Origin of the sequence: Treponema denticola (assembly GCF_024181645.1) — a bacterium.
Lineage (GTDB): Bacteria > Spirochaetota > Spirochaetia > Treponematales > Treponemataceae > Treponema_B > Treponema_B denticola_A.
This window is the reverse complement of the sequence record NZ_CP058624.1, coordinates 402585-517927: the sequence shown is the minus strand read 5'-3', so window position 1 is coordinate 517927 and position 115343 is coordinate 402585. Positions and strand designations below refer to the sequence as shown.

Sequence of the window (115343 nt, the reverse complement as noted above, 5' to 3'; positions counted from 1 at the left end):
GCTTAAACGTAAAATCGGCAGTTCCGGCAGCTCTAATCGGAAACGTCGGGGCAATAGCCGGAAGTATAGTTTCAGTACGCTTGATGATCTACTTTTCAAAAAAACGCTACGGGACGGAAGCCTTTGTTTCTACAAAAAGAGTTGACCCCATCCCCGAAAAAATGCGCCCCGTCAGAGAAGGCGGAGCCGGAGGAAGGTTTATTCAGGCTATGCTTGACGGAGGCAAATCGGGTGTCAGCATGGGTTTAGCCATTATTCCGGGCGTAGTAATTATCTGCACAATAGTTATAATGCTTACAAACGGCCCTAGTGCCGACGGTACATATACCGGAGGAGCCCGCGAAGGAATCGCCGTTCTTCCATGGATTGGTCAAAAACTAAGTTTTATATTGAACCCTATTTACGGCTTCAGCAGCCCTGAAGCTATCTCCGTTCCGATTACGGCCCTCGGCTCTACAGGTGCAGCCCTCGGCATTGTAAAAGAAATGTCCTTTGTGGGGAAAATAAATGCAAACGATATAGCAGTCTTTACAGCCATCTGTATGTGCTGGAGCGGTTATATTTCTACCCATATCGCAATGATGGATGCTCTCGACACGAAGGAGATGACAGGCAAGGCTATTTTAAGCCACACCATCGGCGGCCTCTTTGCAGGCTTTGTCGCCCACCTTATGGCATTTGTGCTCTAAACTGATGGCAAGCATAATGATTCAAGGGACTACCTCCTCTGCGGGCAAGTCCCTTTTTTGTACAGGCCTTTGCAGAATCTTTAAAAAGAAGGGCTTAAAAGTTGTTCCCTTTAAATCTCAAAATATGTCCTCGATTTTTTTTACCACAGCTGACGGAAAAAAGATAAGCAGTGCCCAAGCCCTTCAAGCGAGGGCAGCCGGTATTGAGCCCCGTCCCGAAATGAACCCGATTCTCCTCATACCCAAAACGGATGTAGGCTCTAAGGTTATAATCTTAGGGGAAGAAAAAAAGGAGATGAAGGCGAGGGAATATTTTGAATATAAAAAGACCTGTAAACCGATGATTTTAAAAACCTTTCAAAAACTTGAAAAGAAAAACGATATTGTTGTCATAGAGGGAGCCGGGAGTCCTGCCGAAATAAACCTAAACCAAAACGATATTGTCAACATGGGCATGGCCGAGATGGCCGACGCTCCCGTTCTCTTGATTGCCGACATCGACAGGGGCGGTGTCTTTGCCCAGCTCTACGGAACCGTAATGCTCCTCCCCGAAAAAGACAGGAAAAGAATTAAGGGCATGATTATAAATAAATTCCGCGGAGATAAGAGCCTTTTAGATCCCGGCATCAAGATGATTGAAGACCTTGTAAAGATTCCTGTGATAGCAACTATCCCCTACATGCACTTGGAACTCGCCGATGAGGACAGCCTCATAGACGATGATAAAAAATGCAATACCCAAGCCCAAAGCGATGCCGAGCTCGAAAAAGAGCTGGATAAACTCGCTGCCCTCATCGAAGAGAACAGCGATATGGATTTTATCTTTAAGACGGCAGGGCTTAAAGCCCGGCTTTAAGCCCTGGCTTTAAAGACAGCTTTCTATGGGCTAGGGGCAGTAGTTGTTAGTTGCCCATTATTACCCACATACCAATTTTGAGATTCTTTCTTTGTTACTTTGAATTTTTTAGCTTCATTTGAAAGATTAACAGTACCTTCACCTTCCAGTACTACTGTTCCTTCAGTATAATTAGCATCAGGCACGGTAATTCTTGCAGCCTGATTTTGGCCGGCAGTTAAGGTACCTGTAATTTTAATTTTCTTATCATCTGAAAGATACACATCGTTTTGGCCCTGTGCATTTTCATTAGGAGTTATTGATGGGGTTATTTTGGCAACTCCAGATATATTAAATGTCCCATTTTCAAAATAAACGGCACCGCCTATGCCGGCTGAATTAGTTTTAATTTCTCCACCGGACATATTGACCGTTCCGTTTGCTAAATATAAGCCTCCTCCGTATTTAAACCCTGTGCCTTCCTCCGTACTATTATTTTCAATAAGACCTCTTTGTATATCAAGAGTTCCTCGATTAATGTAAATTCCTGCACCAAGATCAGATTTGTTATTTTTTATAATGATATTCCCTGTTGCAGTATTACCTATTGTACATGTTCCATCTTCGATATAAATGCCGCCCCCTCCGCTTGATATAGAAGAATTTTCTTCTATTGTAGCCGAAACGATGCTTGTAGTTCCTTTAGTATAAATTCCTCCTCCATCATTTTTGTCGGCAGAATTTTTATATATTCGTATACCATCAAGTTCAAGAGTGCCATGCTCGCCTACAAATATCCCGCCCCCGTTAGCAACAGCTAAACTACTTGTTGTGTCTTTACTTGCTTTACAATTTTGGATCAGTGAGCCGTTTTTAATCTTTAAAGAGCCTCCTCGAACGGCAATACCGCCTCCATTTGATTTAGCAGTACAATTGTCTATAGTTACCTTGGATAAGGTAACATTTCCGCTTGCAATATCTATACCTCCGCCTGAATCTGTTGAATAGCCGTTTTTTAATTCAAGGTTCTCCAGTTTGACTACGGCATTGTTGCTAATCTTAAATATTTTATGTTTTTTATTACGACCACTTCCTGTAAAGGTAGTAAGGTCAAGCTCAATAACATTTTGTGAGGAAGTATTATTTCCCTTAATAGTCATATTCTTCTCTATTTCTATTGTGCCGTAATTTTCTTCATCAGTACCGTATGCGGCCGTAAGATTACTATCAACAAGAATAGTATTATTCTCGCCTTCTTTAACGGCTTTTTTTAATTCTTTCCAAGACGTAACAGTTATAGTCTTGTTTGCAAGCTCCAATTTTCCGTCAGTATTGATTTTCCACTTCTTACCATCAGTATCATCGGAAACCTTGAATTTAGATACTTGACTTGAAAGAGTAACGCCGGAAGCGCCTTTTACTACCTGTCTACCGGTACTATATGTATTGTTTGCAGGCGTTATTCTTGCGACAGAGGTTTGAGTTAGTACTCCCGTAACTGTGATTACTTTTTCTGCAGGAAGATAAACATCGTTTTTGGCTGCATCGACAGTTATCTGTGCAGAACCGGATATTTTGAGAGTTCCGCCGTTATAGATAGCTCCTCCTAAACCGTTTGGAGAAATAGTTTTATTGTTTCTTATTACAGAATTACCTTTAATACCAATATTACCGGTTGAAGATATAGCTCCTCCTGCCATACCGGCTTCAGAATCTGCTATATCCGTATTGTCTAGAGTTAAAACCGAGCCATTTCCAGCTTTTATAGCCCCGCCTGTAGCCTCATAAGTACTTCCTTCAACTTTTCCATCTTGTAGGGTAAGGCCGGTCAAGTTCAAAGATCCGCCGTTTTTTATATTGAAAATACGATGAGTAGGACTAGGATTATCAGGGCCGATCCTATTAGCATCTATAATGTCATTGGTCTTTCCGGTTGAGCCTTTGATATTTATGTTTTTGTCTACCTCAATTTCTCCCGAGTTATTTGCTGTACTTGTTGACTTTATATGCCCGTTTATATAAATAGTATCCCTGTCAGAAGCAAGGTTTACAGCCTTTTTAAGAATCTGCCATGAACTCGTACCGGCACGTACTTCCTTTTTTATTTGATAATAATAAGTCTTTTCATCGCTGTCGGTATAATTAGACCCGCTTGCGCTTGCCTTTACTTTGACCTCATATATTTCATCCACTCCCGGAATCGGGTCCAGTAATATCTTTGTAGTGTTTCCGCTTAGTTGGCTGCTACCTTTAGGCCCTGCAAAACCTGAGGGAGCCGGAGTAGAAGCCGATAGTTTTACCTCAGCCTCTATAGTTACATCAGAAGGATAAGCGGTATTATGAGCTTTTAGGACAACAGTCTTTCCAAAACATGAAGATATGAGAATCGGATTTGTAGAACTTGAGCTATGATTGTTCAATGCAGGTTCATTATCCATATAGACTCCGGAGCTTGTTAATGCAGCCATTTCGGAATCGTAAGAAATTTGCGGAACAGGAAGTTTTGCCGCATTGGTTACACCTGAAGTTTCTTCAGAAGGAAGACCCCGCAAATCTTTTACTTTGACCTTATAACTCAAGCTATCTCCGGTTTTTACCCCTGTTTTGATGCAAAGCATCCATTTTCTATCATCAGAATTCGCAGCAGGGATAGGCTCAAAACTTGTTGGGCCGCCTCCCGTTAGATCTGTAGGTGCAAGAGGCTTAATTTCTTTGTCCGCAGGAATAAGATTCCCCTGAGAATCGCTGACATCGAAGCCGTTATTTTTTAATTTTATCTGAATAGGAGCTTTTTGAGTTCCTACTTCAGTCAACAAAACCTCAGATATATCTTTATGAAGAAAATTTTCAATATCTATTGAATTAGTAAGACCTTCAAATTTAAAGATTAAAACATAATACCAATCAGTCCCCTGTTGTATTTTTCCTGTAGTAAACCATTCCGGTTTAGGAGGAACTGTGTTAGCTCTAAGTTTATAATTATAGTTTTGTGCAAATCTTCGGTTATCTTTTTTATTGTACAGTTTTATTTTAGGATTGAGGTTCGCCTTACCCTGTTCGTTTTTAAGTAAAAATTCTTTTTTATAAGTGAGCTCAAGCGTATCGGAATCTTTTTGTATTAAAGAATAATCTTCTCCTTCTCCGAATTTAGGCCTTCCTCCGTTTTTACCCTTCACGTTTTCATCAAAGACGATAATATCGGCCGGAGCGTTTGAACCATTGGGCATTAAAAATTCAAATTTTTGAGGGTTATTAAGTTTAAAACAAATACATGCATCTTGGCTGGAAGGCAAGGAGGAAAAACCGTCCCCGTCAACCTGAAGGTTCGGGGGAAGTTCAATTCCGATTATCGTTGCACCATTTGCCCAATAGGAAAAAGTTTTTTCAATACCGACAACAAGCTGATTACATGACATTAAACTTATTAAAAGCAATAAGGGTAAAAATTTAGTTAAAATTTTTTTCATAATTTTTATTTCTCCTATAGGTTAAAATTCCCAGCCTAAAGAAAGGGAAGGCTGAATTACATATTTAGGAAAATCTTTTCTAAATAGAATAATGTGATCCAAATTTATTTCAAAGTATAATTTTTTATAAAGATAAACTTGAAGAGCTGTTCCTCCGTTTACGGAAGGGCACCAAAACCAATATGCAGGGCTTTGCATATCCGCATCGGGATACGAAAATTTTGCCTGTATTAAAAATGCGGCACCTCCTCCCAAATGCAAGTCAAAATTAAGTCTGTTTTTGATTATTGGAAACATATATACAAAGTTAAATTGAGGTATCATAAAACCGGCTTTTAATGTATAAATTTCATTCTTAGGATTTTTTAAAAATAAGCTTGAAATTGAAAGATTAAAACCTATACGGCCGTAAAATTTTTTTATAGGTATAACACTAAACCGTAAAGAGCCTCCGGCAGGAGAAATATTCGATTTAAAATATTGATATAAAACCTCATTCTGTATAAAGCCGCTAAAAGTGTATCCCAACGATAAAAATATGTCGATCGGTTTTTGGAATGCAAATACGATATTTTGGGAACTATCGTATAAACCGCTCGGATCTGTTGCTGTAAAGGTATAAGTTCCGGATCTGAGCTTTAAAAAATCCAGCTTAAGTTTTATTCTTTTTCCGGCCTCATCCGTTTCGGTTACAGTACACGGTACTGAATATTTATCATTACTCAAAGTAAACATCGTTTCCGAAAAAAGATTTTTACCTAAAACTATGACAGAGTTTGAATTGGAATCCATATCATCAAAGTATATTGTATTGACGGATAATGATGAAACTTCAGGCTGATAGGCGACACGCACATCAAAATTTCTATATTCACTTGCAGAGTCCAACTGATTAAGAAGATTAATTATAGCTACCTTATAGCGGTATTTCCCCGGTTTTAAAGAAACATTGAGTGAATTTTTTTTTAATTTTTTTTTATCGATTTGTACCCAGTCACCGGATTTATCTTGTTTTTCGAGTACAAATTCAAAACCTAATATGTTGTCTACTGCTTCCCATGATAAATGCTGATATAAAGATGCACCCTTATTGCCTTCTTCTACAAAGTAGCTTTTTTTAGCCTTATCTTCAGTTTTTAATGTTTCTTGTGCATATAAAATAAAGCTGCATAAAAAAATAGATATAATGGTAATCGGCTTTATTCTTATCGAAAATCTTACCTTAGCTTGGGTGATTTTTTGTTTGCTCATCTATAAATAATCCCTACATCAAAAATTATGAATTCTTTTATACTATTCGACGATACTATCATAATTTATAGGTTTTTTCAATACTAATACGGGCATCTTCTAAAAACTGAAGTTTTTAGAAGATGCAGTGTGCTTATATTACTTTGATAAATGATTTTAAAATTTATTTAACTCTTACCCCTTCTTAAAGATAAGGCTGTCCTCTCCCTTGTCAACCAGTATTGTGCTGCCTTCGGGGAATTTGCCTTCAAGAACTTCGCGGGCGAGTTTGTTTTCAAGCTCGGCCTGTATGGCCCTCTTTAGGGGGCGGGCACCGAACATGGGGTCGTAACCTATGTCTGCAAGAAAATCCTTAGCCTTATCCGAAACTTTTAAGCCTAGTCTGCGGGCCTGCAAGCGTTCTGCAACTGACCTTAGCTGAATATCGACAATCTTTCGGATATGCTCTTTTTCGAGCCTGTTAAAGGTTAGGATTTCATCGATACGGTTTAAAAATTCGGGCCTAAAATTATCGCGGAGGATTTGGGTAATTTCTTCTCTTATACTTCCCATATCCTTTGCGGTCAATATGTACTCGGAGCCTATGTTGCTTGTCATAATTATAATTGTGTTCTTAAAATCGACTACCCTGCCCTGCCCGTCGGTAAGACGCCCGTCATCTAAAATCTGCAAAAAGACGTTAAACACATCCTGATGGGCTTTTTCGATTTCGTCAAAGAGGATTACACTGTAGGGCCTCCGTCTTACGGCCTCTGTAAGCTGGCCTCCCTCATCATAGCCCACATAGCCGGGGGGTGCTCCTATCAGGCGGCTCACGGAATGTTTTTCCATGTACTCGCTCATGTCAATTCGGGTAAGGGCCTTTTCGTCATTGAACAAAAAGTCGGCTAAGGTTCTGGCTAATTCGGTCTTACCGACACCTGTGGGGCCTATGCATAAAAAACTTCCCAAGGGGCGGTTCATGTCGGAAAGGCCTGCCTTGTTTCTTCTTATAGCATCCGAAACAACTCTTACGGCTTCATCTTGTCCGACGACGCGGGTTTGTAAAACTTTTTCAAGCTGTAAAAATTTTTGCATCTCGCTTGCAAGCATTTTTGCAACGGGAATGCCTGTCCACATTGAAACGATTCGGGCTATATCTTCTTCACAAACCTCTTCGCGTAAAAGCTGTCCCTGCTGGCCTGCTTTTTTTTCAAGCTCGGCAGTAACGGCTGCTATCTTCTTTTCGAGTTCGGGAATTTTTCCGTATTTTAGCTCGGCGGCCTTGTTTAAATTTCCCTCTCGGCTGTACTTGGTTTCTTCGATACGGAGCTGTTCCAATTCTTCCTTGTATTTGCGGGATTCGTTAATGCGGGACTTTTCGTTTTGCCATTGGGCCTGCATCGTATTCCGTTTTGAAGAAAGCTCTGCCAATTCTTCTTCAAGTTTTAAAAGCCTTTCCTTTGAGGCCGTATCGTTTTCTTTTCCTATAGAAACCTTTTCGATATTCAACTGAAGAATTTTTCGCTCAACCTGATCAAGTTCAACAGGCTGGCTTTCTATTTCCATTTTAAGGCGGCTTGCAGCCTCATCCACAAGGTCAATCGCCTTGTCGGGCAAAAAGCGGTTTGTGATATAACGGTTGGAAAGTACAGCTGCCGCTATGAGGGCCTCATCCCTTATGCGTACCCCGTGATGAACTTCATATTTTTCCTGTAAGCCGCGCAGGATTGCTATTGTGTCTTCAACCGTAGGTTCGGGGCAGTAAACCTGTTGGAAGCGGCGTTCAAGGGCTGCATCTTTTTCGATGTATTTTCGGTATTCGTCTAAGGTGGTGGCTCCTATCGCCCTGAGCTCTCCGCGGGCAAGGGCCGGCTTTAATAAGTTTGAAGCATCCATCGAGCCTTCGCTCGCTCCGGCACCTACAAGGGTGTGAAGCTCGTCGATAAATAGAATGACTCGGCCTTCCGATTTTTGCACTTCGGAAATTACGGCCTTTAATCTTTCTTCAAATTCGCCGCGGAATTTTGCTCCTGCAACCAAGGCTCCGAGATCGAGGGATAAAAGTCTTTTTCCCTTTAAGCTGTCGGGCACGTCGCCTGAAACGATACGCCTTGCAAGGCCTTCGACTATGGCTGTTTTTCCGACTCCCGGTTCTCCGATTAAAACGGGATTGTTTTTTGTTCTGCGGGAAAGCACCTGCATTACCCGCCTTATTTCTTCATCCCGCCCGATTACGGGATCTATCTTTTCGTTTTTTGCAAGCTGTGTAAGGTCACGGCAAAATTTTTCCAAACTTCTGAATGTAGATTCGGGATTTTCGCTTGTTACTCTGTTGTTTCCGCGGATTTCTTTAAGTGCGGAAAGCAGATTTTTTAGATTGATACCCCGTGAGCGCAAGAGTTCTCCCGTTTCGTCTTTAGACTCACTTAGGGCAAGTAAAAGATGTTCGGTAGAAACGTATTCGTCTTTTAATTTATCTGCATAGCCTTCGGCATTTGCAAAGACCTTTGCAAGTAAGGGCGAAATATAAGTTTGAGCGGACTGTCCCGTAACACGGGGCTTTCTGTCAAGCATTTTGTCGAGTTCATCCAAAAGACTTTCGGGACTTACTCCGATTTTTTCTACTAAAGGCGGAACAATTCCGTCCTCTTGTTCTAAAAGAACATACAAAAGATGTTCACTTTCAACCTGACTGTGGTCGTCTCGTTGGGCAAGCGAAGAAGCCTCTTGAACGGCTTCCGATGCCTTAACTGTATACTTATCTATATTCATGTATAAAAAATAATAAAAATTCGGAAAAAAATCAATATTCTGCAAAAATAATGCTAAAATATTTACGAAATTTAGAAAAGCTAACTTGTCATATTTTACATCATCATATATAATGCCGAAACTGCCTTTCTACATAGGCAAATACATTTTCTAGGAGTTCTTCATGGATAAAAAAAAGAACAAGGAAGTTTCAGGCTTCCTAAAAGGAGTTGAAAGGATCGGAAACAAGCTGCCGCATCCTGCTATGATTTTCTTAATTTTAAGTATCATTGTAATCATCGTTTCTGCACTCGCAGAAGCCTACGGTACACCTGTTACCTACCTTGATGCAAAAAAGGGAAAAGAAGTTACTATCGGAGCTGTTTCGCTTTTAAACCTTGACGGTCTTAGGTACATTTTAAACACCGCTACCAAGAATTTTACGGGATTTGCACCCTTGGGAACAGTTTTGGTTGCCATGCTAGGTGTAGGCGTTGCAGAGTGGACAGGTCTTATCAATACCTCTCTTAAAAAGCTTCTTTCAGGTGTTCACCCCAGACTTTTAACTGTTGTTGTTGTTTTTGCAGGTATTATGAGCAATATCGCTTCGGACGCAGGTTATGTTGTTGTTATCCCCCTCGGAGCCATCGTATTTGCTAATGCAGGCCGCCACCCGATGGCCGGTCTTGCAGCCGCTTTCGCAGGCGTTTCGGGAGGTTTCTCTGCCAACCTCGTACTTGGTACAATCGACCCGCTTTTGACAGGTATCACTGTTGAAGCCTTGCACAATGCCGGAATGGATATAGCTATCGACCCGACATGTAACTGGTTCTTTATGATTGCTTCAACATTTATACTTACCGTTGTAGGTACATTTGTTACGGAAAAAATTGTTGAAAAGAACTTAGGAACATATAACGGATCATACAAGCCGGACAACATGCCGATTTCCGATGTTGAAAACAAGGGGCTCAAACTTGCAGGTATTTCCGTTTTGATTATGGCTGTTATTTTAATCATCGGACTTTTCGGTCTTCCCAAGATCCCCGGGCTTGCAGTTTTAAGAGAAATTGATCCTAAAACAGGGGAAAGCTCAATTTCAAACTTTATGCACGGCGGTCTTTTACCGGTCATTCTTTTACTCTTCTTGATTCCCGGTCTTATCTATGGAAAGAAAACAGGAAAGATTAATTCTTCACACGATCTTGTTAAGGGTATGTCGCAGGCTATGAGCTCGATGGGCGGTTATCTCGTATTGAGCTTTTTCGCTGCACAGTTTGTAAACTACTTCGGAAAAACAAACCTCGGAACAATCATTTCGGTAAACGGTGCAAACTTCTTAAAGAGCATCGGCTTTACAGGCTTACCGCTTATAATCTCCTTCGTTATTATTGCAGCCTTCCTTAACCTCTTCATGGGTTCGGCTTCTGCAAAGTGGGCTATTATGGCTCCTATCTTTGTTCCCATGATGGTAAACCTCGGCCTTTCACCTGCCTTAACACAGGTTGCTTACCGAATCGGAGATTCAAGTACAAACCTCATCACGCCATTGATGAGCTATTTTGCAATGATTGTTGTATTTATGAAAAAATACGATGAAGATTCCGGTCTTGGAACATTGATTTCAACCATGCTGCCCTATTCAATCGCATTCTTGCTTTCATGGATAGGCCTCATGATTATTTGGTACATCTTCGGTCTGCCCCTCGGCCCCGGAGCGTTTATCCACATCTAATCGATTTTCCGATTATCTGAAAATAACCCCGCCTTGCTGTCTTTTGAACGGCCGGGCGGGGTTATTTTTAAAAATCCCATGAGTCTTTTGCATTTCCAGTTATCGGTATTTTCTTGCCGAGGAATGTAGGCTTCACATTGAACATTACCAAAAAGCATGTAGATGTTTATGCCTGCAATTCCTATTAAAATTAAAGCAAAAAGAAAAATAATGCATAAGGTTATTTTTTTTATGGGTCCAGTCTATAACGGGAGCTGTACAAGGCGACCCATTGCAGCAAGCACAAGCACCGAATGGATCGAAATTGGCCATCCCCTTTGGGCAAATGAGTGAAACGGAGAAATTTCTTTACAAAAACAGTTGGAGTATGTAACATAATAAAATACTCCTTAGCTATTTATATTTCAATCCTGAATTAGTTAAAGCCCCTTGGAAAATAGAAATACTTTGCCCAGAGAATTCCAAGAGTTCTACAAGGTAATCCAGAGGAGTTATTTAAGTTGGAAATAAGTTCAGTTTAAGAAAGACTCCTTCCAGGAAAAGCATGTATCTTCCTGGTTGATATTCACCCATTGAAAAGATAATCAACAAATCATCTTCATTTAAGTAATAAACCTGTAATCGCTGCTCTTTTGTCACAATATTGGATATGCCATCTGATTCCAGATGCAATTTATTTATTACATCTTGTTTGACCGGACAGTCTATTAATTTATGTGGAGTAATGTCATCCACAATAAATAACACAGATTTTCCCTCTATATTTAATTGAAAATCTTTATCGAATAGTCCATCCTCAATGCCATCGAACAATTTTGTTCTTTTGAATTCTAAAAGTCTCATCTTCGCTCAATTTTTCCACTATTTAATAATCCGTCGATTCCACCCTCAGAAGCAGGAATCTCATATTGTATACCTCCGCAAACCACATGAATAATTGTAACAGTTAAAGTATCTTCATCAACTGCGTAAAAGATTGAATAATTACCTACACTAAAGAATCTTATCCCACGAGATAACCATGGTTCTTTTGGATATAGATGATACCTATACGGCATAAAATTTAAGTCTTGCATTGCTTCATAAAGACGCTTAAAAACGGCATCGGCATTAATTTTTGATTTTAAATTATTTAATATGTAAGAATAAATACTGCTCAAATCTTCTTTTGCTTGATCTGAAATAACAACTTGATATTTCATTAAATAAACCTTGACTTTATTTCTTCAAAAGCATCGTTTAAAGGAGTTACATTTCCATTAATCATATCGGTAAAACCTTTATTCATATTTGCTTCAAATTCTTCATCCGATTCTTTTAAAAGAGACATTTTTTCATGTCTATATTGATAAATTAAAAACTGTACATATTTGGAAATATCTTCCAAGCAAACATCCGGTAAAGTTTTTATCTGTTCAACAAGAGTTTCATACGACATAAATGCCTCCGTCAATATAAACTAACTATGATTATTTTATCGTAAATATCTATTTTTTTCAAGTTTATTTTTTAGATTTATTTTTAAAAATCCCATGTGTCTTTTGCATTTCCAGTTATAGGTATCTTCTTACCGAGGAATGTAGGCTTCACATTGAACATTACCAAAAAGAAGGTTTTTACCCTTGCCAAGGCTTCTCTTATTTCCCAGCTTATACGGGTTTCCCTGCTGTACCTTAAAACCTCAGGAGCTTCATAGGCTATGACATCGAGGCCTAATTTTCTTCCTATGTAAACGGCTCTTGCGGTATGGAAGGCCTGTGTTACCACAACGGCATCTTCAATACAAAAGATTTCCCGGGCACGGTACATTGTTTCGTAGGTAGAAAAACCAGCATGATCCATAAAGATTAGGTTCTCATCAGTTCCGTAAATATCCTGCATAAAAATACGCATTCTGTTTACCTCATCATAGCCCTTTCTTCCGTGGTCGCCTGAAATTAAAACTCTTTCGGCTTTTTTGTTTTTTAAACAATTTACGGCGGCTTCGATCCTATCCCTCACAACATGTGAAACCGTATTTTTATACACCTTCGCTCCGGGTACAATCACAACATATTTTTCCGGCAAGGCGGAAATGTTTTTATAAATATAAGGTTTTGAATAGTTAAGCATGTAGATGTTTATGCCTGCAATTCCTATTAAAATTAAAGCAAAAAGGAAAATAATGCATAAGGCTATTTTTTTTATGGATTTAGATTTCATGTAACCGGGAGCTCCTACACTTTACATTATACCATAAAAAACCGAATATGTGTATGGATGCAGGTTTAAAAGCACTATCAATCCTTATTATTCTTTCCCTTGTACAATCCGTAAAAACGTGGTACAATGCAAAACCTTAGTTTAACTGAAAGGTCTTTAATTTTTTTGGAGGATTGTTTTGGCTCAACCGGATTATTTGAATATTCTTAATGAAGAGCAGCTTGCGGCTGTTAAGCATCAGGGCTCTCCTCTTTTGATTCTTGCGGGAGCGGGCTCAGGGAAGACCCGGGTTATCACCACCAAGATTGCGTACCTCATTGCCGAACATAATATCGAGCCTGAACGTATCCTCGCCGTAACATTTACAAACAAGGCAGCTAAAGAAATGTCCGAAAGAGCATCTAATCTGGATAAAAGAGCAGAGCGGGCAATGATCCGAACCTTTCATTCATTTGGAGCATGGATTTTACGCATGTATGCGGAATGGGCAGGCCTTTCACATAATTTTACAATCTATGATGATGACGATGCTCTTTCCCTTTTAATCCAAGCCTCTCCCGCCCTTACAAAAAATGCGGCCCGCGGCATCATAAAAAAAATTTCGCGTGCAAAGGATTATTGCCTTCTCCCCGATGATCCGCTTTTGCAAGAAGTCGATCCTAATCCCGAATTTGCAAAAATCTATTCCGACTATCAAAAGAGATTAAAAGAAACCGGAAACGTAGACTTCGGGGATCTTATCATGATTCCTGTTATGCTCTTAAAAGAAAATCCGCAAATCAGAGCCTCTCTTCAAAACCGGTTTTCAGTAATAATGGTCGATGAATATCAGGACTCGAACATAGCCCAATTCGAATTCTTAAAAGTTCTCACAGGAGAGAACACCTATATCTGTGTTGTAGGAGATGATGACCAATCGATCTACCGTTTCCGCGGAGCCGAAGTTCAAAACATATTAACCTTTGCCGATACTTTTAAAAACACGAAGATAATAAGGCTCGAAAAAAATTACCGATCATATTCGGAAATTCTTGCGGTAGCAGATTCCGTTGTAAAAAAGAATACGGGCCGTCTCGGTAAAACCCTTGTTGCCGAAAGAGGAAAGGGACAAAAGCCTCATATTTATTTTTTGCCTAATCAGGAAACCGAGGCAGAACTTTGTGCCCGCCTTATATCGCAAGAGGTCGAAAACGGAGGAGCATATTCCGACTGGGCTGTCTTGTACAGGACTAACGCCCAATCTTTAAATTTTGAAACGGATTTTTTACACAAAAAGATTCCCTATCAGGTTATAGGCACCTTAAAATTTTATGAGCGGGAAGAAATAAAGGATGCACTTGCCGTTCTTGCTCTTATCTCAAACGGAAGGGACGAGGTGGCTTTAAGGCGTATCATAAATAAGCCTGCACGAGGTGTAGGAGAAATTACTCAAAAAAAATTAATCGATCTTTCAAGAGAACTTATGTTCTCTCAAAAAAGCGACGAGCTCATGTTGGAGTCCAAGGACGATTATATCTCGGCCATGTCTGCCCTCATTAATTCAGTCTCCCTCACAAAAAAAGCAAAGGAAGGCTTAAAGAATTTTTTAAACACAATAAAAGAATTACGCAGTATAATAGAAACCGGAGACATCTTTTTTAAAAAAGAAGAACCAAAGGGCGAAGGTTTGGCACCTTTTATCTATGAGGTTTTAAAACAATCGGGCTTCGCCGAATATTACGAATCGGTAGACTCGGCTTCCGGCACTCAAAAAACGGCAAACTTAAACGAACTTGCAAACACCGCCTCGCTCTACGATTTTTCGGTAAAGGGTTTGAGTGAATTTTTAGAACACATCGAATTAGATCGAAGCCTTGCCGGCTCCGAAGAAAAAAAAGATTCCGTAAACCTCATCACCATTCATAACACGAAGGGCTTGGAATTTAAAAACGTAATTATCACGGGCCTTGAAACGGGAGTCTTCCCACGCGACAACGGAAACTTTGATGAGCTTGAAGAAGAAAGAAGACTTATGTATGTAGCCTGCACCCGTGCAAAGGATGCTCTCTACATGACAAGCTGTGCTTCCCGCCGCCTATACGGCAGCCTGACATTTACCCAACCAAGCCGCTTTATCTTCGAAATAGATCAAGGTCTAGTAAACATCTCGGAGACCTCATCTTCTTATTCTACTTTTTCAGGCAGCTTCGGGAAACAAATCCCTGCCGATTTTAGCACAAAAAAAGAAGAACACCCCCTCCTTTCCAAATGGAAGAAGGGAGAAAAAATTTATCACGATGATTACGGCTACGGGGCAATAATTAAAGCCGATGCTTCAAGCGGAGAGCTTGTAGTAAACATCCAATTTGAAACCGGCCTTATCAAACGCTTTATGCCCGAATATCAGGCAAACGATATGACAATAATAAAAGACTGATTTTACTTTTGCAGTCTGTACCATTCGGCGTATTTGGAATTTAGGGCAATAAGTTCTTCGTGAGTTCCCGATTCCAATAATTTGCCGTCATCGATTACGTTTATTATATCGGCATTTTTTACTGTAGAAAGGCGGTGTGCGATTATAAGTGTTGTGCGTCCTTTCTTTAAAACTTCGATACCCGCATTTATAAGTTTTTCGGTTTCGGTGTCAATGTTTGCAGTAGCCTCATCTAAGATTAGAATTTTAGGATCCCTCACCATGGCACGGGCAAAACAAATAATCTGCCTCTCGCCTTCCGAAAAGTTTTTTCCGTTTTCGCTCACTTCTGCATCCAAACCTTTTTCCGAACGTCCTATAATGTTTATGCCGCCTACAGCCTTTAAAGCTTTTTCGCAAGATTCCCTATTTATAAAAGGATCGTTTAAACTTATGTTGTCAAAAATTGTTCCGGTAAAAAGATATGGTTCCTGCAAAACCACTGCAATCTTGGAACGCAGAGTTTTTAATTCAAGCGAGCGTATATCTTTCCCGTCAATTAAAACCTCACCCCCGGAATTTTCATAAAAACCTAAAATCAAATTCATAATCGTAGATTTTCCGCAGCCGGTTTTTCCGACAAAGGCTATGGTCATTCCGTCTTCTGCATTAAAATCAAGTCCTTTTAAAATTGGAATACCTTCCTTGTATTCAAATTGAGTGTTTGAAAATTTTATATTGCCTAAGGGAGAATGAGGAGTGCCGTTTGTTCTTTCATGTTCAAAATTGATTATCTCCGAAACTCTTCCCGCCGCAACAAAAGCGTTTTTGTAAATATTTATCTGCATGAACAATTTTAAAAAGATATCGGTTATTTCCTTATTATAACTTATAGCGATTACAAGAGTACCGACAAGAAAATGAGCTCCCTGAAAATAGAGATACCCGAACACTCCCAAGAGGGCGGCGTAAATTAAGGTTCTAATTCCTGCAATAATATTCCAAGAAAAAAGCCCTGAAAGTAAAACCATTTTTCGTTTTGAAGTATATACCGGAAGATTAAATCTATCGAATTCTTTTTCTATTTTTTCTTCTGCACAAAAGGCTTGCACGCTTTCAATAGAATTAATACTTTCGTTAAAAAATCCGTTTAATTCTCCGATTGAACTCCTATAACCCCGTGTCGGCTTGTCGGCTTTTTTTAAATAATACCAAGCAAGAAAATAAATAATCGGCAGGTAGGCAAAACTCGCTCCAAAAAGATAGAGGCTCATAAATGCCAAGCGGATATATAAAACTATACACAATAAAATTACACTAAATACCTCGCCCAAAACCGAAAAGTATAAATCGCCTACTGCATTTATATCGGAAGAAAAACGGCTCATTATATTTCCCGAAGTCATTTCATCAAAATGTTTCATCTTTAAATTTAAAAGATGACCGGCCATATCCATTTGAATATGCTCACAGGCAGTATTTGCAATTTTTCTAAAAAGCAATGTTTTTACATACATCGATAAAAAAAATAAAAGAGCAGTACCCAAAAACAAAAGAGCGTGTCTAATTAAAAAGTCTTTTAAGCCGGGCATATTTACAAGATCGGCATTTATAACGCTTGCCGTGATTGTAGGAAGATAGGCTGAAGATGCAATAAAAATTCCTACTGCAACAAAGGCTGCAAAAACATAAGCCTTGCAGTATTTTAGGTACGAAAGAAAAAATCTGTAATTTATTTTGAGTTTATTGGTCTTATCTTTCATCTTTTTTTCCTCCGTCAATTTGCAGGTCTGAATCTTCAGCTTGCATAAGTTCCGCAGAATGGCTGTGCTGGTACTCAAACTGCTCCGCATACCAGCCGCCTTCTTTTATAAGTTTTTCGTGTGTTCCTTGTTGAATAATTTTACCGTCATCCAGCACAATTATTTTATCTGCATGCTGAACAGCTGAAAGACGGTGTGCCGATATAATGCAGATATTAAATGAAGAAGATTTTTTTAGGTTTTCGATTATCTTAACTTCGGTGTCCGCATCGACGGCAGAAATGGCATCATCCAAAATTAAAACTTCCGGTTCTTTAAGAAGAGCACGGGCAAGTGCAATTCGCTGTCTTTGCCCTCCTGAAAGCATAACTCCCTTTTCTCCTATTTTTGTATCGATTCCGTTTGTAAGTTTTTCGATGTCGCTTTTTACATCAGCTGCTTCCAAAACCTTTAATATTTTTTCTTTTTCAATTTCCTTTTCATAAAAACACAAGTTTTCGCAAACGGTTCCCGATAAAAGTTGAGGACGCTGACTTACATAAGCGGTCTTATTTCTAAAAGAAAAAATATCGCAATTTTTTAAGGGAATATTATTTACGAATATATTTTCATTTTGAGGATACAGGCTGAAAAATTGTTTTATCAAACTTGTTTTACCCGAACCGGTTTTTCCGGTAATTCCTAAAATTTCTCCTTGTGAAATTTCAAAAGAAATATCCTGTAAAACTTTTTTTTCGGAATCGGAATATTCAAAGCTGAAATTTTTAAAAGAAATTTTTTCTATTCTTTCGATTTTCTCTTTGTTTTCCATGGGCGGAAATTCGTTATTATCTTTTATAAGAGCATTTATTCTATCAATAGCTGCATCTGCCGACTTTTGAATTTGTAAGTAAAAGCCGCTTGCCATTCCGCTCCATGCAATTATTCCGACAAAAACAAAAAACGAAACAAGATTGCCTGAAGTAATTTCTCCTATGCGAACAAGATAGCCTCCGTAGCAAAAGGCTATTATGACACAAAGATTTGTAATAAAAGCTGTACACGGCTGCAAAATGGAAGTGAGTTTAACTTGTGCATAAAGAACCGAAAAATAATTTTTAACAATGGAAGAAAGTTTTTTTAACCTGACTTGTTCATTCACATAACAACGGATAAGTTTTATTCCTTCGGCAAGCTCCAAAATACCTTGGTTGACCTTGGAAAATTCCGCATAGGTTTTACTCGTTCTATCCTTTATTACTTTACCCAAAGAAAAATAAATAAGAGTTATAAGCGGTATTGGAAGGACGACTGCAAGTGTCAGCTTCCATGAAATTAAAACCGACATCATAAAAATTGTAACTCCGGGATAGGCAAAGGAATCCATCAGCATTACAAAGCCGCTAGCAAAATAATTTTCTACGGCTGCAACATCGTTTGAGGAGCGTGCCAAAATATCGCCTGAAGTATATTTTTTAAAAAACGGCGGAGTCTTTTTTAAAACCGAAGAAATTATTTTTTTTCTAAAAAGATAGGCCGCCCTGTTTCCCGAATTGTGAATAAAGAACATAAACATAGAACATAAGAAATAACTCAAACAGGCGAAAAAAATTATCTTTACCACATATTCAATCAAGGCACTTTGCGTCATCGTGGAATTTTTTAATTCATCTACGGCAAGTCCTATGTAGTATCCCGGCACAACCGCCAAAAACTCATCCGAAAGCAAAAATAAACCTCCGAACATTCTTTTAAGTCTGATAGATTTAAAAATCTCTCCGGACTCCTTTTGTATCTTAAACATAACTTCTTTGATCTCTCCCAAATATTGTAAACTTAATCTTACAAAATAGTATAATATATCGGAACCTGTATTGTCAATAGTTTAGATAATTTTATTAAAAAACTTTGAAACTAAAACGAAGTGAAAATCAACTGCAAGGCAGGTAAAGATGAATTTAATGGGTAATTCTCATCGACATTACCCATTAAATTCCAAGGCTTATTTTTTATTCTTTTTCAATCATATCAGACATATCGGCGACACAATAGGTACAGACCAAGTCTCCGGCAACGTTGTTCATCGTTTCAAACATATCGAGGATTGGATTGATACCAAGAGCGAGTCCTACGATTACGGCTATCTGAGCCGGATCCAAATTCATATTTTGCAAAATAATGAATAAGAGCATCAAGCTGCCGCCCGGAACACCGCCTGCACCTACCGAGGCAAGGACTGTCGTAATTACCAAAACCAGAAGGGCTGTAAAACTGATGTCCGCTCCGAACATATTGGCGGCCAAAACAGCAAACATAGGTAAGTGAACACATACACCGTCCATATTTACGGTTGAGCCTAGGGGAAGAGCGAATGATGAAAGATTATCGCTTATGTGCAAGTTTTCTTTTGCCGTTCTCAAAGATACGGGAAGAGAAGCGGCAGAGCTTCGGGTAACAAAGGCCGTAAGCATGGGTTCGCGTATCTGCATCATAATCTTAATCGGATTTTTACGTGTCGAAACGGCAATCATTATAGGATAAACAATGAAGACCATTGCAATAATACCGATTACAACACCGAGGGTCAGCATTACATAGGGACCGAAAAGTTTTGAACCATATTGTGCAAAGTTTACGGAAGTCAAACAAAATACACCTATGGGTGAATAAGCCAAAATCCAGTCAACCATTTTAAATACGGTCTCCTTACAAGTTTCAACGATATTTAAAAATAATTTTGCCCCTTCCTGCAATTTTGCATCATTTTTCTCAGAAATTATTTTTAAAGCAATACCGAATGCAATAGCAAAAACAATGATAGCCAAGAAGTTTCCTTGAGCAAGAGCTTTAAAGGGATTTTGGAACATATCTAAAAATACATCTGCAAGAGAGCCTGCGGAAGCCGGAGCAATCTCGGCTGAACCCATACTCATTAGGCTCGCCCATTCGGCATGAGAAGTTCCCGATCCCGGATTAAAGGCAAGAGCAAGGAAGGATCCTACAATCGCTGCAAACAATGAAGTAACAAAATACCAGATTATAACCTTAACACCTATCTTACCGAATTCCTTTGTAGGTAAAGATGCAGCACCGGAAATGAGAGACAAAAAGATAACCGGAATAACGATCATCTTTAACATAGATACAAGGATATTTCCAAAAGGAGATACCCAAGTTACATAACCGCCGACATCGACACCTGTTTGCCAAAGGACGATACCGACAACCAAACCAAGGATGAATGCTATAAAAATCATCCATACGAGCTTTTTATTCATTAGCTCCTCCTATTTTTAAGACCAAGAAAATCTTAGTCAAGGTTACTATAATTTTACCATTGAATAAGCGAATTTTCAAGTTTTTATTTACTTTTTCTCATATGTATGTTACAGTACCAGACATATAAGTATTCGTTGCTTCCTTCCCTATTTAATTGATCTTTTCAATTTCCTCACGGTTTAAGCCGGTTGTCTTTGTTATATTTTCTATAGACAATCCTATATCAAGTAAGTTTTTTGCCACTTCCACTTTTGCTTGATGTGAACCCTCAGCTAATCCTATACTTCTTCCTTTCTCTTGTCCTTCAGCTAAACCAGCAGTCCTGCCCTCAGCTAAACCCTCTCTCCTGGCTTCACTGCGTTCATCTTCCACATACATCCGGTATTTTTCGTCAGAGAGTTCTATTGCCATTCGCCTCTCTTCATCAGTTACCCTAAAGAGTGTTGCTTCTGCCATTTTTATACCCTCCTCTAATTTACACAATTCTTCCAACATTCCGCTTTTTTTGTCTTCTTCATAGTTGGCCAAAAACCTTATCCAAAAGTCTTTTAAGCTATACTCTTCCAATCTCTTTTTCATAGTATAAACTATTAGCTCGTTTAATTCAACATAAAGATATTGAATTATCGAGCTCTCAGGCATCTTTACAAGCTCTGCGTTTTTAGGAACATCGCAGCCGAAAACGGAAAGGCTTATAGCGTACAAAAAGTCACCTTCCTTGGGTTCCGTCTTTAAAAAACGGGAAGCGAGACGCATAAGGTACATTTGACTTCTGCGAGGATAGTTTGTTTTCCAAAACTGCTGCATTTCAAGGTCTACAAGAAGGCCGTTGTCGGTTCTAATCAAAAAATCAAGGCGGTAAGTTTTTCCCGAAGGCCTATCGCGAATAAGCTCGGTGTTTATGATTTCGGCCTTTTTGATTTTACCGTAAGAATCTTCCAAAAAGGCATTTAGAAAACTTATAAGAGCCTTGTTTCCTTCTTCACCTTTGGAAAACATCAGCTTAAAAACCCAATCGGTCTTGGGGTTTAAAATAGTTTTTTCATTTGACATAGCTTTTCTCCTTAAAACAGCAAATTATTCCTGCTGCCTTCATATAATTATAGGGTTATAAGTTGAATAAATAGTAAAATTTTGAAAAGAATTTCTCAAAAGTACATTTTTCATCGGCACTTGCATTTTTCTCCTCTTTTCTATAAAATACTTTCCGTCAATTTTGATAGATTCATCAATTTTCTTGGAGTAAAATATGGCTTATCCTTTTAGCACGATAGAACCCAAATGGCAAAAGTATTGGGAAGAAAACAAAACCTTTAAAACAGTTGAAGATAAAAATTATCCTAAGGATAAGAGACTCTATATTTTGGATATGTTTCCCTATCCTTCGGGAGACGGCCTCCATGTAGGGCACCCTGAAGGCTATACTGCAACGGATATTTACAGCCGGTTTTTACGCATGAGCGGATACAATGTACTCCATCCGATGGGCTTTGATTCTTTCGGACTGCCTGCAGAAAACTATGCAATAAAGACGGGCGTTCACCCCCTTATCACCACCCGAAAAAATATGGAAACCTTTAGAAAGCAGATAAAGTCCATCGGCTTAAGCTATGATTGGGATAGGGAAATCTCCACAAGCGAAGAATCCTATTATAAATGGACCCAGTGGATCTTCCTCCAATTATTTAAAAAGGGATTAGCCTACGAAAAAGAAGCCCCCATCAACTGGTGCCCTTCCTGCTTAACGGGCCTTGCCAATGAAGAAGTAAAGGACGGAAAATGCGAAAGATGCGGAGCTCAAATTCAACGCAAAAACTTAAGGCAATGGATTTTAAAGATAACCGAATATGCCGAACGCCTCTTAGAAGATTTGGACGAACTCGACTGGCCCGAATCCATTAAAATTATGCAAAAAAATTGGATAGGCAAGAGTACGGGAGCCGAGGTAGACTTTGCCCTCGTAGATAAGGACGGAAAAGAAACTGGGCAAAAAATCAAGGTTTATACAACCCGCCCCGACACGATCTTCGGAGCAACCTACATGGTCTTGGCCCCGGAACACGAGCTCGTAAAAAGCATAACTACAAGCAGCCAAGAAAAAGCTGTTGCCGCTTATATCGAAGAGGCCGCAAAAAAAAGCGACCTCGAAAGAACAGACCTCGCAAAAAACAAGACCGGCGTTTTTACGGGAGCCTATGCAATCAATCCATTGACGGAACAAAAAATCCCCGTCTGGATTTCGGACTATATTTTAATCTCCTACGGCACGGGAGCAATTATGGCAGTACCCGCCCATGATGAAAGAGACTTTGAGTTTGCTGCCCAATTCAATCTGCCTAAAATAAAGGTTGTAGCCGGTGCGGAAGAATGGGAAAGCGGAAAAAGAGACTTTTCGGCTGAACCTAAGGCTTGTACAACCGAGGACGGCTATTCGGTAAACTCAAAACAGTTTGACGGTCTAAAAACGGAAGAAGCAAAGACAAAGATCACGGAATATCTTGAAAACTTAGGCCTTGCAAAAAGAGCCGTAAACTACAAACTCCGTGACTGGATTTTCAGCCGTCAGCGCTATTGGGGCGAGCCCATACCCTTGGTACACTGCCCCTCTTGCGGCATAGTTCCCCTAGACGAACATGCTCTACCCTTAACCCTGCCCCAAGTAGAAAGCTATACTCCCGCAGGTACGGGCGAAAGCCCCTTGGCGGCTATTGACTCTTGGGTAAATACAAAATGCCCAAAATGCGGAAAGGAAGCAAAACGGGAAACCAATACAATGCCTCAGTGGGCAGGCTCTTGCTGGTACTATCTCCGCTTTATAGACCCTCATAACAACGAAGCCTTTGCCGACAAAGAAAAATGCGATTACTGGATGCCTGTAGACCTCTATGTTGGAGGAACCGAACATGCAGTTCTCCATTTATTGTATGCAAGGTTTTGGCACAAGGTTTTGTATGACCTTGGGCTAGTCTCTACAAAAGAGCCCTTTACACGGCTTGTAAATCAGGGAATGATAACCTCCTTTGCCTATATGAGAAAAAACAAAAGCCTTGTTCCGGTCGATAAGGTTAAAAAAATATCTGAAACCGAATTTGAAGATATTGAAACCGGAGAAAAACTTGAACAGGTAATAGCCAAGATGTCCAAGAGCTTAAAGAATGTTATCAATCCCGACGACATCATAAAAGAATACGGGGCAGACACCCTGCGCCTCTACGAAATGTTCTTAGGCCCCTTAGAGGTTTCAAAACCTTGGAACACAAGCGGCATCATGGGAGTGTTCAGATTTTTAGAAAAAATCTGGAATCTGTCCGACAGAGAAATATATAAAACTCCCGTCAACGATACCTCGACCCCTGAAACCAAGACATTGACAGCTCTTTTAAATAAGACGATTAGAAAGGTAACCGAGGACACAGCCTCTCTTAACTTTAACACTGCCATAAGCCAGATGATGATTTTTATAAACGAGGTTTCAAAGCACAAAAAAATACCCCACTATGTTTGGTATAATTTTGTAAAACTTTTAAACCCCTACGCTCCTCACTTGGCCGAAGAGCTTTGGCAAAAGATGGGTAATGACGAATCGATAGCCTATTCTCACTGGCCGATGTTTGTCGAAAAATTCTGCGTTGACCAAACCTGCACGGTGGTGGTACAGGTAAACGGAAAACTCCGAGGTAAGTTTGAGGCAGAGGCAGGAACCTCTAAAGAGGAACTGGAACGCCTTGCTTTATCGAATGAGGGTGCTGTCCGCAACATTGAAGGCAAAGAGATTAAAAAGATAATTACAGTGCCCGATAAGCTCGTAAATATTGTAGTACAATAGCCCCCTACTTAACAAGGCTTATTCTTTTTCGGCATAGCTAGCGGCCGGCTTTTTTTAAGGCGTCATTTACCGCCTCTAAAAAAGCCTTACTCGTTAAGGTAGCACCGGCCACAATGTCCACATCTGTAGAACCTTTCTCGACAACCCTCTTAGGTAGGTATTCAAAAACGGTATCACTGTAGCCGGGCGTATCGGCATACTCTAAGATATCTATATTTTTAATTTTACTTTTTTCTATCACAACCCTTACGCTTATATTTCCCATTAAGCCTTCGGCCTTTCCTTCAAAAATACCCGAAACAATCTTTTCATCATTTTTTACATTGCAAGAAAATAAAAAAATACTCAAAGCAAAAATCATAAGCATAATGAAAATCTTTTTCATATTTAAAAACTTACCTTCCTAAAAAATATCCTATGTCTCCCCAGAGGGCAAAGAGAAAAACTACGCCGATAAAGGCTATGCCGATAAACTGAACATAGTACAACACCTTCGGATGAATTTGTCTTCTAAAAATAAATTCGATAAAGGCAAAAAGAATTAAGCCTCCGTCCAAAATCGGAATCGGCAGTAAATTCATTATAAAAAGAGAAATAGAAATTATGCTTACAAAGTTTAAGATATCCGAAAGCCCGATTAAAAAGCCGGCCTTAAAACCTTGGGCGGCAACATCGCCCAACATATGGGTAATGCGTACAGGGCCCGAAACGGCTTGCCTAAAATCAACTCCCTTAAACAAAAGGCCTAAACTTTTAAATGTCAAAACAAAGGCCTTGTGAGTTAAGACAAAGCCGTTCACTATGCTTTTAAAAAAGCCCGTTCCGGGAATCTCCACCTTGATGTTTTTAATATTTAGCCCAAGGTCTATTCCGTTTTCGGTTCTGATAAGGTTTACGGTTTTTGTAATCTTGTTTCCGTCCCTTAAAATGCCTAATTCGGCAGTCTTTTCGCTTATACCGCCTAGGGCACGGTTTAAGTCTATCGTATTGGCGACTTCAATTCCGTTCACTTCCGTAATAAGGTCGCCTTTTTTAAGCCCTGCAAGTTCGGCAGATGAAGAAGGCTTTACACCGTCAATTTCAAGGGGAATAAAAGAATAAAAACCTATTATGCCTGCACCGGTTTTTGGATCGAGCTTGGGCCTAAGTTTTTTTGTGAGGATCTGCCCATCTCTTTCTATTTCCAGCGTAACCTCTTCCTTTGCTTCAGGCACAATGAGGCGCACTATGTCGGCAAATGTTTCAGTCTTTTCGCCGTTAATGCTTAAAATTACATCCCCCATCCTTAAATCAGCCTCGCGGGCAGGAGAATCATCGGCTTCGTTATAATAGTAAACGGGAGCTATCTTATTCGAGCTTGTATAATAGCTTGAACCGATAGCACTTACAATAGCCAGAGCCAGAACCGCACTTATATAGTTTGCAAAAGGGCCGGCAAAGGCAATTATAATCCGCTTAAAAGGATGCACTCCATAAAGCTCTCCCTCTTTTTTAGGAATCGCAGGGAGCTTTTCTTCGATTGCCTGCTGAAAGGCTTTTTCTCCCTTCATGCCGCAATAACCGCCCATGGGAATTGCAGAAATTCTATATTCCGTGTCTCCTTTCTTTTTTTTAAAAAGAACAGGGCCCCAGCCTATCGAAAAACTTTCAACTACAACACCGCAGAGTTTTGCGGCAATAAAATGTCCAAGCTCATGGATAAAGACCATGATACTCAATATAATCAAACCTATTAAAATCTTAACCATAAATTATTCCGTTTTACTTTTATTGCAAGCCGTTTACTCAGTCAAGTATCCTTGCCTGTCAAGTATCCTTGCCAAAGCGACCGCTCTTGCTCTGTTTTCATAGTCATAAACTTCTTCATAAGAAGAAGGTTTCATAGTCCAATCTGAATTTAAAACTTCTTGCGTAATATCGGCTAAATCCGTAAAGCCTATTTTCCCTTTGATAAAGGCATCAACGGCTTCCTCATTTGCAACATTAAAGGCTATAGGATAGGCGCCTCCTTTTCCAGCCGCCTCAAAACCCAAAGCCAGCATAGGAAAATCATCGGTTCTGGGAGGCATAAATTCCAAGTTTATAATTTGAGAAAAATCCAAGGGCCTTAAAAAGCTTTCAGGCACCTCCGGAAAACTTAAGGCATTTAAAATAGGATTTTTCATATCGGGAGGAGAAGCTTGAGCAAATATCTCTCCGTTTTTACACTGTACCATCGAATGGATTATACTTTGAGGATGAACCGTAACTTCGATTTTTTCGGGCGGAAAAGAAAATAGCTTTACAGCCTCAATCACTTCCAAGGCCTTGTTTGCAAGAGAAGCCGAATCTATCGTAATCTTTCCGCCCATCTTCCATGTCGGATGCTTTAAGGCATCTTCAAGCTTCATTGTGCTAAGCTTTTCTCTCGGCGTATTTAAAAAGGGGCCGCCTGAGGCGGTAATTATAATCTTTTCGATGTTTTCTTTTTTGTGGGCATTTATAAGCTGAAAAATTGCAGCGTGTTCCGAATCGACGGGAATTATTGTGCTTCCCGACTTTTCGGCATCTTGAAAAATCAGCTCCCAGGCCTCTACTATAGTTTCTTTATTTGCAAGAGCCAAATCCAAACCGCTTTTTATAACTTCGACCGAAGCCTTTAAGCCTGCCGAACCCGCTATACCGTTAATGACTATATCGGCCTTTGATTTTTCAATCAACTGTCTTACAGCTTCCGCATCTATTTCGTGTTTTAGATTGGAATCCTTTTTTTTTGTAGAAACAAATTGCGCATCGGTAAATTCGGCTAGAAGAGTTTTTGCAAAATCCGAATTTGAATGAACCGAAAAACCGGCAAGAACAAACCTATCGGAAAATCTCCTTATTATTTCCAGACTGCTTTTTCCGATTGAGCCTCCGGCACCGAGAACGATAACCCTTTTTTTTTCCATTAAAAGCCGCCTAATAAAAACAGACAAAGGGTGTAGAATACTGGAGCAGCGATGAGCAGGGAATCAATGCTGTCAAGAATACCGCCCCGCCCTAAAATCACCTTTCCTGAATCCTTTACATCTGCAGAACGCTTCAAAATAGATTCTATTATGTCGCCGATAATGGCAAAGAGGGCCGTAAAAAGAGCTATGATTATAAGCTCTTTTAATTTTCCGTTAAATTGTTTATTAAAAAAATAAAAGGAACCTACAGCAGCTGTTGCAGAACCTATGAAACCGCCTATAAAACCTGCAATACTTTTTTTTGGGCTTGCCTTAATAAAGCCTCTATTGTTTTTTCCGAAAAGCATTCCGAAAAACCACGCAAAGGAATCGCAGCCGAAGGTCATAAGACAGAACATGATGATAAGAGCCCCTGCATTTGGAAGGCTTGCAATTGCAGATAAATAAACTGCCAAGCCCCAAGGATAAATCAGCATAAACACACCGGTTGTGAGACGGGCAATACTATTGGTAAAATTTCCCGAGAATGAAAATATAATTTCCATAAAGAGCATTCCGACTATTACACAGCCGAATACAATAAAAATATATTGAAACGGTACGGAATGCAAGCCCATTAGGTATGAAGCAAGAACTAAAATTGTACCGAAAAAAGCAAGTATCTTTTTAGGATAGGCCGGAGACCTTTGGGACAAAATATTATATATCTCATAATTTGCAATAAGGGCTGAAATAAACAATTCAATATGATAAACCAAAAAATTATAATGAGGTAATAAATAAATTGAAGCTAAAACTAAAGGTGCACCTACAAAAAATATAATCAGCCTTTCAATAATTTTTTTAATTTTCATTTTATTTCTCCCTTTATTCGTGCGGAGGCTTTAATCCCCTGTTGCTGTGCAACGTACGCTCTGCGTCGTAACAAAGGGTATTAAAGCCGACTGCACCTACCTTATTAGAACATACAGTGCAAAACATTGAGCACTGTACCCCAATGCTCTGCGTCGGGGTTGTTGATTACATTAGGCGTTTCCGTAACGCCTGTTTCGTTTTTTATAATCTTCTATTGCTTCATATAAATCTTCTACAGTCCAATCCGGCCACAAGGTATCTGTAAAATAAAGTTCCGCATAGGCACTTTGCCAAAGCAAAAAATTACTTAAGCGCTTTTCCCCGCCCGTCCTTATAAGCAGGTCAACGGGAGGAATTTTACCTGTATCCAATTTTAAAGAAAAAGACTCTTCATTTATCGAGGCAAGCTCATCAGAATTCAGTTTCTTTATTGCTCTTAAAATTTCATCGTGTGCTCCGTAATTTATGCCGAGCACAATTGCAGTTCCCGTATAAGCGGAAGTTTTCTCTCTTACAGAATTAATTTCATCTTGAATGTCTTGGGGTAATCCGCTTAAATTGCCTATGTGCTCAATACGTATATTATTATCGGCATAAAATTTAAGCTCGGCTTTTAAATGCTGTTTAATAAGCCCCATTAAAAAGCCCACCTCCGTTTCGGTTCTTTTCCAGTTTTCGGTAGAAAATATATAAAGCGTTATATAAGGAATTCCTAAATCGGACACGGCCTTTGTTATCCTTTTGACCGTATTAAGCCCTTCCTTATGTCCCATAGAACGGGGGAGTCCTCTTTTTTTTGCCCATCTGCCATTGCCGTCCATGACAATGGCGATATGTTTTAGCTCATCGGACATTTAGTTTTCCATTATTTCCTTTTCTTTTGCCTCAAGTACCTTGTTTATTTCGGCAATGTAAGCATCGGTGGATTTTTGGAAAGCGTCCTCAGCCGTCTTTAACTGATCTTCGCTTATCTTTCCGTCCTTTTGTAATTTTTTTGCTTCATCAATTCCGTCACGCCTAATATTACGCACTGAAACCCGCGAATTTTCGGCGATAGTCTTTGCCTTTTTTGCAAGGTCTTTTCTGCGGTCTTCCGTCAACGGCGGAATTGCAATACGGATAACCTTTCCGTCATTTGTGGGATTAACCGAAAGGTCAGCCTGTAAAACAGCCTTTTCGATTTCGACCAATAAGCCCTTATCCCATGGCTGAATTACTACAAGCCTTGCTTCGGGGATAGAAATATTTGCAAGCTGGTTAAGAGGAGTGGACTCTCCATAGCAATTTACTCTTATTTTATCAAAAAGAGCAGAAGATGCCCGTCCGGTTCTCAGCATATTGAATTCTTCTTTTAATGCGGCAACCGCTTTTTTCATTTTTTCTTCACAATTTTTTTTAACTTCCTCTATCATAATTTGCCTCCGATTATATTTTATTTTAACACATAAGAATTAATGCTGCAAGGATAAACCTCGCAGCATTAAAATGTTTTTATTTACATTCCAAGCCCTAACTGAAAAATAATCAGCTTTGACAAGCTTAAAGAGCCGCCTGCTTCTTTTCCGACTTCGGCCATTTTCTTTGAAACGGAAAGTTTGTCATCTTTGACAAAGGCTTGTTCAAGGAAGCAGATTTCGGATAAGTGCTTTGAAATTTTTCCCTTAACAATGCCTTCTTTTACATTATCCGGCTTATTCAACTCGGCAACCTGACCCTTAAAGATTTCTTCTTGCTCTTTGATATAAGATGCATCTACATCTTCTTTTTTAACATAGAGGGGCATAAAGGCGGCTGCATGTAAACAGCAGTCATAAGCAAATTCCTGCACCTCAGTCTTTTCAAAGATTTCAGGCTTATCCGACTTTAAAACTATAATAACACCGGTTTTTTTGTCGGAGTGAATATAGCGTGAAAGGTACTCGTCTGCACCGGCTTTTATGCTTATTAAGCGTGTAAGGTTCATATTCTCGCGTACGCGGGTAGCCAAATCCAAGAGCTTATCATTGAGTTCCTGTGTAACTTCAGAAATATCCTTATCAAAGGCCGTTTTTGCAATATCTTCTCCGACAGCGATAAAGTCCGCATTTTTTGCAACAAAGTCCGTTTCGCAAGTCATTTCGAGCATAACGGCTTTTTTATTATCATTTTTGATAACGATGATACCTTCGCTGGTTACTCTGTCAGCACGCTTTTCGACAGCGGCCAAACCTTTTTCTTTTAAGTATTTTTCAGCCTCTTTAGCGTCTCCGTTGCAATGCTGTAAGGCTTTTTTGCACTCCATCATACCCGCACCGGTTTTATCGCGCAATTGTTTTACATCAGATGCTTTAATATCCATAAATTTCTCCTATAAAAACTTTTTGCAAGGATTATCAAATCCTGAAAAAAGTTTTTTCAAGCAGTTTGTTTACAAACTGCATAAAATAAACGATGTTTTGTGCAAGGCACAAAACTCGAAGATAAACATGGAGGCTTGTATTTCAAGCCGGAATGTTTATCGAATCTCCTATAAAAACTTTTTGGTCTTACTTATTTGTCGTCGTATAAATCCTCATCACTTACGAGAGAATTTTCTTCTTCAACCTCATCATCTCCGGCAGCTTCATCTTTGGGAGTGTAGTTTGAATAATCGGTAATTTCTTCTTCTCTGTCCTGATAGGGATCAACACCGGAATCACCGGACTCTTCATCTTCTTGAAGGTTTTCGATGATTTTAAGACCGTGCTCGTTATCGGCTTCGATAACGGCATTGGCGATTACGCCCGTAAAAAGCGAAATAGCTCTGATAGCATCATCGTTTCCGGGAATCGGATAGTCGATACCCTCGGGGTTGCAGTTGGTGTCTACAACAGCGATGATGGGAATACCTAAGGAGCGGGCTTCTCTGATAGCAATTTCTTCTTTTCGGGTATCGATAATAAAGAGGATTCCGGGAAGGTCCTTCATCTCCTTAATACCGCCTAAGTTTTTTTCGAGCTTTGATTTTTCTTTTTGTAAGGAAGCGATTTCTTTTTTTGTCAGGTTATCGAATGTCCCGTCAACTTCCATTTTTTCGATTTTCTTAAGACGTGCCAAGCTCTTTTTGATTGTTGAAAAGTTTGTGAGCATTCCGCCGAGCCAGCGGTTGTTAATATAGAACATTCCGCATCTTTCAGCTTCTTTTTGAATTGTCTGCTGGGCTTGTTTTTTTGTTCCTACGAACAAGACCGATTTTCCTTCCGAAGTTGTTTTGCGGACAGCTTCGTAGGCCTCGCGGATTGCAACGATTGTTTTTTGTAAATCGATGATATGAATTCCGTTTCTTTCCGAAAAAATGTATTTTTTCATTCTCGGATCCCAGCGTTTTACTTGATGGCCGAAATGTACGCCTGATTCAAGTAAGTTTTTCATGGTTACTACTGCCATGTGTTTCTCCTTTGGAGCTAAAAAGCTCCTGCCTTCTCTATTTCTCGGAACAGACTACAGCCAATTAAGCCCTCCTAGGGGCTGATACTAGAGCCGTACATCCTCCCGGATATTTACCGTAAAAACGGCATGGAGCTATTATATATTTTTTTGAAGATTTTGTATAGTGCTTGACAAGATTTAATTAAAAAGAGTTTTATCTAAAACTTGGAAATTGGGCGGTTTTCCGTTTAAAGAATCTTAAATTCGTTTTTATTTAAGATTTCATACAATTCCCTGACCGGAAGACCTACTATGCCGGTATAAGAGCCTTCGATTTTTTCTATAAAAAAAGAAGCCTTACCTTGAATTTTATAAGCTCCTGCAGCATCCTTCCATTCATCGGTTTTTACATAGGCGGAAATTTCTTTATCGGAAAGTTTTTTAAAGAAAACTTTAGAAAGACTTCGCTTTTCATTCAGTTGACCTGTTTTACAGTCAAGCAGGCAGATTGCACTCACCACAAAATGAACCGAGCCGGAATGATTTTTAAGCATCATCTCGGCTTCTTTTTCGTTTTCAGGCTTACCAAAGATTATTTTTTTGTTTGGAAAAGCTGTATTTTCGGCAAAAACGAGGGTATCTGCCGCCAAGATAAGCTTTTGAGAGATCTCGTTTTGATGCAAGGTCTTAAAAAGGCTTTCAGCCTTACCGCGTGCAGTTAAAATACACTTTTTTACAGGATCTTTTTCGGTTATTAAAGATTCATCAAAATTTGAAATTTTAACGGAAAATAAAACACCCAGCGAATCGAGGATCTCTTTTCGTCTGGGTGATGCAGAAGCTAAAATCAGCTCTTTCATTTTATTTTCAAAAGTAAAAATTTACTTTTTGTTTTGTCCGGCCATTATTGATTTTAAAACTTCCAAAGCTCTGTTTCTAACAGGAGTTATGTAGTTAAAGTTATTGGCAATTCTCATAATACTTTCAGTCATCCCTCTCTTATTTTTTACGGTGGGAGCTAATTTTTCATAAGCATTGAGAACTTCAAGAGCCAAGGAGCTTTGAGGATTAATAATATCGAATTTTCTGTTGATAAAGTTTATCATGTCTACAACTTCGTCGTTATTGTTAAAACCCAAATCACCTAAGGATTTAACGGCCTCCATGATTACCACCGGCTCATTATCGGTGTACATAACTGTCATAAGAGACTTCTTTGCCTGCTCATTTTTAATTTTTCCTAAAAGGCGGCAAGCTTCTCTTCTAACATCCGGATAGTTGTTTGCAAGCCTTCCGTTTTCACGTACAAGCGTGGTAAGACCTATAGTAGCAAGGGAATCAAGAGCTTCCTGCAGTTCCGGCGTTACCCTTCCGCCTTCAATAGCTTCATCAATTACTTGCAAGGCTACAAATTTAGCATCACGCCCTTCCGTAGTAACCATCTCTTTAAGGATTATACCCTCCATAGAATTAAGATAAGCTTCTTCTACCGTCATCATAGAGCCGGAATTCTCTCCATCTTCTGCAAAAACAAAGCACAATCCTAAACATAATATCATCATTACAAAAACTAAAGACTTTCGTCGCATTTCAAATTACCCCCTTAAGTTTGGTACATTACTTTTATTTTCAATCATTTTGATTGTAAAGTCAAGTAGTAAGCCCCGTTTTTTTTATTTTTAATTCTATTTTTAGTCAAAATAATCAAATTTGATGGAAAACCTCTAAAAGCCCGTTTTTAAGGCACTAAAAGCCATCTGTCATCTATTTTTTCAAGATTATAAAATATCAGTTTCCGTGTAGGCTCTATCTTCCAAACTCTAACCTTTGTCGGTGTTAAATACTCAATATCATCAACTCTTCCGTTTTGCCTTGAGGGTACAAAAACATAGTAAAAATAGTCTTCAATGGTTTTTAACTGCTTTCCCTTTAAATTGGAAGGAAGACCTTCACTGGTTTTTTTTAACACTTCAGGCTTTGAAAATTCTTTTATATAATCTTTTGAAAGCCAGAATCTCCAGCGGCCATAGTCCTTTTTTGCCGTTATCTCGTTTAGTTTTTTTACAACCTCTTCAATTTCGGACTTTGCTATTTCCTTTTCCTTTCTGGTAATGGAAACGCCCTCAAATTGCGCTACAACTTCTTCATCTGCCGGTTTGGGTGCGTCAACTTGGGGTTTTGCCGCTTCTATAGGTTTTTCAACAACTGCGGGTTTTTGAACCTGCTGCGGTTTTTCTTCATTTACCTGAGTTTCGGCAACAGAAACAGGCTTTGTTTCAGGTGCGGATGCACATGAACCTATTAAAATTACAATAAGGCATAGGCCTAAAAAATAAAAATTCTTTTTCATACCATCTATAATACATTTATTTTCGGCTTACGTCAACTGAAATTCAAGGAAATCCCAATTCCTTGACAAAACCTCCAAAATCTGCCATACTGGAATATATTGTATAACTATTTACTGATAGGAGGTTATCCGTGTTTTTCTTGTGTATGCGAAATGTGTTTACTCCGAACCGGAACAAGACGGTGTTTACCTCTAATGTAAATTCAGGCTTACAATACAATACAATACAATACAATACAATACAATACTAATCTTATCTCTTTTTTATTCTATGCAATTATATTTTCTCTTAATAAAAACGGCGGGCGGTTTGTTTTCTCAGGGCGTATTTACGGCAGAACAAGACCGCCCGTTTCTAGTAAAGGAGCTTTCTTATGAAAAAAGCATTGATGAAAACAAGTGTAAAAATACTTGTACTTGGATTAGCATTGACGGCAATGCTATTTGGATGTAAACAACCTTCAGGTTCTTCAAATTCTGCAGGTTCGGGAGGGGGAAACGGTTCAGAATCGGGAAAATACAGCATCACCTATCACTTAGACGGCGGAACAAACAATGTTGATAACCCCGCTTCTTATACGAAAAACGATGAATTTCCGTTAAGAGCCCCATCTAAGGAAGGACAGGTCTTTGACGGCTGGTTCGGAAATTCTGAATTTAGCGGCGAAGCGGTAACAAAAATCACAAAAGGCACAACCGGCAAAAAAGAGTTTTGGGCAAAATGGGTTGCAGAAAGTGAAAGTGCAGCCTACACGGTAAAGCACTTACAGCAAAATGCAGACGATGACGGCTACACCCAAAAAGAAACAGAGTCACTCAAAGGAGGAAAAGGCAGCAAAACCCTTGCCGTCGCCAAGCAGTATGAAGGTTTTACCGCTCAAGCCATTACACAGCAAACTATAAACGAAGACGGCTCGACGGTAGTTGAAATTAAGTACGACAGAAAGATGATTACTCTTACCCTGGACTTGGACGGCGGAACTATAAGCCCTGCAATTCCCGGCAACAAGATTACCGGCAAATTCGGTGCTGCTGTAACAAAACCGGCAGATCCTTCAAAAGATGGAAACCGATTTTCCGGTTGGGTGCCGGAGATACCGGCCGAATTCTCAAAAGATTCAACACATACCGCTCAATGGACAATAAACATTACAGTAAATATTGGTGATGAGCGGATTGAGTCTTATACCGGTCCGGAATTATCAAATAAAAAGCCGGGAGTCAAATGGAGTGATATAAAACCCTCAGATGAAACTATAAAATTGAAACCGGAGTGGCAAGGCGGAGATTACGGCTTATACGAGTGGCGTTTAAATGATGAGAACGGACAAAAGATTGACGATGACTATACTTTTACCAAGGATACAACCGTATATGCAGTTACAAACTACTTAAAATTTAAAACTGAAACGGAAAACGGCGAGTTATGTATTTCGGAGAATAAAGGTTATACCGGAGAAGCACCCCGCGGTAAGATAATTATACCTGCCGGTACAGAAAACAATCCTATGGTAGCTATTGGTAAATATGCTTTTTATGGTTGCAGCGGTTTAACAAGTATTTCGCTGCCGAAAGGTATTACTAAGATTGCATACGATGCTTTTAAGAATTGCAGCAGTTTAACAAGTATTTCGCTGCCGGCAGGTATTACTGAGATTGAAAGTGGTGCTTTTGATGGTTGCAGCAGTTTAACAAGTATTTCGCTGCCGGAAGGTATTACTAAGATTAACTACGGTACTTTTTGGGGTTGCAGCAGTTTAACAAGTATTTCGCTGCCGGCAGGTATTACTATGATTGCAGGCTCTGCTTTTCGAGGTTGCAGCAGTTTAGAAAGTATTTCGCTGCCGGAAGGTATTACTAAGATTGACGACTTTGCTTTTCAGGGTTGCAGCAATTTAACAAGTATTTCGCTGCCGGCAGGTCTTACTGAGATTGGCTACTATGCTTTTCAGGGTTGCAGCAATTTAACAATTATTTCGCTGCCGGCAGGTATTACTAAGATTAACTACTGTACTTTTGGGGGTTGCAGCAGTTTAACAAGTATTTCGCTGCCGGCAGGTATTACTGAGATTGAAAGTGGTGCTTTTGATGGTTGCAGCAGTTTAACAAGTATTTCGCTGCCGGCAGGTATTACTGAGATTAAAAATAGAGCTTTTCATGGTTGCAGCAGTTTAACAAGTATTTCGCTGCCGGCAGGTATTACTAAGATTAACTACGGTACTTTTGAGGATTGCAGCAGTTTAACAAGTATTTCGCTGCCGGAAGGTATTACTGAGATTGGCAGCAATGCTTTTTATAATTGCAGCGGTCTTAATTCGGTAATATTTGCAGATAAAAAAGGCTGGGCAGTGTATGATGATTATAGTTGCAATAACAAAATTAAAGATATATCGGAAACTGATTTGGAAGACCCTGCAAATGCAGCAACTTTATTAAAAACTACTTATTCGGAGGACAAATACTGGAAAAAAAACTAAGATTAAGAAAGTGTTTCGGTACTCAAGTTTCCCGCAAGGCTTGGTACCGATTTATTTTTGCCGCTAGAAATACCGGCAAACAAAATGCGGAAATAATTTAATTGAAGGACACAAAATATGAAAAAAGAATATTCAATCAAACTAAAGTTTTGCCGAAATGACAATGAACCTGATAATACACTTTTCGGTACCGACTCGGCCTATATGTCTCCTAGTGCTTACAAGGAAATTTTTGGAAAAACCCTAGCCGGAACAAACAGAGAAAATCGGTTTATAAAAATATCTCACAATAATAATTCTATTTACCGAATTTTACGAGGCGTTCCTCATAACATTCTTTCAAAAGACATTATCTATATGGACAGCGACGGAAAGAATATCCTTAACAACTACAGCGACAGCGATGATAAAAATGATAAGATTGAACTGGAAATAACTCCTGTTTCGTGGTTTTCATTCTATTGGCATACTTCAAATATAATGGCCCGAATTTCTTTTAAAACCGGAGTTTATTCAATCATTCTTGGGCTTATTTCGATCGGCCTTTCCGTGTGGCAAATATTTTTTAAATAGAAGCCGGCAACGGCAAAACCGTGATACTTATGGCTTAAATAAAACTGTACCCTTATCTTTTTATAAACCCTAAGTGGTACAGTCTTCCCCCCTAATTTTTTTAAAAGATACCCATAAATTAAAAAATCTCTAATGCTTTTTCTTTATATGCCGATACTGGTTCTGAGGAGTAGATTGCTATGGAAAAACATTCGGTTGCAGCAGACATAAAAAGCATTTTACATGAACAAATCGATTTAATCGATAATATCTATAAACTACAAAAGGCTATGTATCAAGGCGTTTTGGATAGAGACTGGCAGGAAAGTGAAAAAAATTTGAGTTCCTTAAATGAGGCTTCCGTAAAATTTTCGCATTTGGATAAGAGGTTATACGGACTTTTACAGCCTGATGAGGATAATCCTCAAGAATTCGACTTTTACATGCATACAAAGCAATTTACTTCATCGGATAAAAAAAAGATCGATTCTTTATATGAAAAACTAAAAGAAAAAGTTTTTTATTCAAAGATTGAAAATGATGTCTTCTCAAATTATGTTTCACATGCTCAAGCATTGGTTAAGGGCGTGGTCGATATCATTTCGGAAGAAAGAAACGGAAAGTGTTATACGGCAGCAGGAAAGCGGGTTAATACGGAAATAACAAGCCTCGTTTTAAATGAGGTCTTATAGGAAAATAAATGGAGGTACGATAAACAGTTCGGCAGAAATTCAGCCTCACTGTTTATCTACCGTAATTTTTATGGAGGTTATAGATGGCGACATTTGATGCAATAGAATTAGGAAAAAGGAGTTTGTTTGCTCACCAGCAGTCGATTCAAACGGCAGGTCATAATATTTCGAATTCTTCGACAAAGGGATATACAAGGCAGAGGGTAAACCTCGAGGCTTTTGAGCCTATTTACAGGCCAGATTTAACCAGAGCTGAAACGCCCGGGCAAATAGGACAGGGTGTTACCATAGGTTCGATTACCCGATTAAGGGATGAACTTTTAGATCAAAGAATTATAGGGGCTACTGATGACCTGGGTTATTGGGAAACACGAAACTCTTATATAGCCCTTTTGGAACAGGTTCACAATGAGCCCGAGGACATTTCCGTCCGAACCCGAATGGACCAATTTTGGGAGGCTTGGCAGGAATTGTCGCTCTACCCTGAGTCGGATGCTGCCCGTCAGGTTGTCCGTACCCGAAGCGAAACCTTAACGGATGCCATTCATCATCAATTCCGCGGTTTACAGGGCATAAGGGACATGGTACACGGCGACATAGAAGCAACCGTAAAGCAGGTTAACGACTTAACAGGCCGGATAGCCAAACTAAACGAAGAAATAGTTAAGGTTAAGGCTATGGGGGACAATCCCAATGACTTGATGGATAAAAGAGACCTTTTAACCGAAAAACTTTCCTCCCTTATAGATATTTCCGTAGATAAAAGAGATGAAGACGAAACATATGTCATTCATACGGCCGGTCTTGAAATAGTACAGGGAAGAACACACCGAACCTTTGATTTTAAGGCTTCAACGGAAAACGATAAATATGCAGATGTTATCTGGGAAGATTCCGGTAATTTAGCTCATTTTGAATCGGGAAAACTAGCCGCTTTGATTGAGCTTAGGGATACGGATATTCGGGACGAAATCAGAAAACTGGATACAATGACAATGAACTTTGTCGATTTGGTAAACGATGTACACAGAAATGCTATGAGTCCCAACGGAAAAACAGGCATCGATTTTTTTAAGGAACAATATTTTATAAACAATACTCTCGGTAATTTTGACAGAAACGGCGACGGAGAATATGATTCTTCCTATATTTTCAGAATTACAGGCACCAACACCCTTGATCCGCGTGAACAAATAGGACTTGAAGGAACTTTAACCCTTTCTTCGGGGGATGGTCTTGTGCAGGTACCCTATTATTCGACGGATATGGTTTCAGATCTTGTAGAAAGGATTAACAGATCCGGTTCCGAAGTGGCTGCCTATCTGGATCAAAACAATAAACTTGTTTTAAAAGGTATGACAAGCCTTGATAAAGAAAATCCTGACTTTGTTATCCGTCATATCGAGGATTCGGGAAGATTTTTAGCAGGCTATTCCGGTGTGCTTTCTCAGGCCGGGCCGGAAGGAGCCTATGATTGGGGAAGAGCAAATGCGGTTGATGTATTGGCAGGAGCTCAATATGCGGTTTCTCCTATAGCCCATCCTTCAGGCTGGATGGAAATAAATCCCGTAATCAAAAGCGATATACAAAATATAGCTTCGGGCTATAAGGGCCCCGAAGGTGTCGCCTATCCGGGAGACAACAGAGCCGCTCTTGCAATAGCCGCAATCAGGAATACTCCCGTAATGGTAGGGCACTCAGCCACCTTTGACGACTTTTTTGCCGATACTGTAACCGAAATCGGTCTAAAAGGCGAGCAGGCAGAAATGACCTTAAACACACAGATAGCCATTGTAAAGGAATTACACGATATGAGAGATTCCGTATCGGGCGTAAACATAGATGAAGAACTATCGGATATTATCAAATTTCAGCACGGGTACAACGCTTCTGCAAGATTTGTTTCGGTAATCAACGAAATGATAGACACAGTTATAAACAGAATGGGTGTCTAGCTTTTAAGTTTTGGAGTAAAATATGATGAAAAGAATTAGTACAAATATTCAGCACACGGACAGCAATTTTTCGATGAGGAATCAGGAGTCGAGGCTTCATAATCTAAATAATCAGATTCAGTCCCAACGAAGAATAAACCAGCTTAGAGATGACCCCGTTTCCGCAGGTCACTCGGTAAGATATAAGTCCTACCTTGCCCGCCTCGAAAGGTTTGAAAAGAACACAAAAACCTTAAGAGATCAATATATGTCGGCCGAAACCTATATGAATAATTCGCTCCAAGTTGTTCAGCGTTTAAGAGAGCTTTCAGTACAGGGAGCAAACGGAACCTATACGCCGGACGACTTAAAAGATATGGCAGCCGAGGCTGATGAACTTTTAAAAGAACTTGTTCAAAACGGAAATGCCGTAAACTCGGACGGTGTCAGAGTTTTTTCGGGAACAAAAAGTTTTACCGAGCCCTTTGAAACCGTGATGGGAGATGTGGACGGAGCAGGTTCCGCCCTTATAACTCAGGTAAGATACAACGGCACGGTCGATTCAAAGGAAGTTGAAACCGATGAGCTTTCTTTTATGAGGGCAGATCAGGCCGGTAACAGGGTATTTTGGGCCGAGAGGCAAATTCTTATCTCGGAAACCGATGCCCGAAACTTTGTCATAAAAGAAGACACAAGCATCGAGGTTGACGGGGTTGAGATTCCCTTAATTGCAGGCGACAATGTTTATGCAATTATGTCAAAGATAAACGATTCGGGAGCCGCAGTAAAAGCAAGCCTTGACCCGATAACAAGCGGTTTAAACCTTACAACTACCGATGCCCGCCAGCTTTGGCTTAGAGATGCTGAAGGAAGCACCGTTTTATCCGAATTGGGCTTGATAAAGGCCGAACAAAGGCCGCCCTACAATTTAGCAAATTCGGTACGCGTTTCGGGAGGCTCTCTTTTTGATGCAGCCATTGCCGTCCGCGATGCCTTCCTTTCGGGAGATCAAGAAGCCTTGGGCGGAAAGGTTTTGGGTATCATCGATGAGGGCATACATAATCTTACTACAAGAATGGCCGAAACAGGTTCCAAGTATGCAAGAGCCGAAGTTATCTTGGCACGAATTGATACGCAAACCTTAAATGTAACGGCAGCAGAGTCGCGCGAAGCCGACTTAGACATTACAAAGGCGATAACCGACCTAAAGATGTTTGAACATACGCATCAAGCTTCTTTAAGCGTATTGGGAAGACTTTACAGGGATTCGCTTTTAAACTACTTAAGATAAAATAGGATGGAATTTACGATGGAAATTAAGACAAAAGCTATGGGGCTTGTTGAGATTCAGGATGAACAGATAATAGAATTGGTTGACGGATTTTACGGATTTGAAGAATTTCATAAATACGCCTTGTTGGATTCGGGAAAGGAGCCCTTCTTTTGGGTTCAATCCCTTGACGATGAAAATTTAGCCTTTATCGTTATCGATCCCTTTTTGTTCAGACCCGATTATGAGCTAGATATAGATGATGAACTTTTAAAGCCTATTGAGGCAGAATCTCCTAAAGACCTATTGGTTTTTGCCCTTGTTACCATTCCTGCTGCAGGAAGCCCGATTACCGCAAATTTGCAGGGACCTCTTATCATAAACAAAAAGAATAAGAAGGCTTTTCAGGCTGTCTTAAATGACGGAAAATGGAATACCAAACACGACATTCTTGCCGAATTAAATGCGGCGGGGAGGAACTGATGCTCATACTTTCCCGTAAAACAAACCAAAAAATACTTATCGGAGATGATATAGAGATTACCATAATCGATATTCGGGGAGATCAGGTAAAAATAGGTGTAGATGCACCGCCTTCGGTCAAGGTTTTCCGTGAAGAAATCTACCAAGAAATCCAAAATGAAAACAGGGCAGCCTTGGTCCGAGATACAAAACTTAATCTACCCGAACTTCATATTAAAAAGAAATAAGTATAACATTAGAATACTCTGCTATGAAAACAAAAAAAACTCTTATATACTTCGTATTAGTTGTTTCCTTAACTTTATTCGCCGCAAGCTGTTCAGAAATTAATGATTTTTTTAAACAAGATAAAAAAGACTTGCCTGACCGCACAACGGTAGAAGCAGGGCCACGCGTTATTGCAGGAACCATGTCCATAGTCGAAATCTTAGATGACCTCGGCTATAAAAATGTTGCAGGCGTGCCTTCAAGCCGTCACGCTATGCCTGAGCTTTATGCAAAGACCGAAAAAATCGGTATGCCATTGCAGCCGGATATCGAAACGGTAAAACGGCTGAATGCGGATATCTATTTGGCTTCTTTAGGTTCAAAACCTACATTGGATAAGATATTTCAAAACCAAAACATAAAAACGGAATATGTCGATTTAAATTCATATGAGGCATGTTTAAATACTATCAGACATCTGGGAGAAATGACTTCAAAACAAAAAGAGGCGGAACATGTCATTCAAACCATTGAAGCAAAAACCCTCGAAGTACGCCGCTCCATTTACAGCAAAAAAAGCCCCAAGGTCTTGATGCTTTTAGGTTCTCCAAAAAAATTGATGATGGGAACAAAAAACTGTTACACAGGAAGCTTGATGGAAGTTTTAAAAATTCACAATATAGCAAACGATATCGGAGACTTCGACAAATCCTATGTTCCCATAAATATAGAAGAAATCGTAAAACATCAGCCCGATATCATCATACGCCTTACCCACACAAATTCCGAAGACACGGCCGAAAGTCTCAGGGCCGAGTTCGCAAAGAATGAAATTTGGCAGAAGGTAAAGGCTGTAAAAGAAGATAAAATCTACGACCTTGACAGTAATTTATACACAGTTTCACGGAATATTAAAATAATGCAGACTGTCGAGAATTTAAAAGAAATAATCTACGGAGAAACCGAAGACTAAATTCTAAAGGGTAAAAAAATGCTGGAAGAACGCCGAAGAAAAATGCTCATCTTTCTCTTTATTTCTTGCATTCTTCTGGCCTTATCCGTTTTGGCTGCAATCTATTTCGGAAGCACAAAAATCCCCCTCAGTGAGATTATAAAAATTATATTCTATCATGAAAATTCCGATTTTGCCATAATTATTTGGGACATAAGGATGCCCAGAATTATTTTAGCCCTCATAGTCGGAGCAAACCTTGCTGCTTCAGGCGCCCTTCTCCAAGCGGTTATCCAAAACCCTTTGGCAGACCCCGGAATAATAGGCATTTCGAGCGGAGCAAAGCTGGGACTCTTACTGGCCCTCTTGATCTTTCCTCAATTTGTTACGGCAGCCCCCCTATTCGCATTTATAGGGGCGATGGGAGCTGCTATCTTGGTTTACCTTTTGGCTTGGAAGGGCGGAGTAAAAACCGTCCGCCTTATTTTGGCGGGTGTTGCAGTAAACGCTTTTTTTGCAGGGATAAGCTATCTTATTACAATCTTAAACAACGACAAGATTCAAAACATCATGCTTTGGCTAAGCGGAAACCTTTCGGGACGCAGCATGTACGATGTTAAGCTTATCTTGCCCTACTCCCTCATAGGCCTTGCAGCCGCCCTTGCAGCCATCCGTCCGAGCAATCTCCTCTTATTCGGAGACGAAAAGGCCGGCAGTTTAGGCTTAAACATTACAAGAAGCCGAATTCTAATTTCGCTCACAGCCTCCTTTTTGGCGGCCATTTCCACCTCTCTCGTCGGAGTCATAAGTTTTGTAGGCCTTGTAATTCCCCACATCGTAAGACTTATCACAGGTCCCAACTACAAATATCTTTTACCCCTTTCGATATTAAATGGAGGGATATTTTTATTGATAGCTGACACATTTGCACGCACAATAGCGGCCCCCATAGAATTACCCGTCGGTACCCTGATGGCCCTGGTCGGCGGCCCTTTTTTCGTTTATCTTTTAAGGAGGAAGTAAATGGGATTAAAAGAAGCACGCGATCATTTAAGCTTATTTTCACTGGAAGACAGGATTATAGAATTCGATACCTCAAGTGCGACCGTAGAACTTGCAGCAGAGGCGGTAGGTTGTAAACCCGAATTCATCGTAAAAACCCTGGCTTTTATGGTAAAAGAAGATCCTATACTCATCCTTCTTGCAGGCTCGGCCCGCATAGACAATGCAAAATTCAGAAAGACCTTTCACTGCAAAACAAAGATGATGAATGAAGAACAGCTTTTCAATTTTATCGGCCATCCTGCAGGGGGAGTCTGCCCCTTCGGTTTAAAGACTCAAGTTCCGGTTTATATAGACGAATCCATAAGGCCATTGGATTGGGTCTATCCTGCAGCAGGAACCGAAAACACAGCTGTCCGCATGAATGTTCAAGAACTTGAAAAAGCATCAAAAGCCGTAACATGGGTAAGCGTGAGCAAATAAGTTTTTTGCTTGCAAAAACAAAACAAAAAAACACAAAAAAAACATTTCACTTGACGCGTTATCACTAAACCTATATATTTAAAAGGAGCATTTCAATTATTAGGAGGATTTGCATGAAGAAATTTTACAAAATCTTTATAGCAGCCGTTGTATTTTTGCTTGTTACATCGGCAGCTTTCGCAGGCGGTTCCAAAGAGACCGGAATTAAGGAACTGACAAAGAAAGAAAAAGAAGCCGGATGGCGTTATTTTAAAGCCATCGGATTTAAGCTGCACCGTCCCGCATTCTTTGATACATACAAGGACAATGTCAATGCAGACAGCAGTGTCGGTGAAGAAGACAAGAAAACCGATGAGGTCGTATACAAAGTTTATTTGTATGAATTTGCTTCCGATGAATTAAATGAAAAATATGATGCAATTGTAAGCAACAAGCAGTTAAGCAGAGACCAAAAAATTGAAAAGATACAAAAAGAAGTAGATCCCTATCTTAAACCGATTTATAAACTCGTTGTTTTACGTACACCCCTGATAGGTACAAAAACACTTGCCGAACTTACAGGCCTTCCAAATAACGAAGTCATCAGAAAGACAAAAGAATTCACACAAGTTCTAGCTATCGCCGATTTTAATGCCGAAGGCTTAAGTGAAAAGGCTGCTGAAATTTATAAAGATATGATTTCTCAAGTCAAGCCAATCATTCCGACAATTCAGTGTACCGACCCTATTTCTGCTGAAGCGGCAATGATAAAAAATGTAAAAGGCTTAACCTTTGACACTATTGACCTTGAAGGCAACAAAATAACAAGTGATATCCTCGCAAAATACGATGTTACGATGATAAATATCTGGGCAACATGGTGTCCCCCATGTAGAGCAGAATTACCTGAAATTGGCAAACTCTATGAAGCCTTTAGGGACAAGGGTTGTAACATAATAGGTATTACTGGTGATGTAAGCCCTGATGCACAAGATGCACTTCCCACAGCCAAAGAATTAATTTCCAAAGCCGGCTGTAAGTACACTGTAGTTCAATACAATGACACATTAAAGCCTATATTGGATAATCTTTCAGCTTGGCCTACAACTATATTTGTAGACAAAAAAGGAAATATTATAGCATCTTCCGTTAATGATATCATCATTGGAAGCCGCGATCTTGCAGAATTTACCGAAGCTATGGAAAAAGCTTTAAAAGCTGTAGGAAAATAAATGAAAAAGAAAATAGCGGCAATACTTGTTATTATTTTAGCATTAAGCTTTACCCTTATAGGAATATACCGCGGTGAAGTTGCTGTAGTCCTCAAAAAGGCTGTAAATATATGTATGGAGTGTATAGGAATTGGCTAAACAAAACAAACAAAAAACACTGAATAAAAAACGCCATGCAATTCAAGCATTAGGAATGTTGGCAGTAAACGGAAATCTTATAGGCTTTTTAAAGGGTCAAATCTATAAGGGCCCTATGAAAAAAGTCTGTATGCCTGTTTTAAACTGTTATTCATGCCCGGGTGCTTTGTTCGGATGCCCTATCGGCTCGATACAGGCAACCATTGGAAGCAGCAAATTTAACTTTGCTTTTTATGTGGTAGGCCTATTGTCGCTATTTGCAATAGCCGCAGGAAGACTTTTTTGCGGCTATATTTGCCCTTTCGGACTTTTCCAAGACCTATTGGATAAGATTCCCTTAAAAAAAATTAAGGTTCCGCAAAAAGTAAACAAGGTTTTAAGGTATCTAAAATACTTTATCCTTGTCTTTTTTGTCTTTGTTCTTCCCTTTGCCTTGCAGGATAAATACGGACTGAGCGATCCTTATTTTTGTAAATATATTTGCCCGTCAGGCATCCTATTCGGAGCAATTCCGCTTATCTCGATGAATCAAGCTCTCACCAACTCTTTAGGAGCCTTATTCGGCCTAAAATTTACGGTTTTAGCAATCATTTCAATGCTTTCAATGATTTTTTACAGACCCTTTTGCCGCTATTTATGCCCCCTCGGAGCCTTTTTAGGAATGTTCAATCCTATAAGCCTATACCGCTTAAAAATAAATGACAAGTGCATAAAATGCAGAAAATGCGAAAGAACCTGTAAACTGGATATTCCGACATATAAGACCCCCAATAGCCCTGAATGTATAAGATGCGGAGAATGTATCAAGGCTTGTCCCGTAAAAGCTATCGAGCACAGCTTTCTTTTTACGGAAAACAATCAAACCCAAGCTAAAGCCGAAAAATAATTTTTTTATAATATCCATGCCGGTTTTTAACTTAAGAATCACAAAGATTGAAAAACTGTCTCTACTGTGGTATAATAAACTGTAAGGATGGAAGAGAAAAATGAGTAAAAATAAACGCAACTATAAAGATTCTGTCTTTGTTGACCTTTTCAGTGAAGATGAAAAAGCAAAAGAAAATTTTTTATCGCTTTACAATGCTTTGCATAATACTGCACTTAAAGACACAGAACAGCTAAAAAATATTAGACTTGATCAGGTTCTTTATATGACGTTTTATAATGATGTTTCTTACCTTGTAGATAATAAAATCATAGTTCTTGCAGAACATCAGTCAACTATTAACCCAAATATGCCTTTACGTTGTCTTGAATATGTCAGCCGATTATATGAAACTCTTTTTGAATCAAAAGAAAAATATAGCCGTAAACTATTAAAAATTCCGACACCGGAATTTTATGTATTTTACAATGGCGAAGAACCATTTCCTTGTGATAAAACTCTTAAACTCTCAGATGCTTTTATAGAACAAAACGAGCAACCTAATCTTGAATTGAGCGTTAAAGTAATAAACATAAACAGACAAAACCGTCATCCTATATTGGAAAAATGCAAAACAATGCAGGAATACAGTATATTTGTGGAAACGGTAAGGAAATGGAAAGAAATAGATACTCAAAACGGTTTTGAAAAAGCCGTTGAAGAATGTATATCAAACGACATTTTGCGTGAATATCTAAAACGCAAGACTAAGGAGGTATTAAATATGTTATTAGCCGAATATGATTATGAAACAGATATAGCAGTACAACGAGCTGAGGAGAGAGAAATAGCATTTGCTGAGGGTGCTTACCAAAATAAACTTGAAACGGCAGCGGCTTTTAAGCGATTAGGAGTTGACATTGCTAAAATAGCCCAAGGAACAGGCTTAAGCCGTGAAGAAATTGAAAATCTTTAATTCAGCTTTTAATTTTTAGGGTACAGGGAGATTTTCCGATTGAATAATTTTCGGTTTTGAAAATTTCTATAATAAATTTTCTCAAAACCCTTGATTATTCCGTAAGTAGTAAGTATATTGACTAGGAAATTTTAGAATTATTTTAAACTATAGGAGTTTACAAATGAAGAAGTTACATTTTTATGTACTGACTGCAATCTTTGCGGGTATTTTATTTGCTTCGTGCACAAAAAACGAAACACAGGGCAATGCAGAAGCAGAAAAACCTTTAACTGCAAAAGAAGTTGCAACAGCATCGGAATCAAAAATTTTAAGCGCTAGTGAAAACCGTCTTACGTTTTCAACAAAGGATCTTGACGGAAATACGGTTACCAGCGAAATTTTTGAAAACTACGATGTTACATTGGTAAATATTTGGGGAACATTTTGCGGCCCTTGCAAAACCGAATTACCTCATTTGGAGGCCGCTTATAAAGCTTATGCCGATAAAAAAGTAAACGTTATTGGCCTTACAGCCGACCTTCCTGAAGGCGATGCCGAAACTCTGGCATTAGCCAAAGAAATATGGAAAGATGCAGGATGCACCTTTAAGGCACTTGTAACTGTTGACAGCTTTCTGCCCATATACGAACAGGTTGCAGGTTTTCCTACAAGCTTTATGGTAAACAAAAAGGGACAACTTATCCCCGGTACACTTCACCTTGGAAGTTTAAGTAAGGAAGGCTTTGAAAAACTTTTTGATAAGGCCCTAAAAGCTGTAGCCTCAAAGTAAATTATGCCTTTAACGGTCGCCGGAGCAGGGCCCGGAAATATAGAACTTTTAACCCAAGAGGCTATACGAGCAATCAAGGATGCGGATATAGTTGCAGGCTTTGAGCGTATAGCTTCCGATGTCAAACCGATAAGGAATGACGTAAAAACTCTAAAGGGAATCTCCGAAATTCTTGATCTACCTATAGAGACAAAAAAGGTTTTAGTCCTTGCCTCAGGCGACCCCTGTTTTTTCGGAATTACCGAATTCATCAAAAATAAAAACATAAAAATAGAAAAAGTAATAACCGGCATATCTTCAATGCAATATTTTATGGCCAAAATTCAAAAACAGTGGCAGACCCTGCCCTTTTATTCCTTTCACGGAAGAGAAACAGACTTTACGGAAATGCACAGCAAGGATAGCTTTTTTATTCTTACCGATAAGACAAACAATCCCGACATAATTTCGGCAAGACTAAAAGAAGAAGGCTTTAAAGGAAGACTTTTTGTAGGCTATAATCTTTCATATCCGGATGAATCGATTGAAGAATATACCATAGGCGATAAAATTATAGTAAAATCTTTTTTAAATACGGTATTGGTTCAAAATGAAAAATATTAAAGATTCCGAATTTATCAGAGGCGAAGTGCCGATGACCAAGTTCAACATACGAAGCCTGTCTATCGCTCATCTTCAAATAAAAAAAGGAGATAAGTTTTTGGATATCGGCGGAGGCACGGGTTCCGTTTCAATTGAGGCTGCCTTACAGGGAGCAGAAGTTTCAACAGTTGAATTCGATAAAACGGCTTACGCACTCATAAAAGAAAACGCAAAAAAATTCGGAGTTAAAATAAATCTTATTTTAGGGAAAGCACCCGAAGCTCTTTTATCGGCCGAATATAAGGACTTACAGTTTGATAAGTGTTTTATAGGCGGAAGCGGCGGCGAGTTAAAAAATATTTTTGACTATCTGGAAGGCCACTTAAAAAAAGGAGGAATAATTTGTGCTAATTTTATTCTTATAAAAAATTTAAACGAATTTTTAGAACTCCTCCCAAAATACGGATATACAGAAATTGAGGCCGATCTTATTCAAACCGCCTCAATGGGAAGGGCAGGTCTTTTTAAGGGAGAAAATCCTATCTATATTGTAAGGGCTTGTAAAAGCTAAACTTTCAAAAACCAAATCGGAATTAAAAAATCCTTTCCCGCAAAAAAACACAAAAACTAGCAATAAAAAAAGCTATTGGGGCACTTTCAAAAATGAGAGAAAGAAGAGGAAGCCGTCCGATAGTAAAAAATTTAGTATTTATAAAACCGAAATATGTAAGCGTATCGGTTAAAATCGAAATATACATCAAAAACACACCAAGCACAAAAAGAATCATAGAAATCCTCTTGGTTTTGCTCCATACTATAATTGCGAAAAAAACGGCAACCGCTCCTAAAAACAATTTCGTAAATAATAAAATAGGATAACCTTCCGATAAAAATTTAACTAAATCATTCATTATTTAATCCTTACATTTTGTGTTTGAGCCTTAAGAAAATTCTCAAGCTCGGTGTACACTCTTATTTTCGGCAATATCGATGGAATAGTAAAATGAGGAGACAAAAGAATATGAGAATCCAAGGCAGCCTTAAAAAAGTCCTCATATTTTTCTTCATCCAATTTTGGGAAAAGATAGGGGCCTTCCATATTCCAAAAATGGGAGCATAGTTCCGCTGCCCTTCTATAAAATTTTATGTTTTTTTCAAGCTGCTGTTTTTTCTTTTTTCCTCGGGCCGAATTTATCAATTCTTCATCCGAAAGCCTATTCTCGTGTTCCCGCAGTTTAATGATTCTTATCAAGTCAAAAAAAGCCTTAGCTAAAACTTCTTTTTCGGCAGCAGAAACTTCAGAAGACAAAATAGGAAGAGCATCTTTAGAAACCGTAATTTTTATTGAAGTGCAAAACGGAGGATTTACAAAAAAAACTTTTTTTTTCTTTAGATTTTCAGATGAGGGCAAAAAAGGCTTCCAAACATTTTCCATAATACAAGAGTCAAGACAGGTTTTATTATCTTTCGTTTCTAAAAACGAAGAAACCTTGCTCCATTCCGAAAGAAGATAAAAATGAGGATGTTCGGGAAAAAGGGAATTTAAGGCTTTTTTAAGCCGGTAATCGCCCGAAGAAGGCAGGAATGCATTTAAGCCCTTATCTATACTTTGCTTAAAAACCAATGGAGCTTGATTTTCCCTTCTACCCAAAATTGACATTCCTCCGTCAAGGTACATATCCAAAAGTCTTATGTTTTTTTCGGTATAAAGATAAAAGCCCCGTGCTCTTTTTACATTCCCGTATCGGCTTCTTATTTCATCATAAAAATTCATCATATTCATTTTCGCAAAAAAAGGACCTTTATACAAGAGCCTATGCCAGAAAAAGATCATGACTATTTTCCCGATAAAAAATGACTTTCGGCACTTTTATTTTAAGCAAAATCGATTAAAATTGAGGTATATCAATCAAAAAACTTTTTTGGGGGTGTTTTATGAAAATATTGGAAGTTAAGGATGTATCAAAAAAATACGGAAAAAAACAGGTTCTTTCAGGTGTTTCTTTTGATATTGAAGAAGGCGATATCTTCGGTTTAATCGGGCCTAACGGAGCCGGAAAATCGACCCTGATAAATATAATAACCGGAATATTGGATCCGCTAAACGGAGAGGTGCTTATAGGCGGACACAGTATCAAAAAAAAGCCTATAGAAGCAAAAAGGCTGATAGGTCTTGTACCTCAAGAACTTGCCTTATCGGAGGATATATCGGCAATCGACAACCTCAATTTTTTTGCAAGCCTATACGGTCTTTCAGGGAAAAAATTAAAAGAAGCTGTAAACGAGGCCTTGGAAGTGGCCGGCTTAACCGAAAAGAAAAAAGAAAAGGTGAAAAAATTTTCAGGCGGTATGAAAAGAAGACTCAACCTTGCTGCAGCCATTATGCATAAACCCCGTCTTTTAATTTTAGATGAACCCACGGTAGGTATTGACCCTCAGTCAAGGAACAATATCTTTGAATATCTGCGTAGGGTAAATTCTCAAGAGAAAACTACAATTCTTTATACCTCCCACTACATGGAAGAAGTCGAAGAACTTTGCAAAAATATCTTTGTAATCGATGAAGGAAGAGAGATTGCCTACGGCACCCTTAATTCCGTAAAGGAAAAGGCCAACGGAACCGTAACTCTCGAAATAAAGGCCGACAACATAAATGAAGACCTAATAGAAAAAATCCGTCTTTTGGATGGGGCCTTAAATGTAGAAAAAGAAGCAGGCACCTTGAATATCCTTTACGAACGAAACAAGGTCAATCTTGATGAGCTTATTAAAATTTTGCAAACATCCGGAGCCGTAATCAAGGCCATACAAATAAATGAGCTGAATTTAGGTGAGGTGTTTTTACAGCTCACAGGGAAAAAATTGCGTGAGTAGGAGAATGATTGAAGCTTCAGGAGGAATATAGATGAAAGCATTTTTAAAAATTACGCTTATAGCGGTAAAAGATAACTTTATTACCTTTATTTTAGTCTACCTTTGTCTTCCAATTTTTTTTGTAGGCTATAACGGGTTTTTGAGAAAATCGGATTTTAAGGCTGAAACTAAAGAACAGGCTATTTCAGTTTTTTTAGATGATGAAGATAAGACTTTTTTATCGGAACAGCTGACCGGTGCTTTAAATTCAAATATCTTAAAAGATTTTATAAAAATTGAAGATGAAACAAATGCAAAATATAAAATCAAAATTCCCAAAGGCTATCAAACCGCAGTTGAAGAAAATAAAGAGTTTGATATTTTAATTATCGGTAAAGAAAAGTCTTCGGCATCAATTAGTGTTTTATCGAATATAATTAAAAATATAAGCAGTTCCATTAACGGGAATTATAAAATGACTAAGGCGATTACAGCTTCCGATCAATCTACGGAGCTTATGAATCAGTATCTTAATATTCAAAAAGAAGCGGCTAAACCTATAGGCAAAATTCTTATGCACCCGGCTCTTCACAGTATGTCAAGTTATGAAGTCTATGCAATATCCATAACTATCATTTTATTCTTTATGTTTGTTATGGAAATCCTTACTCCCTCATATAAGAAAAAGATGGCCGGTCTTACCCTGCGCATTAACTCAATACCTAAAAGCTCGACCTATATCTTTAATGCTCAAATAATAAGTATAGCCTTAAAAGTATTTATTGCTATAACAATTTATCTTTTAATCTTTAGATTGTTAAAAGTTTCTTTTATGGGAAATCTCATTCTGCTTTTTATATACGCTGCAAGTTTTTCCATTGTAACCGGAAGCGTTGCTTGTTCACTGGTAAGCATTAATAAACAAGAAATTGTATATGCAATAACCATGATCATATTTTTTGTTTTCGGTGTTTTAGGATCTGTCCTTTTCTCAATTCCAAATGAAAACAAAATCGCGAAACTATTTTTTAAATATAACATTTCCCAAATTATAACTAATCCTCTTAAGAACATTGTTGTGGAAAATTCTTTTGGAGGAATGATAGGCAGTTTGCTTATAATGCTCACCTTTGGCGCAGTATTTTATATTCTGGGTTTACTGATGGTAAGTTTTAAAAAAACGGAAATTTAAGGAGTATGATATGAAAGAATTCTTATGTTTATTTTTAGCACAGCTAAAAAGAATACTAAAAAATATAACTAATGCAAGTATGTTGATTATTTTCCCTTTTGCAATGATAATTCTTATTTTTGTAATAAGATTTGTTCTTGATCCGAAAGATACCGATGATTTGGAAACTAAAAAGACCGATTATACCGTTCAAATGGGTGAGGTAGGCTATTTTGTCGATGATACGGGAGATATATGGAAAAACTTTTTTGCCGGTTCCGAGTCTACAGTCCGTCCTGAAAATAGAGAAGAAGAATTAGCAAAGGTTAAGGAAAAACTTGCAACCGGAAAAATACCCGGTTTTATAATTATACCTAAAGATTTTTCCGAAAAAATTTCAAAAAATGAAAAGCCTGAACTTGAAATTTTCAAAACAGAAGAAAGCATTATTCTTGATAATAGAATTCAAGCACTCAATTTAAGTATCAATGCTTATCTTTTAAATAATTTTATTAAAAGTTCAAGCCTAGCCGAAAATGAAGAAAATCTTTTAAACAAAAATATAAATATTGTATTTAAAACACAGGATAATAAAAATATTATAAGTCTAGGTTTAAAAATAATGACCTTGCTTGTATTGTATATAATCATTTTCGGCTCTACAGCGATTGTAACCGACTTAATAAAATTTAGGGAAACAAAGATGTTGGCACGCGCAATAATAAGCCCAAACTCCGAATTTAAAATAGTGGGAAGCTTTTTATTAGCCTTTGTATTTATTCAAGTGGTAGTAAATATGATAGTCTTTATTTCTGCAACAATAATATTTAAATTAGAGATTACGGGACTTCCCTTGATATTCTTAGCCGTGGTTTCAACAAGTTTTTTTGCTCTATCCATAGCTATTTTAATAGCAAGAATTTTTAAAAAGGAATCTCAACTGGCTCTTGCTTCGAATATAACAAGTCTTCTTACAATAGTCTTATTTTTCCTTGCTATTATTTCTGTAATGCCCTTTGTTTCAATTCCGCCTGTGTTTAAAAATATTTCCATGTTTTCGCCTCTATATTGGCTGATGGAAATGCTGGATAAAGAAAAACTTTTTCCAAACATATTGATAGTCTGGGCGATGACTGCCGCTATTTTTACAGCCGGAAGCTGGAAAATAAAAGAGTTTAACAACGAGATAAATTAAAATCAATTTAAAGGAGGCAGCTTCTGCCTCCTTTTTTTTAAGTCTCAATCTTGCAAAAACTTAATTATTATAATATAATCGGCTTTATGAAAAATAAGTTCTTTATTTTTATTCATTATTTTTTAATAACATCAAGTCTCATTCAAATAAGCGTAAACGGAGATAGGATTACCGGAATTCAGTTTTTATTATATCTTTGTTTTATTATACTGTTTAATCTTAGACTCTTTTATATAAACAGGAAAACTCTTTTTTTTATTCTTTGTTTAATCGATTGGACTCTTTGTTTTTTTCTACATATTACAGGGCTAGTAATTCCTTTCCTTATATTTTTAATTCCCTTGATAGACAGTTTTTATTATAATTCAAAGCCTTATACCTACATATTGGGAATAATAGGACTTGCAGTCTGTATATTTTCACTAAGAAATTTTGATATGGGAATAATCATAAACTACACGGCCCTTTTTATTTTAAGCGGAGGGGTTTTGGAATATTTTAAACTAAATCAAAATAAAATTATTTTTTCCCAAAATAAAATAGAAGAATTAAACATTCAAAAAGAAGAGCTTTTAAATTCCATTCATGATTTGGAAATCTACAATGAGTCGATAGAAGATCTTATGACCTTAAAAGAAAGAAACCGCATCTCCAGAGAAATACATGACAGCGTAGGACACGGACTTTCTACAATGATTATTCAACTAAATGCACTCTATGCCGCTGCAAAGAACAACAACAATGATTTACCTCAAAAAATTTTAGATTTAAATGCCTTTGCTAAAAAGAACTTAGAAGAAGTCAGGTTTGCTCTGAGAGAATTAAAACCGGTAGATTATAATAAGTATGAGATAATAATCCTAGTTCACAATCTGATAGGGGAATTTAAAAAAATGACAAATATCAATGTACAGTTTACTTTTTCAAAAGATATTTGGAGTTTAAACGAAAAACAAAGTCATGCAGTATATAAGGCGGCTCAGGAATTTCTATCCAATTCTGCAAAGTACAGCAATGCTTCAAAAATTACGATTCACTTTTCCTATACCGAAACCTCCCTCATAGTTACTATGAAGGACAATGGGATCGGCTGTACCGACATCAAAAAAGGAATAGGCTTAAAAGCTATCGAAGAAAGAGTAAAAGAAACGGACGGAACGGTTTATTATGAAAGTCTTCCTGCCGTAAAAGGCTTTTTTATGCGTTTGGCATTTTTTAAAAATAAGGCTCTTTAAAACCCCTTACGCAGTTTCTTTACCCTCTTAACATTTTCCTTTTTTTTGATATAATTATCTTATGATAACACTTATAACAGGCGGATCGAGGAGCGGAAAATCGGCCTATGCCGAAAAACTTTTAGACGGAATAGATGATGTTGTCTATATAGCAACCGCCGAAATCTATGATGATGAAATGCAGGAAAGAGTAAAAAAGCATATTAAAAGACGCAACCCAAAGTGGCGTACCTATGAGGGCTTTTTAAACTTAGAAAAAGCCGTCAACGGAGAAAAACACTATTTGCTTGACTGCATAACAAATTTAATTTCTCGAATTCTTTTTCAAATAACAGGAGAAAAAGAAAAACCCTGCAAAGAAGATATTCAAAAGACAATCGATGTTTCATTAACTCAAATCAAAAATCTTATTTTAGAAATAAAAAAAATAAACGGCTCCCTAATTCTTGTAACCAATGAGGTCGGGTCATCTATTGTACCGATGCATCCCGTGTCAAGAGCTTTTTCGGATATTCAAGGAATAGTAAATGCAAAAATCGCCGAGCTTGCAGATGAGGTTGTTCTCTGTGTTTGCGGCCTACCTATAAAAATAAAAGACGGAGCATCAATATGAAAGGTTTTATTTTAGCCTTGCAGTTTTTTACCCGCATCCCCATCAACATAAACATAGACTTTAACGAAAAAAATATTAAAAGAGCTTTTTATTTTTTACCTCTTATAGGAGGGCTTATTGCAGGCATTGTTCTTATCCCCATCTATTTCCTCCCGCAAAAATATATTGCAATGTCGGGATTTATAAGTTTGCTCCTCTATTTATTTTTAACAGGCAGCATTCACCTTGACGGAGTCGGAGACACTATAGACGGTTTTTTTTCTGCAAGAAAAAAAGAAAAAATATTGGAAATTATGCAGGATCCTAGAATAGGAACTTATGGAACAATAGGACTTAATGTTTTTTTGCTTCTCAGATACATAAACTATTCTACCATAATATCTGATGCAGGCCTGCTCATACTAGCCGGAATAATTTCGAGGCTTTCAGGTTTGGCAGTTGTAGTTTTTTCAAAACCGGCAAAGGATACGGGCCTTGGCCTACTCTTCCATAAGTCGGCATCAAAGTTTAGTTTTTTCTTTTGGCTGATCCTCGTATGTTTTCTTTCCCTTTTTACGCCTGAGATAGCTGTTTTTTCAAAAATACAAGGAACTTTTATTTTAGCAGAACGCTTAAAATATTTACTCCTTCCTTTAACCGCATTTATTCTAACATTTATCATAATAAGAATTTCATATAAAAAAATAGGCGGCACCACAGGAGATGTAAACGGCCTTATTGTAGAATTAACGGAACTGGCAGTTTTAAGTACAAGTTTTTTTATAAACGTCCATTTATAAAAATCCAAGGATAGAATATGAAAATAGTTTTGATAAGACACGGAATTACTGTAACAAACAAAAAAAGAATTTTTAGTTTTGACGACAGTCCCTTGGCGGAAGAAGCCTATCCCATGCTTGACGGTTTAAAACCCAAACTAAAGGATTTTTCTTCTTTTAAAGTTTATTCAAGCCCCTTCAAAAGAGCCTTACAAACAGCCGAGTACTTAGGCCTTAAAAACATTCAAACAGATAAGAGACTCCAAGAATATAACTTCGGTATTTTTAAGGGCTTAACATTTGAAGAAGCTCAAACAAAATATCCTATTGAAGCAAAAAACTGGATCGAGAACAATGACAGCTCAGCCCCGCCTGAAGGCGAAACCTCCTTTGAACATTTTAAGAGAACTTCCGACTTTTTAGAAGAAGCAGCCTTAAAAGATGAAAACATAATCATCGTAACTCACTACGGCACAATAACTATGGCTCTCGCATGGGCCTTGGATAATTTTTCTTTAAGAAATAAATTTGCTCCTAAAAATTCTGCAATCAGCATCTTAGAAGTTTTTTTATCGGATAACAAAGATAAGATTACTCATAAAGGCATTGAAATTTTTAATGGGATTTAAAATCACATCTGATTGAAAATTTTATAAAATAATGGTAGAATGAATTTAAGTTAGTTTATAGAGGTAAGTATGAATATAGCAATCATTTACGGCGGAAAGTCAAGCGAGCATGAGGTTTCCCTAAAGTCGGCATCATCGATTATAAGGACAATAGATAAAAAATACAAACTTCACCTAATCGGTATTTCTAAAAGCGGAGCATGGTATTTACATGGAGATGAAGAAAGAGAGCGAATTATAAAAAACGAAAAGGCCGTTTTAAAAATAAAAAAAGATGAGGCGAAGCGAGTAACAGTAATTCCCGGAGGCGGGACAAAAAAAGGTTTAAAAGCAGGAGACGACTTTTTACCGACTGATGCGGTCTTTGCCGTTTTACACGGAAGATTCGGAGAAGACGGCACAATTCAAGGCCTCTTTGAAATGGCCGACCTCCCCTATGTGGGGGGCGATGTAATGTCCACAAGCATATCCATGGATAAGGAAAAAACCAAGATGATTTGGGATTATTCGGGCCTTCCCATTGTACCCTATATAGCAATCAAAAGACAGGACTGGGATGATCCGGAAAAGAAAAAAGCACTCTTAGCAAGGGCCGAAAAAGACTTGGAATATCCCCTCTTTATAAAACCGTGCAGGGCAGGAAGCTCTGTGGGTGCCGGAATGGTAAAAAATAGAAACGAACTTTTAGAGCAGGCAGAAGAATCTTTTTTATGGGATAATAAAATTTTAGTCGAAGCATGTATTGAAGCCAGAGAGGTAGAATGTTCGGTTACCGGAAACACAAAAACGGTAGCCTACATTCCGGGAGAAATAATTCCGACCCATAAATTTTATGACTATGAAGCAAAATACACCGATCCGAATGGAGCCGAATTAAAGATTCCGGCCGATTTAAATGAGACCCAAAGAAAGACAATCAGAGAAACCGCTATCAAGGCTTATGAAGCCTTAGATCTATCAGGCCTTTCCCGCGTAGATTTTTTTATCGACAAAAGAAACGGCAAGATATACTTAAACGAGGTAAACACTATTCCGGGCTTTACCTCAATTTCGATGTTCCCTAAAATGTGCGGAGCTTCAGGTCTTCCATATAACGAGCTTATAATGCACTTAATAGAGCTTGCAATAGATAGATTTAAGGCAGACAGAAAACTCAAAACCTGCCGCCAATCTTAACTAAAACGATGATAAAAAAGAAAAAAGAAATATTTTTTTTAAACATAATTTTTATTTTTATACTCATACTATTTATTTTTATGCCGGTAATTTTACCTAAAACTTATTTTACGGCTATTGGTTTTAATATAAGTTTTTATATAATCTTTCACATAATAAGTTTTGCCTCATATTCTTTTTATTATAAAGAGGATGAGGCAAATATAAAAAGCCTTATAACCGGTGTAAAAGAAAATTTTATAGAAGCTTTAATTATATCTGTAATAAAATTATCGATTATATCGGCATTGATTTTTTTATTAAGATATTTTTTAAAACTAAAAACCATTACGGGATATTTTTTTTCAGTACTCATTCTTTTTATTTTTTTTATTTTTGAACTTTCTTTTTTTTGGTATCCGGCCATAATCACTTTTCAAAAGAAAAATAAAGGAATAATCTGCAACTTAAAAAAATCCTTTTATCTTTTTTTTGAAAATTCTTTTTTTACATATAAAATTTTATTTTTCAGTGCCATAAAATTATTTATTTCATTCCCTGCCCTATTTATATTTCCGGGAATTACGGGAATTATATTTTACATAGCAGAAAATTATAAACTGATAAATTATAAACCAACAATGGAGGAAAATAAATGAAAAGAAGTTCAGGTATTATTTTACATCCTACCTCGTTACCTAATGATGAAGGCATAGGGACAATCGGTAAAGAAGCTTTTGCCTTTATAGATTGGTTAAAAAAAACAAGAACGGGAGTTTGGCAGATGCTTCCGATTGGTCCCACAGGTTATGGCGACTCACCCTATGCTTCTTTTTCGGCCTTTGCAGGAAACCCTTATCTTATAAGTCTTCAAGATCTTTGTGAAGAAGGCTTTTTAGAAAAAAAATATTTTGCCGAATACAAAAAAATTGTACAAGAAAATACTGATCCTAAAAGAGTGGATTTCGGTTTAATCCATTACCATAAAACAAGGATTCTAAAAAAAGCGGCTGCATTTTTATTGCACAAAACGGAAACAGACTCGTCGTTAAAAGAAGAACTTGAAAATTTTTATCAAGAAGAAAGTTTTTGGCTGGACGGGTATGCAGCCTTTATGACAATTAAAGAAGACTATGAAAAAAGAGCAAATAAAGAAAATTTAGTGCAAGGAATCTGGAATGAAGCTTGGCCCAAGGAACTTGCCTTAAATAAAGAAAACGCAGTAAAAGAATTTTTAAATAAACATTCCGAAGAATATAAGGCCCAAAAGATTATACAATTTTTCTTTTTTTCGCAATGGAAAAAATTAAAAGATTATGCTGAAAAAAACGGCATACAACTTATAGGAGATATTCCGATATTTGCAGCAATGGATTCAGCCGATGTTTGGCAAAACCAAAGCTTATTTTTACTGGACGAAAAAGCTAAGCCTAAAGCCGTCGCCGGTGTACCTCCCGATTTTTTTAGCCCTACGGGACAGCTTTGGGGCAATCCTCTTTATGACTGGGCTAAGATGAAAAAAGACGGCTACCTATGGTGGAAGGCCCGCATAAGACATACCCTAAAACTATTCGACATAATACGCCTCGACCATTTTAGAGGCTTTGAAGCCTTTTGGTCTATCCCCCGAGGTGCAAAAACTGCTCAAGAAGGAAAATGGGTGAAAGGCCCTGACCATAATTTTTTTGAAGAAATACAAAAGGATCTGATTTCATTGGATGAAAAATACAGGATAGAGCTTCCTATACTAACTGAAGATCTGGGAATTATAACGCCTGAGGTTGCCAGACTCAGAGATGATTTTAATTTTCCGACGATGAAGATATTGCAATTTGCCTTTGACTTAAACGAATTTAAATCGGAAAATATGATTAACCCTTATCTGCCTCATAACCACAAAAAAAACTGTGCCGTATATACCGGCTCCCACGACAACGACACAATCATGGGCTGTCTTGAAAATTCTTCCGATGAGATGCTAAAATTTATTTACACCTATCTTTACGGAAAAAAAGAGGATGAAAGGATTTGCTCCATTTTAAACACTTATGAATTTAAAAAAGAATTAGCCTCCGAAATAATCCGAAAAGCTTTTTCTTCCGTGGCGGATTTTGCAGCCGTACAGATGCAGGATCTTTTGTTTTTAAATTCGGAAGCAAGAATGAATGAACCTTCAACAGTCGGAAGAAACTGGCAATGGAGGGTAACCGGCTCTTATGAAAACTGCGAGATGACCGAAAAATTACAACTCTGGAATGTCTTGTACAATAGGGTATAAAAAATTACCCCCTGTACAATAGTTTAAATTTTTTGTATATTAGGGTATCTTTAAAAAACTTGGTGGATTTTAAAAGATACCCACGAAAAAATTTTAGGAGCTTACATGAACTTTATAAATGAAAAAAATGAAGAGAAAAAAAATAAAACAAATGATGACGATGCTTTGATGCAAAAATTTCTTAATACACGCCAAATTATTTTGGCCGGAGAAATCAACAAGGAGCTTTCCGAAAAAATAGTACGCCAGCTTTTACTCATGGAATCCTTGTCGTCAACAAAGCCTATTTATATTTATATAGATTCCCCCGGGGGAGATGCCGATGCAGGCTTTGCAATCTTCGATATGATAAGATTTATCAAGGCACCCGTCTACACAATAGGTATGGGACTCGTTGCCAGCGCAGCCTCCATCATTCTTCTTGCCGCAAGCAAGGAACGCCGTTTCGGTATGCCTAACAGCCACTACCTTATCCATCAGCCATTATCCGGCATAAAGGGAGTCGCAACCGAAATAGAAATACACGCCAAAGAGCTTGAAAAGATGAGAGTAAAAATAAACAAGCTCATCGCAGAAGAAACCGGCACGGATGAAAAAAAGGTTGCAAAGGATACGGACAGGGATTGCTGGCTCAATGCAGAAGAATCCGTAGAATACGGTCTTATTTCAAAAATAGCTAAAAACCGAAAAGATATTCCCGAAAAATAAAAAAAGCATAAAGCCCAAACATAAAAATCTCGGATGCATACATCAGCTGTATGCATCTTTTTATATCTTCATCTTCAATTTCAAAAATATCATCCCCTATAAAGGGCTTTTCGACAAGCACTCCGCCGTAATAGTTCGGGCCTCCCAGCTTTAAACCTAAAAGACCGGCAGCAGCGCTTTCAGGATGAGCGGAATTGGGGCTTGAGTGTTTTCTGCAATCCCGCCTCCAAATCTTAAAACCTCTTTTTATTGCAGTTAGTTTCGGAATTATTTTGTTTGAAATTCTTTTTTGCGAACAGTTTTGCTCCAGTCTTCGTAGGTTACAAAAAAAAGGACCTGCAAGAATAAGCAAGGCCGAAAGTCGGGCCGGAACATAGTTTACAATATCATCAATCTTTGCCGGAAAAAATCCCAAGTCGGCATATTTTTCATTTTTATAGCCGAGCATAGAATCCATGGTATTTACGGCCTTATAAGCTATACCGCCTGCAGGGCCTAAAAGCATCATAAAAAACAGTGGAGCTATAACCCCGTCACTTGTATTTTCGGCTATGGTTTCAACACAGGCACGGCTCACTCCTTTTTCATCCAAAGACTCGGTATCCCTGCCTACAATATTTGCAATCTGCTTTCTTCCCTCTTCAAGGCTTATCTGTAAGGCCTTAAAAACTTTTATAGCTTCTTTTTGAAGACAGCGGGCTGCAAGACATGTATAACTGATCCATACCGAAAAAACAAAGTATAAAATCTTGTAAGGATATAATAATTTTAAAAAGAAAAAGATAAGACAAAAGCTGAAACTAACATTGAAAATGACAATCAAAAAACCGGAAAACTTTAAACCTCTCGGAGAACTAAAAAAAAACCGTGCAAGGGCTTCTTCTTTTTTTATAAGGCTCCCGATAAATTTTACGGGATGAGGAAAAGAATAAGGATCGCCCAAAATAAAATCAAGAATTATTGCACAGAATAAAATAAAAAAATTAATATGTGAAAAAACAAAATCGGAAAAGCTTAAAAAATTAAAATTCATTTTGACGATAGATCTTAGTCTAATATAGAACTAATCTAAAACAAAACCGTCAGGCCTTTTAAAGCCAAGACGGTTTTCGCTAAAAAAACTTATTTTTCTTCAAGATATGAAGCTTGAACCCAGCCTTTTTTTTGTTTATTTTGTACATAGTACCATTCGGTCTGAGGAGAACTATCGTCATTACCACCGACAATATTAACAAAGACAACCTTTTTTGAAGCATAAAGAATGGTATCGGCTTTTACGGATGCCAATACTCTTGGTTCACCTTCTGAAGACGGAATACTCAAAAGATCTATATCTTCTTTTGCAGTGAATTTCTTGTCAATTTTTTCGGTTACAAGCTTCTTTAAAAAAGCAGCCTCAGCATCCAGCACTTGAGCAAGATTTTGTAAGATTGCTATATCATCACTATATCTCGAATCCATTTCAATAGCATTTTGAAACAGCTCTGCCCTGCTTGTTTCACTTTGAGTTTCCATTGCAATTTGTGCAAGAACCATTGCTGCTACATTTTCTTTTTGAAATTCGACAGTATCTCTTTTGGCATACTTTTCTTTTACGATCCACGAAGTTACCAGTTCAGGGCAATAAGCTGCAATCTTTACAAATTTCTGATTAGAGCTGTTTAAACTGTCTTTATAAACGGCAACAATAAAATACTGAGGTATGATTTCATCTGTAACTGCCGTTAAAGAATCAGATTTGTATAGAACCGTATCTGTTGCAGAAATAAATCCTGCAACCGTATTAGGCTCATAACAATAGTCTTGAATCCAATATTCTTTCTCCTTTAAAGAAATATGGAAGAATACTCGCTTTTGACCATCAGTTCTTTGTGCTTCCTTTTTTTCGCCAAGGTACATAGCGACATCCCCCAATGAAGCTTCTGCCGCCCATTTCATTTTCCCCTCATCCGTTTCGGTATAGAGTCCTGCACGATGCACATAGATAACTCCGTCTGCATTTACTTCTCCCATAGATTCTTTAGGAGTATCTTTCTCCATTGAATCCATAGCCTCAGGCATTGCAGGTTCAGATTTTGAAGTTACGTCTTCCTTTGTACAAGAAGCAAAGGCGAATAACGAAACACACAAGAGTAAAACAAATTTTCTAACAAAATTTACTTTCATAAACAACTCCTTATTTTTTATGTTATTTTATATTTAACAATTCAAGTTCAAAAACCAGATAAGCATTCGAAGGAATGACACCGCCTGCACCTGCTTCGCCGTAAGCAAGATGAGGAGGAATAATGATAATCCGTTTTTCACCCAAAGTCATTTTTGCCGATTGAGAGTCAAAACCCGGAATAACCCGGCCTACACCCACAGGGAATTCCAAAGGCTTGTGCATATCGGAATCATCAAAGACCTTTCCGTTTTCCAAAAGAGAGCCCTTGTATTTCATAGTTAAGGTTTGACCTTGTTTAGGAGTGTCTCCCTTTCCTTGCTTTATAACAAAGAAATATACGCCGTCATCATCAAGTTTTGCAGGAGAATATTTCGTTTTAATCAGGTCTTCCATCTTTTTTGCAATAGCCGCTGCTCTGCGCTTTTCACTTTCTTTTGAATCTGAAAGGTATTTATAAAAGGCTTCTTGATTAGTTTTAAAAGCCTTTGCTTCATTTCCGGTTCTGATAATTTTAATACTATTCATTTTATCACCCTGTTGAATTGCATCTACAACATTTTGGCCTTCAACAACCCGTCCGAAAACCGTGTGCTTACCGTCAAGCCATGGAGTTTCAACATGGGTAATAAAAAATTGAGAACCGTTAGTACCGGGACCTGCATTTGCCATCGACAAAACACCGGGACCGTCATGCTTTAAATTCTCTACAATCTCATCAGGAAATCTATAACCGGGACCGCCTGAACCTGTGCCGGTAGGATCTCCGCCTTGAATCATAAAATCAGCTATTACCCTATGAAAGGTGATTCCGTCATAAAAAGGTTTTCCCTTAGCAGCATCAAGAGTTCCTTCAGCTAATCCTACAAAATTACATACCGTTAAAGGGGTCTCTTTGTAAAAAAGCTTTAGGACAATCAAACCTTTATCGGTATCGATAGCAGCATAAAGCCCATCTTCTTTTAAAGCTTCTATATTCTTTAAATTGCTCATATTTTTATCTCCTTTTTCCGAACCGGAATTTGTTATTATAATAGCCGCAGCAGTTCCCGCAACTAAAATCATAAACGCAATTGCAATAATCATGATCCATAATTTTTTCATTTTATTTTTCCTTAATTATCAGAATTCTTCTTTTTTTTAGCACTATATTCGATACCTTTTTCAGCACACTTATATTCATCCATAAACCAATTATACACGGCCGTCAACCGTGAAGAAAAAGCTCTTTTTACTCTGCCGCCTATAAAAGGTATTGTAGGAAATTTTGCGGTACTTAAACAATGGATTAAAATATAATCATCAAGATCATATACAGCCAAAGATAAAGCCATTGCATCAGGCGGAAGAGAAATAAGACTCATATCCGGATGAGTAATCTTCTGCATATTTACACATATCATACCAATATTATTATCTTCTTTTAAATATCGGTATTTATAAATAAAATCCCCGAAGGTTGCATCGATGTGTCGGGCAAGAATTTCCAAGCCGTCAAAGTCCTCATTTAAAGGGTCGTCTATACGCTCATAAACAAGGCCGTCCGACGTTTTTACTTCTTTTACTGCATGGGATGTCAAATAAAGAGTCCTCATTTCCTGATAGCTGTTTGAAAAGTATTCAATACCTTCAAGACCGGAAATATGACGCAATATTTTAGAAACATCAGGGTTATTCGGCCCTTCTTTTTTGTACAAAGATACAAACTCACCTAAAAAAGCAGGCTTTTTTTTCGACAATAAAGACGACATTTTTTCTGAAAGTGCGGAAACAGGCAACATTTCGGGTTTCATGTTCGAAGCCCCGTATTTTAACTTAATTATTTCTTTTTTTTGAGCAAGCTCTGCAGCTATCTTTGGATCAAGAATATCCGAGAGTCTCTGCTCAATACTGCGTGTATCTACGCCGTTATCTGAAAAAATCGGAAAAAGGCAGACTGCAAAAAATATGAATAGCGTTTTAATTTTTTTCATAAAAATCTCCTAAAATTCATGGTTTCCCTCTGCGGGGATTGAGTCCGCCTGCTATACTTATATACCTTTATAGAACACACGAACCTGCTTATATAAACCATTTCCCTCACTTTTGGTTTCAATATCGTTTACGGCATTTAAGGTTGTGTGTATAATTCTGCGCTCATAGGGGTTAAGAGGCTCTAAAAGCTGAGATTTCTTTGTCATTCTGACCTTATCGGCAATATCGTAAGCCATTCGGATAAGCAGCTCCTCTCTTCTCATTCTATAGCTTTCACAATCTACCGACACCCTGGCATAGGCATGACCTATGGTGCCGGCATATACATTTGCCAAAAGCTGTATAGAGTCAAGATTTTTACCCTTCTTACCTATAAGCATGGCGGCATCTTTAGAGTTAATTCTATAAGAAAAATGTTTTTTATCGCAAGCGATTAATGAAACGGAACAGTCATAACCTATTTTTTCAACGAGGGTCTGAATAAAGAGCCTTGTCTTTTCCGCTCCTTCCGAAACATCTTCAGCGGTTCTTAAATCCTTATCTTCTTCAAGATTTTGATTGTCTTCAGACTGTTCGGAATTATTTCTCATGTTAGCTCTTAAAGACTCATCAACATGCACCCTTATCTTTGCATGACCTTTTTTAAACAAAGAATTTTTTTGAATTTCTAAAATTTCAACATCAAACTGATCTTTTTCAAGACCGAGCTTAGCTACCGCAATATCAATAGCCTCCCGCTCCGTCTTTCCTTCAAATTCATATATCATATCTATTCTCCTAGTATTAAAATAATTATCCTTTATTTCTTCATGGACTTATTGATTATAAGCTGCTGCAAAAGCATCAAAATATTGGAAAAGGTCCAGAATAATAATAGCCCCGAAGGTGCATTATAAAAAAGAAAGAAGAAGAACAAAGGCATAAAATAAATCATCATCTTCATAGAAGGATTTTGCTGAGACTGCCCCGGAGTTTGTGTCAGCTTACCATGCAAAAGCTGAGAGGCTGTATAAATAATGGGAAGCAATCTTAAATCCGTCCAATTTAAAAACGGAATAGTAAAACCGAATTTTAAAATACTGTCACCAACCGAGAGGTCAGGAATCCAGCCGGGAATAAAACTAGCCCCTCTAAATTCGAAATAATTATTAAATAATCCGAACATCGCAAACAAGAATGGAAGCTGAATAAGAAGAGGCAGACAGCCCGATGCAGGATTATAACCGGCTTCTTTATAGAACTTAACCATTTCGGCATTGAGCTTTTGAGGATTATTTTTGTATTTTTGCTGAAGTTCCGTAATTTGAGGCTGAAGCTCCTGCATACGCTTTGTAGCTTTCGAGCTTTTTTGGGTAAGCGGGAAAAAGATTATACGCATTAAAAGAGTAAGTAATAGAAGTGCTACACCCCAGTTAGGAATAATTTTGTAAAAAATTTCCATAACGAATTTTAAAACTCTTTCCAAAGGAGCTAAAAAGCCGCTTGATGCAGCAAGACTGTCTATTCTTAAATTGTCATAACCGTAATTATTAGCTGCAACGGAATTATAAGAATTTAGTATCTTTTCGGAACTCGGTCCTATGTAGACCCTGTATTGGTCATAGGCTGCATTTCCCACAATCGGCTGACGTGAAATAAAAAACTGGGAATTGTGAAGCTTTGCTCCATTTTCCTTTATTCCTGAAAAAAACATCTTTTGGATTGGATCTTTGGGTATAACGATAAAAGAAAAGTATTTGCCTGAAACACTTACCCATGAAGCTAAATCGTTTACAGCCTTTGTTTTTCCATCTGTAATACCTCTATCTTCCCTTTTCTTTTCATTTGCAAAATAAGAAAGGGCTCTGTATTCGTATTTATCGTTTACCTTATCCCATTCAGGGCCGATCTGAGGGGCACTTCGTAAAGTATAAGCGCTGTCCCCGAAAGAAAGACCTCTCATTCCCTCTTTTCCGTCAATAGTAACCTCAAGGGTAAACATATAATCGCCCGGGATAAAGGTATAGCGTTTTGCAAGAGTAAAAACGGTTTCCGAACCGTCCGTATTTTTTAGCTTTATGTCCCGATAAAAGCCTATCTGCTTTCGCCCGTCGGAAAGACTTTCTTCTTTTACATTAAAAAGTAAATCGACAGCTTGAGCATCATGACCGCCTAAAGCCAAAGAAAGAGCCCTGTTCCTTTCGGTAACATTTTCTATCATTTCAACACGCTCATCACTTCCTGCTGAAGCATGTTCCTTTAATTTATAAGAAATAATATCTCCGCCCTTGTTTGTAAAAACAGCACGAATAATATCGGTCTCAATAACGTAGGTTTGTTCTCTTGAAGTATAGTCCGAATCTGCAACAGCCTCAATCATCAAATTAGAAATTTGATTTGAAGAAGTTTGAACGGCATTTTCAGATGAAGTCGGATTTTGCCCCTGAGCCTGAGCAACAGGTTTTTGGGGAACATTATATTCGGTAGGGAAGTATTTTTGCTGGATATACAGCCACCCTCCGAAAACAAGCATTGATAGCACAACGGCCAAAACAGTATTTTTTTTCAATTGTAACTCCTAAATTTTTCTATAGGTTAATCATTTTAAGGAACAGGATCGTATCCTCCCTTAAAAAAAGGATTACACCTCAAAATCCTAAGTAAAGCCATACCTGTGCCTTTAAACGGGCCGTATTTTTTTATGCTTTCGATAGCATATTGCGAACAAGTAGGTTCATACCTGCAGCTAGGCGGGAAATGAGGAGAAATAGCCTTTTGATAAAAGATTATACAAGCACACAAAAAACTTACTAAAAGTTTTCTCATAAAGCCTCATCATTATACATTTTTGCTTTTAAAAAGAGGGCGGTAAGTTGTTCTAAACGAAGAGAATAAGAATCCTTTTCTGAAAAAACCAGCAGGATAATGTCGTTTCCTTTTTTTAACCTATGTTTTATATGTCTATAGGCCTCTTTTGATATTCTCCGAGACCTGTTCCGCATCACTGCGGAACCGAAACCTCGTCGAAAAGTACATAAAAATCGATTGTACTCCAATCCATTAGGCAGGATGAACAAACTAACTCCGTTTAAGCTAAGTTTAAGACCTTTTTGAAATACGGCCTTAATACATGACCGATCCCTTAACCGTTCTTCACCGGAAAATGTAAAATTACTCACTCAAGAGAAACTTAGAACGGTTTTTTTTCGTCGGAAGCTGAAAGCTTGCGTCTGCCCTTTGCTCTGCGGCGGCTTAAAACAGCCCTTCCGCCCTTTGTTTTCATAAGTGCACGGAATCCGAAGCGTCGAACCCGTTTTGTTTTACTTGGTTGATATGTCCGTTTCATAAACTAGACTCCTTATATTATAGAGCGGGAAACCCCGCTCAAAGATTTCAATACAATCCTGTTAAGGACAATACACATTAAAGATTGTGGATTATATCAATAAAAGGGATAAAAGTCAAGAGTGCTGAATATTCTAATATTTTAAAGGATCGTAGGATTGACTTTTTTCTTAAAAGCAGGCTTTTCAACATCTAGCACATAAAATAAAAATATGGTAGAATTAAAAACAGATTTTTTAGCAGAAATACATACTGCAAAAAAAAGGAGATAGTATGACTAAAAGAAAAATTTTGGTTACCGGTTCACTCGGACAGATCGGAAGTGAATTGGTTATGTTTTTAAGAAAAGAGTACGGAAACGACAATGTTATAGCTTCCGATATTGAAAAAAAAGATGTACCCAAGGTTATCGGCAGTGGACCCTTTGAAAAGCTCGATGTCCTTGACGGCAAAAAAACTCTTGAGGTTTGCAAAAAATATAATGTTAACACGATCATCCACCTTGCAGCCCTTCTTTCAGCCGTCGCCGAAAAAAATCCTCAATTAGCCTATCAGATTAACCTTACAGGTTTACATAATATGTTGGAACTTTCACGAGAACAAAAATATTCTCTTTTTGTACCCAGCTCAATCGCAGCCTTCGGCCCCTCGACCCCTGCCGATAAGACTCCGCAGGACACAATCCAGAGGCCTACCTCAATGTACGGTGTTACAAAGGTTGCCGGAGAACTTTTGTGCGATTACTATCACCAAAAATTCGGCGTAGACACAAGAGGTGTACGCTTCCCCGGCCTTATCTCCTATGAGGCCCTCCCCGGCGGCGGAACAACCGACTACGCAGTTCATATCTACTATGAGGCCTTAAAAAAAGGCGCCTATACTTCCTTTATCAAAAAAGGAACCCTTATGGACATGATGTACATGCCAGATGCCTTAAACGCTATCTTTAAACTTCTTGAGGCAGACCCTGCAAAATTAAAACACAGAAACGCCTTTAATATCACGGCTATGAGCTTTGCTCCCGAAACGATAGCTGACGAAATTAAAAAGCATATTCCCAAATTTAAGATGAGCTATGATGTCGACCCCGTACGTCAGGCTATAGCAAATTCTTGGCCTAATTCTCTCGATGATTCTTGTGCCAAAAAAGAATGGGGTTGGAAGCCCAAGTACAACCTTGAAAGCATGACAAAGGATATGCTCGAAAAATTGAGCGAAAAATTAGGAATCGAGCTTCCGAATGCAAAACCTGCCGCAGTAAAGGTAAGCACAGCTAAGGCTCCTGCCGCTAAAAAATCGGCAAAGCCTGCGAAGCCTACTAAAACAGCGAAGCCTGCAGAAAAGGCTCCCAAGACAGCTGCAAAGAAACCGGCAGCCAAACCTTCCAAGGGAACTGCAAAAAAGAAGTAAACCTTGACTTTTAAAAAAAGAGTTTTTTAAAAGAACTTTAGGAGGGCTATGAAAGAAGCGGAATTTTGGAAAAAAGAATCTTCTTTTTTAGAAAATGAAGACGATAAAATACGCTGCCTTTTATGCCCTCACAGATGTCTTATAAAAGAGGGACAAAGCTCCCGATGCCTTAGCCGCAAAAACATAGGCGGAAAACTTTACAGCTTAAACTACGGCAAGGTTTTGGGAGCAGCCCTCGACCCAATCGAAAAAAAGCCCCTATACAGGTTTTATCCTTCTACTTATATCTTCTCGGTAGGAACCTTCGGCTGTAACTTTGACTGCCTCTTTTGTCAAAACCATTCCCTCGTTCATTCCGTTCCAGAAAAAATAGAGGAGAAAACCAACAATTATCGGGATGAGGTCAGTCCTGAGGATCTGATTGGGGCTGTTTTAAAAACGCCCTCTATAGGCATAGCCTTTACTTATAACGAGCCCACGGTTTGGTATGAGTATATAAAGGATGTACTCCCGCTTGCAAAAGAAAAAGATTTAAAAACAGTGCTTGTAACAAACGGTTTTATCGAAGAAGAACCCTTACACGGAATTCTCCCGATGGTTGATGCGATGAATATCGATCTAAAGTCATTTTCTCCGCAGTTTTATACCAAGGTATGTAAAGGAAAAATAGAACCCGTAATAAACACTATAAAAAAAGCTGCCTCAGAAATTCATATTGAAGTTACCTGCTTGGTTATCGAAGGATATAACAGCGGCGACGATGAAATAGAAGCCCTTTCCCAAATGCTTTCAAAAATAAGACCCGACATACCCCTTCATATCTCGGCCTTCTATCCTGCCTACAAAATGAGGGATAAGACTCCCACAAGGCCTGAAACAATCAGGCACCTATGTAAGACGGCTCAAAGAAATTTAAAATATGTTTATCCTGGGAATATTTAAGATTCTCTAAATTTTTTCTATCCAGCCCCTTTCAGCACCTATCGAGGTATTGGAACCGTGCCCGGGATAAACAGTGGTGTCATCAGGCAGGTTTAAAAGAGATTTTAGTGAAGCCTTGATTTTTTGATCGTCTCCGCCCAAAAGGTCTGTTCTTCCATGGGAGCGGTAAAAAAGGGTATCCCCCGAAAAGAGGACTTTTGCCTCCTCATTCCAAAAGCAAACCGAACCTTCGGTATGCCCTGGAGTATATAAAACCTTAAAACCGTTTACAATATCTCCGTCTTTTAACAAAGCAGTAGGTTCCGGAAAATCGTATTTTAAAGCTTTTATATATCTTTCTGCACGGATTTGACTAAAACATGCAATATGCTTTTCTTTTCCGTTTTTGCCCAGATAGCCTGCATCTGCATGATGAATCCATAAAGAAGAATCGGGATATTTCAGCATAAGCTCGGGCACACCGCCCACATGGTCAAAATGTCCGTGGGTAAGCATAATTTCGAGTCTTTCGGCATTTTTGTTTTTTAGGTATTCCATCAATTCCTCATCCGTGCCGCCCGGATCAACGAGGAGAACCGTTTTTTTATCCAAGGGAAGAGCCCAAGTTTTTACAAAAAGCGGGCCGGTATAAATCTCCGTAATTTCCATATCTTTTTTATACGGCAATTCGGCAAAAATGTCAATTGCGATGATAAGAAGAAGGGAGGCCTATTTCTTTGCGGTACTTATTTACAGTTCTTACGGCGATATCGATTCCGCGTTCTTTTAAGATTTGAGAAATACGGGCATCGGTTTTTTTTTCGGTATCCGATTCTATGATATCTTGTATGGCTTTTTCTACAAAGTCTTTTGAAAGGCCGCCGTTTACTTCCGGCGAAAATAGGTCTTTAATTTCAAAAAGCCCCCACTCACATCTTATATACTTTTGGTTTGAAACTCTCGAAACGGTAGAAGGGCTTAAGCCCACAATTTCTGCAATATCGATTTGTTTTAAGGGCCTTAAATACCCTGCCTGCATTTTTTCACTTTCCCCTTCAGAGGGCGGTTTGCAGGGGCGGCCTAAAAAAAAGGCCTCTTGAAAATTTACAAGGGCAGTTAAGACTTTTAGTATAGTCTGATTGCGGTAGGCAAGCACATTCATAAAAAGAGCAGCCTTGTTTAAAAACTCCGAAGCCTCTTTTTTTTCTTCTTTTGAACCCGAATTTTTTATTCTTTCATATTCGGGCGAAATCTCCAAGGCAGGAACTTCTTCATCATTTATTATAATCTTAAGCTCATTCCCTTCCCGTTTTATCTCGGCAATCGGCGTAATAAATTTTTCGCCGTCTCCTTTGCGTGAATAGGCAAGTCCCGGCTTAGGGTTTAAGGCTTTTATCAATTCTGCAAGTTCTTCCGCCGTTTCCAAATCCATATCGATTTTTTTTTGAGCAAGTTTTTTTATAAAAAGTTTTAAATCGGAAACAAAGACAAGAACCTCGTAGTGTTCTTTTATTATCTTTACACAAAGAGAATGTATGGTTTTATAAATATCAAGGATTTCATGCGTTTTAGGCGACTCGCAAAGGATTCCGGCCTGCACAATAAGAGATTCTTTAAAACCTCTGCAAGCACAGCCAATCGGTTCAAGCCGCCTGACGATATTAAGGGCTTTTTTTATTTCCGCATGGTTTATCTTTTTTTCGGCAAGAAGGTCTGCAAAAAGTTCTTCAAGAGGAACCCAATAAAAACCGTTTTGATCCAAATTTTGAATTATGAGCATTGCCGCATCTAGGACATACTCGTCCGCAATCGATTCTCCGGCTTGTTCAATCAGATGAGCTTGAAGAGTTGTGCGGGAATCATCTTCGATGCTCTCCAAAAAACTTTGATGCTTATCCCCTTCTTCAGCGGAAGCAGCACTCACTCGGGAAGAGGTTTTAAAAATAAGGGCAGGATTCCGCTTTACTTCTTTTATTACTTCTTCTTGAAGTTCTTCGCTCGATAAATTAAGCAGGGCAACAGCATTCAGCATCTGCTGGTTCATCACCATTTTTTGAGATAGAATCTGCTGCTGCCTTTGCTTTAATAACATTTATTTTTACCTTAGAGCGTGCAGTTAAAATCCTTTACCAAGATGCCGGGAAGCGAAGCTCCTCCGGTGCTTCTGCTGCCGTAGGTGCCGGTGTTTGCAAAGATGCGGCTTTCCTTTGTTACGGCCAAAAGGTTTTCCCCGAACATATTGTACAAGGATTCGTCCCAACGCATATCGGCAATGGGGGCAACGATTTTTCCGTCTTCTACCCAAAGGCAGGCAAAGCGGGTCATTCCCGTAACGCGGGCCGATGAGGTATCGCTCCAGTTCAGGTAGTTAAAGTTTGAAATATAAATACCCGTACCCAGCTCTTTTACGGCATCAGCTTCGTTTAAGTTTCCCGTTCCTATAACTATTGAACGCATACTTTCGCTCAAAGGAGCACCATTGGATTTTACCCCGTACTGGGTTTCGGTTCTTAAACTGACCAAGGTATTTTTAAGCTTACCCTTTTCGATTATGCTTAATTTTTCGGGGGCCAACTCTCCGTTTGAGTTAAAAGCAGGCTCAAGCCCAAGCGAAAAATCCTGAGTCAAATTAAACTTATCTGAAAAATGCTCCCTTCCCTCTTTTAAGGCAAGGTAGGCACTGGAGCCTTGCTGCATACTCCTTTCGCTAAAACCGTTCCACGAAAAAAAGTCCGTCACATCAAGAAGGGCATCGGCACTTATAAATGCCTTGTATTTTCCGGGAGCTAATTTTTTTTGAGGCGTGTGTAAAACCTCCAAGCCCTTTCGAGCTTGCTCTATCTTCAGCTTATATTGAGCATCACTCCATTCCGTTCCCGAATAAAGAGATTTTATACCGCGGCCGTTTTCGAGCCAGACCGAATAATCCAAAACAAAGGTTTCGGTTTGAAACCAATGGCTCGCCCCTGCTGAAGTTATAACTCCCTTACAAATAACGCCCTGAGAATAAAGGCCTGCAAAGTCAAGGTCTTTAACGGGGGATAAAATAGTTTCGGGTATCTTATCTTCGGGTAAAAGTTTTCCCGTGTATATTGCCGAAGAGGTTTGCGAGGCTTCCGGAATTGACTGATACTTGTCTTCGGGCAGAAGCATTATAGAGTCTCTAGCTTCTTGAAGAGCCTCTGCAGCCATCCTCTTATCCTTTTCCATACTCATCTGAATACCGAAACGAAAATCATGGGTGCGGTTTTTTTTCCAAAAAGTACAAGAAAAATAGCCCTGATCAACCATTCCGTTTTGGCGTACCTTAGCCTTGCTAAAGCGCATAAAATAGCTCTTTTCGCCCGAAAAAGAAATCGAAATTTTTTCTCCCTCAAGCAGTTCCGAAAGCATAAAATCGGCAATCGATTCAAAATATTCTTTAAAACTCATTTTCATTTTCCGCCTCCAAAAACTTCTACATCAGAAAATGCGCATACAGGACTTGCGTGTCCTACACTGATAACCTGATTCGGTTCTCCCTTACCGCAGTTAGGCGTTCCGTAAACATGGAAGGTGGATTTGTCGCCTACGGCACAGAGGTTTCGCCAAAAGTTTTGAGATACGCCTCGGTAGTTCGGGTCGCGTACGGTTTTGGTAATTTTTCCGTTTTCGATTAATTGGCCGTATTCGCATCCGAATTGAAATTTATTGCGGTAATCGTCTATCGACCATGAGCGGTTAGATGTCATAATAATTCCTTTTTCGATTGAAGAAATTATTTGATCAAAGCTGCTGGTTCCCGGTTCAAGGTTTAGGTTTGCCATTCTGTCTATCGGCGGCCGATTCCACGAGGTTGCTCTTTGGTTTGCGACCATCTTGTCCTGAGGAACGGGTTTGCCTGCATAGAGGCGGCCTGCACTTTCGAGGCTTCCCAAGGCACAGACTAAAATTCCGTCCTTGATTATAAAGGTTTTCTTTGCCTGAGCCCCCGTCTGGTCGGCGGCAAAGGTGGCAAGCTGATATGGAATCGTAGGATCGTAGCAGATATTCATAAGGCGTGAGCCGTATTGGAAGCTTCCTATATCTTCAGGCTTTATAAAACTGCCGCCTGCAAAGTTTCTTTCATCACCTAAAATGCGGTCAATTTCCAAGGGATGGCCGACACTTTCGTGAATTTGTAAAAGCATTTGGTCGGGCATAAGAACGAGGGTACGCCTATCGGAAGGACAGGAGTCGGCTCCCAAGAGCTCTATTACTTCATTCCCAACTCTTTTGGCTTCTACCTTGGATTTGGCAAAGTTTAAAAACTCATAGCCTCCCTGAAAGGTGCGGGCTCCTGCGCCGTTATAAGTCCGTCTTTGAATTATGTCCCCTCGGCGGGCAGCGGCACCGAAACTTGAACCTATTGTGTAAAAATCTTGTAATATTTTTGCCCCGCCTGAACTTAAAAGCTCTATTACTTCTTCGCCTAAATTTACATAAGCATGAGTATCAATAACCTCATCAGAGACTTTTAAAATATTGCATATCTCAAAAAGATAATCGAAAATTTCCGTTTTGGAAGGGCGGGTCTTTTTACCCCTAAGAGTCTCGTATTTTAATTCCGTATCCGGTCTGACCTTCTTGTCAAAATCGGCAATTTTAAAGGCTGAAGCGGTTTTAGCGGCATTAAAGGCTTGACAGGCAGCTTCAGCAGCTCCTTGAGGCGTCATGTTTTGAGTTGCCCCATAAGCAATATGCCCCTTATACAAGACTTCAACCATAAAACCCTGATCAGCCGAATAACCGGAAGATTCAAAAGCTCCATCCTGAGCCGCAAAGAAAGTATCCCTTGTGCGGTGAATGCGTAAAGTTACAAGCTCCGCCTTAGGAACGGCGTTTTTTGCAGCTTCAAGCAGACTTTCCGATGTATAAATCATATTTCCCCCTAAATAATTACTAGAATTATTATATCAAAAAGAGGCAGATTTTGCAATTGAAAAAAAGAAAAACATACAGCAGGAATCTTTAGCCTTATTATGGAGTTACAATAGGACCTATAGTCTCTCTACTCAAAGCTGTTTTTATCGGCGGCGGCGCTGACATCGACGGGGTATTTACCGTCAAAGCAGGCACAGCAAAAGTGAGTGTTTGCTCCGGCATCTTTCATCGCCTTGAGCATACTTTCTTGGGATAGATAAACTAAGGAGTCTGCACCGATGTGTTCCCTGATTTCTTCAACCGATTTTTTGTGGGCGATAAGGTTTTCGGGGTCTCCCATATCTACACCCATAAAGCAGGAGTATCGTACCGGAGGAGAAGATATTCTGATGTGTACTTCTTTTGCACCCGCGCCCCTAAGCATTTTGATTAAGGGCCCCATGGTGCTTCCGCGGACAATACTGTCATCGACCACTACGATGCGTTTTCCTTCGACAGCTTCGGAAAGAACATTGAACTTCATCGCAACGCCTTGGTCACGCAATTTTTGGGTAGGCTGAATAAAGGTGCGTCCTATGTAGCGGTTTTTTGAAAAGCCCTCATCATAGGGAATGCCCGATTCTTGGGAGTAGCCTATAGCTGCCGAACGGGACGAGTCGGGAATGGCTATAACTATGTCGGCCTCAACGGGGGAGCTTTTTGCAAGCTCCTTGCCGAAATTTACACGGGATACATGAACCGAGGCATTATTCCAAACCGAGTCGGGGCGGGCAAAATAGACATACTCAAAAATACATGGGGAAAGAGGCTCCTTAGGCGGAATGCGCATACAAAGCTCGGCTCCGTTATCGACAAGCTTTAGAATTTCACCGGCTTTTACCTCAGTAAGGTCTTTACACCCCAGTGTTAAAAGAGCACAAGATTCGCTTGCCGCAACCGATACCCCTTCCTGAAAACTTCCGGAACAAAGAGGCCTGAAGCCCCAAGGGTCTCTGGCTATGTAAATACCTTCAACCGTTAAAACGGCAATCGAAAAAGCTCCTTCCCATTCTCGCATACATGAAGCTATACGCTCCGCCCAAGAATCGCCCTTGGCAGCGGCAAGCATCATAATCATAACTTCGGTATCGGAGGTAGAAGAAAGCCCTACCCCTCTTTCCAAAAGTTTTTTCCTTAAATGCGGGGCGTTTACAAGATTTCCGTTATGAGCAAGGGCTATAGGCCCGTGCATTGTTTCTATATAAAAGGGCTGAATATTTCCAAAAGAAGAAGAACCTGTAGTTGAGTAGCGGGTGTGGCCTATGGCAGCATAACCTTGAAGGTTCGATATATCGTGTTCGGTAAAAATGTTGGAAACAAGTCCCGGCTTTTTGAAGACTCGGATGTGCTTTCCGTTTGAAACAGCTATTCCGGCAGCTTCTTGCCCCCTGTGTTGAAGAGAAAAAAGAGCATAAAAAACCGAGCGGGCAGCGTCATCCAGCCTGAAAGGCAGCCTTTCCGGATTTTCTGCCTTATAGGAGTTCGAATCCCAGACAGCTGCAATTCCGCATTCTTCCCCTAAAGTCGATTTAAAAATATCATCCTTGCTCATTTTACCCTATTCTCCTCAAATCTAATCAAAAAAAACAAAGGGAGACCTTTCATATTACAGAAAGAGCCTCCCTTTTTCGGCATTTTAAGAACTTTTAAACCTGATCGATTAATGAAAGTCTTTAGGTCGTCGTTCAACTCTTTTACATTTTGAACATTCTGCAATATTTTTAATCTTACCGTTATCGACCATTGTTTTTAATACGATGTCTCCGCCGCAGGGACAATTAAATTTTTGAGTAGCAGCAGCAGTTCGTGAGTTTTTACTTGCACCAGCCATACTTGCCTCCTAGTAAAATATTATAGATTATAGTTATATCAACCGAATAAGTATAAAAAAAAACGGATTTTATGTCAATAGATTGATAATATAAAAATCAGATCCTTTTCTTCAACACAAAGAAGAGCCAAATGCTGCTTATTCCGTTTATCAAAAAGCCGAAACCTATCAAACTTGCAAAGAGGCCTGAAATGCTTGCAGGATTAAAAAGCCCCGAAAGCCCTATTAAGCATACAATTCCGGCAAAAATCAGCCAAAGCCACCACAGCTTCACACCATATCTTTTTAAATCGAATGACTTTTTGACCTCAACGGCCCCAAGGCAGACCAAAAAGAGACCGAGGACGAGCCCGATAAGACCGAGAACGGCGCTTGGATTTACCAGACAAAAAAGCCCCAGCCCTATAAGAATGATACCCAATACCAAAAAGGTATTCATTTTAATCGAAAGAAACTGATAAATTTCAACAAGTCCGTAAACGATTAACGAAATACCGACAATAGTCACAATAATTCTTGTTATACTGTCAGGGTTAAAAATGCATACAAGCCCTAAAACTGTAGACATCACGGCAATAGCCAAAAAAATCATAGAATAAGATAATTTTTTTTCAGACATATAAACTCCCATAATGTTATAATTATAACAATTTTTTCTTTAATACATCACCGAGCATCTCCAAATGCTGCTGTAAAATTTTAGTAGGACAGCCGACATTGATTCTTTCAAAACCGTCGCCTTCAGAGCCGAAAACATAACCTTCATCCGTAAAAAATTGGGCTTCATTGTGCATAAAATTTTCCAAAGTTTGATTATCCATCCCGAGGGCTCTAAAATCAATCCATTGAAGATAAGTACCTTCGATAAATCGGCTTTTAAGCATGGGAAAATTGGAATCAAAATAGTTTTTAACCAGCTTTTGATTAGTATCAAGAACTTGAAGAAGTTCCTCAAGCCATTTATCACATTGGGTATAAGCTATTTCGCAGGCTTTAAACCCGAGAGCATTTACGCTTGAAGATCTCATCCTCTGAAGCATTTCGTCGTATTTTTTTCTCAAAGTCTCATTTTCTACAATTATATTTGATGTAGCAAGACCTGCAACATTAAATGTTTTTGAAGGAGCAGTCGCAGTTATAGTATTTGCACCTATTTCTTTTGAAATACTTGCCATAAGAGTGTGTCTATAGCCGGGCATTATAATATCGTTCCATATTTCATCGGAAAAAACTATAACATTATTTTCTAAGGCTATTTCGGCAAGTTTTTTTAATTCCTCTTTTTTCCATACGCGGCCGACCGGATTATGAGGCGAGCAGAAAATTAAAAGTTTATTTTTAGGCTGCTTTGCAAGGCTTTCAAATTTCTCATAATCGATTGTATAATAGTTGTCCTTATCGCATAGAAGAGGGCAATTTACAAGCTCCCGCTCATTCATTTCGATTGCCATAGAAAAGGGATAATATACCGGCCTCATAATTATTACGCCGTCTCCTTTTTCGGTAAAGGCATTTACTGCAGCAAAAAAAGCATTTACAACACCGGGCGTCTGAAGAATCATTTCGGCACTTACGGAGTAATCATGTTTGCGTTTAAGCCAATTTATTACAGCGTTGTCATAATCGGCATACCGCGTAGAATAGCCCAAAATCAGCCTGTCGAGGTATTCTTTTAGGCCTTCAGTTATTTCCGGCGGGTTTTTAAATTCCATATCGGCGACGGAAAGCGGAATTATGCCGTCCGAAACATCGGGTTTCCATTGGTACATAAGCTCCCACTTAGCAGAACCGATGTTTTTTCGCGGAAGCGTATTTTCAAAATCATACTTTCTTGTTTTATTGATTGACATTTATTTTTTCCAGTCTCCAAATTTCATCAACATAATTTTGAATAGTCCTGTCCGAACTGAATTTTCCGGAGCGGGCTATATTTAAAATACATTTTTTTGCCCAAGCGTGGCGGTGATAATACTCGCTTATAATTTGCTCGTGAGCTTTTTGATAGCTCTTAAAATCTGCAAGAATATAATAAGTATCGGGCCGCTGTCCTTCAACACCGTAAATCAAAGAATCGTAAAGCCCTCTAAAGGTTTGTTCTCCAGGCAAGGTATAGGTCCCGTCGATAAGCTGATTGACAGCCTTTTCCAGTTCAGGATTTGCGGCAAGGTACTCTCTCGGATTATAGGTGTTTTCCTTATCCATCTTTAAAATCTCTTCAGCCTTAAGCCCGAAGATAAATTCATTCTCTGCTCCGGCTTCTTCGATAATTTCAATATTAGCCCCGTCAAGGGTGCCGATGGTTACGGCTCCGTTAATCATAAATTTCATGTTGCCTGTACCGGAGGCTTCTTTTCCGGCTGTAGAAATTTGCTCGGAAATATCGGCAGCAGGGAAGATTTTTTCCGCAGCAGATACGCGGTAGTTTTCAACAAAGACAACTCTTAATTTACCTGCAACCCTGTGGTCGTTATTTATTCTGTCGGCGACCGTATTGATGAGCTTTATTATTTCCTTTGCTCGTCTATAGGCTGCCGCAGCCTTTGCTCCAAAGATAAAGGTTCGAGGAATAGGGTCATAGGACGGGTCGTTTATGATTCTATTATAAAGGGTCATTATATGAAGAATGTTCAATAACTGCCTTTTGTATTCGTGGAGGCGTTTGATTTGAACATCATAGATAGAATCGGGGTTGACAAATATGCCCTGATTTTTTTCAAGGTATTCGGCAAGCCTGATTTTATTTTTATGTTTAACCTCGATAAAACCTTCTAAAAATTCTTCATCATCTATAAAGGCTTCAAGCTTTTTTAATTCATTCAAATTAGTTATCCAGCCGCCGCCTATGTATTTTGTGATAAACTCGGAAAGAAGAGGATTGGCTGTTAAAAGCCAACGCCGTTGAGTTACTCCGTTGGTCTTATTGTTAAACTTATGGGGATAGAGGTCATAAAAATCGGCAAGCTCTTTGTGCTTTAGAATTTCGGTGTGAAGAGCGGCTACTCCGTTTACCGAAAAGGCTCCGGCTATGGCAAGGCGGGCCATGTGAATTTTCCCGTCAGCCATAATAGCCATATTGTTGTGCTTTTTCCAATCTCCCGGATATTTTTCGTAAAGCTTTGCCAAAAAGCGCCTGTTTATTTCTTCAACGATTTGATAAATCCTAGGCAGAAGTTTTTGAAAAACATCTATGGGCCATTTTTCCAAGGCTTCCGCTAAAATAGTGTGGTTTGTGTAAGCAAAAACCTTCTTTGTAATATCCCAAGCGGCATCCCATTCAAGATGATAATCGTCCATAAGGATACGCATAAGTTCAGGGATTCCCACAACGGGATGGGTATCGTTTAATTGAATTACAACATAGTCGGGCAGCTTGGTAAAATCCGTACCTTCTCTATGTATAAAGGAGCGTATAATATCCTGTAAACTTGCTGAAGTAAAAAAGTATTGCTGTTTTAAGCGTAAATTCATTCCGGGCGGGCCCGAATCATTGGGATATAGAATACAGGAGATGCTCTCGGCATCTATCTGTTTTTGGAAGGCCCTGTTATATTCCATGCTGTTAAAAAGCGGAAGATCAAAGCCGTCATCGGAAGAAGCTTCCCAAAGGCGGAGGGTGTTTACCGTATCCGTACCGTAACCTACAATCGGCATATCATAAGGGGTGGCAATAATTTCTTCTGCCCCATTTAGATCATAATAGAGTTTTCCGCTTTCGGAGGTTCGGGAAGAAGGAGTTCCCCCAAAGTAGACCTTAACGCTCAAATCGGAGCGGCGTACTTCCCAAGGGTCGCGCGCAAAAAGCCAGCGGTCGGGATATTCGACTTGATAGCCGTTTTCGATTCTTTGCTCGAACATTCCATACTTATAGCGGATGCCGTAGCCGTGCCCGGGATAGTTCATGGTTGCAAGAGAATCCAAAAAGCAGGCAGCGAGTCTTCCCAAGCCTCCGTTTCCCAAACCGGCATCGGGCTCTTCATCTTCGATAATCGAAAGAGGTTCGGATATTTCATCTGCAATCTCTTCAATGGTTTTTCGAATGCCCATATTGTTTATATTATTGATTAAGGCTCGCCCCATCAAAAATTCGGCTGAAAGATAATACATCCTTCTAACACCAGTTTTCTCTTGAGCATTCATAGTCTTAATCCAGTTAGATTGAATAAGCTCCATAACCGTACTGGCGACGGCATCATAAATCTCTCGGCGGGTAGCCTTATCAAGGCTTTTACTGAAATTTCTCTTTAAGCGTCTTATTACGGAATCCTTAACTTCTTCTTTTGAAATAACCAAGCTTCTACCTCCTTCTTATGTATCCATACCATTCTACATTTATTGTATGCCTTTTTTCCGATAAAATCAAGGCTTTATTAATTGGCTTTATTAATTGGAGGGCTTTATATTTTTTTAACAACAAATCTGATATACGTATCAAAGCCAATATTCTCATAGAAACACTTTGCATCTTCGTTCAGCTCCCAATGAGTCAACTCGATTTGTGAGGCCTTTTCTTTAACGGCAATTTTTTCAATTTCTTTCATAAGGGCCTTACCGATTCCCTTTTGCCTGTATTCAGGTGCTATGCCGATTTGATCGATATGTATTCCTCTATAGGCTTTTCTAAAAGGGTTTTCTTGATAATCCCGAATATAAAACAAAGCATAACCGGCATCTTTTCCATCACACGAGACAATATAGCAAAACCAATTTTCTTCTTGTAATTGCTTTTTAAAAAAGTTTAATGTTTCATCATATGAAAAAGGTTTAAAATACTCAGGATACAATCTATAATGAAGCTCTTGCACATCTTTGTTCATTAATGCGATATGCTCTGCATCTTTTGATAACCTAAAACTTAAATCCATAATTTTTCCCCAATATTACCATAAGATTTTTACTTTGTATTTTGGAATAATAGAATCTTTTGTAATAATCGTCATATCTTCAATACAATGTATCTTCAGTTAGAATAACATTTTTAGCAGAAGAAGAAAGATTTTCATCTTCATCAAAAAGCCATAAAAGCGTGTGCGTATCTAAAATGTACATTACATATACTCCTCAAAACCGGGAGGAGTATCATCAAAATCAGGAGCCATACAAATTTTACCTTTCAAAATCCCAAATCTGCGTTTTGGCTTCTTATACTTTAAATTATCCTTTTTACTTATTGTCGTATTTTTTAAACTATCCACAATTATATAAAGAAGCTGAAGTTTCTGTTCATAAGGCATTTCTGAAACCTGTGTTTCCAACTGAGAATACTGTTCATAAGACATAAACATACCTCCTCTAAATTATTATAACACAAATATAACTTTTTGTATCTAAATTTAACATAATTTTAATAAAATCAAGGCTTTATTTTGCTTAAGCGTTTTTCCATTCTTTCTATCGCCCTGATATGAATACGGTCATGCCAAATAGTCCGTCGAATTAGTTTTTTAATTGTCCAATCCTCACTCTCATTTCGATACAGCTTATTGCCCTCTTTTAGATATTTTCCCTTTAGCTTTTCTATAAATTCCATACGATTGAGCCGGAATTCATCGGCTATATTCATTTCAGTACCGATTTGATTTAAATAGTAGTTTTGAACATTAACAATGTGACGATATTGATCGTTAATTGTACAATACACATCACCGTAAAAAGTTGTCCGCTTCATAGTAATATCAATTAGCGATTTATTCTTCATTTTTTTATATATTTCTTCAGTTTTTGTTCTGGAAAGTAAAACTTTATCACACCAAAAAAGAAAATCTTCTTTTTTATCAAAATCGATTAGCTCCGAATCAAATATAATATCCGAATCGGCATCTTCAATGTGTAAATCGGATTTTTTTATTTCTTCATTTATTTGCATATCGATAGCTTTTTCAAAATTAAGCCATTCATTATATAAAGCTATTTCTTTATTGACTTTACCCCTAGCCTCTTCCAGTGTCTTCCCCCGAATATAAGCGCCGGGTAAATCAGTTATCCAACCAAGAAAACCTAAGCCATTAGTTTCATAGATTATGTGCATTAAAGTCTCCTTATGAAAACATATTATCGATACATTTTTTATGCTTTATTCCGATTCTTTCAGTTTTCACGCTCACTCATGTATTTTTTTACTTCAGCAGGAGTCAACATGCGTATCTGTGTATGCGGATATTCTTTATATTTCCCAACAGTAAAAAGAGGTGCGGTTTGTTTGCATTGTTTGTCTTTATTCTTTTTCAAAAATAAAAGCAGATCGTCATAAGACGGAAAAATTTTATATGATTTTTTGCCCTTGCTGTTTTCTATTTCGTAGATACCGCAGGCCTTTTTTTCGGTATAATCCGCAGTACGCAAATAAAGTTTTGCAATTTCCAATGATTTAAACGGGAAATTCCATCTTTGCAAACCCCGTTGCGGATCATGTTCAATGCAAATACATCGGCCGCATGTTCCGCAGATATATTGCGTATGATTTTCCAAGCAATCTACGGGGTTCAGTAATGGGGTAATTCTGTTTTCGTTTACATAGCATTCTTTACACATGGTATCCTCCCATTAAACCTTAGCTCTGCTTTTTGCTGTTACACATGGAACATCGATACGTAAAACAGTAACCTGTTTTGTCATCTGTTCGGTTATTTCAAAATCTCTGCCTGTCTGTGTTTTCATCAGCAGCTGCAAACCTAAAATTTTTTCTTTTACATCTTCAACAAAAACAGCTGTGCCGTCTCCCATAACACTTGCATATTCCGATCCGTACGCACACGGAACTTCTCCTCCGGAAATAATCACAGCTTCCGTTTCAAGCTCGATAAAAACATGCGGGTTCTTGTTGATAATATCCAGCTTCCGCCCTTTTTTTGCGCAGTGCACATATAAAGTCAATTTGCCTTCGTTAAATATAAAACCGTACTGCATCGGCACTACATACGGCCGGTCATTATCGATCATACCGATATGTACAACCTTTGCTTTTTCGATAATTGATTGTATTTGCCGATTATCCGTTACTGCCCTGTCTACTCTTCTCATAAATAAACCTCCCAATCGAATTACAAATTATTCATTACCAATTAGTTATGTATTTTTCTCCACGGAATAAAGCGGTTGACCCGTTTACAATAAGCTTTATATTCCTCGCCGAAACGTTCTGAAAGCCATCTTTCTTCCGTGAGCTTCATAAAATAACAGGGAGATGTTCTTGCTTTTCTTTTTTCATCTATAAAAATCCTTCATAAGTTTTCAAAGAGAAGATATACGGCCGCTGCCTGAGCTTTTTATTTCAATTGCAGGATTACCCTTATAACGGACGGAACCGGAGCCGCGGATATCGGCTTTTAAATGCCGTGTAACCCATACTTTTGCAGAACCGGAGCCTGAAATTGAAATATCCGCCTTTTCGGTTTCAAAATCGGTTGTTTTTATATCCCCTGAACCGGAGATATCCACTATCATATTTTCGGCTTTTCCCGTTGCGGAAAAATCGGCTGAGCCGGATACGTCCACTTTTAGAGTGTTTACCATAATATCGCGTGCAGTAATATTACCGCTGCCTGCGATATCTATCGACATTGAATCTTTAGGCATATTGAATGATGAAATGGTACTGGTAAGTGAACCGACTGTCTGCAACTTTATTAAAGCAGGCATTGTGATAAAGACTTTACGGCGAGTCGGTGATATGCCGTATCTGTATCCAGACTTAAAACCGATGTTAAGAGTGGTACCTGTAAGGGATACATCCAAATAGGGGAAAATATTTTCATCCGTTTCAATTTGAATGGAAAAGGTTTCGCTATACCTTATATCGGCAGTCCAACCGCCCTTGATGCAAACAGCATTAAAATCGCTTTCAGGGAATGATTTAGTTTCTATCTTTCCGTTTCCTTTAATGACTTTGTCCGAACCGGAAAAAGATTGGCAGCCGATACAAATAACCAAAAGAGCTGTTATCACGGCAGCTTTTACAATACCGATTAGTTTGACTTTATTCATAAAAACTCCTTTATATAAGTTTCTTTTTCTTTATAATAATACTTTAAAGCCTCGGACATGTCAATGCTGAAGAAAAACCTTTGTAACAAAACTGATCTTCCAAAGGGCTACAAGCCCTTTGGAAGACGTAAAGAGTATTCTTAATTATACACTATTTTTCATTTTGATATTCTAATAGCAATTTTCTACTCTTTTCTAAATCAACTTTTAATTCATTGCCCGTATCAATCAATGTAGACAACGTAGAATATGCTTTTTGTTTAAGCCCGGAATAAACGGCGATAAAACCTTCTTGTTCTACGGCATTAAGTACAGCTTGTCTAAGTTTTTGATTTCTAAACTTACTGCCATCCTTTAAATTAAATGCTGCATAAATAACAGAATTTGAACTTCGTTTAGAAACCAATACTTTTGAATCGCCTTCAAGAATCTCTACCTTATCATCATCAACCGCAGGAACAAAATCAACTTCTCCGGCTCTAAAAGCCCCCACTGCGGAAGCATTATCAGCAATAACTTTATAGGTTATCTGTTTTATTCTTGGTTCATGTTTGGAACCAACCATATATCCGGGGTTCTTCACAAAAATTATATCATATTCATTCTTTTTAACCAGAATATATGGACCGGAACACCACAAAGTATTATTATATGTACTTCCTTCTGTTACCGTTGATTGATCACCATAAATTACATCTTTCTTGGGATCATAAGTCTTAACATTTAAATCTTTATTAACCTTTGTAACTTGTTTAACTGATGTAATTCCGGCTGATTGATGAGCTAAAAAATTTAACACTTGCGGAAATGGTCTTTTAGTAATTATTCTTATTACTTGATATACACCGTCTTTGGTATTTGCTTTAGTTTTATCGGCTGTCAGAGCTTTTATTACTGTTGGAGCAGATTCTTGCAAAGCACTCAATATGGATGTATTTGTTCCCGACTTTTTACCGGTCTTCAGTATATTTAAATCCGTTATAGCTTCTATACTTTCCATACTTCCATGCAAGGTAAAAGTCCTATGATCCGGTGCACTATTTTTGTCTCTTGCATTATTTAAAGAAAATATTACATCATCAACACCTACTCTTTCAGCGGTGTTAAAGACATTTTTGTTTTTATCCACGGCTGCAAAATATACATCATCTCTAAGTAAGAAATAATACTCTTTATTTCCTTCGGCTATAACATTACCATATGAAAGGGAGCCTTCAGCAATAATATCATCTTCATCAGTTAAATTAACCAATCTTACATACATATTTGTGTTCAACTGATTGATTGAACCGTCATTACCTTTTATTGGCCATAAAGATGTCAGATTTGCAGTATTTTGTGTCAAAATCAAAGGACGTTTTTCATTTAAAGAAGAATCTTTATACTCAAATTCTTCCCAAACCAGAGAGCGTGATTTAGAGTGTCTAACATTATTCTTTATCAACTCTTTGTTATAAGCCAATATTCGCAAGTTAGAATAAAGAGGAACAATATAGGCTTTTTCAGATACAAGATAATTTTCCAATTCTCTGTAAGTTTCAACATATTGTTCCGGCGTTTCCGTTGCGGCTTTGTCTATAAGTTGATCGACTTTAGCATCTGAAACCGGTAAATTATTATAATCTCCACCGGTCATAAAAAGGGACCTCACAGCATAATCAGGGTTACCTGTAACTGTAGTCCAACCGGTTATTGCCAAATCATAATCACCGGCTTTAAGCGGTACTAAATAACTTGAATAGTCAGGCTGAGTATTTAATTCTACATTAAAGCCTGCTTTTGTTAATTGATCCCGCAAAACATTTGAAGCTTTGCTCTGATATGACGATTGAGATAATATTCTAATTGTCTCAGTCTTATTTCCGGCAACAGCTTTACCATCTCCGCCAGCAGCAGAATTTTCTCTAGTTTTGCTACCGCAACCGGCTAAAAGTGCAATAGCTAAAACACATCCAAATAATCTTCTTTTCATTTTAATCCCCCTATTTATATAACTACACCATGTTATCAACATAAGTAGTTTTAATATTACATTCAATGATACATTATTGATACATATCTGTCAATATACAGTTTTATTTATTAGGTATTATTATATTTACAATTACCGTTTTCTATTTCATTCCATCTATGACAAGCTACAAAATGATCACAAACGACATTTTTCAATGAGGGAGTAATCTTGGAACATATTTCTATTGCAAAAGGACATCTGCTTTCAAACCTACACCCTTTTTTAGGGTTAATTGGACTTACTATCTCTCCCTTAAGTAATATCCTTGAAGTCTTCTTGTTAACGGTTATTGACGGTATTGCACTAAGTAAAGCTATAGTATATGGATGGAGAGGTTTATAAAAAATTTCATTTTTGGGTGCTCTCTCAATAAGTTGTCCCAAATACATAACCCCAATTTCATCCGATATATGTTTTACTACAGACAAATCATGACTAATAAACATATAAGTAAGGCCTATCTGCTTTTGTAATTGCATAAGTAGATTCAATATCTGTGCTTGAACAGACACATCCAAAGCCGAAACAGGTTCATCACATACTATAAATTCAGGATTCATAGCTAGAGCTCTAGCAATAACTATTCTTTGTCTGCGTCCGCCATCAAATTCATGAGGATAATTATTGTAAGCTTTTTTAGATAAACCGACTAAAGACATAAGTTCAAGTATTCTCTTTTGTAGAGCTTGTTTTTCGCTAAATTTTTTATGTATAGTTAATGGTTCTCCTATAATTTGAGATACACTCATCCTTGGATTTAAACTGGCATATGGGTCTTGAAATATAATCTGAAAATTCTGTCTTAGTTTTCTCATCTCTTCACTATTAAAGTTTGTTATATCCATCCCATCATATAAAATACTTCCGGCGGTCGGCTCATGAAGTCTTAGTACGGTTCTTCCTAAAGTCGATTTACCGCAACCGCTTTCTCCTACTATACCAAGAGTTTTTCCCCTGGGTATAGCAAATGAAACATCATCAACAGCATGTAAATAACCGCTTACTAAAGGGAAATATTTCTTCAAGTTTCTTACTTCTAAGAGAGGTTTTTCATTTGCTATATTTGGAATATTATCATTTAAAACCTCAATCTTATTTTCTATATTAATTTTATCTATAGTTGTATTTTTATCCTCACCAGTATTAAGAACTAATTTGCTTATATCAAAGTGGCATCTATACATATGATTATCACCTTTAATTCCCGGTTTTTCTTTCATACATATATCTTTAGCATAAGGACATCTAGGATAAAAATAACACCCATCAGGAAGTTCTGATGAATTTGAAACGCTCCCCTTTATAGGACTTAGTTCGGCAACATCTTCATCAATTTTTGGAATAGAACCGAAAAGACCGACTGTATACGGATGTTTCGGTTGCTCAAAAACATCCTCAACATTTCCACTTTCCACTATTTCACCGGCATACATAATACATACTTTATTACAAGTTTCAGCAACAACACCTAAATCATGAGTTATCAAAAGCATAGACATATCAAATTTTTTTATCAAATCCTGCATTATATTTAATATCTGTGCTTGTATTGTTACATCCAATGCCGTAGTAGGTTCATCGGCTATCAGTAATTGAGGTTTACACAATAAGGCCATTGCTATAACAACGCGTTGTTTCATACCTCCGGAAAATTGATGGGGATAATCGTTATAACGCTCTTTATTAATGCCTACTGTTTCAAGCATATCTACAACTCTCTTTTTGATATCTTGTTTCGGCATTTTTTCGTGGGTTTCAACGACTTCTTCCAGCTGCTCTCCAATTGTCATAATTGGATTTAATGCGGTCATAGGGTCTTGAAAAATCATAGATATACCATTTCCCCGCACTATTCTATTTTCTTTTTCCGTATTTCTTATTATGTCCTTTCCATCGTAGTATATCTCTCCGTCTACAATTATTCCGGGCGGATCCGGTACCAGCTGCATAATAGACAGGGCTGTAGTTGTTTTACCTGCCCCAGTTTCTCCAACAAGCCCAACAACTTCGCCTTTTAATATTTCAAGATTTAAACCATTTACAGCACGATATATTTCATCCTCTGTCACGTAATGAACATGCAGATTTTTTATACTTATTACCGTATCTTTTACTTTATTATCAACCATACTATCACCTATTTTAATTTAGGATCTAAAGCATCCCTAAGACCATCACCAAAATAATTAAATGCTAAAACAATCAGTATTATTGCTATTCCGGGAAAAATTGCTATATGCGGACTAGTTTCCAAAAAACTACTTCCAGCTTTTAATATATTACCCCATTCAGGAATATGAGGCTCTACGCCCAACCCTAAAAAACTAAGAGCACTTGTCGAAAGAACTGCTGCACCTATCGACAAAGTAGCCCTTACTATTATAGGAGCAAGTGAATTTGGAATAATATGTTTAAATATTATCCTAAGATCTTTTGCTCCACAAGCTCTTGACGCTTCAACAAATTCTTGATTGGAAATTGTCAATACCGTAGCCCTCATTGTTCTGGCATATATTGGTATATATGCAACCGACAAAGCCATTATTAAATTGAATGTATTAGAGCCAAACGCAGCGATTATAGCAATGGCAAGTAATATTCCCGGAGTTGCATAAAGTATATCCAATAATCTCATAATTACATTATCTACATTTTTCCCATAATAGCCCGATATGGCACCAAGGAAACAACCAATTATAATAGGAATTCCCGTAGATATTATACCGACTGTAAGAGAGATTCTGGCTCCGAATACAATTCTAGTAAATAAACACCTTCCATAATCATCAGTTCCAAATGGAAATTGTAAACTTGGAATTTGCTGTATTGTGCTATAATTATTCTCTACTGCATAAGCATAATCAAATGTAAGATAGCTGCATATTGATATGGACATCAAAAAAACTATAAAAAACAAGCCTACAACTGATACATAATTTCTAAAAATTCGTTTTAAAACATCTATCCAGCCTATATTAGCTGCAGAATTTTTGTGAAATTTTTTGAACAGTATCATAATACCTAATATGAATGAAAATAAATTACCTGTAGCTGAAGAAAGTATTAAAATTATCGCAAATGGAACTGTAAATTTACCCAAATTACCTGAACTTATTTTTGAAGACAATAAGATAGTAACAATATTAAATAATGCTAGTAATAAAAGTAGACCAATACCAATAAAAAAAAAGTTTGAAATATATTCTTTAGCTAAATTCAAAAGAGATATTACTATAACAACAAATGTTATTAAAAAAGAATATACTGCTAAACAATATTCAATATTTTTTTCTTTTTTTATAAGCATAAAACCAGCATTAGACAATAAAAAATTACCTGTAAGTATAAAGGGGATAAAAAGATAACCCCATTTCATGGTTGTATTCAAAACTTTCCCATTTTTAGTAAAATCTTTTTTTATTTTTTTACAAACTATATATTGTAAAAACGCACCAATAAAATATACTATAAAAACTATACCCGGCACAAGCTCAATTTCTCCGGTTTTAAAATTATATGAAGAAAAAGCAAATATAATAGATACAACTAACGAAACCTGCCATGCAAGTCTTGCTGTTGCATATTCGAGGCTGTTCCCTAAAACCCTCAAATATCTTTTATTTAAATAGAAATCCTTATCGACCACAATGCATACCCCCATTTAGTCTATAATTATTTTACGAATTTTTTATTTTTGATTTTATCCTAGGATCCAACATTGCATATAGTATATCAACCATTAAATTCACAACACTAATAACAACAGCAATATATACGACTCCCGCTAATACAACAGGAACATCAGGTATAAACTGCCTATCAACAATGAAACTACCAAGACCGCGTATATTAAAACTTTTTTCGGTAACAGCTGAACCGCCTAATAGAGCACCAAATTGAAGCCCTATAACCGTTATAATCGGTATCATTGCATTCCCTAAAATATGCTTTATTGTTACCCTATAGGGAGATAAACCTTTTGCTCTTGCCGTTAATATATAATCGGAATGCTTAACCTCTAACATAGATGAACGGGTCATTCTTGCAACTGTAGCACTCATTCCAGTACCTAGTACTACTGCAGGCATTATTAAAGACTGCCAATTACCAACAATATATGTTGCCGGAAGCCAGCTCATTTTTATAGAGAATTGCAAAATTAATAATAGGGCAAGCCAAAAATTAGGTATAGATAAGCCTATCAATGCAAAAAACATAAATGTATAATCGAAAGAAGAATATTGTTTTATAGCAGACATAATTCCTGCCGGTATAGCTATTAATACAGCAATAAAAACAGAACAAAATGCTATAGTCAACGTTATAGGAAATTTTGTTGCAATTTCAGTAGAAACAGACATGTTTCCAACATATGTGATACCCAAATCAAAAGTTACAAGAGATTTAAAAGTTGTAAATAGTCTTGAAAAATATGATGCATTTAAACCATACACTCTATTAAACTCTTCAATTTGTTCCGGAGTTGCCGTTTGACCTAAAATATTTACTGCAGGATCCATAGGAGAGAAATACAGTATAGTAAAGACCATAAAAGTAACTCCAAAAATTACAAACACCATCATAAATAATCTCTCTAAAATATACTTTTGAATTGGTCTAGTATATATATAGAGAAGCACATACATTGGAAAAGAAATGATAATGGAAAGGATTAGAAATACAGGATTTTTAAGTGTATCAAGAAAAAAATCTAAAAATGTTATTTTTTTCACTGAATTATGTTCACAAAGATAATCTATTTTCTCATGATACAACTCATTATATCTTTTTTTTGCATTCTTTTCTGCTTCTTTTAATATCTCAGCTTCAGGCATAACTTTCTTAAAATACTCATTCTTACGGACTACCTGTTCATAAGATTCTTTTAACAAATTTTCCATCGTATTAGTATTTTGAAGTTCTTCATTTACATTTGCAATAATCTCATCATATTGATTCATCGCAGAAGAAGACTTATTAATTTTTTTTACAAAATATTTGATATATATAACTAAAAAAGAAAATACACCAAATAAAAGAATCCACAGCCTATACTTACGGTTCATCCAAGCTTTAGTAAAGCTATTATTAATAAATTTCATAATCGAGACCACCTAAATTAAGAAATTAAAAAGAAATAGTTATAATCAATGAAATTATATTATCAAGTATGAGCAAATGTCAAGAGGGAAAAAATTACTGTAGGAATTTCACCTTCCCCTCCCCTCCCAACCTTTGAATTTACCTTAATCCTCTTGTTTCATCTCAACCAAAAAGTAAACCAAAACCTTTGTAATAATCAGGGGATTCCAAAGGGGGTTCCCCTTTGGCAGCGCGGGTACAACCAGCGAAGCTTCGAGGTAAAGAGGGATGGGGTCATAGGGGAAGGGAGGTAACCCCTGCTCTGAACGGGGGTTCCTCCCTTCCCCTAGATTTTAGAGATCATCCAAAAAGCTTTCTTCTTCGATAAGTTCTTTTTCTTCGAGAGCTTGAGCAGCTTCGGCTTCAAGCCTTCGGCGTTCAAGGATTTCGTTCATTTGAACATCCAAGTCGCTCTTGTTTTTATCGAAAAGTTTAATATCTCGGTACTGCTTCATACCTGTTCCGGCAGGAATAAGATGACCGATAATTACGTTCTCTTTTAGACCGCGAAGCTCATCCGAAGAACCTGCAATAGCGGCATTTGTAAGAACCTTCGTGGTTTCTTGGAAAGAAGCGGCCGAAATAAAGGAGTCGATGTTTAAGGCTGCCTTTGTAATTCCTTGGAACATAGGACGGGCAACGGCAGGCTGACCGCCTTCTTCCTTAACCCTCTTATTTTCCTCATGGAAGCGGTATTTATCTATCTGCTGGTCAAAGATAAACTTGGTATCTCCAACCGAAACAATCTTTACCTTTCGGAGCATCTGACGTACGATTATACCTACGTGTTTATCGTTAATGGTAACACCCTGAGCATCATAAACTTCCTTGATTTCCTTCATCAAGTAGTTTTGAAGGGCATTTTCACCGAGGATATTTAAAATATCGTGCGGATCAAAGCTGCCGTCACACAAGGGTTCTCCGGCCTTTACCGTATCTCCGTCACGGACAAGCATTCTCTTTCCGATAGGAACCAAGTGCTTGACATCATGGCCGTATTCGTCACGAACCATAATAGTTCTCTTACCCTTGAGCAAGCCTTTCTTTATGGTAACAACACCGGCAATAGCGGCAAGAACGGCAGGCGACTTTGGTCTGCGGGCTTCAAGAAGCTCCGAAACTCGCGGAAGACCTCCGGTAATATCCTTTGTCTTTACCGACTCTTTTGCTATCTTTGCAAGGATTGCACCGGCCTTAATTTCCTGACCTTCTTCAACCAAGAGCTGTGCACCTCCGGGGAGGAAGTAAGAGTCCTCACCTACGGTGTTACCCGATTCATCTGAGATAAAGATACGGGGCTGCATCTTATCGAAGTGAGCATCGCTTATTCGCTTTTCGACAACACCCGTTTCCTCGTCGGCTTCTTCTTTTAAGGTTGTACCGGGAAGAATATCTTCAAATCGGACAAAGCCGTCATATTCAGCTAAAATAGGATCGGCAAAGGGGTCGAAGGTACCGACCGTTTCTCCGGCCTTTATAACATCATTTTCTTTTACTACAACCTCTGAACCGTTTCTTATCTCTATTGTCTGCTCTTGACCTGTCAAATAGATAATATTATCTCTGACCTCGGCAATGGCTATATTTTCTGAAAGCACTTCCTTTCCGTTCTTTAATGTATAAAGAGGATTACCCTTTACTACCCTTGTGCCTGTACTTACAAGGGCTGTTTCGCCTTTTTTAAGAGCATATTCATTCAATACCCTGCTGAAAGTAAACTCGCCCTTTCTTGTAAAGAGGAAGTGTCCGTTTTTAAGCGTTACATAAGAACCCTTTATGCCGCGAACGATGATAGAATAGTCGTTAAACACTATTCTGTTCTCTTCAACGTTTTTAGAAGCCGTACCGCCTTCATGGAAGGTACGCATCGTAAGCTGTGTACCGGGCTGACCGATGGACTGGGCTGCGATAATACCTACAGCCTCCCCTATTCGGACAATTCGGTTTCGTGCAAGATCCCGTCCGTAACATTTTACGCAAACACCGTGCTTGGATTCGCAGGTTAAAACGGTGCGGAGCTTAACGGTTTCAACACCGGCTTCTTCTATCTTCTTAGCTGTTTCATCGGTAATATACTCGTTTACATCGATGAGAAGCTCTCCCGTAATGGGGTGAATAACCCTTTCCAGAGTGTATTTTCCGGCAATACGCTCACTCAAGGACTCACGGATTTCGTCTCCGCGTTTAATTGCGGCATATTCTATACCGTTAATGGTACCGCAGTCTTCTTCGTTTACAACTACATTTTGGGCAATATCAACCAGACGGCGGGTCAGGTAACCTGCGTCAGATGTTTTAAGAGCCGTATCGGTCAAACCTTTTCGGGCACCGTTAGTCGAAATAAAGAATTCCATAACGTTTAAGCCTTCTTTAAAGTTCGATCTAATCGGAAGTTCGATAATGTCTCCCGTAGGCTTGGACATAAGACCTCGCATTCCGGCAAGCTGATTTATCTGATCCTTATTACCTCGGGCACCCGATGTAGCCATCATGTGTATGGTATTAAATCCGCCCTTGTCTTCTTGCAGACGGTTCATAAGAATCTCTTTAAGATTGGAGTTTGTCTTCTGCCAAACGTCAACTACACGGTTATAGCGTTCTTCTTGGGTAATGTGGCCGCCCTTATACTGGTTATAGATTTCCAAAACCTCTTTGTTGGCCTTTTCAAGCATTCCGGCCTTCTCAGGAGGAATAATCATGTCTTCCATACTCAAGGTTGCACCGAAATATGTGGCATACTTATAACCGACAGCCTTGAGCTTGTCCAAAAGCTGAACAGCCAGCCACGGCCCCTTATCCTTAAAGACATCTTCTATAAGTTTTCGTATTTTTTTATCGTTTAAAGCATCATTTGTAAAGGGAACGCCTTCGGGCATTTCTTCATTAAATAAAATCCTTCCCGGTGTAGTTCTTACGGTTTCAATCTTACCGGGTTCCGTTTCATAGTCGATTAAAACGGGTTCCTGCCAGCCTACGGCATGACATTCTGCGGCCATCAAAACTTCTGCAACTGAAGAATAAAGGCGCTCTTTTTTACCCTCAGGCAGAGCTCTTTCCTTTGTAAGATAATAAAGACCCAGAACCATGTCCTGTGTTGGGAAAACTATTGTTTTTCCGTTTGCAGGGTCAAGAAGGTTTCGGGCTGAAAGCATCAAAGTCCAGCATTCCATCTGAGCCGCCTGAGTGAGCGGAACGTGGATAGCCATCTGGTCGCCGTCAAAGTCGGCGTTAAAGGCCTTACATACAAGAGGATGGAGGCGGATAGCCTTTCCTTCTACCAAAACGGGTTCAAAGGCCTGAATACCGAGCCTGTGAAGTGTCGGAGCACGGTTTAAAAGAACCGGATGTTCGCTTACAACCTCGTCAAGAACTGCAAAAACTTCGGCAGCTTCCTGTTCTACAAGGAGTTTTGCCTTTTTAATATTGGAAACAACTTCCTTTTGAACAAGTTTTTTCATTATAAAAGGCTTAAACAGCTCCAAGGCCATCTTAGTGGGCAGACCGCACTGCCAAAGTTTGAGCTCAGGGCCTACAACGATAACGGATCGGCCTGAATAGTCAACACGCTTACCTAATAGGTTTTGGCGGAATCTTCCCTGCTTTCCCTTTAAAAGATCGGAAATCGATTTTAGAGGCCTGTTTGAAGCTCCCTTAATAGCCTTTTTGCGCTTTGAGTTATCGAACAAGGCATCAACTGCTTCTTGGAGCATTCTCTTTTCGTTTCTGATAATAATATCGGGGGCCTTTAACTCCATGAGCTTACTCAAACGGCTGTTTCTGTGAATAACCCTTCGATATAAGTCGTTGAGGTCGGATGTTGCAAAGCGGCCTCCGTCAAGCTGAACCATGGGGCGTAAATCCGGAGGAATAACCGGAATAACATCAAGAATCATCCATTCGGGTTTATTGCCCGATGCTCTGAAATTTTCGACTATTTCGATTCTGCGCAAAAGGCGTTGATCGCTTTTTGCACCTTTTTCAATCATTTTAGCACGAAGCTGGGCTGCGAGCTCATCTAAATTTATGTTTTGAAGAAGGGTTTTAATAGCCCCTGCTCCCATACCTGCAGTAAAAGCAGCTCCATAGCGCTCGTGAGCATCCCTGTACTCATCTTCGGTTAAAAGCTGCATGGGTTCCAAGTCGGTATCGTTTGCATCTATAACGATGTATTTTTCGTAGTATAAAACAGACCTTAGGGCTGCAACCTGTAGGTTAAGTAAAAGCCCCATTCGGCTAGGTACCGAGCGGTAATACCAAATATGAGAAACGGGAGCTGCAAGTTCTATATGTCCCATGCGCTCACGGCGTACCTTAAAGTGAGTAACCTCAACACCGCAGCGGTCGCAGATAACACCCTTATAGCGGATCGATTTAAACTTTCCGCAAAAACATTCCCATTCCTTTGTGGTTCCGAATATTCTTTCGCAAAACAAACCGTCCCTCTCCGGACGCAAGGTTCGGTAATTGATTGTTTCAGGCTTTTTTACTTCCCCATAGGACCAAGCCCTTATAGTGTCGGGTGAAGCAAGCTTTATCATCAAGCTGTCAAAATCTTGTATATCTCTCATAATCTCTCCCTCTCCTTACTTCCGTTAAAAGTTAGTACTTGTTTTTTCGCGTTTAATTAGCTCTTCATCTCTTTCGGTTAAAGGAATCTGCTGACCCTTTGCATCATAGATTGTAAAGTCGAGAGCTAAACCTCTTAATTCCTGTACCAATACGTTAAAGGATTCGGGGATACCGGCAGAGCTTGAAGGCTCGCCCTTAACGATGGATTCATATATTTTAGATCGTCCGTGCATATCGTCGGACTTGATTGTGATAAGTTCCTGCAAGGTGTTAGCTGCACCGTAAGCTTCGAGGGCCCAAACTTCCATTTCTCCCAAGCGCTGACCGCCGAATTGAGCCTTACCGCCCAATGGCTGCTGGGTAACAAGAGAATAGGGGCCTGTTGATCGGGCGTGCATTTTGTCGTCTACCAAGTGAGCCAGCTTTAAGAAGTAGATAACCCCGACAAATACCTCGTTTTCAAAGAGGCGGCCGGTTAAGCCGTCTCGGAGTTTTACCTTAGAGCTGGTAGGATAACCTGCTTCTTTAAGCTTCGCTTCAATCTGTTCCATACTGGGAGACTCAAAAACCGGAGACTCGTACCACTCATTCAATTTTAATCCTGCAAGTCCCAGCTCCGATTCCAAAATCTGGCCGATATTCATTCGGGAAGGAACGCCGAGCGGGTTTAGACAAATATCAAGCGGTGTTCCGTCTTCCATGTAGGGCATATCTTCTTCGGGGAGGATTCTGGCTACAAGGCCCTTGTTTCCGTGGCGTCCGGCCATCTTGTCTCCCTCGCGGAGTTTTCGCTTTGTAGCGATTAAGACCTTTACAACTTCATCTACACCGGGGCTCAAGTCATCTCCCTGATCCCTCTTTAAGCGCTGAACATCGATAACCGTACCCTCGGTTCCGTGGGGAACACGCAGAGAGGTATCCCGCACTTCCTTAGCCTTTTCACCGAAGATAGAATTAAGGAGCTTAAATTCGGGGGTTGTATCGCTTTCGCTCTTAGGAGTAACCTTTCCTACAAGGATATCGCCGGGCTTTACCTTAGAGCCTATGCGGATAATACCTTCGCTGTCGAGATCGTCCAAGCTCTTTTCGGACTTATTCGGAATATCGCAGGTCATCTTTTCGGCACCCAGCTTTGTTTCCCGAACATCGGTTGAAAGCTCTTTTATATGGATAGAAGTGAACATATCTTCTTTTACGACCCTGCGTGAAATTAAGATAGCGTCTTCGTAGTTATAGCCGTTCCAAGGAACGAATCCTACGAGGATATTTCGGCCTAGGGCCAATTCTCCGTTATAGGTTGCAGGACCGTCAGCTATGGGCTGGCCTGCCTTGACCGTATCGCCCACATTGACGATTGGGCGCTGATGGTAACAGGTTTCTTGGTTTGTCCTTTGATATTTTAAGAGAGTGTACTCGTCCTTATCTTCTTTATTTTTTCCCTTTTCGGGGGCTATGATAATCGTATCGGAAGAAACAAACTCAACCTTTCCCGATCTTTTTGCCTTAACCAAAACGCCCGAATCATAGGCGCACTTTTTTTCCATACCGGTTCCGACTCGCGGAGGTTCGGGGAAAACTAAAGGAACAGCCTGACGCTGCATGTTGGAACCCATGAGGGCACGGTTAGCGTCGTCATGCTCAAGGAAGGGAATTAGAGAAGCCGAAACGGATATAATCTGTTTAGGCGAAACATCCATGTACTGGATATCTTTCGGACTTATTGAAGTATAGTCACCGAGCTTTCGGCACGAAACTTGATCCGTATTGATCTTTCCATCCTTTCCGATAGCGGAAGAAACCTGTCCGATAAAATATTTGTCTTCATCCATTGCAGACAGGTACTCGATTTCGCGGGTAGCAACCCCGTTTACAACCTTTACATAGGGAGCTTCCAAAAAGCCGTATTCGTTTACACGGGCATAGTTTGCCATAGAAACGATAAGACCGATGTTCGGGCCTTCAGGGGTCTCGATCGGGCACATTCTTCCGTAGTGGGTATAGTGAACTTCTCGTACCTCAAAGCCTGCCCTGTCGCGCGAAAGACCGCCGGGGCCTAATGCATTAAGACGGCGCTTATGAGTAAGCTCTGCCAAGGGGTTTACCTGATCCATGAACTGGGACAACTGGCTTGCTCCGAAGAATTCCTTAATAGCCGCAACGATGGGCTTAATAGAAATTAAGTCCTGAGGTTTGATGGTATCCATCTCCTTAGAGCTCATCCTGTCGCGGGCAATACGCTCCATCCTTGAGAAGGCTTTTTTTAGAACATCGGTCATAATTTCGCCGACTGACCTAATTCGCCTGTTGCCTAGGTGGTCGATATCGTCAATACTTTCTTCACCTATGTAAACCTTGATCAAAAATTTCATTGTCTTAAATATATCTTCTTCGATTAAGGTTGTACCTTTAACGTCATCGGAGTAGTCGAATTTTTTGTTTAATTTGTATCGGCCGACCTTACCTATATCGTACCTTCTTGCAGTGAAAAACATATTGTGCAGGTCTTCTTTTGCATTTTCGTAGGTAATAGGATCTCCCGGACGGATAACGCTGTAGACTGCGTTTAAAGCATCTTCAACAGTGGGCTCATCGTTTACGGCCGGATCGGGAGTATACTTGATTTCTTCCCTTTCAAAACAATTGATGATAATCTGTGAATCCAAAGAGTCTTTTCCCTTAAAGTCGATTATCGTTATCTTTTTAACATCATTTTGAATTAAATCGTCGATGTTGTGTGGATGAATTTTTTCGCCGGCTTGATGCATTTTCCGTTTTTCGCCGTCTTCACCCTTTACATAGACATCTCTGGCCAGTACCTGACCTATTAACTCTTCGTACTCTGTCCTGTCCGGAGATATTTTTGCTGTCTTTGTTTTGTAGAAAAGGTCGATAATTTTTTCTCTTGTGTCATATCCGAGAGCACGTAAAAATATCGTACCTAAAATTCGCTTTTTACTGTCAAGCTTTGCATAAATAAGCTCTTTTTTCTGATCTATTTCGAATTCAAGCCATGTTCCTCGGTATGGAATAATGCGGCTTGAGTAAACGCCCTTTTCATGCGAAAAGATAACGCCCGGCGAACGGTGAATCTGAGAAACAACAACCCTTTCCGCTCCGTTTATAATAAAGGTTCCTCTTTCCGTCATCAGAGGAATATCGCCCATGTAGATATTTTTGCGGCGTATTTCTTTAGTTTCCTTAAAGAATAAGTCTATTTCGGCTTTTAAGGGAACGGAATAAGTAAGTCCCTTTTGTTTACATTCAATTTCAGAAAATTTAATACTATCATAATCGAGAGAATAGGATAGATATTGCAAAGCCATGTCTTCATTTGTACTTTCGATAGGAAAAGTTGTATGGAATACCGATTCTAAGCCCTCAATCTCGGTCTCATCTGTCTTTTTTTCTTTGTTTAAAAATTTATTGTAAGATTGAATCTGAATATCGATGAGATTAGGAAGCTCCATAAAATTTGGAACATCCTTACCGTAATACCTTCGATCTATTTTTTGACCTCTTGCAAACATCCATTACCCTCCAAGTCTATATTTAATCACAAAAAGACTTCCTGAGAATTTATACAGGAAGTCTTAGAGAAAATTCATTGTCTATGCTGTTGTGCCTCTTTTTGGAAGAAGCACAACAATGTCCGGCATAAAGCCGGTATTTTGCTCATTAAGCAATTTCAACTTCACCGCCGGCGGCTGTAATAGCTTCCTTAATCTTGGCTGCTTCTTCTTTAGAAACATCTTCTTTAAGGACTTTCGGAGCTCCTTCAACGAGCTCTTTAGCTTCCTTCAAGCCGAGGCCGGGAATAACGTTTCGAACTTCTTTAATAACACCGATCTTTTTACCGGGGTCGGAAAGACCTTTAAGAGTAACAGTGAATTCTGTTTTCTCTTCTTCAGCGGCTCCGCCTCCTGCAGCTCCGCCTGCAACTACTGCAACGGGAGCAGCGGCTGTTACACCGAATTTTTCTTCCATAGCCTTGATAAGCTCGGAAAGTTCGAGAATCGTTTTTTCGCCGATTGCTTCAATAATTTGTTCATTTGTTAATGCTGCCATATTATCTTCTCCTTAAAAATTAGATTTTTGTGCTTTTTAAGCACCTTAAGCAGACAGGGGGTCAGCTTTTGAAGCCTGACTGCTTAAAAAGTTTCCGGATAATTTCGGAACTTTTGTATTAAGCCTCAGGAGCTGCTTCGGGAGCAGACTCTGCAGGCTGTTCAGCCGCTTTTTCCTCTGAAGCAGGAGCTTCAGCTTTTGCTTCTGCGGGAGCTGCGCCTTGGGCACCGCCCTTATCCACAATCGCCTGTAAGGTGCGTACAAACTTGGAAGTTGTAGCATTGACTGTAGACATAAACATTGCAATAAGATCTTTTTTGCCGGGAAGTTTTGAAAATGCCTCGATTTGTTTGGCATCATAAATTTCACCGTCAACTACCGCACCCTTAATTATAAGAGCCGGAGCATCTTTTGCATATTCAAACAAGGTCTTAGCAGCAAGGTTTGCATCTTCTTCAATCATAGCCAAGGCTGTAGGTCCGGTTAACCAAGAATCTACATCCTTAATATCGGCATCTTCAAAAGCAATGCGTGCAAAATTATTGCGTACAACCTTGTATGTGCAAGCATTTTCCCTGAGCTTTTTGCGAAGCTCGGTAATCTGCTCAACCTTTAAGCCTCTGTACTCGGTAAAAATAAAAGCGGAGGAGGCTTTTACATCGTTTTTGATGCTTTCAATCGCTTCGGTTTTTTGGCGATTCGGATTTTTTGTTCTTAATGCCATTTTTACTCTCCTACCTTATAATCAACCCAAACACCGGGGCCCATTGTCGAACTAATCGATACGGATCTGATATAGTCACCCTTTGCATCGGCAGGCTTTTTTCTCATCGTTTCGTTGATAAGAGCCTGTACGTTTTCCACAATCTTGGAAGAATCCATAGAGATTTTTCCTATGGGAAGGTGTACAACTCCGCCCTTGTCGGCACGGAATTCTACACGGCCTTTTTTAAGCTCGTTTATAGCGCTTGCAATATCCGTGGTAACCGTTCCTGTCTTGGGGTTAGGCATTAAGCCTCTGCGGCCGAGCACCATACCTAAGCGTCCTACATCCTTCATCATATCGGGGGTAGCAACCGCGATATCAAAATCGAGCCAGCCGCTCTTTACCTTTTCGATGTACTCCGTAGAACCGGCATAGGCAGCTCCTGCGTCAAGAGCTTCTTTTACTCTGTCGTCCGTACAAAAAACCAAAACTTTTTTTTCACCCCTAAACTGATGGGGGAGAACAAGGGTATCTCTAACGCTCTGCCCCTTACCAAGGGTCAAACTTACATGAACTTCAACTGTTTCATCGAATTTGGCATATTTAAGCTCTTTGACAATATCAACAGCCTTGGGAAGCTCGTAGGATGCTGCAGAATCATACTTTGCAAGTGCATTTTTGTAATTTTTTCCGTGTTTCATACTAGCGCTCCACCTCTACACCCATACTTCGTGCAGTTCCTGCAATGATTTTCTTTGCAGCTTCAATGTCGTTTGCATTGATATCGGGCATCTTTGTTTTTGCGATTTCTTCCAATGCGGCCTTTGAAAGTTTTCCAACTTTTGCAGTAACCGATGTGGCAGAACCTTTTTCAATCTTACAGGCTTTTTTGATTAAAACCGATGCAGGCGGTGTTTTGAGGATAAAAGTAAAACTCTTATCGGCATATACCGTAATAACAACGGGGATAACCAAACCGGGCTCCATGGACTTTGTACGGTCATTAAACTGCTGTACAAACTGAGGCGCACTTACACCGTGCGGACCTAGAGCCGGGCCTACAGGCGGCGCAGGAGTTGCTTTTCCTGCGGGACACTGAAGTTTAATCTGTGTCACAACCTTTTTCTTTGCCATCTTCTCTCCTTCCGGTACAAACGGAGGTATTACCTCCTCCCGTAATATACAATTAAAGTGCCGATGCCTAGCACCGCACCTTGTTTAAAATTTAAATGATTTCGGCTTGAGACATTTCGACTTCAACCGGCGTAGTACGGCCGAAGATCGCTACCATAACTCTTAACTTATTTTTATCTGTCATAACTTCATCGATGACGCCGGTAAACGAGGCAAAAGCACCTTCGATGATTTTAACATGCTGTCCTTCACTGAAATTTTGAATAACCCGGATATTCTTATCGCCCTTAATTTCGCCTGTTTTTTGCAGGATTTCCTTTGCTTCATCGGGAGAAATAGGCTGAGGTTTTTCATTTCCTGCCGTTCCCAAGAAACCTGTAACACCCTGAATTTTGCGGATTTCGGAGCAAACGCTTTTCCAGCCAAGATCGGGAAGATTCATTTCTACCAGCATATAACCGGGAAGAAACTTGCGCTTAACATTGCGTTTTTTTCCGCCCTTATTTTCAATTACAAGTTCTTCAGGTATTTTTATATCTGTAACAAAATCAGCAGAGATAATCCCTTTTTCTATCAGAGTACGTATTGTTCTTTCAATTTTATTCTCATAACCCGAATAGGTATGAAGAATGTACCAAGCCTTAGCCATTACTTAAAATATCCAACCCACACAAGCTATAAAGAAAGCATCAAGACCGCCGAGAAAAACAGCTACAATAAGGGTAGAAATCAACACTACTTTTACTGAAGAGCCTACTTCAGAAGCCGTAGGCCAGACAACTTTTCTAAGCTCGCCTATACATTCTTTCCAAAAAGTTCCAATTTTAGCCATAAAAACCTCGTTTTTTAAAATTACAGGCCAGGAAGGACTCGAACCCTCAACATTCGGTTTTGGAGACCGACGCTCTACCATTGGAGCTACTGACCTAATTGAAGCCCGCTGCCGGACGGCACGGACTTATTCGACTACTTTATCTTTGTTTCCTTATGCAATGTATGCTTGCGATCAAAAGAGCAATACTTCATCAATTCAAGCTTACCCTGAATGTTTTTTCTGTTCTTAGATGTAGTATAATTTCTTCTTTTACATTCGCTGCATTGAAGAGCTACGAGCTCTACAGCTGTTTTTTTAGCCATTACTTTACCCTCCGCAAAATTCTAGGTCATCGTTTCCGAAAAGCTCCCGAGCAGAATTGAACTGCTGACCCCAACCTTACCATGGTTGTGCTCTGCCGACTGAGCTACAGGAGCAAAATGCCAACAAAATAGGTTCAAGCATTTTATCAAATCGAGTATTTTTTGTCAAGACCTTGATATGGAATTTTAGCGAAATTAGAAATAAAATCAGACATTCCTTAAAAAGAAAGAATGCCTGATCTTAAAAAATAAACTTAAAAAAATCCGGTACTTTTAAAAGTTATAAATCTGCAAAACGTTCAAAATATATGATAATCTTGCAGAATAATAATTGATTTGGGCTTCTTCTAAGAGGTTTTGAGCAGCATATAATTCGCGAATACTACTCCTGCCCTGCTTATAGAGCTCTTCGGCAAGGGTAAAGTATTTTTTTTGAATTTCAAGGGCGGATTTTGACATTTCGAATGTAAACAGGGCTTTTTCGATATTTTTTAATCCTTTCTTTTTTTCTTCTTCAATACTGCGTCTTAAAAAAGACTCATCCAAAGCGTTAATTTCTTGTAAAATTTTAAAATTTTTATTGAGCCTAAAATCATCATGTAATGGAGAAAGATTTATTTTCACATTCATAGAAACTTTCCATTTAAGTGTAGGATTATCCTGCCAATAGCCCATAAAGGCTGCCGGAAAAGACGGATAATGATCCTTTGATGGAAGCACATCAGCACCGAAAGAGAAAAAAAGCTTTGGAATACTATTATTAAAATTTTGAACCGACTGCATCCAAGAGACCTCATGCTGTAAAAGACTCAGCTCATCCATGACAGATGCTTCTTTTTGAAGATAAAAGGCAAAATTTTCAAAAAAATCAAGCCAAGAATCAATATCCTCGCTCAAATCACTAAAACTCAACCCCATAGCTTCGATTTCGCCCATAAGAACTTCATAGCTTTGTTCGGTTTGAAACAGTAAAATTTCCTCCTGCCTAATCTTTTTGTTCTTTTCGGAAAAATCAAGAACAGACAGCTTGCCTTGAGAAAATAAAATTTCGTTTTTTTGTTTTTCTTCGATATTCCAGTTTTGTACATTTTTTAAAAGCTCCAGCTTTTTCTTTAAGATTTTCTCCGAGCCTATGGCTGAAAGCATTTTTATGATTAAAGCCTTTTTATTTTTATCCTTTTCAAGCACGGAAAGCCGTTTTTTCCTTTGATGCAGACCGAATTCCTGTTTTACAAAATCAGGCAAGGCAGAAGGAGCCATAAACCAAAGCGGCACATTCAGTCCGGCAAAAGAGCTAAACTTATAGGAATAGTCCGATTTATTATCAAAAAAGATTCCGCATGACTGTTTACCGGCAAGATTAAGGCTCATTCCCAGAGGCAGCTTTTGACTAATCCCTAAGGATGCAGCAATATCAAGGCTGTTATAGAGCTTATCGATCTTCACACCCGAAAAAGAACTGTTTAGATCAATGTATGGAGAAGGCATCCAGCTTGCAAATTCCGAAAAAAGAAGCCTTTCATTAAATTTAAAACCTAATTCCATTTTTTTATATTGCCGATTTTTTTCGATTAGGGGATTTATCCTGTCAAAAAACTCGCTTATACCGACTTGCGTTTTTATTTCAGCATTGGCCGAAAATAAAATAAGACCAAAAATTATATTTAATACAAGCCTTTTCATTTTACCTCCAATCTTTTTAGTATAAATGACAGAATAGACCCTGTTTCGGTGATTATTGATGCCTCGGCATCCAATCCAACTTTTAGAAAATGAGCTATACCCTTTTTATCCGGCAAGGTATTCCCATCCAATTTTACAAAGACGGCATACTCGGAACTTTTTGCTCCCAAATAAACATCGGGAAGGATGGTTTCCACTTGCCCGTCAAGGCTGCCGAATTCGTGGTGGGGAAAGGCCGGAAATTTTAAACGAACCTTCATGTCCTCTCTTACAAGCCCCGCCTTTGAAGAAGGGAGTCTTAACACAACCCTAATGTTTTCGCTTGAGGAAGGCACAATCTTTAATATTTCTTGGCCGCTAAAAACATTATCCCCGCAGTTAAGAGATGAAATTTCCTGCACCTCTCCCGAAATAGGAGCATAGACGGTAAAAAGTTTTAAACTTTCTTCCATTCTAAAAAGGGAATTGCTTAAATTTTCTTTTTGAAACTCTAAAGCCTCTTTTTCGCTGAGGAGAGAATGGAAAAAAGAATTTTTATACTGCTCTAAGTCTCTTTTGCTTTTTTCAACATTTAAATTGAGAAGCTCAAGTTTTTGATTTGCCAAACTAAAATCTGGAAGAGCTTTTTCTTCTTCAAAAATTCTAGAATTCAGCTCTAAAGCTTTTTCCAAATTGGTTTTTACCGAAAAATAATTTTCCATCCGTTTATAAGCTATTTTTCTTTCAAATGGAACAAGCATTAAGTCTTTTTCCGCACTTTTAATGCAGGCCTCCGTATCCTTAATTTTTTGTTCGATTTTAATCATCAGATCCTCAAGGTTTTGCCTTTCCTTTTGGGCAACCGTATCATCAATGTTTAAAAGAGCAGCCCCTTTTTCGACATATTGGCCTGAGGTAAAGTGAATATTTTGTATCTTTCCTGCCGTAAAACTTTTTACAAAGGAAACATTTTCTATGGGACGCACCATACCTGAAGCCCTTACAACTTCTTCTTTTTTTCCTAAAATAAGCCAAGCCGCTGTGCAAAGAGCCAGAAGGCAGATAATTGAAATTACGGAACTGAAAATCCCTGTTTTTTGCTCTTGAAGCACTTCGCCGGTATAAGTTAAATCTTCAACATATAAAATGGATTTCATGCTACAACCTCCTCCTTATTTTGAGTTTCCCATAATCTTGAATAAACCCCGTCTTTTTCGAGCAAGTCTGCGTGGGTTCCCGCCTCGGCTATTTCTCCCTTATCGAACACGAAGATTTTATCGCAGTCCTTGATAGAGCTTAACCTGTGAGCAATGATTATCGAAGTACGGCCTGCACCGATTTCTTTGAGGGTATTCAAAACTTCCGCTTCCGAAATTCCGTCCAGAGCGGAAGTAGCCTCATCTAAAATCAGCATGGAGGGGTTATGCAAAAGAATACGGGCAATAGCTATACGCTGCCTTTCTCCTCCGGAAAGGGTGGTGCCTTGTTCGCCGACAAAGGTATTATACCTATCGGGCATGGATTCTATAAAGGAAGCAGCGCCCGATATTTCGGCAGCGGTCATCATCCGCCTATAATCTCCGTTTCCCGAACTCCAATTTATATTTTCCGCTATCGTACCGGAAAACAATAGAATATCCTGAGGAACATAGCCTATTTGCTTACGGTAAGAATCGTTTTTTAAGTCTTTTAGATTTATATCGTCTACAAAAATATCCCCTTCCTGTGCAGAATAAAATTTCATCAAAAGCTTTGCAAGGGTGGTCTTGCCGGAACCTGAAGAACCGACAAAAGCGACCCTTTCCCCGGGATTTATACTTAAATTTATGTTCTTCAAATTCTTTGAATGAATATCATAGCCGAAGGATAAATTTTTTATATCGATTTTGCCTGCAAGGCCATTCGATTCGATTTTTCCATTATCTAAATTTTCTTCGGTTTTTTCATCAAAGATTTCGGCAAGCCTTTCTGCTGCAACATAGGCCTCTTGAAGCTGGGGCTGAAGGGTTAAAAGCCTTGCAAGAGGATCCAAAAAATAGCCCGAAAGGATGACAAAGGAAATTAATTGACCTAAAGACATTGAACCGTTTAAGATATTTAAACTTCCAAGCCAATAAATAGCCAAGGTTCCGCATCTTCCGATAAAATTTTGGAGACTGTTTTGATAATTTGAAAAAGATGCAAGTTTGATACCCTTTCGGATAGCATTTACTATTTTAAACTCGGCTCTTTCGAGGGCCTTAGATTCGGCACCCAAGGCCTTGATCGTAGCTATTCCGTTCAGGCTTTCAACAATACAGGAGTGCTTTTCGGCCTCGGCGGATGCCCTGGCCCTTATCATTTTTTGATAAGGCCTTGCATAAAACCATACCAAAACCGAACTCACAACCACAGGTACAAGGGCTGCAACAAGCAGATTGGAACCGAGGGAGATTAAAAATATTGCTCCGAAAATAAGCATCAAGGAGTCTAAAATAACGGTCAAGGCCGTAGCGGAAATAACCTGCCTTATCGTAACCGTATCGTTCATCCTTGCAACAAGCTCTCCGGTCTTTTTTCCGGTAAAAAAGCGCATCGGCAGATGAAGAATATGCTCAAAATATCGATACACCAAAACCGTATCAATCTTATAACTCATACTCATCAGCAGCTGATTTCTGGCCAAGCCCAAAAGGCTTCTAAAAATAATTACGCCCAAAAAACCTACCGAAAAACCGGTAAGAGTCTCTCTTAAATTGGAACTTAGCACTTCATCAATCAAAAACCTAAAATAAAACGCACTAATAATGCCCAAAAAAGACAAAATAACACTCGCAATTAAAATTTCTGCGCATATCTTTTTGTGCGATTTTAGAATAGGCAAAAATCTTGTTAAACCTTTTGATGAAGACCCCTTGTCTGAAAAATCCGGATGAGGCAAAAGTATAAAAAATACCCCTGTCCAATTTTTTTGAAAAACCTCTATGTTTATTTTTTTATATCCTTCGGAAGGATCCTGCAAATAAACATACTTTGAATCCGATCTATAAACGACAAGATAGTGGTTATCGTTCCCCCTCATAGTGTGGGCAATAAAGGGCAAGGGAATGTCTTTGGGAATTTCTTTTGATTCCGAAACAGCCCCTCGGCATGAAAATCCCAAGGTTTCGGCAGCATTAATAATACCTAGACCGGAACTTTCTCTTGCTCCGCTTTGAAACAGTCTTCTTATCTTGCCTATATTGATAGGCTTCCCATAATGCCTGCATATATTTGCAATACATGCTGCACCGCAATCCTCGCGGTTTTTTTGTAAAATTATATTTTTCATATATACCTCTCTATAATTCTTATAGTTTTTTTTTGTAATCAATAGTAATTTTTGAAATATATAAAGAAAAAAAAATTACAACTTGAAAAAAACGGAAAAAAAGAGTATTATTAGTTAATATTAAATGGGAGGTATTTAATGAAGAAAAATTATAAATTACTGATTTTGATGTCTATCCTTGTACCGCTTTTTTTTGCATCATGTGCATCAAAGCAAAAAGCACAAGGTACTCCGCCTGAACCGAAACTCGAAGAAGTAAAGGCTCCTGTCGTAGAAAAAGAAGATCCTAAACAAGAAGCTGTTAAGCAGGATCCCCTGCTTGCCGAGCTTAAGCTTTTCCAAGGAGAAAACGGAAAGGTTAACAAGGCGAGAAAAAAGGCTGTAGAGCTGGGTGCAGACGAAGCATATCCCGATTTTTTTAATGCTGCGGATGACGTTAAACAAAAAGCCGACACAGCTGCCGAAACAGGGAATTTAAAAGAAGCTATAGCTAAATACGAAGAAGCAGTCAGCAGATATGAAACCCTTATCAATCTGACAGAAGCATCTAATTTAAGAACCGAAATAGAAGCTAACGGTTTTGCAGCATATTCCCCGTCAGACTATGCCGATGCCGAAAGGTTTTCAATCAACACCGTAGATCATTACCCCTTAGATCATAAGATGGCAAAAGAATCTTCGGAAGATGCTTTGAAGCTTTATAAAAAAGTTGTAAATAAGGGATATTTTGAATTTGCCAAAACAGCAAAAGATTCTGCAAAAGAGAGTAAATATTACTGTGATTCGATCAAGGTTGCAAGAAGCAGAAAGGAAGAATACAACAATGCCGTCAAAACATATAACCGCGGAAAATCGGCTGCAGACAGGTCCGATTATAAGGAAGCCTACGTGTCGTATGATGAAGCTGCAAAACTTTTTGCAAAACTATACGTAGAGGTTTCTTTAAAACGGGCAGAGGCCGAAAGAGCTATGGCTGAGGCTGCAAAACGGCAACAGGAAAGCTCGGACCTCGCTTTAGAAGCGGATAAGGAAGCTCCTTTGACCGAAGGCGGAGAAGGCTTTACCGAAGGAGACCTTGATTTACAAGATCTTTCTACCCCTCAGACAGAAGCACCTGTTGAAAACATAAATACACAGGACGATGAATCTGAAAACACAGGCAACAACCAAACAACAGCAGAAGGAGGCAAATAATGAAAAAGATTATCACAATTTTAATATTTTTACTGGTTTTAATACCTCTTTTTGCCGTATCATATGATGATAACGAATATCAAAGAAAAAGCAGAGCTTATACGGAACTTGCAGCAAAGGCCTATGATGAAGGGGATTACGAAGCCTCAATAGAATATTCAAAGCTTGCAGAAAGCTATGCACAGCAGTCGGCAGATTTTATTCAAAGAATGCTGGCTAAAACCGAAGCTGAACAGGAAATGAACAAGGCACGTACCAGATTCACTTGGGCAAAGGCAAACGGAGCTGAAGAAAAATATCCCGATGCTTATAAGACTGCCGAAGAAGCTTTAAACGCAGGAAGCATAGCCTTCGATAACGAAAACTACGATGTAGCAGTCGTATGCGCCCAAAGAGTAATGGACGCTCTTTCAGTAGTTAAGGGAAAGGATGACACAGGCCTTGCAGAGCTTCCTTCTCAATATAGAGTTAGAACATGGAGAGGAGAAAAGGACTGTTTGTGGAATATAGCAGCAAAAAAGGAAGTCTATGGAAATCCCTTTATGTGGCGTAAGCTGTATGAAGCTAACAAGGATAAGCTTCCTGATGCAAACAATCCCAACTGGCTAGAACCGGATATTATTTTAACGATTCCGTCCATTAAAGGTGAAAAAAGATCAGGTCTCTACGATCCTTCAAAAACCTATAAACGGTTTAAATAAGAATTCGGCTAAAATTAAAAAAGCCTCCAAAATCGTTTAGAGTTTGGAGGCCTTTTTATTAAGAGCTTTTACTTAAGCCCCATCAAGGTTTTAACATCTGTAATCTCATACCCCATTTCGGTTAAAACATCTATCAATAGCTGTAAATTATAATAAAGATAATCGCTCCTAGTTGAAAGACTTCTGCCAATGCGTATGGGAATTATAGAACCCGGCTGAACCTCATCAGCTATATCTTCAATTAATTCTGCAGAAGTCTTATAAAGAGAAGGAACTGCAAATTTTTCATCCGGACTAAGCCAATCGGCCACCCTCACATCAGGCGAAATAAAAACGTAGCCGGCATTTTTTCCTGCATTTACAATGAGGGAAGAAGAAATATAATGAGGAGTATGCCAAATAAGGGAAAGCTCGGAACCTGTGAGAGAATAAAAATTATCCTCATTGCGGGCCAGTCCCTGCTTTATAAAATTATCGTCTATCCTATAAGCCGTATCGTTCAAATTCCATGTAGTAAAGAAAAGGGAGCCGCATTGGTGTCCGCTTTTTACAATCTCTTTTACGGCATTGGGGTTTTGCCTCATTGCCTCGCCGTTTATAAAAAAAGTTGAACTTATATTATTCTTTTTTAAGGTATAAAGAATGCTTGCAATTCCGTCCATATCATCCATGGCATCAAAGACTAAGGCAACCCGTTTTTTTCCGCTACGGTTTCCATGCGAAAAAACGGAAGAAGAATTAGCACTCTCATAAGAAATCTTTTTTTGAGTTTTTTCCTTTAAAAAGTTTCCGTCTTCCAAAAGCGGACGAGTTATAAAATCTTTAAGACGGCGAATGTATATCATATTCGCAAAATAGCCTGAATTTGAATCTATGTAAATTCTATCCGAAAGATTAGCATTTTTCTTTTGCATGATTTTTTTTGAAGAATGGGTCCATTTTAAATTTGAAACATATTGCAAGACTTCTGCATTATCGGAGTCCGAAAAATCGCCTTCCGGCTCATTATTCCGGACACTTTTCAAACTTATTAAAATTTCCTTGCCTGAGTCCGACCAGCTATAATCCTGCATTGACGAAACGGAAATCTTTTTCTTGCCTGTATCGGAAGAACTATCGTTAAGATTATACTCATAAATATAATTTTCACCGCCCAAAAAAAAGGTAAAATTATTTTTCCAAACAGCCGAGACAATTTTTTCATCCGAAAAAACATCGAGCTTTTTCCATGAAGCCGCACCGGTTTCTTCCGTGAGCGAAGTATCATAGAAAACCACACCCTCATCTTCCTTAAAAGCGGCAATTTCAAAATTAGAGGAGGCTGCAAGAAACGAGCTTTTTTCGATGATGGGGATTTTTTCAAAACTTGAAGAAGAAGGAAGAATTTGCCATGCCCTTAAAATTTTTGAGCCGCCTGCAAGACCCTCGGCAAAAACGATGGGGGAATTATCTTTCCAATGAACGGAAACTTCAGCAGTGTTTCCTGGAAGCAATAAATAGGGAATAGAATCCGAGGAGTAAACATTGACATAATCATCTCCATCCAGTTTAATGCGGTAAACATTTCTTTTACCTTTAACAAAAACGGCCGTCTTGCCGTCAGGTGCTATAAAAATAGAATCAAAGGCCGGAGAAAAATCCGAAGGAATTTTTGCAGCAAGCTTTCCTGCCGAAAATAAGGGCGCATAAAAAGCCTTTGTAAAAAGCTCGGTGGAGGAGACCCTATAAAGAGCGTTCCCCGATAAAAAAACAAATTCCGAAGATGAAATCCATTTTAAATTCTTTATTTTACCTTGAGAAAGTTTTCTAAAATTCTTATCCGTAAAAGCAGATTCCAAAAACCACTCAGGTCTGGCAAAATAAATTACTCCATCATCTTCATATAAAATAATCTTTGAATCAGGCGACCAAGATACGGGAAGATCATTTCGGACGGTTTTGTTACTCAATATATATCTTCTGCCGGTATTGGTGTCAACCAGTACGAGCCGGCCGAAAACAAGGGTGGATGGCTCTACCAATGTAAGCCATCTTCCGTCAGGGCTTGCTTTTATATTGTTAAGAGCTCCTATCTTTGAAGAATTGGATGCCGAAAGAGGTTCAAAATCGGAATGGGAATCGACAGCTCCTGACTTAAGGTCAAGCCTTATGATACCGAAACGGTTTGAAACCTGTAAAAATTTATTGTTTCCTAAAAGCTGTAATTTTTCGGGGAAAAATGTAAGCTGCTCTATTTTATTGTTTTCATTCGAATACTTAAAAAGAGTTTTATATGAATACCCCTCATAAGCATCTGCCTTGATATCGAATAAAATATCGCCTTCAGTATTTATATCGGCAGATTCAAACGAAAGCTCGGAATGGAGGTTTAGCAAAATAAAAAAAATAAAGCAAACCGGTAATACAAATTTTAATTTTTCTTTCATAAAAACTCCATCAATTTTCAGTCAATATATTTGAATGGGTATTAATAATATATGTCAACTCGTCTTCAAGTTTTTCTAAAGATTCTTCCATCTCGGTTATCTTTCTTATTGCAATTTTTTTTTGCATTTCTCCCATTTTACCAAAAACCTCGTCTATTTCTTCGTAATCTTCGCCGGTCATTGTTTTATTCATTTTAAGCACTCCCTCTTTTAAGAAATCAAAGCAGTTATATTCTTTCTAAATTCGCCCGATGTGATTTCTCCGTTGATAAAACTTTTTATCTCCTGTTTTATTCTCATAGGAAAACGGCTCCAGTATTTTTCCGTCCAGTTTCCCATCGTAGTTTTCAGCTCATCGTTTTCTTTTGCACTCATTTCACCTATGCTGTAAGAAACAAATTGCAAAATCATTCCATATAATACATCGGCAGGAACACCGTCAACCTTTCCGTTTTTTGCAATGCTTTTTATTTTACCGTCATAGGAGCCTTGTTCGGGAATCCACGAATCGATAAGAGCCTTCATCTGCCCTTCGGAAAGTTCGGGAGCTTCTTTCAAAAGCATATCGGCTGCAAAATCGCGGAAAGTATGGCGTACGCCTTCAAGACTAGCCTGAATCGACTTGTTGATAGATTCCGACATTTGTTTTGCCATATTTTCAGGATTGATAGCTGCGAGGGGACTTGCCGCCGAAGCCTCACTTTTTTTCCGCTCCAAGGCAGCTGTAATAACTTCTATTTCCTTCTCCCCTGCCCTGTTTAAAATGTAATCTACGGCAGCTAAAAGCTCCCGCTCCTTATTTTGCATATCATTAGCCATATCTTTGATTATACACCTTTTTTAGGGCTTTGAAAAGGGAGGAATTTAACCGCAGGGGGCGCAAAGGCCGCAAAGAAGTTTTTCTAAATTTACGCTTTTTTTCAAATAATCCCTATAAATATAATGGGAGGGGAAATGTGAAAAAATTAGGAGAACACAAATGATTAAAAAATTTGAAGATTTGACATTTACAGATGACTTTATGTTCTGTAAAGTTATGCAAGATCCCGATTTGTGTAAAAGACTTATTGAAATGATATTATTCGATACAATAGGGAAAATTACATATATTTCGGTGCAGCATAATATTAACACCTACGAACAGGCAAAATCCGTAAGATTTGATGTTCTGGTACAAACAGAAAACGGTAAATTCTACGATGTTGAAATGCAGGTAAGCAACGAGAAGAATATACCTAAAAGAATGAGGTTTTACCAAGCAGCTATAGACATTTCGTTCTTGGATAAGGGGAATTTCTATAATGATTTAAATGACAGCTTTATAATTTTTATCTGTTTATTTGATGTTATCGGTAAAAATAGACCAGTTTATACTTTTGAAAACATCTGTCTTGAAGATAAAAACACATCTTTACAAGATGGAACGAAAAAGGTTATAATAAACGCAGAAGGCTTTAAAGACACTAAAGACAAAGAATTAAAGGAATTTTTAGAATATCTTAAAACCGGCAAAACAAAGAGTGAATTTACAAGGAGGATAGAAGAAATGATACAAACAGTAAAACAAAATGAACAGGCAAGACAAGAATATAGATTAATGTCTACTTTTGAAATGGATGCTAGGTATAAAGGTTTTTCGGAAGGTACTTATGAAACTAAGAAAGAAACAGCTAGACTTATGAAAATGGAAAAATGTGATAATAATTTTATTATGAAAATTACAGGTCTTTCTGAAGCTGAGATTGAGGAACTGTAAATTAGGGGAGGAAAGAAACTTTTTCGGATAAAAGATTTCTGTTCTGTCGGGTTGTCCTTCCTCCCCTAAATCAATTATAACTTTTCTATCTCTTCACGGCTTAAACCGGTTG

Annotated in this window: 106 protein-coding genes, 2 tRNA genes and 3 pseudogenes (2 of these 111 cut by a window edge); 38 read left to right on the top strand and 73 right to left on the bottom strand. The window is 38.6% G+C overall.

All coding sequences use genetic code 11. The features are described 5' to 3' along the window. Positions 1 to 689, top strand: partial view of a CD0519/CD1768 family membrane protein gene (locus tag HO345_RS02420; protein WP_253683663.1) — the 3' portion only. 457 nt of this gene lie to the left of the window's left edge; only the last 689 of its 1146 coding nucleotides appear in the window; its start codon lies off the left edge, out of view; the stop codon is at positions 687 to 689. Positions 690 to 693: 4 nt separating this feature from the next. Next, complete coding sequence (locus HO345_RS02415) at positions 694 to 1545, top strand: cobyric acid synthase (RefSeq protein ID WP_366796651.1); 852 nt, start codon at positions 694 to 696, stop codon at positions 1543 to 1545. A gap of 23 nt (positions 1546 to 1568) precedes the next feature. Here HO345_RS02415 and HO345_RS02410 read toward each other — a convergent pair whose 3' ends face one another. The 3 genes from HO345_RS02410 to clpB form a co-directional block, all read right to left on the bottom strand. After that, positions 1569 to 4991, bottom strand: a complete 3423-nt coding sequence (locus HO345_RS02410) for an autotransporter outer membrane beta-barrel domain-containing protein (protein ID WP_253683661.1) — start codon at positions 4989 to 4991, stop codon at positions 1569 to 1571. Positions 4992 to 5012: 21 nt separating this feature from the next. After that, positions 5013 to 6242: a hypothetical protein gene (locus HO345_RS02405; RefSeq protein WP_253683660.1), complete on the bottom strand. Its 1230-nt coding sequence runs from the start codon at positions 6240 to 6242 to the stop codon at positions 5013 to 5015. A 174-nt stretch (positions 6243 to 6416) separates the two neighbouring features. Further along, complete coding sequence (gene clpB, locus HO345_RS02400; protein WP_253683659.1) at positions 6417 to 8996, bottom strand: ATP-dependent chaperone ClpB; 2580 nt, start codon at positions 8994 to 8996, stop codon at positions 6417 to 6419. Between the two features lie 163 nt (positions 8997 to 9159). Between clpB and HO345_RS02395 the strand changes: the two genes are divergently transcribed. Further along, positions 9160 to 10710 (top strand): AbgT family transporter, encoded by a 1551-nt coding sequence (locus HO345_RS02395; protein ID WP_253683658.1) that lies wholly within the window; start codon positions 9160 to 9162, stop codon positions 10708 to 10710. Here the strand turns inward: HO345_RS02395 and HO345_RS13195 are convergent. From HO345_RS13195 to HO345_RS02370, 5 genes are all read right to left on the bottom strand, one after another. Further along, a complete protein-coding gene (locus HO345_RS13195; RefSeq protein ID WP_002667767.1) occupies positions 10707 to 10868 on the bottom strand; it encodes a hypothetical protein in 162 nt (53 codons plus the stop codon). The two genes, HO345_RS02395 and HO345_RS13195, sit on opposite strands and share 4 nt — an antisense overlap. 337 nt (positions 10869 to 11205) lie before the next feature. Beyond that, positions 11206 to 11553, bottom strand: a complete 348-nt coding sequence (locus HO345_RS02385) for a hypothetical protein (protein WP_002674291.1) — start codon at positions 11551 to 11553, stop codon at positions 11206 to 11208. Then, the gene (locus HO345_RS02380) at positions 11550 to 11912 is read right to left on the bottom strand and encodes a type II toxin-antitoxin system RelE/ParE family toxin (protein ID WP_002667766.1); all 363 of its coding nucleotides are present in this window, start codon (positions 11910 to 11912) and stop codon (positions 11550 to 11552) included. The genes HO345_RS02385 and HO345_RS02380 overlap by 4 nt, the downstream gene beginning before the upstream one ends. Beyond that, positions 11912 to 12148, bottom strand: a complete 237-nt coding sequence (locus tag HO345_RS02375) for a hypothetical protein (protein ID WP_253683657.1) — start codon at positions 12146 to 12148, stop codon at positions 11912 to 11914. The genes HO345_RS02380 and HO345_RS02375 overlap by 1 nt, the downstream gene beginning before the upstream one ends. An 83-nt stretch (positions 12149 to 12231) precedes the next feature. Beyond that, positions 12232 to 12912: a SanA/YdcF family protein gene (locus HO345_RS02370; RefSeq protein ID WP_253683656.1), complete on the bottom strand. Its 681-nt coding sequence runs from the start codon at positions 12910 to 12912 to the stop codon at positions 12232 to 12234. A 178-nt stretch (positions 12913 to 13090) separates the two neighbouring features. Between HO345_RS02370 and HO345_RS02365 the strand changes: the two genes are divergently transcribed. Beyond that, positions 13091 to 15328 (top strand): ATP-dependent helicase, encoded by a 2238-nt coding sequence (locus HO345_RS02365; RefSeq protein ID WP_253683655.1) that lies wholly within the window; start codon positions 13091 to 13093, stop codon positions 15326 to 15328. A gap of 2 nt (positions 15329 to 15330) precedes the next feature. On the opposite strand, the gene HO345_RS02360 is transcribed toward HO345_RS02365, so the two are convergent. The 4 genes from HO345_RS02360 to HO345_RS02345 all read right to left on the bottom strand — a co-directional run bounded on the left by HO345_RS02360 (position 15331) and on the right by HO345_RS02345 (position 21381). After that, positions 15331 to 17070 (bottom strand): ABC transporter ATP-binding protein, encoded by a 1740-nt coding sequence (locus HO345_RS02360; protein ID WP_253683654.1) that lies wholly within the window; start codon positions 17068 to 17070, stop codon positions 15331 to 15333. Next, complete coding sequence (locus tag HO345_RS02355) at positions 17060 to 18853, bottom strand: ABC transporter ATP-binding protein (protein ID WP_253683653.1); 1794 nt, start codon at positions 18851 to 18853, stop codon at positions 17060 to 17062. Before HO345_RS02355 ends, HO345_RS02360 begins: the two co-directional genes overlap by 11 nt. A 205-nt stretch (positions 18854 to 19058) precedes the next feature. Then, positions 19059 to 20327: a dicarboxylate/amino acid:cation symporter gene (locus HO345_RS02350; RefSeq protein ID WP_253683652.1), complete on the bottom strand. Its 1269-nt coding sequence runs from the start codon at positions 20325 to 20327 to the stop codon at positions 19059 to 19061. Positions 20328 to 20478: 151 nt separating this feature from the next. Further along, entirely contained in the window at positions 20479 to 21381 is a 903-nt protein-coding gene (locus HO345_RS02345; protein ID WP_253683651.1) for a PD-(D/E)XK nuclease family transposase, read from the bottom strand. Positions 21382 to 21577: 196 nt separating this feature from the next. Between HO345_RS02345 and leuS the strand changes: the two genes are divergently transcribed. After that, positions 21578 to 24154 carry a leucine--tRNA ligase gene (gene leuS, locus HO345_RS02340; RefSeq protein WP_253683650.1) on the top strand — a complete coding sequence of 859 codons (2577 nt, stop codon included), beginning with the start codon at positions 21578 to 21580 and terminating at the stop codon, positions 24152 to 24154. Between the two features lie 37 nt (positions 24155 to 24191). On the opposite strand, the gene HO345_RS02335 is transcribed toward leuS, so the two are convergent. The 11 genes from HO345_RS02335 to HO345_RS02285 all read right to left on the bottom strand — a co-directional run bounded on the left by HO345_RS02335 (position 24192) and on the right by HO345_RS02285 (position 33679). Continuing rightward, on the bottom strand, positions 24192 to 24539 hold the full coding sequence (locus HO345_RS02335) for an FMN-binding protein (protein WP_253683649.1): 348 nt from the start codon (positions 24537 to 24539) through the stop codon (positions 24192 to 24194). A 10-nt stretch (positions 24540 to 24549) separates the two neighbouring features. After that, the gene (gene rseP, locus HO345_RS02330; protein ID WP_253683648.1) at positions 24550 to 25902 is read right to left on the bottom strand and encodes an RIP metalloprotease RseP; all 1353 of its coding nucleotides are present in this window, start codon (positions 25900 to 25902) and stop codon (positions 24550 to 24552) included. A gap of 33 nt (positions 25903 to 25935) precedes the next feature. Then, positions 25936 to 27084: a 1-deoxy-D-xylulose-5-phosphate reductoisomerase gene (dxr, locus tag HO345_RS02325; protein ID WP_253683647.1), complete on the bottom strand. Its 1149-nt coding sequence runs from the start codon at positions 27082 to 27084 to the stop codon at positions 25936 to 25938. Continuing rightward, a complete protein-coding gene (locus tag HO345_RS02320; RefSeq protein WP_253683646.1) occupies positions 27084 to 27941 on the bottom strand; it encodes a phosphatidate cytidylyltransferase in 858 nt (285 codons plus the stop codon). Before HO345_RS02320 ends, dxr begins: the two co-directional genes overlap by 1 nt. Before the next feature lie 171 nt (positions 27942 to 28112). After that, positions 28113 to 28796: a di-trans,poly-cis-decaprenylcistransferase gene (locus HO345_RS02315; protein WP_253683645.1), complete on the bottom strand. Its 684-nt coding sequence runs from the start codon at positions 28794 to 28796 to the stop codon at positions 28113 to 28115. Further along, complete coding sequence (gene frr / locus HO345_RS02310) at positions 28797 to 29354, bottom strand: ribosome recycling factor (RefSeq protein ID WP_253683644.1); 558 nt, start codon at positions 29352 to 29354, stop codon at positions 28797 to 28799. A gap of 83 nt (positions 29355 to 29437) precedes the next feature. Continuing rightward, complete coding sequence (gene tsf, locus HO345_RS02305) at positions 29438 to 30280, bottom strand: translation elongation factor Ts (RefSeq protein ID WP_253683643.1); 843 nt, start codon at positions 30278 to 30280, stop codon at positions 29438 to 29440. A 191-nt stretch (positions 30281 to 30471) separates the two neighbouring features. Further along, the gene (gene rpsB, locus HO345_RS02300; protein WP_253683642.1) at positions 30472 to 31347 is read right to left on the bottom strand and encodes a 30S ribosomal protein S2; all 876 of its coding nucleotides are present in this window, start codon (positions 31345 to 31347) and stop codon (positions 30472 to 30474) included. A gap of 230 nt (positions 31348 to 31577) precedes the next feature. After that, complete coding sequence (locus HO345_RS02295; protein WP_253683641.1) at positions 31578 to 32189, bottom strand: Maf family protein; 612 nt, start codon at positions 32187 to 32189, stop codon at positions 31578 to 31580. 21 nt (positions 32190 to 32210) lie between these two features. Next, complete coding sequence (locus tag HO345_RS02290) at positions 32211 to 32918, bottom strand: HEAT repeat domain-containing protein (RefSeq protein ID WP_002683974.1); 708 nt, start codon at positions 32916 to 32918, stop codon at positions 32211 to 32213. Positions 32919 to 33067: 149 nt separating this feature from the next. Next, positions 33068 to 33679: a hypothetical protein gene (locus HO345_RS02285; RefSeq protein WP_253683640.1), complete on the bottom strand. Its 612-nt coding sequence runs from the start codon at positions 33677 to 33679 to the stop codon at positions 33068 to 33070. 374 nt (positions 33680 to 34053) lie between these two features. Between HO345_RS02285 and HO345_RS02280 the strand changes: the two genes are divergently transcribed. The 17 genes from HO345_RS02280 to cbiT all read left to right on the top strand — a co-directional run bounded on the left by HO345_RS02280 (position 34054) and on the right by cbiT (position 48846). Then, positions 34054 to 36156 (top strand): leucine-rich repeat protein, encoded by a 2103-nt coding sequence (locus HO345_RS02280; RefSeq protein ID WP_253683639.1) that lies wholly within the window; start codon positions 34054 to 34056, stop codon positions 36154 to 36156. A 117-nt stretch (positions 36157 to 36273) separates the two neighbouring features. Next, a complete protein-coding gene (locus HO345_RS02275) occupies positions 36274 to 36729 on the top strand; it encodes a hypothetical protein (protein WP_010695237.1) in 456 nt (151 codons plus the stop codon). A 179-nt stretch (positions 36730 to 36908) separates the two neighbouring features. After that, positions 36909 to 37400 carry a hypothetical protein gene (locus tag HO345_RS02270; RefSeq protein WP_253683638.1) on the top strand — a complete coding sequence of 164 codons (492 nt, stop codon included), beginning with the start codon at positions 36909 to 36911 and terminating at the stop codon, positions 37398 to 37400. An 83-nt stretch (positions 37401 to 37483) separates the two neighbouring features. Beyond that, a complete protein-coding gene (gene flgK, locus HO345_RS02265) occupies positions 37484 to 39355 on the top strand; it encodes a flagellar hook-associated protein FlgK (RefSeq protein WP_253683637.1) in 1872 nt (623 codons plus the stop codon). 22 nt (positions 39356 to 39377) lie between these two features. After that, complete coding sequence (locus tag HO345_RS02260; RefSeq protein WP_253683636.1) at positions 39378 to 40625, top strand: flagellar hook-associated protein 3; 1248 nt, start codon at positions 39378 to 39380, stop codon at positions 40623 to 40625. Positions 40626 to 40643: 18 nt separating this feature from the next. Continuing rightward, positions 40644 to 41087 carry a flagellar assembly protein FliW gene (locus HO345_RS02255; RefSeq protein ID WP_253683635.1) on the top strand — a complete coding sequence of 148 codons (444 nt, stop codon included), beginning with the start codon at positions 40644 to 40646 and terminating at the stop codon, positions 41085 to 41087. Then, complete coding sequence (gene csrA, locus HO345_RS02250; RefSeq protein WP_010695215.1) at positions 41087 to 41314, top strand: carbon storage regulator CsrA; 228 nt, start codon at positions 41087 to 41089, stop codon at positions 41312 to 41314. The genes HO345_RS02255 and csrA overlap by 1 nt, the downstream gene beginning before the upstream one ends. Before the next feature lie 23 nt (positions 41315 to 41337). Further along, the gene (locus HO345_RS02245; RefSeq protein ID WP_253683634.1) at positions 41338 to 42267 is read left to right on the top strand and encodes an ABC transporter substrate-binding protein; all 930 of its coding nucleotides are present in this window, start codon (positions 41338 to 41340) and stop codon (positions 42265 to 42267) included. 18 nt (positions 42268 to 42285) lie between these two features. After that, complete coding sequence (locus HO345_RS02240; RefSeq protein ID WP_253683633.1) at positions 42286 to 43269, top strand: FecCD family ABC transporter permease; 984 nt, start codon at positions 42286 to 42288, stop codon at positions 43267 to 43269. Beyond that, entirely contained in the window at positions 43270 to 43731 is a 462-nt protein-coding gene (locus HO345_RS02235; protein ID WP_002674198.1) for a YbaK/EbsC family protein, read from the top strand. A 113-nt stretch (positions 43732 to 43844) separates the two neighbouring features. Beyond that, positions 43845 to 44942: a TlpA disulfide reductase family protein gene (locus tag HO345_RS02230; RefSeq protein WP_253683632.1), complete on the top strand. Its 1098-nt coding sequence runs from the start codon at positions 43845 to 43847 to the stop codon at positions 44940 to 44942. Then, the gene (locus HO345_RS02225; protein ID WP_002674194.1) at positions 44943 to 45080 is read left to right on the top strand and encodes a CD1871A family CXXC motif-containing protein; all 138 of its coding nucleotides are present in this window, start codon (positions 44943 to 44945) and stop codon (positions 45078 to 45080) included. It abuts the gene before it with no gap. Then, entirely contained in the window at positions 45073 to 45966 is an 894-nt protein-coding gene (locus tag HO345_RS02220) for a 4Fe-4S binding protein (protein WP_253683631.1), read from the top strand. The genes HO345_RS02225 and HO345_RS02220 overlap by 8 nt, the downstream gene beginning before the upstream one ends. A 100-nt stretch (positions 45967 to 46066) precedes the next feature. Further along, entirely contained in the window at positions 46067 to 46921 is an 855-nt protein-coding gene (locus HO345_RS02215) for an Rpn family recombination-promoting nuclease/putative transposase (RefSeq protein ID WP_253683630.1), read from the top strand. A 163-nt stretch (positions 46922 to 47084) separates the two neighbouring features. Beyond that, positions 47085 to 47693: a TlpA family protein disulfide reductase gene (locus tag HO345_RS02210; protein WP_253683629.1), complete on the top strand. Its 609-nt coding sequence runs from the start codon at positions 47085 to 47087 to the stop codon at positions 47691 to 47693. A 3-nt stretch (positions 47694 to 47696) separates the two neighbouring features. Further along, the gene (gene cbiE / locus HO345_RS02205) at positions 47697 to 48296 is read left to right on the top strand and encodes a precorrin-6y C5,15-methyltransferase (decarboxylating) subunit CbiE (RefSeq protein WP_253683628.1); all 600 of its coding nucleotides are present in this window, start codon (positions 47697 to 47699) and stop codon (positions 48294 to 48296) included. After that, the gene (gene cbiT, locus HO345_RS02200) at positions 48283 to 48846 is read left to right on the top strand and encodes a precorrin-6Y C5,15-methyltransferase (decarboxylating) subunit CbiT (RefSeq protein ID WP_253683627.1); all 564 of its coding nucleotides are present in this window, start codon (positions 48283 to 48285) and stop codon (positions 48844 to 48846) included. Before cbiE ends, cbiT begins: the two co-directional genes overlap by 14 nt. A 22-nt stretch (positions 48847 to 48868) precedes the next feature. Here cbiT and HO345_RS13270 read toward each other — a convergent pair whose 3' ends face one another. Both HO345_RS13270 and HO345_RS02190 read right to left on the bottom strand, forming a co-directional pair. Continuing rightward, positions 48869 to 49186 (bottom strand): hypothetical protein, encoded by a 318-nt coding sequence (locus tag HO345_RS13270; RefSeq protein ID WP_495574028.1) that lies wholly within the window; start codon positions 49184 to 49186, stop codon positions 48869 to 48871. Further along, positions 49186 to 50058 (bottom strand): hypothetical protein, encoded by an 873-nt coding sequence (locus HO345_RS02190; protein ID WP_366796486.1) that lies wholly within the window; start codon positions 50056 to 50058, stop codon positions 49186 to 49188. Before HO345_RS02190 ends, HO345_RS13270 begins: the two co-directional genes overlap by 1 nt. Before the next feature lie 152 nt (positions 50059 to 50210). Between HO345_RS02190 and HO345_RS02185 the strand changes: the two genes are divergently transcribed. The 11 genes from HO345_RS02185 (at position 50211) to HO345_RS02135 (ending at position 60870) form a co-directional block, all read left to right on the top strand. Continuing rightward, complete coding sequence (locus HO345_RS02185) at positions 50211 to 51149, top strand: ABC transporter ATP-binding protein (RefSeq protein ID WP_253683624.1); 939 nt, start codon at positions 50211 to 50213, stop codon at positions 51147 to 51149. A 31-nt stretch (positions 51150 to 51180) separates the two neighbouring features. After that, entirely contained in the window at positions 51181 to 52320 is a 1140-nt protein-coding gene (locus tag HO345_RS02180) for an ABC transporter permease (protein ID WP_253683623.1), read from the top strand. Between the two features lie 10 nt (positions 52321 to 52330). Then, a complete protein-coding gene (locus HO345_RS02175) occupies positions 52331 to 53494 on the top strand; it encodes an ABC transporter permease (RefSeq protein WP_253683622.1) in 1164 nt (387 codons plus the stop codon). An 86-nt stretch (positions 53495 to 53580) separates the two neighbouring features. Beyond that, positions 53581 to 54729, top strand: coding sequence for a sensor histidine kinase (locus tag HO345_RS02170; RefSeq protein ID WP_253683621.1), 1149 nt, complete (start codon positions 53581 to 53583; stop codon positions 54727 to 54729). Positions 54730 to 54790: 61 nt separating this feature from the next. After that, complete coding sequence (cobU, locus tag HO345_RS02165) at positions 54791 to 55342, top strand: bifunctional adenosylcobinamide kinase/adenosylcobinamide-phosphate guanylyltransferase (protein ID WP_253683620.1); 552 nt, start codon at positions 54791 to 54793, stop codon at positions 55340 to 55342. After that, positions 55339 to 56121 (top strand): adenosylcobinamide-GDP ribazoletransferase, encoded by a 783-nt coding sequence (gene cobS / locus HO345_RS02160; RefSeq protein ID WP_253683619.1) that lies wholly within the window; start codon positions 55339 to 55341, stop codon positions 56119 to 56121. The genes cobU and cobS overlap by 4 nt, the downstream gene beginning before the upstream one ends. Positions 56122 to 56138: 17 nt before the next feature. After that, positions 56139 to 56729, top strand: a complete 591-nt coding sequence (locus tag HO345_RS02155) for a histidine phosphatase family protein (RefSeq protein ID WP_253683618.1) — start codon at positions 56139 to 56141, stop codon at positions 56727 to 56729. A 69-nt stretch (positions 56730 to 56798) separates the two neighbouring features. Beyond that, positions 56799 to 57905 (top strand): D-alanine--D-alanine ligase family protein, encoded by a 1107-nt coding sequence (locus HO345_RS02150; protein ID WP_253683617.1) that lies wholly within the window; start codon positions 56799 to 56801, stop codon positions 57903 to 57905. A gap of 8 nt (positions 57906 to 57913) precedes the next feature. Continuing rightward, positions 57914 to 58543 carry a hypothetical protein gene (locus HO345_RS02145; protein ID WP_366796482.1) on the top strand — a complete coding sequence of 210 codons (630 nt, stop codon included), beginning with the start codon at positions 57914 to 57916 and terminating at the stop codon, positions 58541 to 58543. Continuing rightward, entirely contained in the window at positions 58540 to 60162 is a 1623-nt protein-coding gene (gene malQ / locus HO345_RS02140) for a 4-alpha-glucanotransferase (protein ID WP_253683615.1), read from the top strand. The genes HO345_RS02145 and malQ overlap by 4 nt, the downstream gene beginning before the upstream one ends. Positions 60163 to 60267: 105 nt before the next feature. Next, positions 60268 to 60870 (top strand): ATP-dependent Clp protease proteolytic subunit, encoded by a 603-nt coding sequence (locus HO345_RS02135; protein WP_010695168.1) that lies wholly within the window; start codon positions 60268 to 60270, stop codon positions 60868 to 60870. On the opposite strand, the gene cbiB is transcribed toward HO345_RS02135, so the two are convergent. The 9 genes from cbiB to rpmH form a co-directional block, all read right to left on the bottom strand. Next, a complete protein-coding gene (gene cbiB, locus HO345_RS02130; protein ID WP_253683614.1) occupies positions 60839 to 61903 on the bottom strand; it encodes an adenosylcobinamide-phosphate synthase CbiB in 1065 nt (354 codons plus the stop codon). The two genes, HO345_RS02135 and cbiB, sit on opposite strands and share 32 nt — an antisense overlap. Positions 61904 to 61992: 89 nt before the next feature. After that, positions 61993 to 63036: an SH3 domain-containing protein gene (locus HO345_RS02125; protein WP_253683613.1), complete on the bottom strand. Its 1044-nt coding sequence runs from the start codon at positions 63034 to 63036 to the stop codon at positions 61993 to 61995. A gap of 22 nt (positions 63037 to 63058) precedes the next feature. After that, positions 63059 to 64138, bottom strand: coding sequence for a peptidylprolyl isomerase (locus HO345_RS02120; protein WP_253683612.1), 1080 nt, complete (start codon positions 64136 to 64138; stop codon positions 63059 to 63061). 11 nt (positions 64139 to 64149) lie between these two features. Next, entirely contained in the window at positions 64150 to 65007 is an 858-nt protein-coding gene (locus HO345_RS02115) for a DUF6675 family protein (protein ID WP_253683611.1), read from the bottom strand. Positions 65008 to 65064: 57 nt separating this feature from the next. Further along, positions 65065 to 65775 (bottom strand): RNA-binding cell elongation regulator Jag/EloR, encoded by a 711-nt coding sequence (gene jag / locus HO345_RS02110; protein WP_253683610.1) that lies wholly within the window; start codon positions 65773 to 65775, stop codon positions 65065 to 65067. A 32-nt stretch (positions 65776 to 65807) separates the two neighbouring features. Beyond that, complete coding sequence (gene yidC / locus HO345_RS02105) at positions 65808 to 67556, bottom strand: membrane protein insertase YidC (protein ID WP_253683609.1); 1749 nt, start codon at positions 67554 to 67556, stop codon at positions 65808 to 65810. A gap of 35 nt (positions 67557 to 67591) precedes the next feature. After that, positions 67592 to 67813: a membrane protein insertion efficiency factor YidD gene (yidD, locus tag HO345_RS02100; RefSeq protein ID WP_253683608.1), complete on the bottom strand. Its 222-nt coding sequence runs from the start codon at positions 67811 to 67813 to the stop codon at positions 67592 to 67594. After that, positions 67810 to 68166, bottom strand: a complete 357-nt coding sequence (rnpA, locus tag HO345_RS02095) for a ribonuclease P protein component (RefSeq protein WP_253683607.1) — start codon at positions 68164 to 68166, stop codon at positions 67810 to 67812. Before rnpA ends, yidD begins: the two co-directional genes overlap by 4 nt. Positions 68167 to 68177: 11 nt before the next feature. Next, the gene (gene rpmH / locus HO345_RS02090; protein WP_002667651.1) at positions 68178 to 68333 is read right to left on the bottom strand and encodes a 50S ribosomal protein L34; all 156 of its coding nucleotides are present in this window, start codon (positions 68331 to 68333) and stop codon (positions 68178 to 68180) included. Positions 68334 to 68605: 272 nt separating this feature from the next. On the opposite strand from rpmH, the gene HO345_RS02085 reads away from it, so the two are divergent. Then, the gene (locus tag HO345_RS02085; RefSeq protein WP_253683606.1) at positions 68606 to 69742 is read left to right on the top strand and encodes an L-threonine 3-dehydrogenase; all 1137 of its coding nucleotides are present in this window, start codon (positions 68606 to 68608) and stop codon (positions 69740 to 69742) included. Between the two features lie 48 nt (positions 69743 to 69790). Next, positions 69791 to 70684, top strand: coding sequence for an AmmeMemoRadiSam system radical SAM enzyme (amrS, locus tag HO345_RS02080; RefSeq protein WP_253683605.1), 894 nt, complete (start codon positions 69791 to 69793; stop codon positions 70682 to 70684). A 6-nt stretch (positions 70685 to 70690) separates the two neighbouring features. On the opposite strand, the gene HO345_RS02075 is transcribed toward amrS, so the two are convergent. From HO345_RS02075 to HO345_RS01910, 35 genes and pseudogenes are all read right to left on the bottom strand, one after another. Next, positions 70691 to 71332, bottom strand: coding sequence for an MBL fold metallo-hydrolase (locus HO345_RS02075; RefSeq protein WP_253683604.1), 642 nt, complete (start codon positions 71330 to 71332; stop codon positions 70691 to 70693). 31 nt (positions 71333 to 71363) lie between these two features. Beyond that, positions 71364 to 72755 carry an RNA polymerase factor sigma-54 gene (gene rpoN, locus HO345_RS02070; protein WP_253683603.1) on the bottom strand — a complete coding sequence of 464 codons (1392 nt, stop codon included), beginning with the start codon at positions 72753 to 72755 and terminating at the stop codon, positions 71364 to 71366. 11 nt (positions 72756 to 72766) lie between these two features. Next, a complete protein-coding gene (locus HO345_RS02065) occupies positions 72767 to 74101 on the bottom strand; it encodes a TldD/PmbA family protein (RefSeq protein ID WP_002667644.1) in 1335 nt (444 codons plus the stop codon). Beyond that, a complete protein-coding gene (locus HO345_RS02060) occupies positions 74098 to 75564 on the bottom strand; it encodes a TldD/PmbA family protein (protein ID WP_253683602.1) in 1467 nt (488 codons plus the stop codon). The genes HO345_RS02065 and HO345_RS02060 overlap by 4 nt, the downstream gene beginning before the upstream one ends. A 128-nt stretch (positions 75565 to 75692) precedes the next feature. Further along, entirely contained in the window at positions 75693 to 77156 is a 1464-nt protein-coding gene (gene purF, locus HO345_RS02055; RefSeq protein WP_253683601.1) for an amidophosphoribosyltransferase, read from the bottom strand. Positions 77157 to 77264: 108 nt separating this feature from the next. Beyond that, positions 77265 to 77435 (bottom strand): hypothetical protein, encoded by a 171-nt coding sequence (locus HO345_RS02050; protein ID WP_002667639.1) that lies wholly within the window; start codon positions 77433 to 77435, stop codon positions 77265 to 77267. Between the two features lie 97 nt (positions 77436 to 77532). Beyond that, entirely contained in the window at positions 77533 to 78054 is a 522-nt protein-coding gene (locus HO345_RS02045) for a DUF308 domain-containing protein (RefSeq protein WP_253683600.1), read from the bottom strand. A gap of 22 nt (positions 78055 to 78076) precedes the next feature. After that, the gene (locus tag HO345_RS02040) at positions 78077 to 79285 is read right to left on the bottom strand and encodes a MalY/PatB family protein (RefSeq protein WP_253683599.1); all 1209 of its coding nucleotides are present in this window, start codon (positions 79283 to 79285) and stop codon (positions 78077 to 78079) included. Continuing rightward, positions 79272 to 81725, bottom strand: a complete 2454-nt coding sequence (locus HO345_RS02035; protein ID WP_253683598.1) for a glycogen/starch/alpha-glucan phosphorylase — start codon at positions 81723 to 81725, stop codon at positions 79272 to 79274. The genes HO345_RS02040 and HO345_RS02035 overlap by 14 nt, the downstream gene beginning before the upstream one ends. Before the next feature lie 104 nt (positions 81726 to 81829). Further along, positions 81830 to 82297, bottom strand: a complete 468-nt coding sequence (locus HO345_RS02030) for a GNAT family N-acetyltransferase (RefSeq protein ID WP_253683597.1) — start codon at positions 82295 to 82297, stop codon at positions 81830 to 81832. 183 nt (positions 82298 to 82480) lie between these two features. Then, positions 82481 to 82711 (bottom strand): DUF2281 domain-containing protein, encoded by a 231-nt coding sequence (locus tag HO345_RS02025; RefSeq protein WP_253683596.1) that lies wholly within the window; start codon positions 82709 to 82711, stop codon positions 82481 to 82483. A 74-nt stretch (positions 82712 to 82785) separates the two neighbouring features. Next, on the bottom strand, positions 82786 to 83460 hold the full coding sequence (locus HO345_RS02020) for a hypothetical protein (protein ID WP_253683595.1): 675 nt from the start codon (positions 83458 to 83460) through the stop codon (positions 82786 to 82788). A gap of 59 nt (positions 83461 to 83519) precedes the next feature. Then, on the bottom strand, positions 83520 to 83963 hold the full coding sequence (locus tag HO345_RS02015; RefSeq protein ID WP_253683594.1) for a hypothetical protein: 444 nt from the start codon (positions 83961 to 83963) through the stop codon (positions 83520 to 83522). 12 nt (positions 83964 to 83975) lie between these two features. Next, positions 83976 to 84452: a pyridoxamine 5'-phosphate oxidase family protein gene (locus HO345_RS02010; protein WP_010695138.1), complete on the bottom strand. Its 477-nt coding sequence runs from the start codon at positions 84450 to 84452 to the stop codon at positions 83976 to 83978. A 41-nt stretch (positions 84453 to 84493) separates the two neighbouring features. Continuing rightward, a pseudogene (locus HO345_RS13110) lies at positions 84494 to 84604 on the bottom strand (methyltransferase family protein); the annotation flags it as partial. Positions 84605 to 84662: 58 nt separating this feature from the next. Beyond that, positions 84663 to 85415, bottom strand: coding sequence for a head GIN domain-containing protein (locus tag HO345_RS02005; RefSeq protein WP_253683593.1), 753 nt, complete (start codon positions 85413 to 85415; stop codon positions 84663 to 84665). A 151-nt stretch (positions 85416 to 85566) separates the two neighbouring features. After that, entirely contained in the window at positions 85567 to 87387 is a 1821-nt protein-coding gene (locus HO345_RS02000) for an ABC transporter substrate-binding protein (RefSeq protein ID WP_253683592.1), read from the bottom strand. 110 nt (positions 87388 to 87497) lie between these two features. Then, on the bottom strand, positions 87498 to 88490 hold the full coding sequence (locus tag HO345_RS13265; protein WP_253684577.1) for an ABC transporter ATP-binding protein: 993 nt from the start codon (positions 88488 to 88490) through the stop codon (positions 87498 to 87500). A gap of 117 nt (positions 88491 to 88607) precedes the next feature. Continuing rightward, positions 88608 to 89558 (bottom strand): annotated as a pseudogene (locus HO345_RS13260) (ABC transporter ATP-binding protein); the annotation flags it as partial. An 8-nt stretch (positions 89559 to 89566) separates the two neighbouring features. Next, complete coding sequence (locus HO345_RS01985) at positions 89567 to 91075, bottom strand: ABC transporter permease (protein ID WP_253683591.1); 1509 nt, start codon at positions 91073 to 91075, stop codon at positions 89567 to 89569. Positions 91076 to 91106: 31 nt separating this feature from the next. Further along, positions 91107 to 92531 carry an ABC transporter permease gene (locus HO345_RS01980; RefSeq protein ID WP_253683590.1) on the bottom strand — a complete coding sequence of 475 codons (1425 nt, stop codon included), beginning with the start codon at positions 92529 to 92531 and terminating at the stop codon, positions 91107 to 91109. A gap of 333 nt (positions 92532 to 92864) precedes the next feature. Further along, positions 92865 to 97139: a DNA-directed RNA polymerase subunit beta' gene (rpoC, locus tag HO345_RS01975; RefSeq protein WP_253683589.1), complete on the bottom strand. Its 4275-nt coding sequence runs from the start codon at positions 97137 to 97139 to the stop codon at positions 92865 to 92867. Between the two features lie 24 nt (positions 97140 to 97163). Then, a complete protein-coding gene (gene rpoB / locus HO345_RS01970) occupies positions 97164 to 100667 on the bottom strand; it encodes a DNA-directed RNA polymerase subunit beta (protein WP_002667607.1) in 3504 nt (1167 codons plus the stop codon). A gap of 148 nt (positions 100668 to 100815) precedes the next feature. After that, a complete protein-coding gene (gene rplL, locus HO345_RS01965; RefSeq protein ID WP_002667605.1) occupies positions 100816 to 101205 on the bottom strand; it encodes a 50S ribosomal protein L7/L12 in 390 nt (129 codons plus the stop codon). 118 nt (positions 101206 to 101323) lie between these two features. Continuing rightward, positions 101324 to 101929 carry a 50S ribosomal protein L10 gene (rplJ, locus tag HO345_RS01960; RefSeq protein ID WP_253683588.1) on the bottom strand — a complete coding sequence of 202 codons (606 nt, stop codon included), beginning with the start codon at positions 101927 to 101929 and terminating at the stop codon, positions 101324 to 101326. 2 nt (positions 101930 to 101931) lie between these two features. After that, a complete protein-coding gene (rplA, locus tag HO345_RS01955) occupies positions 101932 to 102612 on the bottom strand; it encodes a 50S ribosomal protein L1 (RefSeq protein ID WP_253683587.1) in 681 nt (226 codons plus the stop codon). Position 102613: 1 nt separating this feature from the next. Continuing rightward, entirely contained in the window at positions 102614 to 103045 is a 432-nt protein-coding gene (gene rplK, locus HO345_RS01950) for a 50S ribosomal protein L11 (RefSeq protein ID WP_010695132.1), read from the bottom strand. 91 nt (positions 103046 to 103136) lie between these two features. Continuing rightward, positions 103137 to 103694, bottom strand: a complete 558-nt coding sequence (gene nusG, locus HO345_RS01945) for a transcription termination/antitermination protein NusG (protein ID WP_253683586.1) — start codon at positions 103692 to 103694, stop codon at positions 103137 to 103139. Between the two features lie 3 nt (positions 103695 to 103697). After that, on the bottom strand, positions 103698 to 103877 hold the full coding sequence (gene secE, locus HO345_RS01940; protein WP_002667596.1) for a preprotein translocase subunit SecE: 180 nt from the start codon (positions 103875 to 103877) through the stop codon (positions 103698 to 103700). Positions 103878 to 103900: 23 nt separating this feature from the next. Then, positions 103901 to 103973: transfer RNA gene (locus HO345_RS01935), tRNA-Trp, on the bottom strand. 38 nt (positions 103974 to 104011) lie between these two features. Continuing rightward, the gene (gene rpmG, locus HO345_RS01930; protein WP_253683585.1) at positions 104012 to 104182 is read right to left on the bottom strand and encodes a 50S ribosomal protein L33; all 171 of its coding nucleotides are present in this window, start codon (positions 104180 to 104182) and stop codon (positions 104012 to 104014) included. 41 nt (positions 104183 to 104223) lie between these two features. Next, a tRNA-Thr gene (locus HO345_RS01925) sits at positions 104224 to 104296 on the bottom strand. 159 nt (positions 104297 to 104455) lie between these two features. Next, complete coding sequence (locus HO345_RS01920; RefSeq protein WP_253683584.1) at positions 104456 to 105865, bottom strand: TolC family protein; 1410 nt, start codon at positions 105863 to 105865, stop codon at positions 104456 to 104458. Next, positions 105862 to 107001, bottom strand: coding sequence for an HlyD family secretion protein (locus HO345_RS01915; RefSeq protein ID WP_253683583.1), 1140 nt, complete (start codon positions 106999 to 107001; stop codon positions 105862 to 105864). Before HO345_RS01915 ends, HO345_RS01920 begins: the two co-directional genes overlap by 4 nt. Beyond that, entirely contained in the window at positions 106998 to 109154 is a 2157-nt protein-coding gene (locus tag HO345_RS01910) for a peptidase domain-containing ABC transporter (RefSeq protein WP_253683582.1), read from the bottom strand. The genes HO345_RS01915 and HO345_RS01910 overlap by 4 nt, the downstream gene beginning before the upstream one ends. A 138-nt stretch (positions 109155 to 109292) precedes the next feature. Between HO345_RS01910 and HO345_RS01905 the strand changes: the two genes are divergently transcribed. Beyond that, a complete protein-coding gene (locus HO345_RS01905; RefSeq protein ID WP_253683581.1) occupies positions 109293 to 110348 on the top strand; it encodes a hypothetical protein in 1056 nt (351 codons plus the stop codon). After that, the gene (locus tag HO345_RS01900; RefSeq protein WP_253683580.1) at positions 110348 to 111049 is read left to right on the top strand and encodes a DUF4398 domain-containing protein; all 702 of its coding nucleotides are present in this window, start codon (positions 110348 to 110350) and stop codon (positions 111047 to 111049) included. Before HO345_RS01905 ends, HO345_RS01900 begins: the two co-directional genes overlap by 1 nt. A 68-nt stretch (positions 111050 to 111117) precedes the next feature. Here HO345_RS01900 and HO345_RS01895 read toward each other — a convergent pair whose 3' ends face one another. The 3 genes from HO345_RS01895 to HO345_RS01885 are packed head-to-tail and all read right to left on the bottom strand — an operon-like array spanning position 111118 to position 114294. After that, complete coding sequence (locus tag HO345_RS01895) at positions 111118 to 113475, bottom strand: polysaccharide deacetylase family protein (RefSeq protein ID WP_253683579.1); 2358 nt, start codon at positions 113473 to 113475, stop codon at positions 111118 to 111120. A gap of 10 nt (positions 113476 to 113485) precedes the next feature. Further along, positions 113486 to 113668 carry a hypothetical protein gene (locus HO345_RS01890; protein ID WP_253683578.1) on the bottom strand — a complete coding sequence of 61 codons (183 nt, stop codon included), beginning with the start codon at positions 113666 to 113668 and terminating at the stop codon, positions 113486 to 113488. A 17-nt stretch (positions 113669 to 113685) separates the two neighbouring features. Beyond that, entirely contained in the window at positions 113686 to 114294 is a 609-nt protein-coding gene (locus HO345_RS01885; RefSeq protein ID WP_253683577.1) for a hypothetical protein, read from the bottom strand. Between the two features lie 160 nt (positions 114295 to 114454). Here HO345_RS01885 and HO345_RS01880 point away from each other — a divergent pair, with 160 nt between their 5' ends. Further along, positions 114455 to 115231, top strand: coding sequence for an Rpn family recombination-promoting nuclease/putative transposase (locus HO345_RS01880; RefSeq protein ID WP_253683576.1), 777 nt, complete (start codon positions 114455 to 114457; stop codon positions 115229 to 115231). Positions 115232 to 115305: 74 nt separating this feature from the next. Here HO345_RS01880 and HO345_RS13255 read toward each other — a convergent pair. After that, positions 115306 to 115343: pseudogene (locus HO345_RS13255) on the bottom strand (Rpn/YhgA-type helix-turn-helix domain-containing protein); its annotated part runs 58 nt beyond the window's last position; the annotation flags it as partial.

What these genes read in the sequence shown, in the direction of transcription:
- HO345_RS02415 (WP_366796651.1), top strand. Translation starts at nt 694, where the DNA reads ATGGCAAGCATAATGATTCAAGGGACTACCTCCTCTGCGGGCAAGTCC.
- HO345_RS02410 (WP_253683661.1), bottom strand. Translation starts at nt 4,991, where the DNA reads ATGAAAAAAATTTTAACTAAATTTTTACCCTTATTGCTTTTAATAAGT.
- HO345_RS02405 (WP_253683660.1), bottom strand. Translation starts at nt 6,242, where the DNA reads ATGAGCAAACAAAAAATCACCCAAGCTAAGGTAAGATTTTCGATAAGA.
- clpB (WP_253683659.1), bottom strand. Translation starts at nt 8,996, where the DNA reads ATGAATATAGATAAGTATACAGTTAAGGCATCGGAAGCCGTTCAAGAG.
- HO345_RS02395 (WP_253683658.1), top strand. Translation starts at nt 9,160, where the DNA reads ATGGATAAAAAAAAGAACAAGGAAGTTTCAGGCTTCCTAAAAGGAGTT.
- HO345_RS13195 (WP_002667767.1), bottom strand. Translation starts at nt 10,868, where the DNA reads ATGCTTTTTGGTAATGTTCAATGTGAAGCCTACATTCCTCGGCAAGAA.
- HO345_RS02385 (WP_002674291.1), bottom strand. Translation starts at nt 11,553, where the DNA reads ATGAGACTTTTAGAATTCAAAAGAACAAAATTGTTCGATGGCATTGAG.
- HO345_RS02380 (WP_002667766.1), bottom strand. Translation starts at nt 11,912, where the DNA reads ATGAAATATCAAGTTGTTATTTCAGATCAAGCAAAAGAAGATTTGAGC.
- HO345_RS02375 (WP_253683657.1), bottom strand. Translation starts at nt 12,148, where the DNA reads ATGTCGTATGAAACTCTTGTTGAACAGATAAAAACTTTACCGGATGTT.
- HO345_RS02370 (WP_253683656.1), bottom strand. Translation starts at nt 12,912, where the DNA reads ATGAAATCTAAATCCATAAAAAAAATAGCCTTATGCATTATTTTCCTT.
- HO345_RS02360 (WP_253683654.1), bottom strand. Translation starts at nt 17,070, where the DNA reads ATGAAAGATAAGACCAATAAACTCAAAATAAATTACAGATTTTTTCTT.
- HO345_RS02355 (WP_253683653.1), bottom strand. Translation starts at nt 18,853, where the DNA reads ATGTTTAAGATACAAAAGGAGTCCGGAGAGATTTTTAAATCTATCAGA.
- HO345_RS02350 (WP_253683652.1), bottom strand. Translation starts at nt 20,327, where the DNA reads ATGAATAAAAAGCTCGTATGGATGATTTTTATAGCATTCATCCTTGGT.
- HO345_RS02345 (WP_253683651.1), bottom strand. Translation starts at nt 21,381, where the DNA reads ATGTCAAATGAAAAAACTATTTTAAACCCCAAGACCGATTGGGTTTTT.
- leuS (WP_253683650.1), top strand. Translation starts at nt 21,578, where the DNA reads ATGGCTTATCCTTTTAGCACGATAGAACCCAAATGGCAAAAGTATTGG.
- HO345_RS02335 (WP_253683649.1), bottom strand. Translation starts at nt 24,539, where the DNA reads ATGAAAAAGATTTTCATTATGCTTATGATTTTTGCTTTGAGTATTTTT.
- rseP (WP_253683648.1), bottom strand. Translation starts at nt 25,902, where the DNA reads ATGGTTAAGATTTTAATAGGTTTGATTATATTGAGTATCATGGTCTTT.
- dxr (WP_253683647.1), bottom strand. Translation starts at nt 27,084, where the DNA reads ATGGAAAAAAAAAGGGTTATCGTTCTCGGTGCCGGAGGCTCAATCGGA.
- HO345_RS02320 (WP_253683646.1), bottom strand. Translation starts at nt 27,941, where the DNA reads ATGAAAATTAAAAAAATTATTGAAAGGCTGATTATATTTTTTGTAGGT.
- HO345_RS02315 (WP_253683645.1), bottom strand. Translation starts at nt 28,796, where the DNA reads ATGTCCGATGAGCTAAAACATATCGCCATTGTCATGGACGGCAATGGC.
- frr (WP_253683644.1), bottom strand. Translation starts at nt 29,354, where the DNA reads ATGATAGAGGAAGTTAAAAAAAATTGTGAAGAAAAAATGAAAAAAGCG.
- tsf (WP_253683643.1), bottom strand. Translation starts at nt 30,280, where the DNA reads ATGGATATTAAAGCATCTGATGTAAAACAATTGCGCGATAAAACCGGT.
- rpsB (WP_253683642.1), bottom strand. Translation starts at nt 31,347, where the DNA reads ATGGCAGTAGTAACCATGAAAAACTTACTTGAATCAGGCGTACATTTC.
- HO345_RS02295 (WP_253683641.1), bottom strand. Translation starts at nt 32,189, where the DNA reads ATGAAAGAGCTGATTTTAGCTTCTGCATCACCCAGACGAAAAGAGATC.
- HO345_RS02290 (WP_002683974.1), bottom strand. Translation starts at nt 32,918, where the DNA reads ATGCGACGAAAGTCTTTAGTTTTTGTAATGATGATATTATGTTTAGGA.
- HO345_RS02285 (WP_253683640.1), bottom strand. Translation starts at nt 33,679, where the DNA reads ATGAAAAAGAATTTTTATTTTTTAGGCCTATGCCTTATTGTAATTTTA.
- HO345_RS02280 (WP_253683639.1), top strand. Translation starts at nt 34,054, where the DNA reads ATGAAAAAAGCATTGATGAAAACAAGTGTAAAAATACTTGTACTTGGA.
- HO345_RS02275 (WP_010695237.1), top strand. Translation starts at nt 36,274, where the DNA reads ATGAAAAAAGAATATTCAATCAAACTAAAGTTTTGCCGAAATGACAAT.
- HO345_RS02270 (WP_253683638.1), top strand. Translation starts at nt 36,909, where the DNA reads ATGGAAAAACATTCGGTTGCAGCAGACATAAAAAGCATTTTACATGAA.
- flgK (WP_253683637.1), top strand. Translation starts at nt 37,484, where the DNA reads ATGGCGACATTTGATGCAATAGAATTAGGAAAAAGGAGTTTGTTTGCT.
- HO345_RS02260 (WP_253683636.1), top strand. Translation starts at nt 39,378, where the DNA reads ATGATGAAAAGAATTAGTACAAATATTCAGCACACGGACAGCAATTTT.
- HO345_RS02255 (WP_253683635.1), top strand. Translation starts at nt 40,644, where the DNA reads ATGGAAATTAAGACAAAAGCTATGGGGCTTGTTGAGATTCAGGATGAA.
- csrA (WP_010695215.1), top strand. Translation starts at nt 41,087, where the DNA reads ATGCTCATACTTTCCCGTAAAACAAACCAAAAAATACTTATCGGAGAT.
- HO345_RS02245 (WP_253683634.1), top strand. Translation starts at nt 41,338, where the DNA reads ATGAAAACAAAAAAAACTCTTATATACTTCGTATTAGTTGTTTCCTTA.
- HO345_RS02240 (WP_253683633.1), top strand. Translation starts at nt 42,286, where the DNA reads ATGCTGGAAGAACGCCGAAGAAAAATGCTCATCTTTCTCTTTATTTCT.
- HO345_RS02235 (WP_002674198.1), top strand. Translation starts at nt 43,270, where the DNA reads ATGGGATTAAAAGAAGCACGCGATCATTTAAGCTTATTTTCACTGGAA.
- HO345_RS02230 (WP_253683632.1), top strand. Translation starts at nt 43,845, where the DNA reads ATGAAGAAATTTTACAAAATCTTTATAGCAGCCGTTGTATTTTTGCTT.
- HO345_RS02225 (WP_002674194.1), top strand. Translation starts at nt 44,943, where the DNA reads ATGAAAAAGAAAATAGCGGCAATACTTGTTATTATTTTAGCATTAAGC.
- HO345_RS02215 (WP_253683630.1), top strand. Translation starts at nt 46,067, where the DNA reads ATGAGTAAAAATAAACGCAACTATAAAGATTCTGTCTTTGTTGACCTT.
- HO345_RS02210 (WP_253683629.1), top strand. Translation starts at nt 47,085, where the DNA reads ATGAAGAAGTTACATTTTTATGTACTGACTGCAATCTTTGCGGGTATT.
- cbiE (WP_253683628.1), top strand. Translation starts at nt 47,697, where the DNA reads ATGCCTTTAACGGTCGCCGGAGCAGGGCCCGGAAATATAGAACTTTTA.
- cbiT (WP_253683627.1), top strand. Translation starts at nt 48,283, where the DNA reads ATGAAAAATATTAAAGATTCCGAATTTATCAGAGGCGAAGTGCCGATG.
- HO345_RS13270 (WP_495574028.1), bottom strand. Translation starts at nt 49,186, where the DNA reads ATGAATGATTTAGTTAAATTTTTATCGGAAGGTTATCCTATTTTATTA.
- HO345_RS02190 (WP_366796486.1), bottom strand. Translation starts at nt 50,058, where the DNA reads ATGAATATGATGAATTTTTATGATGAAATAAGAAGCCGATACGGGAAT.
- HO345_RS02185 (WP_253683624.1), top strand. Translation starts at nt 50,211, where the DNA reads ATGAAAATATTGGAAGTTAAGGATGTATCAAAAAAATACGGAAAAAAA.
- HO345_RS02180 (WP_253683623.1), top strand. Translation starts at nt 51,181, where the DNA reads ATGAAAGCATTTTTAAAAATTACGCTTATAGCGGTAAAAGATAACTTT.
- HO345_RS02175 (WP_253683622.1), top strand. Translation starts at nt 52,331, where the DNA reads ATGAAAGAATTCTTATGTTTATTTTTAGCACAGCTAAAAAGAATACTA.
- HO345_RS02170 (WP_253683621.1), top strand. Translation starts at nt 53,581, where the DNA reads ATGAAAAATAAGTTCTTTATTTTTATTCATTATTTTTTAATAACATCA.
- cobU (WP_253683620.1), top strand. Translation starts at nt 54,791, where the DNA reads ATGATAACACTTATAACAGGCGGATCGAGGAGCGGAAAATCGGCCTAT.
- cobS (WP_253683619.1), top strand. Translation starts at nt 55,339, where the DNA reads ATGAAAGGTTTTATTTTAGCCTTGCAGTTTTTTACCCGCATCCCCATC.
- HO345_RS02155 (WP_253683618.1), top strand. Translation starts at nt 56,139, where the DNA reads ATGAAAATAGTTTTGATAAGACACGGAATTACTGTAACAAACAAAAAA.
- HO345_RS02150 (WP_253683617.1), top strand. Translation starts at nt 56,799, where the DNA reads ATGAATATAGCAATCATTTACGGCGGAAAGTCAAGCGAGCATGAGGTT.
- HO345_RS02145 (WP_366796482.1), top strand. Translation starts at nt 57,914, where the DNA reads ATGATAAAAAAGAAAAAAGAAATATTTTTTTTAAACATAATTTTTATT.
- malQ (WP_253683615.1), top strand. Translation starts at nt 58,540, where the DNA reads ATGAAAAGAAGTTCAGGTATTATTTTACATCCTACCTCGTTACCTAAT.
- HO345_RS02135 (WP_010695168.1), top strand. Translation starts at nt 60,268, where the DNA reads ATGAACTTTATAAATGAAAAAAATGAAGAGAAAAAAAATAAAACAAAT.
- cbiB (WP_253683614.1), bottom strand. Translation starts at nt 61,903, where the DNA reads ATGAATTTTAATTTTTTAAGCTTTTCCGATTTTGTTTTTTCACATATT.
- HO345_RS02125 (WP_253683613.1), bottom strand. Translation starts at nt 63,036, where the DNA reads ATGAAAGTAAATTTTGTTAGAAAATTTGTTTTACTCTTGTGTGTTTCG.
- HO345_RS02120 (WP_253683612.1), bottom strand. Translation starts at nt 64,138, where the DNA reads ATGAAAAAATTATGGATCATGATTATTGCAATTGCGTTTATGATTTTA.
- HO345_RS02115 (WP_253683611.1), bottom strand. Translation starts at nt 65,007, where the DNA reads ATGAAAAAAATTAAAACGCTATTCATATTTTTTGCAGTCTGCCTTTTT.
- jag (WP_253683610.1), bottom strand. Translation starts at nt 65,775, where the DNA reads ATGATATATGAATTTGAAGGAAAGACGGAGCGGGAGGCTATTGATATT.
- yidD (WP_253683608.1), bottom strand. Translation starts at nt 67,813, where the DNA reads ATGAGAAAACTTTTAGTAAGTTTTTTGTGTGCTTGTATAATCTTTTAT.
- rpmH (WP_002667651.1), bottom strand. Translation starts at nt 68,333, where the DNA reads ATGAAACGGACATATCAACCAAGTAAAACAAAACGGGTTCGACGCTTC.
- HO345_RS02085 (WP_253683606.1), top strand. Translation starts at nt 68,606, where the DNA reads ATGACTAAAAGAAAAATTTTGGTTACCGGTTCACTCGGACAGATCGGA.
- amrS (WP_253683605.1), top strand. Translation starts at nt 69,791, where the DNA reads ATGAAAGAAGCGGAATTTTGGAAAAAAGAATCTTCTTTTTTAGAAAAT.
- HO345_RS02075 (WP_253683604.1), bottom strand. Translation starts at nt 71,332, where the DNA reads ATGGAAATTACGGAGATTTATACCGGCCCGCTTTTTGTAAAAACTTGG.
- rpoN (WP_253683603.1), bottom strand. Translation starts at nt 72,755, where the DNA reads ATGTTATTAAAGCAAAGGCAGCAGCAGATTCTATCTCAAAAAATGGTG.
- HO345_RS02065 (WP_002667644.1), bottom strand. Translation starts at nt 74,101, where the DNA reads ATGAAAATGAGTTTTAAAGAATATTTTGAATCGATTGCCGATTTTATG.
- HO345_RS02060 (WP_253683602.1), bottom strand. Translation starts at nt 75,564, where the DNA reads ATGATTTATACATCGGAAAGTCTGCTTGAAGCTGCAAAAAACGCCGTT.
- purF (WP_253683601.1), bottom strand. Translation starts at nt 77,156, where the DNA reads ATGAGCAAGGATGATATTTTTAAATCGACTTTAGGGGAAGAATGCGGA.
- HO345_RS02050 (WP_002667639.1), bottom strand. Translation starts at nt 77,435, where the DNA reads ATGGCTGGTGCAAGTAAAAACTCACGAACTGCTGCTGCTACTCAAAAA.
- HO345_RS02045 (WP_253683600.1), bottom strand. Translation starts at nt 78,054, where the DNA reads ATGTCTGAAAAAAAATTATCTTATTCTATGATTTTTTTGGCTATTGCC.
- HO345_RS02040 (WP_253683599.1), bottom strand. Translation starts at nt 79,285, where the DNA reads ATGTCAATCAATAAAACAAGAAAGTATGATTTTGAAAATACGCTTCCG.
- HO345_RS02030 (WP_253683597.1), bottom strand. Translation starts at nt 82,297, where the DNA reads ATGGATTTAAGTTTTAGGTTATCAAAAGATGCAGAGCATATCGCATTA.
- HO345_RS02025 (WP_253683596.1), bottom strand. Translation starts at nt 82,711, where the DNA reads ATGTCTTATGAACAGTATTCTCAGTTGGAAACACAGGTTTCAGAAATG.
- HO345_RS02020 (WP_253683595.1), bottom strand. Translation starts at nt 83,460, where the DNA reads ATGCACATAATCTATGAAACTAATGGCTTAGGTTTTCTTGGTTGGATA.
- HO345_RS02015 (WP_253683594.1), bottom strand. Translation starts at nt 83,963, where the DNA reads ATGTGTAAAGAATGCTATGTAAACGAAAACAGAATTACCCCATTACTG.
- HO345_RS02010 (WP_010695138.1), bottom strand. Translation starts at nt 84,452, where the DNA reads ATGAGAAGAGTAGACAGGGCAGTAACGGATAATCGGCAAATACAATCA.
- HO345_RS02005 (WP_253683593.1), bottom strand. Translation starts at nt 85,415, where the DNA reads ATGAATAAAGTCAAACTAATCGGTATTGTAAAAGCTGCCGTGATAACA.
- HO345_RS02000 (WP_253683592.1), bottom strand. Translation starts at nt 87,387, where the DNA reads ATGAAAAGAAGATTATTTGGATGTGTTTTAGCTATTGCACTTTTAGCC.
- HO345_RS01980 (WP_253683590.1), bottom strand. Translation starts at nt 92,531, where the DNA reads ATGAAATTTATTAATAATAGCTTTACTAAAGCTTGGATGAACCGTAAG.
- rpoC (WP_253683589.1), bottom strand. Translation starts at nt 97,139, where the DNA reads ATGAGAGATATACAAGATTTTGACAGCTTGATGATAAAGCTTGCTTCA.
- rpoB (WP_002667607.1), bottom strand. Translation starts at nt 100,667, where the DNA reads ATGTTTGCAAGAGGTCAAAAAATAGATCGAAGGTATTACGGTAAGGAT.
- rplL (WP_002667605.1), bottom strand. Translation starts at nt 101,205, where the DNA reads ATGGCAGCATTAACAAATGAACAAATTATTGAAGCAATCGGCGAAAAA.
- rplJ (WP_253683588.1), bottom strand. Translation starts at nt 101,929, where the DNA reads ATGGCATTAAGAACAAAAAATCCGAATCGCCAAAAAACCGAAGCGATT.
- rplA (WP_253683587.1), bottom strand. Translation starts at nt 102,612, where the DNA reads ATGAAACACGGAAAAAATTACAAAAATGCACTTGCAAAGTATGATTCT.
- rplK (WP_010695132.1), bottom strand. Translation starts at nt 103,045, where the DNA reads ATGGCAAAGAAAAAGGTTGTGACACAGATTAAACTTCAGTGTCCCGCA.
- nusG (WP_253683586.1), bottom strand. Translation starts at nt 103,694, where the DNA reads ATGGCTAAGGCTTGGTACATTCTTCATACCTATTCGGGTTATGAGAAT.
- secE (WP_002667596.1), bottom strand. Translation starts at nt 103,877, where the DNA reads ATGGCTAAAATTGGAACTTTTTGGAAAGAATGTATAGGCGAGCTTAGA.
- rpmG (WP_253683585.1), bottom strand. Translation starts at nt 104,182, where the DNA reads ATGGCTAAAAAAACAGCTGTAGAGCTCGTAGCTCTTCAATGCAGCGAA.
- HO345_RS01920 (WP_253683584.1), bottom strand. Translation starts at nt 105,865, where the DNA reads ATGAAAAGGCTTGTATTAAATATAATTTTTGGTCTTATTTTATTTTCG.
- HO345_RS01915 (WP_253683583.1), bottom strand. Translation starts at nt 107,001, where the DNA reads ATGAAATCCATTTTATATGTTGAAGATTTAACTTATACCGGCGAAGTG.
- HO345_RS01910 (WP_253683582.1), bottom strand. Translation starts at nt 109,154, where the DNA reads ATGAAAAATATAATTTTACAAAAAAACCGCGAGGATTGCGGTGCAGCA.
- HO345_RS01905 (WP_253683581.1), top strand. Translation starts at nt 109,293, where the DNA reads ATGAAGAAAAATTATAAATTACTGATTTTGATGTCTATCCTTGTACCG.
- HO345_RS01900 (WP_253683580.1), top strand. Translation starts at nt 110,348, where the DNA reads ATGAAAAAGATTATCACAATTTTAATATTTTTACTGGTTTTAATACCT.
- HO345_RS01895 (WP_253683579.1), bottom strand. Translation starts at nt 113,475, where the DNA reads ATGAAAGAAAAATTAAAATTTGTATTACCGGTTTGCTTTATTTTTTTT.
- HO345_RS01890 (WP_253683578.1), bottom strand. Translation starts at nt 113,668, where the DNA reads ATGAATAAAACAATGACCGGCGAAGATTACGAAGAAATAGACGAGGTT.
- HO345_RS01885 (WP_253683577.1), bottom strand. Translation starts at nt 114,294, where the DNA reads ATGGCTAATGATATGCAAAATAAGGAGCGGGAGCTTTTAGCTGCCGTA.
- HO345_RS01880 (WP_253683576.1), top strand. Translation starts at nt 114,455, where the DNA reads ATGATTAAAAAATTTGAAGATTTGACATTTACAGATGACTTTATGTTC.